This window comes from Micromonospora sp. DT46 (assembly GCF_049841735.1).
Taxonomy (GTDB): Bacteria; Actinomycetota; Actinomycetes; order Mycobacteriales; family Micromonosporaceae; genus Micromonospora; species Micromonospora reichwaldensis.
Window position 1 is genome coordinate 228,703 of sequence record NZ_JBNCKW010000010.1, and the last position, 86,295, is coordinate 314,997.

Genomic DNA, 86,295 nt, shown 5'->3' on the forward strand with positions numbered 1-86,295 from the left:
GCCGGGCTGACGCCGGCCCGGGGCGCCTGAACCCCGGGCGCCGGATCAGGCGTCGGCGCGCGGCTCCAGCCGGATGGAGACGGAGTTGACGCAGTGCCGGGTGTCCTTCGGGGTGAAACCCTCGCCCCGGAAGACGTGACCCAGGTGGCTGTCGCACCGGGCGCAGCGGATCTCGGTGCGGCTCATCCCCAGGCTGCGGTCCTCGATCTCCTTGACCGAGCCGGGGATCGCGTCGTCGAAGCTGGGCCACCCGCAGTGCGAGTCGAACTTCGTGTCGCTGGGGTAGAGCTGCGCGCCGCAGGCCCGGCAGTGGTAGGTCCCGGGCGTCTTCGTGTCGACGTACTCGCCGGTCCACGGGCGCTCGGTGCCGGCCTCCCGCAGCACCCGGAACTCCTCCGGGCTGAGCCGGACCCGCCACTCTTCCTCGGTACGGGGCAGTTCACTCTCGTCAAGACTCACCCGTCAACGGTACGTCGGACGTCGGAGGTGTGGCATATGGTCGCGCAATGGGTGGCACGAAGGCTGCGGCCGAACTGATCGAGGTGGCCGGGCACGAGGTCCGGCTGACCAGCCCCGACCGGGTGATCTTCCCGCAGCGCGGCTTCACCAAGGCCGACGTCTTCCACTACTACCTCGCGGTGGGTGACGGCATCATGCGCGCCCTGCGCGAGCGTCCCACCACGTTGCAGCGCTTCCCGGAGGGCGTCGAGGGGGAGGCGTTCTTCCAGAAGCGGGTGCCCGCGCGCGGCGTGCCGCCCTGGGTGCGGACGACCACGATCAGCTTCCCGAGCGGTCGCAGCGCGGCCGAGCTCTGCCCCGCCGACCTGGCCCACGTGGCCTGGGCCGCCCAGATGGGCACCATCGTGTTCCACCCGTGGCCGGTGCGTGCCGCCGACGTCGACCGCCCCGACGAGTTGCGCATCGACTTCGACCCGCAGCCCGGCACCGACTTCGCCGACGCGGTTGCCGCCGCCGGGGAGCTGCGCGGGCTCCTCGACGAGCTGGGCGCCACCGGCTGGCCGAAGACCTCCGGCGGCCGTGGCGTGCACGTCTACCTGCGGATCGCGCCACGCTGGACGTTCACGGAGGTGCGCCGGGCCACCATCGCGCTGGCCCGCGAGCTGGAGCGGCGCCGGCCGGAGCTGGTGACCACCGCCTGGTGGAAGGAGCAGCGGGGCGAGCGCGTCTTCGTCGACTACAACCAGATGGCCCGCGACCGCACGATCGCCTGCGCGTACTCGCTGCGGGCCAACGCCCGGGCCACCGTGTCCACCCCGGTCACCTGGGACGAGCTGCCCGACGTCGACCCCGACGACTTCGACCTGCGCACCGTCCCGGCCCGGCTGGCCGAGCGCGGCGATCCGCACGCCGGCATCGACGACACCGCGTGGGACATCAGCCCGCTGCTGGAGTGGGCCGACCGGGACGACACCGCCGGCCAGGGCGACATGCCCTACCCGCCGGACCACCCGAAGATGCCCGGCGAGCCGAAGCGTGTGCAGCCCTCCAAGGACCGCGACCGCCCCCGCTGACCGGCCCGCCCGATCGCCGCCGTCCCGCCGGCACGGGCGGGACGCGTGCCCGCCGTCACCGGCGGTCGCCGTACGCCTCCACCGCCTCCTTGGCCGAGCGCAGGTCCGCGCCGGTCGCCTTCCGGTACGCGGCGATCGCCTTGATCTTGTCGCCCCGGGCCAGGTGCTGTCCCACCTCCGGCGGCACGGGCGAGGCGTCCACCACGCCCAGGTGGTCCATCACCAGCCGGAGCCGGCGCTCGATCTCGGCGAGCCGGTACGCGGTCCGCGCCTGCTCGGTCCTGCCGGGCAACTGGGCGGCGAGCAGCGCGACGACGGCCACCATCAGGGCGGTGAGGGCGATCTCCATCCGGTGATGGAAGCACATCCGCGCACCGCGCCACCCTCGCCGGGTCGCCGGCCCCGCCCACCGGTCGGGCGCCTCCGGATAACGATCAAGTAACGGGCGCGAACCTTTCCCGGCACGTCACCGCTCTCCCTGATCGTCGGCCCGACAACGGGCCAGGGGAGGGCATCGGATGAAGCTGGTGTGGAGGCGGGCCCGCGAGGCGCGTGGGCTGCTGCTCGCCGCGGTGGTCGCGGCCCTGGTGGCGGTCGCGTTGGTCACCGGGCTTTCTGACTACAACCGGCGGGCCGTCGAGGCGGGCCAGCGTGCCCTGCTCAGCGGGGCGTCGTTCGAGGAGCGCAGCCTCCTGGTCAGCGGCGCGGCCGGCCGGGACGCGGCCGAGTTCGCCGCCCGGGACCGGGCCGTCCGGGACGGGTTCGCCGCTGGCCTCGGCGGCGCGCCGGTCACCGTCGACGCCGCCCGCTACGGCGGTGGCCGCGAGCTGACCGGCGACCTCGGCCCCGTGGCCCGCGACGACGACGATCCGGTCTTCGCCACCCTGGCGGCCCTCGACGACCTGCCCCGCCACGCCGAGCTGACCGGCGGCGCCTGGCCCGCCCCGGGAGCCTCGCCGCTGCAGGTCACCCTGCCGGAGAAGGTCGCCGGCATGCTCGGGATGACCGTCGGCGACCGGGTGCCGATGCTGGACCGCCGGTCCGACGAGGCCAGCACCGTGGTGCTCGTCGGGACCTGGCGCCCCCGCGACGCGGCCGACCCGTACTGGCGGCTGGCACCCGGGGTCGGGGCGGGCAGCGCCGCGGACGCCGGCACCTCGTACGGGCCGTTCGTGCTGGACCCGGCGGACTTCGTCGCCACGTACCCGGGTTCGGTGTCGGCGTCCTGGGTCGTCGAGCCGGACCTCGCGGCGGCGGCCGGCGCGGGGCGGCTGTCCGACGTGCGGCAGGCGCTCACCGCGGCCCTCGCCGAGGTGCCCGAGGCGGCCGGGCTGGGCTCCTCCGGCCAGACCGTCACGGCGATCGACCGGCTCCTCGACCGCGTCACCCGGGCCGACCTGGTGGGCCGTTCCTCGCTGGCTACCCCGCTGCTGCTGATCGTCGTCCTCGGCGGGTACGCGCTGGTGCTCGTCGCCGCCCTGCTGCACGAGGACCGGCGCGGCCAGACCGCCCTGCTCCGGGCCCGGGGCGCCGCGCGGCGGCAACTGGCCGGCCTGGCGGCCCGGGAGGCGGCCCTGGTCGTCCTGCCCGCCGGCGTGCTGGGGCCCCTGATCGCCGGCGAGGCGCTGCGGCACGTGGGTACCGGCGGCGCCACCCCGCTGACGCTCGCCGCCGGCAACACCACGCTGATCTGGGCCGCCGCGGCCGCCACCGCCGCCGGCTGCCTGGTCGCGATGGTCGTCCCGACGTTGCGGGGGGCCGGCACCTACGTCGCCGACATGGCGGCCCGGTCCCGGCCCACCCGCGCCGCGAGCGTCCAGCGGGCCAGCCTCGACCTGGTGCTGGTCGGCTTCGCGGTGCTGGCCTGGACCCAGCTGCGCCAGTACTCGTCGCCGGTCGCCGGGGCGGCCGGCCGGCTCGGGGTGGACCCGCTGCTGGTCGCGGCGCCGACGCTGGGCGTGCTGGCCGGCGCGGTCGTGGCGTTGCGGCTGCTGCCGCCCGCGACCCGCTTCGCCGAGCGGTTCGTCGACCGCAGACCGTGGACCGCGACCATGTTCGGCATGTGGCAGGCGGGGCGGCGCCCGCACGCCGGCCCCGTGCTGCTGCTCGCCCTCGCCGTCGGCGGCAGCACCCTGGCGTGGTCGCTGGTGACCACCGGCGAGCTGTCGCAGGCCGACCAGGCCGAGCACACCGTCGGCGCCGACCTGCGGGTCGTCGAGCGCACCGGCTCGGCACCCGACGGTCGGGCCGGTCAGCTCGCCGCTCTGCCCGGCGTCCGCGAGGCGCTGCCGGCCTGGCGGGACGAGATCCGCCTCGGCCGCGCCGACCTGCCGACGACGGTGGTGAGCCTCGACGCCGCGGCCGCGGCCGACGTGCTGCGGCTCAACGAGAGGCTGACCGACGAGCCCGCGCCGGCACTGCTCGACCGGCTGACCCGGGCGCGCGGCGCGCCCACCGGGCTGGAACTGCCCGCCGGCACCCGGTCGTTCACCGGCACGGTACGCACCCCCGTGCGCGACGCCGTCACGCCGCACCAGATCGGCCTCTGGGTGCTGCTGACCCGGGCGGACGGGCTGGCCTTCCGGCTTCCGGCGGGCAGCAGCGGCAGCGACGGCCGACCGGCGCCGTTCACCGTCGCCGTCCCCGCCGGGGAGGGCGCCCTACGACTGTCCGGTTTCGAGGCCGACGGCGGGAGCGCGCGCGGGCGCGCGTACCGCCTGGAGGTGTCGGACCTGCGGCTGGTCGGCGCCGACGGCGCGGCCCGGCCGGCGTCGCTGGACGGCGGGTGGGTGGCCGTCGACGGCCAGGGCAAACCGGTCGATGCGTCGGCCACGGCCGCCGGGCTGAAGGCCGACTGGGAGGTCGAGTACCGCGAGGGCGGCCGGTTCGCGTTCCAGCCGCCGAGCCGTTTCGCCGTGGTGCCGGCCGGCGAGAACCGGCCGGTACCCGCACTGATGACCCCGGCCGTACGCGACGCGTTGAGTTTGCGCGTCGGCGACACGGTCAACCTGGTGCTGTCCGGCGCGACGCTGCCGGTCACGCTCGTCGGTGAGCTGGACGCGGTGCCGTCCGCGGCCGGCGAGGGCGTGCTGCTGGACCTGCCTGCGGCGGCGGACTGGCTGATCCGGGACCGGGGCGGGGTCCGGCCGGTGCCGGAGTGGTGGCTGGGCACCGAGGACGCCGGCCACGCCGAGGCGGCCCGCGCGGCGGCCGACCTGACCGGCGCCACGCTGCTCGACCGGCGGGAGGTGGCCGAGCGGGCCGCCGGCGACCCGTACTGGCAGGGGGCCCGCACGGGGCTGCTCGCCGCCGCGCTCGGCTCGGTGCTGCTGGCCCTGGTCGGCCTGATCGTCGACGTCTGGGCGACCGCCCGGCACCGGCTCGGGGAGTTCGCCGTGCTGCACACGCTCGGCGCGAGTCCTCGGCTGCTGGCCCGCGCGCTGCTGGCCGAGCAGACCTTCCTGGCCGGGATCGGCGTCGGCGTGGGCCTGCTGCTGGGCGCCGCGGTCGGCGCGACCATGGCCCCGCTGGTCATCCTCACGCCGTCCGCGGGCCGGCCGGTGCCGGAGGCCGCCTTCGTGCTGCCCTGGCTGCCCATCGGCCTGACCGCGCTCGGCCTGCTGCTGGCGGCACTCGCCTTCAGCGCGTTCATCGCCCTCGGCATCCGACAGCGGGTGGCCGTGGCGCAGCTGCGGATCGGGGGAGACCGGTGACCGGGAGCGTAGGGACGACCAGGAGCGGAGACGGGGCGTGGTGAGCATCGGGGCGGTCGTCCGCCGGGTCCGGGCGTACGGCGGGCAGTTCCTGCTCCTCGCGGCGTTGACGCTGGTCGCCACGCTGGTGATCAGCGGGGTGCCCAGGATCGTCAACGGGCACGCCCAGGAGGGCCTGAAGGCCCACCTGGGTGCGGTGCCGCCGCAGCAGCGGGACGTGACGTACTCGTCCGGGCCGCTCGCCGCGGCGGACAACGGCACCTCCGTGGTGGACGCCCACGAGGGCGACCTGGCGGCGATCGAGAGCGCGATGCCGCCGGTCGTCGGGCGCATGGTCGACCAGCGGTGGTACGCCGGGGAGACCCCGGCCAGCCTGGTGCGGGGCCCGGACCTGGCGGCGAAGAACCTCCTAGTCCACCTGGGCCTGCGCACCGTGTCCGGGATCGAGACGGCCGGCACGCTGGTCGAGGGACGCTGGCCGGCCGACACGCCGAAGGACCAGCCGGTGCAGGTGGCGCTGGCCGTGGACGTCGCCCGCAAGCTGAATCTGCGGCTCAACAGCCGGCTCACCCTCGCCGCGCCGGAGCCGCTCACCGCCGACTCCCCGCCCCCCACCCAGCTCACCGTGGTCGGCCTCTTCCAGCCCCGTGACGCCGCCGACGGGTTCTGGGACGGGCTGCCGCCGCTGCTGCGCATCGTCGAGCCGGTGGGGGACGGCCAACCCTTCATCGCCGTCGGCGTCGTCGACGGCGCCGCGCTGAACCGCCAGGCCGTCGCCGGCTGGCCGCTGACGTTCAGCTGGCGCTACCGCCTGGGCGCCGACGGCGTCGACGCCCGCGAGCTGGACCAGGTGATCGGCGGACTCCAGCAGATGACCCGGGAGGCGGGCGGCCGCAACCTCGTCCAGGGGCTGGACATCCCGCTGCGGCAGTTCTCCGCCGAGGTGGACAGCGCCCGGACGGTGCTCGGGGTCATCGCCGCGGGCGTACTGGCCACCCTGGCCGGCCTCGTCGTGCTGGCCGCCGGGCTGCTGGTGCGCCGCCGCCGCTCGGAGTTCACCCTGCTGCGGGCCCGGGGCGGGGCGGCCACCACGAGCGCGGGCCGCAGCCTGACCGAGGCGCTGCTGGTGGTGCCGCCCGCCGGTGCGCTCGGCTGGCTGGTCGGTGGCCTCGCTCCGGGGGCACCGGGGGAGACCCTGTGGTCCGCCGTCGCCGCGACCGTCCTGGTGGCCCTCGCGCTGCCGGTGGCCACCCTCGCCGCGTCCAGGGGCGGTGCCGGTCGGCGCGACCTGATCCGGTCGCGCCCCTCCGCGCGTCGCCTCACGGTGGAGGCGGGGCTGCTGGTCCTCGCGGGTCTCGCGGTCGTGCTGCTGCGCCGCCGCGGCCTCACCCCGGGGGAGGTCGACCCGCTGCTGGTCTCGGTGCCAGTGCTGCTGGCCGTCGCCGCGGCGGTGGTCGCGATGCGGTTGTACCCGTGGCCGCTGCGGCTGGTCAGCCGGCTCGCGGCCCGGGCCCGGGGCAGCGTCGCCTTCCTGGGTACCGCCCGGGCCGGCCGGTCCGTCGTCGCCGTGCCGCTGGTGGTCGTCGTGCTGGCCATCGCGACCGCGGCGTTCTGCGCGGTGACGGCCGCCGGGATCGAGGCGAGCCGGGACCGGGCCGCCAGCCGGGTGGTCCCCGCCGACGCCCTGATCCTGGGGGACCGGATCGCCCCGGACACGGGCGCCGAGCTGGAGCGGCTGCCGGGGGTCCGTGCCGCGAGCCCGGTGCTGCACGAGGCGGGCCAACGACTGGCGAAGGACGCCGTCGGCACCGAGACCCGGCTCGGCGGGGTGACCGTACTCATGGTCGACGGTCCGGCCATGGCCCGGATCGTCCGCGAGTCCGGCGTCGACGTGACGGTGCCGGCGGCGCTGCTCGCCCCCGCCGGGGAAGGCGGCCCGCTGCCCGCAGTGGTCTCCCCGACGGTCGCCGCCGAGCTGGCCGACGCCGGTCTCGACGGCTCCGCCTTCGTCAGCGCCCAGGGCCAGCGGTACGAGTTCCGGGTCGCCGGGCAGGCGGAGAGCTTCCCGCTGCTGCGCGCGGACAGCAGCCGGTTCGTCGTCCTGCCCTGGCAGTCCCTGCCCCGGCGGGACTACGCCGCCGTGCCGACCGGCTTCCTGGTGGCCGGCGACGACCTGGACGGCGACGCGCTGCGCCGGGCCGGCGACGCGGGGCAGTCCCGCTTCCAGACCGGCGGGGCCGTCACCGGCCGGGAGCGCCCGCGCGGCGTGGAGGTGCTGACCTTCGCGGACACCCGTCGGCAGGTGGGCGAGGGCGGCGCCAACGGGGTGCTCGCCTTCGGCTTCACCGCCGGCGCAGCCGGCGGGACGGCGCTCGGCCTGCTCGCGATCGCCTTCACGGTGCTCGCCGGTGCCCGCGAGCGTGGCCAGGTGCTCTCCCGGCTGCGCACCCTCGGCCTGTCCCGACGCCAGTGGCGCGGGCTGCTGCTGGTGGAGCTGGTCCCGCTGGTGGGCGTCTCGGTGGTGACCGGTGCGCTGGTCGGCACGGTCCTGCCGCTGTTGCTCACCCCGGTGCTCGGCCTGTCCGCCTTCACCGACGGGGTCGAGGTCCGGGTGGCGTTCGAGCCCGGCCTGGCGGCCGCGGTCATCGCGCTCGGTGCGCTCGCCCTCGGCTTCGCGGTCGCCGTCGAGGCCCTGAACAACCGCCGGATGCGCCTCGGTGAGGTGCTCCGGCTCGGAGAGGAGAACTGACAATGACCGCTACCGCGGAGAGCACCGCCGTGCCGGACCTGGCCGCCCTGCAACAGCGGGCCGCCCAGCGTGCGGCCGAGCGGGCCGGCGGCCGGGACCGGTTGCGTGGGCACATCGTCTGCGACGGGCTGGTCCGGATCTTCAAGACCGAGGGGGTGGAGGTCGTCGCGTTGCAGGGGCTCGACCTGGTCATCGACCGGGGCGAGCTGGTGGCGATCGTGGGCGCCTCCGGTTCCGGCAAGTCGACGCTGCTGAACATCCTCTCCGGGCTGGACACGCCCACCGCCGGCATCGCCCGGGTCGGCGACTACGACCTGCTCAACCTCTCCACCCGACGGCGACTGAGCTACCGGCGGAGCATGGTCGGATTCGTCTGGCAGCAGACCGGCCGCAACCTGCTGCCGTACCTGACCGCGCTGGAGAACGTCGAGCTGCCGATGCGGCTCGCCGGGCGGCGCGGCGGCCGGCGGGCCCACCGCGAGCGGGCGCGGGAGCTGCTCGACCTGGTCGGGGTGGGCTACTGCGCGGACCGGCGGCCCGGGCAGCTCAGCGGCGGCGAGCAGCAGCGCTGCGCGGTGGCGGTGGCGGTGGCGAACGACCCCGAGGTCCTCTTCGCCGACGAGCCGACCGGTGAGCTGGACGAGGCGACCGGGGCCGACGTCTTCGGGGCGCTGCGCACCATCAACGCCGAGCTCGGCGTCACCATCGTGGTGGTCACCCACGACCACGCCGTGGCCACCCAGGTCCGCCGGACCGTCGCGATCCGCGACGGCCGGACCGCCTCCGAGGTACGCCGGACCGCGCGGATCGGCGCGGACGGCAGCACCGAACTGGTCAGCGAGGAGTACGCCGTGCTCGACCGCAGCGGCCGGATGCAGCTGCCGGCGCCGTTCGTGGACGCGTTGTCGCTGCGCGACCGGGTGCGGCTCAACCTGGAGCCGGACCACGTGGAGGTACGCCCGGGCGACCGGCCGCAGGACGAGCGGGAGACGCCGCGGTGAGCGGCCGGGGCATCGCCACGGTGAGCGGTCGGGAGGCCTGCGCGGCCAGCGGGCGTGGCATCGCCACGGTGAGCGGGCGGGAAGCCGGCGCGGTGGGCGGGCGGAAGGCCGTCGCCGTGGGCGGACGGGGCATCAGTCGGTACCGCGTGGTCGATCCGGTCGACCGCGCCGAGCACAGCGGGGCGGGATCATGAGCGAGCACGACGTGACGTCGGACGACCGGTCGGCCGGGGCGGTGGCGGGCGTCACGGTCACCGACGAGGTGGTCCGGGTGGAGGGGGTCAGCCGCACGTTCGGCCGCGGCGAGCACGCGGTGCACGCCGTACGGGACGTGTCGTTCTCGGCCGGGCGGGGCGAGCTGGTGGCCGTGCGCGGTCGCTCCGGGGCGGGCAAGACGACCCTGCTGAACCTGGTGGGCGGGCTGGACCGGCCCGACTCGGGCCGGGTGGTGGTCGCCGGGCACGACGTCACCGGCGCCGGTGAGAAGGAGCTGCTGGAGCTGCGCCGCGGCACGGTCGGCTTCGTGTTCCAGACCTTCGGGCTGGTGCCGATCCTGTCCGCCGCCGAGAACGTCGGCGTACCGCTGCGGTTGGCGCGGGTCCCGGCGGCCGAGCGGGAGGAGCGGGTGGCGGTGCTGCTCGAGCTGGTGGGCCTCGGCGGGCACGCGGGCCAGCGCCCGTACGAGCTCTCGGGCGGGCAGCAGCAGCGGGTGGCCGTGGCGCGGGCCCTGGCCAACGAGCCGGACCTGCTGATCGCCGACGAGCCCACCGGCCAACTCGACTCCGAGACCGGCCGGTCGATCATGGACCTGCTCCGGGCGGTCGTGCACGCCCGGGGCATGACCGCACTGGTCGCCACCCACGATCCGGCCCTGATCGACCTCGCCGACCGCGTCCTCACCCTCCGCGACGGCCACCTCCTCCCCACCTGACCCCGCCTTCTCCCGCCCTCCCGCGCCGCCCGCCCCGCTCGCGTCGATCATGTAGTTGTGGTGGGAGTTGTTCACTGCTTTGCCCTTTTTGCGGGGCACCGCAACTGCATGATCGCCGGGGCGTGGGGCGTGGGGCGTGGGGCGTGGGGCGTGGGGCGTGGGGCGTGGGGCGTGGGGCGTGGGGCGTGGGGGTCAGAGGGGGAGCTTCATGCCCTCGTGGGTGGGGAGGAAGCCCAGGTTGAGGTAGAAGCGGTGGGCGTCGTGGCGGGTCTTGTCGGTGGTGAGCTGGGCCAGGGCGCAGCCACGCTGCCTCGCCTGGTCGACCGCCCAGGTGATCATCTGCCGGCCGACGCCGCGCCCGCGCAGGTCGGAGCGGACCCGGACCGCCTCGATCAGCTGCCGCTCCGCGCCGTGCCGGCCCAGGCCGGGGATGTAGGTGAGCTGCATGCAGCCGAGCAGCTCACCGTCCGCGTCGGCCACGATCAGCTGGTTGCGCGGGTCGGCGTCGATGTCGGCGAACGCCTTCTCGTACGCGGCGTCGACCTCCGTGAAGTCGCGGGTCCTGCCGAGCACGTCGTCGGCGAGCAGGGCGATCACGGCGGGCAGGTCGCCGCGGACGGCCTCACGGAAGATCACGTCACTCATGCCGCCAGCGTGGCACAGTGAGCCGGACCGATGGGCGGGCAGCGCTCGGGTACGGGGGGCAACATGACTGTCCATGGACGTCCTGCTGCTGCCGTTCCGGTTGATCTACCGGGGGCTGGTCTGGTTCGCCAACTCGCCCCGTACGTTGATCATTTCCTACCTGCTGATGATCGTGGTGGCCGGCGTGATCTACGGCCACGTGGAGAAGCGCAGCCCGGCGGACGCCGTCTGGTGGGCGGTGGTGACCGCGTCCACCGTCGGCTACGGCGACATCTCCCCGGTGAGCTGGCAGGGCCGCACCCTCGCCGCGCTGCTCATCTCGACAATGGTGCTGCTGGTCATCCCGTTGATCACCGCGCACTTTGCCAGTCAGCTCATCGTCGACGACGACGCCTTCGAACACGAGGAGCAGGAGCAGCTGAAGGCCGACGTACGCCGGATGCGGGCGTTGCTGGAGGAGATCGCGGCCCGGCAGGGCGTCGACCTGCCCGACCTGCCGCCGGAACGACCGGTCAGCGGGCCGGGCAGCGCAGCCCTTCCCGGGGCACGGTCAGGTCGATCAGGTAGGCGTCGACCGCGTCGGTGATGCAGGAGGTCTGCGGGTACGCGGTGTGCCCCTCGCCCTCCCAGGTGAGCACCCGGCCCACGCCCAGCATCGCGGCCAGCGCCGGGGTCTGCTCGTAGGGCGTCGCGGGATCGCCGGTGGTGCCCACCACCAGGATCGGCGGCGCCCCGTCGGCCCGGCCCGTCGGGTACGGGTCGCGACCGCCCGGCCACTCGGTGCAGGAGAGCAGGCCGACGGCCAGGGCCGGCCCGAACAGTGGGTACTTCGCCCGCCACTGCGACTGGAGCTGCCGGATCCGCTCCCGGCTCGGCTTCTCCTCCTCGTCGGCGCAGTTGACCGCCAGGTTGGCGTCGAACATGTTCGAGTAGTGCCCGTCGGAGTCCCGGTCGGCGTACGCGTCGGCGAGGCGGAACACGTCGCCCGGGTCGCCGCCCTCCAGCTTGTCGATGGCGACGGCCAGCTCCTGCCACCCCGACTCGGTGTAGAGCGACGAGATGATCGCGTAGAAGACCCAGCCCGCGGTGGCCTCCCGGCCGTCGTCACCGCGTACCGGGGACACCCGCGCCTTGTCGATCGCCGAGGTGACCGCGGCCCGGGCGTCCGGGGCGATCGGGCAGCGCCCGGCGTTGGCCGCGCACCACGTGGCGAAGTTGCCGAAGGCCCGCTCGAAGCCCTTGGCCTGGCCCTCCGAGCCGGCGATCAGGCCCTGTCGCGGGTCGACCGCGCCGTCGAGGACCAGCGCCCGTACCCGCTGCGGGTAGAGCTGGGCGTAGGTGGCCCCGAGCAGGGTGCCGTAGGAGTAGCCGAGGTAGGTCAGCTTGTCGTCGCCGACGGCGGCGCGGACCGCGTCCATGTCCCGGGCGGCCTGCTCGGTGCCGTAGAGCGGCAGCTGGTCGCCGTAGCGGTCGCCGCAGCCACGCCCGATCTTCTGGCTGAGCGCGACGAAGCCGTCGAACGACTCCTGGCTCTCCGGGTCGGGGTCGTAGCCGAAGCTGGCGTCCAGCTCGGCGTCGGGGATGCACTTGACCGGGCTGGAGCGGGACACCCCGCGCGGGTCGAAGCCGACGATGTCGAACCGGTCGGTGATCGAGGCGGGCAGGCCGCCGAAACTCGGGCCGAAGGAGAGGTAGACGGCGGTGTCCACGCCGGAGCCGCCGGGCCCGCCCGGGTTGATCACCAGCGAGCCGATCCGGTCGCGCTGCTTCGTCGACCGGGCCCGCAGCAGCGCGATCTCGAAGGTCTGCCCGGCGCCCGGTCCGGCGGTCGCCCCGCCGACCGTGCCCGTGCCCCAGTCGCGCGGCACCTTGATCCGCGCGCACTCGTAGCGCATGCCCGGCGCCCCGCGCCCGACCAGCTCCTCGGCCACCTCCGGGCAGGCCCGCCAGGTGGGCGCCGTGCCGGGGGCGGCGGCCTCGCCGCCGGCCTCCGTCCGGGGCGCGATCGCCGGAAGGGTGCAGCCGGCGGCGACCAGCGCGGCGGCGGCCAGCCCGGCGAGGGTGAGCCGGAACCGGCGGATCCGGTCGGGGGTGCGGGTCACGAGCGAGCCTCCGTGATCGGGTCGACGGCCAGGCTACGCCGGACCGGCGGCGGACCCCACGGTCACCGTGGGATCGCCGCGCAGCACCTGGTCCACATCGAACCGTACGGGCCGCTCGAGCTGGTCGTAGCGGCAGGATTGCGGTTCGCGGTCGGGCCGCCAGCGGACGAACCGGGCGGTGTGCCGGAACCGGTCGCCCTCCATGGCGTCGTAGCCGACCTCGACCACCAGCTCGGGGCGCAGCGGCTCCCACTCGAGGTTGCGGGCGCCCGTCCAGCGGCTCACCCCGCCGGGCAGGCGCTGGCCGCGTTCGTGGTCGCCGTGCACCCACGGGTGGTCGGCGCCGACGTCACGGTAGGGCTCCAGCTCCTCCAGCAGCTCCGCGCGGCGGGCCATCGTGAACGACGCGCTCACCCCGACGTGGTGCAGGACCCCGTCGTCGTCGTGAAGGCCGAGCAGGAGCGAGCCGACCACCGGGCCGGATTTGTGCCAGCGGAAGCCGGCCACCACCACGTCGGCCGTGCGGGCGTGCTTGACCTTGAACATGAGCCGCTTGCCCGGCTCGTAGGGCAGGTCGGCCGGCTTGGCGATCAGGCCGTCCAGGCCGGCGCCCTCGAAGACGTCGAACCAGCGGTGGGCGGTGTTGACGTCGGTGGTGACCTGCGTGACGTGCACCGGCGGCCGGACCCCGGCCAGCGCCGACTCCAGCCGGGCCCGGCGTCGCGGATAGGGCTCGTCGAGCAGCGTCTCGTCGTCGAGGGCGAGCAGGTCGAAGGCGACGAAGTCGGCCGGAGTCGTCTCGGCCAGCATCCTCACCCGGGACGCGGCCGGGTGGACGCGCTGGGCCAGCAGCTCGAAGTCCAGCCGGGGCTGCCCGCCCGGGCCGTCGCGCCGGATCACGATCAGCTCGCCGTCGACCGCGCACCGCTCGGGCAGCTGGCGGCGGGCCTGCTCGACCACCTCGGGGAAGTAGCGGGTCATCGACTTGCCGCCCCGGCTGGAGAGCTCCACCTCGTCGCCGTCGCGGAACACGATGCACCGGAAGCCGTCCCACTTCGGCTCGTAGGTCATCCCCGGCGCGGTGGGGACCCGCGGGACGCTCTTGGCCAGCATCGGCTCGACCGGCGGACTGATCGGCAGCTTCACGGCGACCAGTCAACCAGACCGCACCGACAGTCGTGAGGCAGATCACGTCCGCGCGGCGGGTGGCGTGTCCGGCCGCGCGCCGCTCGTACCGCACCGGGCGAATCGTAAAAGTGCAGGTCAGAGCTACCTTCGCGGGGTGTCGGAGTGGGTTTGCGGGTGCTGCGGGCGGTGGCGGGTGAGCGTCGAGCTGATCCGGGGCCGCTACCGGTACCGGCTGGTGCGCCGCTATCCCCGCCAGTTCGGCGGGGGCAAGGACGTGCTCGGCGAGGCCGGCTCGGTGGCGGAGCTGGAGGAACTGCTGCGCCGGCGTACCCCCCTCGGGCTGGCCGACCTGCGCGAGGCCGCCTGACCCGGCGGCGGCCGAGCCCGGCGGACGCCCGGCGACCCGCCGACCCGGCACCCCCGCGCGCCGGCGGACACGGACCGGCCGGCGGGCGCCTCGTCACGATCCCGCGCGCGGCGTCGTCGAGACTGGCAGCGGCGCCGCCGGGCGCCGACACGGGGAGGGGGCGCGATGCGGTTCGAGGCCGGTACGGAGGTGGCCGCCGAGGCGGAACGGGTCTGGGCGGTGCTGGTCGACGTCGAGCGGTGGCCGGAGTGGACGCCCTCGGTGCGCCGGGCGCAACGGGGAGAGGCGGGACCGCTCGCGGTGGGCGCCACCGCCCGGCTCGCGCAGCCGAAGCTGCGACCGGCGGTGTGGCGGGTCACCGAGCTGACCGAGGGCCGGTCGTTCTCCTGGGTCTCGGGCAGCCCGGGGGTACGCACGCTCGGCGAGCACCGGGTGCTGCCGCTGCCCGACGGGCGCAGCCGCGTCGAGTTGGCCCTCACGCAGTCCGGGCCGCTCGCCGGGCCCGTCGGCTGGCTCTACGGCGACCTGATGCGCCGCTACCTGCGGATGGAGGCCGACGGGCTCAGGCGCCGCTGCGAGCGGGACTGACCGCCTTCTCCAACTGGGCGAGCCGGATGCCGTTCGCGTCCGGGCGGTGCCCGACCACCTGGTAGCCGTGCCGGTGGTAGAACCGCAGGTTCTGCTCGGTGTCCGCGCCCGTGAAGAGCGCGAAGCGGCGCACCCGGGCGGCGCAGGCCGTCTCCACCGCGCGCAACAGCCGTCCGCCGACGCCCCGGCCGTGCTGGTCCGGGGCCACGGAGAGCCGGCCGATGTGCGCGGTGTCGCCGTCGACGTGCGCCCGTACGGAGCCGACCAGCCGGTCGCCGAGCCGGGCGGTGAGCACCGTCGTCGGGCCCGCCAGCGCGGCCCGCACCTCGTCCAGGGTCTCGGTCAGCGGGGGCAGGAACGGGTCGGCGTAGCGCTGCGCCTCGGTGACGTACGCGGCGCGCTGCACGGTGAGGATCTCGCCGGCGTCCGTGACGTCGGCGGGGGCGATGCGCGGCTCGATGATCACTCCGACAGCCAACCACAGGCCGTCGGGCGGGCCGCCCGCGCCGCCCGTAGGCTGGCGGTGTCCCGTCGAGCCGTGGGGGTGCGCCGTGCCGGCACTGACCTATCCGCACGTCGGCGCCACCGAGACCGGCGAGCTGCCGGCCGGCTGGCGGCACGTGCGGCACCGGGTCCGGCTGCCCGACTCCTGCTTCCCGGCGGCCGGGGACGCCGTGCTCGGCTGGCGCCTGCACCGGGCGGCCGGCATCCGGATCGACGCCGCCGCCGAGCGCGCCGCGCCCGGGATCCGGGTGGTCTCCGGGCTGGGCGTCGGCCCGCTGCGGCTGGCCGCGCCCTGCGAGGTGGTCTGGGCCGTCGACGACGGGCGGCGGGCCGGCTTCGGGTACGGCACGCTGCCCGGGCACCCGGCGCGCGGCGAGGAGGCGTTCGTGGTCAGCCGCGACGCCGCCGGCCGCGTCTGGTTCGAGGTGGTCGCGTTCAGCCGGCCGGACCGGTGGGTCATGCGCGCCGCGGGGCCGGCCGGTCGGGCCTTCCAGCGGGCGTACGCCTGGTGGCTCGGCCGCACCCTGCGCCGTCTCTGCGCCCGACCCTGACCCGCACGTCGTCACCTGTCGGCGCCGGCATCCGCCGCCGCGACGCCCGCCGGGACCCGGTCAGAACCGGGCGAAGGAGCGGATCGGCATCCGCGGACCGTACTTCGGCGCCTGGACGCCACCGGCCGCCAGCAGCACGCAGACCCGCCCCCGATGCCCCCGGAACGGCTCCAGCAGGGCCAGCATCCGGGCGTCGTCGCCGCGCGGCTCGCCCGCCAGGGCCCAGGCCACCGTGTTCGGCACGTGGAAGTCGCCGACGCTGACCGCGTCCGGGTCCCCGTACGCGATGCGCACCACCTCGGCGGCGGTCCACGGGCCGATGCCGGCGACGGCGGTGAGCCGGCGGGTGGCCTCGGCGGAGTCCGCGCAGCGCTCCAGCCGGTCGGCGACGGCCGCCACGCGGCGCAGCGTCTCGGCCCGGCGCTGCTCCACGCCGAACGGGTGGAACACCCAGTACGGGGTGGCCGCCACCGCCGCCGGCTCGGGCGGCAGCAGCAGCGGCTGCATCGGCCCGGGCGCCGCCTCGCCGAAGTGCCGCACCGTCGCCGCGTACGCCCGGTAGGCCTCCTTGCCGGTCACCTTCTGCTCGAAGACCGCCCGCAGCAGTTGGCGGAAGACCTGCCCGGTGGCGGGCATGCGCAGCCCCCGGTGCTGGGCCGCGAGCCGCGCCACCACGGGGTGGGCGGCGGCGAGCGCCCCGAACCCGCTCACGTCGTCGCGGAGCCCGGCTATCGCGTCGGCCCACTGCACCACCCGGTCGGCACCCGGGCCGTAGCCCTCGGCGAGCAGGGCGCCGCCGGCCGGCCGCAGGGCGAGGGTGGCCGGACCGTCCGGGGTGCGGGCGGCCCACCAGAACGTGCCGGCCGCGACGCGCGCACAGGGGTCGTACGGGCTGAAGGTCAGCGCCCGGACCGACGCGGCCAGCCGGTACCCGGCGGGCGGGTGCAGCTCCCGACGCGCGGTGGGTTCGGTCCCGGTCACCCGCACATGCTGTCACGTCCCCGCCCCGTGACCGGCGACACCGCCGGGCGCACGCCGGCCCGGTGCCGTCGCCGGTCCCGGGGCGGCGACCGGCCGCGCCGGGACCGGCCACCGGGACCGTGACGTCAGTACGAGTAGTTCGAGTCGCCCTGCCCGGCCTTGTCGTCGGACGGCGGGGCGACCGGCTTCGGGGTTCCCGGCGGCAGGCAGCTGAGGTTCTTCTTGCCGTCCGGCGCGACCACGAACCAGGTGCCCCCGACGCCCTGGCCCTTCCACTGGCCGGGCTTCTTGTCCCCGACGTAGCGGTAGAGCGGCCAGCCGCCGAGGGTGATCTGCCGGGTGCCGTCCTGGCGGGTGACGGTGCCGACCTTGTCGTCGGAGACGCCGTTGAGCTCCGGGTCGCCGTCGGTCAGCGCCGGGGGCCACAACTGGGCGCACTTGTCGACGCAGTTCGACGAGGGCGGGTCGTTGGTGTCCTTGTCGAAGCGGTAGAGGATCCACCCGTCCTGGTCGGTGACCACGCTGCCCATCCGGGCGACCTTCCGGCCGTTGAGCTCCTCGGTCAGGTCCGCGTCGGCGGGCGGCGCGTCGGCGGCCGGGGACGGCGAGACCGAGGGCTCGGCCGCCGCGGTGGGTTCGGCGGCGGTCACGGCGACCGGGTTGGCCGCGCCCGGGTTCGCCCCCTCGTAACCGGCGGGAGCGCAGGCCGTCAACGCGACCATCGCGCTCGCCACGATGACGGTTCGCTTCATCTGTGCCACGTGCCCTCCTCGTTGATGCGGTTCACCGGTCAATACGGATAGAGCGTTGTCAAGGTTGAATGCGAAAGCGTGGTCGATGTCACGGGAAATCGTTGAACCGAACGGGCCGGAAATCCGTTTCCCGCGACGAGTGCGGTTTCCGCCAACGGCATTCGTGGAAACGGCACGCGGAATCGACGCCGGTCGTGCGGGCTGACCGGCGCCGATTCCGCGACGGGTGCTACATCTGCACCGTGACCAGCGGGCTCGCCACCCCGCCGGCGTCCACCGACTGCACCTGGAACTGCTTGATGTCGTCGAGTCGCGTCGACGTCGACGCCGACAGGCTCAGCTTTTCGGGACGCGCGTTGGTGCCGTACCCGGTGCCGGGCACCGACCAGGTGGAGACCACCTCGGTGCTGTTGTTCTTCCGCACCACGACGAGCCGGCACGTCCGGGGCCCGGGCAGCTTGGCGAGGATGAAGTCCACGCCCGTGCCGAAGTCCTTCGACACGACGAAGAAGCTCGCCTCGACGCCGGTGGTCGGGTCGACGACGTTGACCGGATCGCCCTCCGGCAGCGTCCCGCCGATGTCCGGGTCGTTCGGATCGCTGGAGCGGCTGACCGTCGGCGGGGCGACCTGCGCGGTGGCGGTCGGCTCGGCCACCACCTCGGGGGCACTGTCACCGGCGATGCTGGCGAAGCCGAGCCCGGTCGCCCCACCGAGGACCAGCACCGCCGCCGCCGTGGCGAGCAGCTGCCGGAACCGGTTGCGCCGTCGGTGGGCGCGGACCGCGACCAGCGTCCGGTCCAGCAGGGCCGGGTCGGTACGGGTCTGCTCCAGCGCGGCCATCGTCTCGCCGTCGATGTCGGAGAGCAGGCCCACGACCGGCACCATCGTCTCCAGCTCGGCGGCGCACGCCCAGCAGGTGGCGAGGTGCTCCTCGAACCGTTCCGTGTCGCGCTCGTCCAGCACGCCGAGCGCGTACGCCGCGACGTCCATGTGGTCCGCCCGGCTCATTCCGTCACCCCCCGTTCCTGCAGAGCCGTGCGCAGCGCGCGCAGCGCGTAGTAGACCCGCGACTTGGCGGTGCCGAGCGGAAGGCCCAGCTCCTCGGCCGCCTCCGGCACCGTCCGACCCCGGAAGTACGTGGCCACCAGGATCTCCCGGTGCGACTGGCTCAGCGTACGCAGCGCGTCCGCCACCGTCATCGTGCGCAGCACCCGGTCGGTGCTGTCCGCCTCGGCGAACGCCGTCAGGTCCCGGTCGTACGTCTCGGCGGGCCGGGCCTGCTCGCTGCGGTGCTCGTCGATGGCGATCCGCCGGGCCACCGTGACCAGCCACGGCCGCAGCGAGCCCTGCCCCTGCACGCCCAGCCGGTGCGCGTTGCGCCACGCCCGCAGCAGCGTCTCCTGGACGATGTCCTCCGCCCGCTGCCGGTCGCCGCCCGTGAGCCGCATGACGAACGCCAGCAGCGGCCCGGCGTGCTCGGCGTAGAGCAGCCGGATCAGTCGGTCCGAGTGACCCGCCTCGGTGGACGGTGCCGCCTGGTGGCGCCCCGGGGCGGATTTCGGCGTCACCGGCCCATTCTGGCGAGGCGCCTGGCGGGCGTCGACCCCGCGTGCCGCCGCGTCCGGCCGGGACTGGGACCGCGCGGACATCCAGTCCGGTCGCGCCCTGTCGCCGTGCCAACCGGCCGCCACCGCGTGCATGCAGACCTCCGGGTGTCCGATGACATCGGCCGCCTCCCACGGGCACGGCCGCCCGTTGGTACGCATCGCCCACGCGAACGGATCAACGGCACGCGGAAAAGATTCCGCTCCCGCACCCGGCGCACCCGCACCCGGCGTTGGGCACCTCGCCCGACGGCGCACGGAGCGGACTCCGCTCAGCGGCGCACGGAGAAGATCCCGGGCGGCGGCGGGGTCGAGTCGGTGGCGTCGGCGTCGCGGACGACCGGCGCCCCGCCCGCGAAGCGGTCGAGTTCCCCGCCGGCCAGCACCCGACCGGGGAACCAGTCCCCGGCGGCGCGCCGGGTCAGCTCCGGCACCGGCGGCTCGACCCTGCCGGCGACCAGCACCAGGTTGCCGTAGCGCCGCCCGCGCAGCACCGCCGCGTCGCCGACGAGGCAGGCCCGGGGCAGCACCGACCGGAGGGTGGCGACCTGCGCCCGGGCGTGACGCAGCGGCGGGCCGTCGGCGACGTTCGCCAGGTGGAAGCCGGTGGGCCGCAGCACCCGGGCCACCTCGGCGGCGTACTCCACCGAGGTCAGGTGGGCCGGGGTGCGGGCGCCGGCGAAGACGTCGGCCACCACGACGTCGTAGCTGGCGTCCCGGCTGGCGGCGAGCACCGCGCGGGCGTCGGCCACCCGCACCTTGAGCCGGGGATCCGGCTGCCACGGCAGGGCCTGACGGACCAGCTCCACCAGCGCGCCGTCCACCTCGACCACCCGCTGGGTGGAGCCGGGCCGGGTTGCCGACACGTAGCGGGGCAGGGTCAGCGCGCCGCCGCCGAGGTGCAGCACCCGCAGCGGCGCGCCGGCCGGGGCCACCAGGTCGATCGCGGCGGCGAGCCGCCGGACGTACTCGAACTCCAGGTGCGTGGGGTCGGCCAGGTCCACGTGCGACTGCGGGGCGCCGTCCAGCAGCAGGGTCCACGATCCCGGCCGGTCCGGATCGGGCACCAGCTCGGCCTGGCCGGTGTCCACCCGCGCGGCCACCGTGTCGGCCGCCCGCTTGCGTCCCATCAGCGCCGTCCCCGGGCGGCGGCGGTGAGCACCCGGTGCAGCAGCCGCGCGTCGCCGAGCAGCGCCCGCAGCCGGCGCTCCAGGCCGGCGATCGGGATCAAATTTTGCGGCGCCCGCGGGTCCTTGTAGGGGGTGGAGGCGAAGCGGGGCAGCGTGACCAGCGACAGGTCGGCCAACCCCACCGCCTCGTCGACGCTCAGCTCGGCGGAGCACTCCATCCGGACGATGCCCGCCCACGGCGCGCCGAGGGCCACCGGCAGCCGCAGATACCACGACCAGCCGCCCCAGGCCGTGCCGAGCTTGAACACCGGGGAGCGCTCACCGGCCGCCAGCTGAGTGACCACGGCGGTCAGCCGGGCGTCCAGGTACTGGCTGTGCTGGGTCTTGATGTAGCCGACCGTGCGCGGCAGCTGCCGCCGGTTGCGCAGCGGGCCGTCGACCACCAGCAGGTCGCCGTCGGTGCGGGCCGCCCCCGAAACCTCCACCTCGAGCGCGGTCAGCGGCCCCTGCACGGCGGCCGGGAGCTTGTTCAGCTCGCCCGTGCCGCTGACCCGGTGCACCGGGTAGCGGACGCTGCCGGCCACCACGTCCACCGCCGAGGGACTGGCCGTGAACAGCCCCCGGCCGACCCGCGCGCCGGCCAGCTGCGCTGCGCCGCGCTCCAGGTCGCACCGGACCACCCCGGCGGCGTACGAGGCGGCCAGGCCGGGGAAGGACGCCCCGTCGTCCTCCGCCGTCCACACGCTCGCGTCGATCCGGCGCACCCCGTCGACGAGCAGCACCACGTCGGGGGCCCGTACGCCGGGACGCGGCCCGATCGCCCGCCAGTCGACCGCCGGCAGCTCGGCGTCCGCGTCGACCTGAGCGCTGCTCGGCGCCGCGGGACCGCCGCCGCCCGCCGCCTCGAACGAGGCGCCGTACGCCGGATCCCACGCGTCGACGAAGAACCGGGGATCGGTCACCGCAGCGATCCTTCCGTCGCGGACGCCGCCGCCCCGCCACCGGGCCGGCCGGGCGGGGCACCGCGTGGGGCCCCGCTCACCGGCCGGTCCGTTCGACGCGCGCCGACCGGGCGTCCTTGCTGACCTCGAAGCGGACCGGGATGCGTTCGGCCAGGGCCGGCACGTGGGTGACCACCCCGACCACCCGGTCGCCCCGGGCGGCCAGGCTCTCCAGCGTGGCGGCCACCGTGTCGAGGGTGGCCGCGTCGAGCGTGCCGAAGCCCTCGTCCAGCACGATCGACTCCAGGCTCGCCGCCGTCGTGGACAGTCCGGCGAGCTGCTCCGACAACGCCAGCGCCAGCGCCAGCGACGCCTGGAAGGTCTCGCCGCCCGACAGGGTGCGCACGCCCCGGCGCAGCCCCGCGTCGTGGTGGTCCACCACGAAGAACTCGCCCTTGTCGTGCACCAGGTCGTACTGCCCGCCGGAAAGCTCCCGCAGGATGCCCGAGGCGCCGTCGACCAGCAGGTCCAACGCCTCGGCGAGCAGCCACCGCTCGAAGTTGTTGGCCCGCAGGTGCCCCGCGAGGGCCCGCGCCACCTGCGCCTCGCGCTCGTACCCGGCCCGCTGCTCGCGCAGGCCACCCGCCTGCTCCCGGCGCCGCTCCAGCTCGCGCAGGTCGGCCTCGGCCCGCTCCAGGGCGCGGTCGGTGGCGCGTAGCGGATCGTCGGTGGGCGGCAGCCCGGCGGCGGCGAGGACGCCCGCGATGCGCTCGCCGATGCCGGCGGCCACCGCCTCGGCCTGCGTCACCGCCGCGGCCCGCCCGGCCCGCTCCGCGCGGCGGCGCGCCGACTCCTCGCCGGCCCATCCGGTGAGGGCGGCCCACGCGGCGCCCAGGTCCTCCCGGTCCGCCGTCGGCGGCCCGAACCGGGCCAGCCCGTCGCGGGTCGCGTCGAACGCCCGCCAGGTCGCCCGCAGCCGCTCCTCGGCGGCGTCCACCGCCGCCCGGGCCCGCCGGGCGGCGTCCCGGCCGGCCCGCACCGCCGCCGCCGACTCCTCCAGCGCCCGGCGCAGCCGCGCGTGGTCGTCCAGCTCGCGGCGCAGCACCGCCGGCTCGGCCGCCCCGGTCAGCTGGTCGTCCAGCTCGGCCAGCCGCGCCTGCACCTGGTCCTGGCGGGCCCGCGCGCGCAGCAGCACCCGCTCCAGCTCCCGGGCCGCGCCGTCGCGCTCCTGCACCACGGACTGGGCGGCCTTGCTGGCGGCCCGCGCCGCCCGTCCCGCCGCCGTCGCGGCGGCCACCGCCGAGTCGGCCGGCACCGCCGGCACCGACGCGACGGTCTGCTCGCAGACCGGGCAGGCGGCCCCGGCGCGCAGGTGCGCGCGCAGCGCCACCGCCTGGTCGGTCGCCTTCGCCTCCTCGTGGGCGCGGAAGGCCGCCTCCAGCTCCGCCTCGGCCCGCTCGGCCGCCGCCCGCGCCTCGGCCAGCGCCGCCACCGCCGCGCCGTGCTCGGCCTGCGCCCCGGTCACCGCCGCGCGGACCGCCTCCGCCTCGCCGGCCAGCTTCTCCCGATCCGTGTACGCCCGCAGCAGCAGCCGCAGCGCGCTCTCGTCGCCGGCGGCGGCCAGCTCGCCGCGCAGCTTCTCCTCGCGCTCCTCGGCCAGCGACACGGCCGTCGCCGCCTCGTCCGCGCCGGTCCGCGCCGCCGCGACCGCCCGGGTCACCTCCGCCACCCCGTCCGGCGCGCGCACGGCGGCCAGCACCGCCAGGTCGGCGTCGAGCGCCGCCAGGGCCGCGCCCGCCTCCCGCGCCGTCGCCCGGGCGGCCTCCAGCTCCGGTACGGCGCCCGCCACCGCCCCGGCCAGCTCCCGCATCCGGTCGACCCGCCCGGTCGTCGCCTCCAGCGCGGCGTCGTCGACGTCGGTGAGCCCGGCGAGCGCCTGGTCGACCGCCTCCAGCTTCGCCTCGGCCTGCGCGGCCCGCGCGGTCGCCCGCTTCTGCACGTCCTCGTAGACCCCGAGGCCGAGCAGGTTGACCAGGATCTGCTGCCGGGTGGCCGGCTTGGCGTGCAGGAAGTCCGCGAACTGCCCCTGCGGCAGCACCACGCAGCTGGTGAACTGCTCGTACGGCAGCCCGACCGCCTCCAGCACCGCCTGCTCCATCTCGGCGGGGGTGCCGGCCACCACCTCGCCGAGGTCGTCGGGGCTCAGCCCGGTGTCGAGCTTGGTCACGTCGAAACCGGCCGGCATCAGCTGCAACCCGGCGTTGGCCGTCTTGACGTTGCCCCGGCCGTCCCGGCGGACCACCCGGGTCGCCACGTAGCGGGAACCGGCGGACTCGAAGACCAGCCGGACCCGCGCCTCGGTGGCCGACGGCGCCAGGGCGTTGCCCAGCCCGCGCGCCCCACCCCAGCGGGGCACCGTGCCGTAGAGGGCGAAGCAGATGGCGTCCAGCACCGTCGACTTGCCGGACCCGGTCGGCCCCACCAGCGCGAAGAAGTCGGCGTCGGTGAAGTCGATCGTGGTCTCGTCGCGGAAGACGGTGAAGCCCGCCATGTCCAGCCGCATCGGCCGCATCAGTGCTCGACCTCCTCGAAGAGCTCGTCGAAGAGCTCCCGCACCCCGTCGTCGGTGTGCCCCCGGCTGTCCAGGTAGTCGGCGAAGAGCTGCCGGGGCGAGCGGCCCGCCCGCTGCGCCACCCGCGTGCCGCTGCCCGGGGCGGGCAGCAGCTCCGGGTCGATCCGGATCTCCAGGGCCTGCGGGAGCAGCTCCTGCACCTCCTCGCGCAGCCCGGCGCGCGGCTGCTCCCGCACGTAGACCCGCAGCCAGGCGTCCGGCACGTCCATCTCGGCGAGCTGGGCCAGGGTGCCCCGGACCGTCCGCAGCGTGGTGGCGGCGGTCACCGGCACCTCGCGTACCTGCGCCGCCGTGGTCGCGGTGACCTCGACGACGGTCACCGACGGCACGTTCTCCTGCTCGCCGAAGTCGACCGCCAGCGGGCTGCCGCTGTAGCGGATCGGGCAGGGGCCCAGCACCCGCTGCGAGCGGTGCAGGTGGCCCAGCGCCACGTAGTGCGCCGTCCCCGGGAAGACGGTCGCCGGCACCGCGTAGCCCAGCACGGTGTGCGCGTCGCGCTCCCCGCCGCCGGTGGTCGCCCCGACCACGGTGACATGGGCGGTGACCAGGTGCACCCGGTCCGGCTCGGTGAAGCTCTCGGTCAGCCGGCCCAGCACCCGGCCCAGGTGGTCGGCGTACGTCTGGGTGGTCTCGGCGGCGGTCAGCTCGTACATCTCCACGGCGCGGATGGCGTAGCGCTGGGAGAGGAACGGCAGCGCGGCCAGCCGCCAGCGCTCACCGCCGGCGGTGGTGCCGTCGACGACGTGCTCGTCCGGATTGTCCCGGACCCCGCCGCGCAGGGTGATGCCGGCGGCCTCGGCCCAGGGCCGCAGCGCGTCGAGGGCCTGGCCGTTGTCGTGGTTGCCGCCGATCGCGACCACGTCGGCGCCGGTGCGGCGCAGCGCGGTCAGCGCCCGGGTGACCAGCCGGGTGGCCTCGGGCGTCGGGGCGGCGGTGTCGTAGAGGTCACCGGCGACGATGACCAGATCGGGTGACTCGGCGCGGGCGACGTCGATCACGCCGGCCAGGACCCGCTTGTGCTCCTCGGCCCGCGACTGCCCCTTGAGGACCTTGCCGACGTGCCAGTCGGAGGTGTGCAGGATCTTCACGGGTGTGTCCCCCTAGAACGGGATGTCGTCGTCGGAGGTGCCGCCACCGGAGCCGACGACGGCGAACGGGTCGACGGACTGGGTGATCGACCGGAGCGTCTCGGACGGGGCGCGGCCTGCCTCGGAGACCCGGGTGGCCCAGGCCGGGAACGGGAACTCCAGGCAGAGCGGCACTGGGATGTCGGGCTGGTTGACGAACATCGTGCCCGGCTTGGCCAGCAGGGCGCGCTGGCGCTGGGCGGGCGGCAGGAAGCCGTACTCCGGGCGGGACGCCTCGGCCGGGTCGAGCCGGCCCACCACCCGGATCGCCGAGTTGGTGACGATCCGCCGCTCCACCTCGCTCGCCGTCTGCTGGGCGCCGACCAGGATCACCCCGAGCGAGCGACCCCGCTCGGCGATGTCGAGCAGCACCTCCTTGATGGGGGAGGAGCCCTCGCGGGGGGCGTACTTGTTGAGCTCGTCGAGCACCACGAAGAGCAGGGGCTTGGCGGTGCCGGCCTTCTCCTTGCGCTCGAACTCGCTCTTGAGCGTCACGCCGACCACGAACCGCTGCGCGCGGTCGGGGAGGTTGTGCAGGTCGACCACGGTGACCTGGGCGCTCTCGGCGGTGTTGATCGAGTGCGGGCGGCGGGTGGCCAGGTCGCCCCGGATCAGCCGGGACAGGTCCTTCTTGCTGCCGATCAACCGCCGGGCGAACGCGTTGACCGTGCCCAGCCCGACGGCGCTGCCGGCCCAGTCGGAGCGGGTCTCGTCGTCGTTGAGCTGCTCGACGACGTGGTCGACCAGGTCGGCGTACGAGCCGAGCCGTACCCCGTCGATGCTGATGCCGCCGTCGGCGGGCTGCGCGTGCCGGGCCAGGTGGGCGGTGACCGAGTGCACCACCATCGTGTACTGCTGGCGTTCGTCGTCGGCGTCGGCGAAGACGTAGGGCAGCAGGCGGTCGGCGCAGAACTCGCTCAGCGTCCAGTAGAAGCTGTCCACCCCGGTGAGGCGGCTGCTCACGTCGGGCGTGCCGGAGGAGTCGCCCACCCGGGGCGGGGCGTAGACCCGCACGTCCGGGAACGCGCCGGCGGCCAGGCCGAGCTTCGCGTACGCGGCGCGGGTGGGGTCGTCCAGCCGGGTGTTGGGATGGTCGAGGAAGAGTAGGTCCTCGCCCTTGACGTTGAAGATGAGCGCCTTGGCGTTGACGGCGTCGCCGCCCAGCACCCCGGAGCGGAAGACCGAGTAGAGCAGGAAGGTGGCGAAGCTCGTCTTCGTGGCGACCCCGGAGATGCCGGAGATCGACACGTGCGCGCCCCGGCTGCCGTCGAGGAAGTCGGCGTTGAGGTAGACCGGCACCCCGTCGCGGCCCATACCCATCGGGATGCGCCGCTCCATCCGGTCGAAGTGCAGCGCCCGGGCCCGGGCGTCACCCTCGGCGCGGTGCACCACCGCACCGGGCGACGGCGGCACGTAGAGCTCCGGGTCGACACGGGTCGTGGTGATCTCGGCGGCCTCCTGCACCTGCGCGGGCAGCGTGCCGTCGGCGATGGCGAAGACGTCGGAGTCGAACTGGGCGCCCTCGTGCCGGGCGCGGACCTGCGTGACCACCCCGGCGATCGTCACCGGCTCGCGGTCGGGCAGCTCCCGCCGGGTCACCACGACGTCGTCGAGCTGGAGGTAGCTGTCGGGGGAGACCGCGGTCCAGAACTGCAGGGGGGTGGCATCGGCGGTGCCCAGCACCCGGCCGACCACCTCGCCCGGGCCGTCGAACCCGTCGTCAGTCATCGGGCAACTCCGGTCGGCTGGTCGTCGCGGTCGGGGCACACGCCCTGCATCCTGCCCGAGGAGTACGACACGTTGCCACGCGACGCGGCGGACGCCACCCCGCCGTCGGCGCTCGTCAACCGCAGGGTGCCCGCCCGGTCACGGTCGGTCGCGGGCGTAGCGGAGCATGAGCACCCCGTCGGCGGCGGCGAGCACGTGTCGCAGCGGCAGGTGGCGTACGTCGCTGGGGTCGCCGGCGGTGATCCGCCCCGGGCCCGCCCCGGCCAGCAGCGGGGCGACGGTGAGGCAGACCTCGTCCACGAGGTCGGCGGCGGTGAGCGCGCCGAACAGTTGCGGGCCGCCCTCGCAGAGCACCTGGCCGAGGCCGCGGCGGCGCAGCTCGGCCAGGCCCGCCGCGAGGTCGACCCGGCCGTCGCCGCAGCGCACCACGTCGGCGACCCCGGTCAGGCCGGGGGGTGCCACGGCGTCGGCCCGGGTGAGCACCACGGGCCGCACCGGCGCGTCGGCGAACGCGGCCTGCGCCGGGTCGAGGTCGAGCGAGCCGGAGACGACGACCAGCGTCGGGTACTCGGCGAGCCCGTGCTCGCGGCGCCACGCCCGGCGCCGCTCGTTGAGGCGTACCGCCCGGTAGCCCTCGTGCCGCAGCGTGCCGGCGGCCACGAGCAGGGCGTCGCAGAGCATGCGCAGCAGCCCGAAGACGCGCTTGTCCGGCTCGCTGGAGAGCCCGGCGGAGTAGCCGTCGACGGAGACACCGCCGTCCACGCTGGTCACGAAGTTCATCCGCAGGTGGGGGCGGTCGGAGCGGCCGTAGAGCGCGGTGAGCGCGGCGTCGTCCAGCGGTCGCGCCGACGCCCGCGGCCAGAGCGCCGAAATCGGGATTCCGACGTTCATTCGCCGGCCGGACCGGTGACGGGAGGGGTGGGTCGGGGGGTACGGTGCTGGCAGTCGCACCAGTTCCGCCCCGGACAGTCGTCGTGCCGCCTGGCCCGGCACGCTCGGCAGATCATGCCCGCAGCCTATGCCGAGGAAGGATGGGACAGCATGCCGCGTCAGATCTTCCAGCTGAAGATTTCCCTGGCCGGGGTCCGGCCGCCCGTCTGGCGCAGGGTGCTCGTCCCGGGCGGCTACACCCTCGACCGGCTGCACCGGGTGGTGCAGCACGCCATGGGCTGGCGGGACTGCCACCTGCACTCGTTCGAGATCGAGGGTCGCCAGTACGGCGAGCCCGATCCCGACGGCGAGCTGGCCCTGCGCGACGAGTTGGACGTCCGCCTCGACGCGGTGCTCGGCAAGGGCAGCCGCTTCCACTACACGTACGACTTCGGCGACTGGTGGGAGCACGACCTGGTGGTGGAGGACGCCTTCACGGCCGATCCGGACGAGCGGTACCCGTCCTGCCTGGACGGCGAGCGGGCGTGCCCGTCCGAGGACGTCGACGGCCCGGCCGGCTACCAGGCGCTGCTGGCCGCGTTGACGGACCCGGCCCACCCCGGGCACCCGGAGGCGCGGGACCGGGTGGGCGACCGGTTCGACCCGGCCGCCTTCGATGCGGGCCGGGCCGGCACCCTGCTGCGCCGCTTCTGCTGAACCGCCACGCCGCCTTCGCCGCGCGCCCCCGCCGCTTCTGCTGAACTCCTGCGCCGCCTTCGCCGCGCACCCCCGCCGCTGCCGCTGAACCGCTGCTGCCGCTGAACCGCTTCGGCTGTGGCGCGTTCCGGCCGCTTCGGCTGCGGCGCGTTGGGGCCGGTTCGGCTGCGGCGCGTTCCGGCCGCACGCAGGGTGCGCGACGGGCCGCTCAGCGTGTCCGTCGCCCGCGTCCGGGCCTGCTGAACCGCTTCAACGGGGCGGGTGCCCAGGTGGCGCCGCCCGGCGGGTCGGCCCGCGACGTGCGGCAGTCGGGGTGTACGCACACGCGGTAACGATCTGGGAACGCTCCCATGGGCCTATTGACACCTTCGACACCCGCCGGCAATCTCATGGGAGCGCTCCCGCGAACGTGGCACGACTCACCCGCGCCCCGCTCCGGACGTCGACCACCGGCCCCGACCGGTGCAGACGGCGCGCACGGCACCCCCCACCACACCCAGTCAGCCTCACCACCGAAAGAGGGGTCTCCGATGAGCCTCACCACGCGGCGCACCCGCATGGCGGCTGCCGCCCTGGCCGCGATAACCGCCATCGGCGGTCTCGCGGCCTGCGGCAAGGACGACGACGCGCCAGCGGCCGGCGAGAAGCCCGCCAAGCTGGTCGTCGACACGTTCGGCGAGTTCGGTTACGACGAGATCATCAAGCAGTACGAGAAGGACACCGGCATCAAGGTCGAGCTGCGCAAGACCGCCCAGCTCAACGAGTACCGGCCGAAGATCGTGCGGGCGCTCGCCACCGGCAAGGGCGCGGCCGACGTGGTCGCCCTGGAAGAGGGCATCCTCAACGAGTTCAAGGCCAACCCGGCCAACTGGGCCGACCTCGCCCCGCTGGTCTCCGACCACAGCAAGGACTACCTGCCCTGGAAGTGGGAGCTGGGCAAGGCGCCCGACGGCCGGCTGATCGGCCTGCCGACCGACGTCGGCAGCCTCGCCGTCTGCTACCGCCGGGACCTCTTCCAGGCGGCCAAGCTGCCGGTCGAGCGGGACCAGGTCGCGGCCCTCTGGCCGGACTGGAACGCCTTCATCGAGACCGGTAAGAAGTACCGCACCGCCACCGGCAAGGGACTGCTCGACTCGGTCACCACCGCCGCCAGCGCGGTGATGTTCCAGCAGGGCGGCGAGCTGTTCTACGACAAGGACGACAACGTCGTCGCGGACAAGAGCGCGGCGGTGAAGACCTCCTGGGACACCGCGGTCGCGATGGCCGACGCCAAGATCACCGCCGAGACGGCCACCTGGTCGCCGGAGTGGTCGGCCGGCTTCAAGCAGGGCACCTTCGCGGCGACCTTCTGCCCGTCGTGGATGCTCGGCATCGTCGCGGACAACTCCGGCCCGCAGAACAAGGGCAAGTGGGACGTCGCCCCGGTGCCCGGCGGCGCCGGCAACTGGGGTGGCTCCTGGCTCGGCGTGCCGACCCAGAGCAAGTACCCCAAGGAGGCGGCGAAGCTCGCCGAGTACCTGACCAATGCGCAGAGCCAGGTGGCGGCGTTCAAGCTCAAGGGCCCGCTGCCGACCAACCTGGAGGCGCTGAAGAACCAGGAGTTCCTCGCCTACACCAACGAGTACTTCAACAACGCGCCGACCGGCAAGATCTTCGGTGAGAGCGTCGCCAAGATCCAGCCGCTGCACCTCGGCCCGAAGCACCAGGCGGTGAAGGAGAACGCGTTCGAGCCGGCGCTGCGCTCGTACGAACAGGGACAGGCCACGAAGGACAAGGCCTGGGAGCAGTTCGCGAAGGACGCCAAGACGCAGGGCGCCTTCTGACCCACCTCGTCGCCAGGTGGCGTCCGGGTCCACACACCCGGACGCCACCGGCGCCGTCCCCGTTCCGCCCCGGACGCCATCGGCGCCGTCCCGTTTTCGCGTAAGAGCGCCTGGGCGTCGGCGCGCGCCCGTGCCGACGCCGGGAAAGGACCCCGCATGAGCCTCTCGGCCACGACGGCGCCGCCGTCTCCCGCCGCACCGCCACCCCGCCCGCCCGCGCGGCGCCGGTCCCGGTCGCACTCCCTGACCCGGATGGACCTCAAGTACTCGCCGTACCTCTACATCGCGCCGTTCTTCGTGGTCTTCGGCATCTTCGGGCTCTACCCGATGCTGCGGACCGCCTGGATGTCCCTGCACGACTGGAACCTGATCGGCGACCACAGCTTCATCGGGTTCGACAACTACGTCGCCCTGGTCAAGGACGAGTACTTCTGGAACGCCACGCTCAACACCTTCGGCATCTTCCTGCTGTCGACCATCCCGCAGCTGCTGCTCGCCCTGTTCCTGGCGAACCTGCTCAACCGCACCTTCCTGCGCGCGCGCACGCTGTTTCGGATGGCGATCTTCATGCCGAACGTGGTCTCGGTCGCCGCCGTGGCGATCGTCTTCGGCATGCTCTTCCAGCGCGACTTCGGCGTGATCAACTGGCTGCTGAGCTTCGTCGGGATCGACGCGGTCGACTGGGACGCCGAACGCTGGAGCTCCTGGACCGCCATCGCCTCCATGGTCAACTGGCGGTGGACCGGCTACAACACCCTGATCCTGCTCGCGGGCATGCAGGCCATCCCGCGCGACCTGTACGAGGCGGCGGCGCTCGACGGCGCCAGCCAGTGGAAGCAGTTCTGGCGGATCACCCTGCCGATGCTCACCCCGACCTTCGTCTTCGTGGTGATCCTCTCCACGATCGGCGGGCTCCAGCTCTTCACCGAGCCGCTCGTCTTCGCCAACGGCAACATCATCGGCGGCGACCAGCGCGAGTTCCAGACCCTGGCGATGTACATGTACGAGCTGGGCATCGAGAACCTCAACACCGCCGGCTACGGCGCCGCGGTCGCCTGGGCGATGTTCCTGATGATCGCCCTCGTCTCGGGGATCAACTTCCTGCTCGTCCGCCGCACGGTGAAGTGAGGAACGCCCAGATGAACTCGGCATCCCGGCGCCTGTGGCGCACCAGCCCGCTGACCTACGTCGCGCTCGTCCTGGCGACGCTGTTCTCGATCTACCCGTTCTACTACATGGTGGTCATCGCCACCCGCAGCCTGGACTCGATCAACGACGTCCCGCCACCGGTCACGCCGTCCGGGTCGTTCGGCGACAACTTCGGCCGCGTACTCGACAACGAGGCGGCGAGCTTCCTCACCGGCCTGCTCAACTCGGTGATCGTCTCCGGCATCGTGACGGTCTCCGTGGTGATCACCGGCTCGCTGGCCGGCTTCGCCTTCGCCAAGCTGCGCTTCCGGGGCCGCAACGCCCTGCTGCTGACGATCATCGTCACCATGATGATCCCGACGCAGCTCGGCCTCATCCCGCTCTGGGGCATGATCCAGGACCTCAACTGGTTCGACACCCTCTACGCGGTGACCGTGCCGTTCCTGGTCAGCGCGTTCGGCGTGTTCATGATGCGGCAGTACGCCACCCAGGCCATCTCCGACGAGCTGATCGAGGCGGGCCGGGTGGACGGGGCGAACACCTTCCGCATCTACTGGAGCATCGTGCTGCCCGCGCTGCGGCCGGCCGCCGCAGTGCTCGGCCTGCTGACGTTCATGGAGACCTGGAACTCGTTCCTGTGGCCGTACGCGGTGCTCACCTCCGAGAACCCGACGCTCCAGGTCTCGCTGGCCTTCCTGTCGTACGCCTACTACACCGACTACTCGCAGGTGTTCGCCGCCACGGCGGTCGGCACTCTACCGTTGGTGATCGTGTTCATCGTGTTCGGCCGCCAGATCGTGGGCGGCATCATGGAAGGTGCCGTCAAGTCGTGAGCAACCCCGCCAGCCCACCCGCCGTCGGCGTCGTCGACGACCGTCCGCCGCTGACCTTCCCGCCCGGCTTCCTCTGGGGCGCGGCCACCGCCGCGTACCAGATCGAGGGCGCGGCGGCCGAGGGCGGCCGGACCCCGTCGATCTGGGACACCTTCAGCCACACCCCGGGACGGGTGGTCGAGGGGCACACCGGTGACGTGGCCTGCGACCACTACCACCGGCTGGGCTCCGACGTCGCGCTGATGGCCGAGCTGGGGCTGAAGTCGTACCGGTTCTCGGTCTCCTGGCCGCGGGTGCAGCCGGGCGGCACCGGCCCGGCCAACGCCGAGGGGCTCGACTTCTACCGGCGGCTCGTCGACGAACTGCTGGGGCACGGGATCGAGCCGTGGCTGACCCTCTACCACTGGGACCTGCCGCAGCCGCTGGAGGACGTCGGCGGCTGGCCGGCCCGGGACACCGCCGCGCGGTTCGCCGACTACGCCACGCTGGTCGCCGACGCGCTCGGCGACCGGGTGCGCTACTGGACCACGCTGAACGAGCCGTGGTGCTCGGCGTTCCTCGGCTACGGCTCCGGGGTGCACGCGCCGGGCCGCTCGGACGGCGCGGACGCCGTACGGGCCGGACACCACCTGATGCTCGGCCACGGCCTCGCGGTGCAGGCGCTGCGCGCGGCCCGGCCGACCGCCGAGGTCGGGGTGACGGTCAACCTCTACCCGGTCACCCCGGCCAGCGAGGCGCCCGCCGACGTCGACGCCGCGCGGCGCATCGACGGGCTGGCCAACCGCTTCTTCCTGGACCCGCTGCTGCGCGGGTCCTACCCGGCGGACCTGATGGCCGACCTCGCCAAGGTCACCGACTTCGGGCACGTGCGCGACGGGGACCTGGCGACCATCTCCACCCCGCTGGACGTGGTCGGCGTCAACTACTACAGCCGCCACGTCGTCGCCGCGCCGGACCCCGACGCCGAGCCGGAGCCGTACTGGCGGGCGCCGTCGTGCTGGCCGGGCAGCGAGGACGTCCGGTTCGTCACGCGGGGCGTCCCGGTGACCGACATGAACTGGGAGATCGACGCCCCAGGCCTGGTGGAGACGCTGCGCCGGGTGCACGAGGAGTACACGGACCTGCCGCTCTACGTCACCGAGAACGGCTCGGCCTTCGTGGACGAGGTGGTCGACGGGCAGGTCGACGACGCCGACCGGCTGGCGTACTTCGACGCCCACCTGCGCGCCGCGCACGAGGCGATCGAGGCCGGGGTGCCCCTGCGCGGGTACTTCGCCTGGTCGCTGATGGATAATTTCGAGTGGGCCTGGGGCTACACCAAGCGGTTCGGGATGGTCCACGTCGACTACGACAGCCAGGTCCGCATTCCCAAGTCCAGCGCCAGGTGGTACGCCGAGGTGATCCGACGCAACGGTCTGGCCGCACAATAGGCCAGGGCCAGCCATCAACGGGCGGCCCCGGCGCCACCCCGCACGGGGTGGCGCCGGGGCCGGTCCGCCGTCGGAGGAGCAGACAATGACAACGCAGCGCACCCGGTCGCTCGGGCGCCCGACCCTCGACGCCGTCGCCGCCCGCGCCGGCGTCGGTCGCGGGACGGTCTCCCGGGTGGTCAACGGCTCACCCCAGGTGAGCCCCGAGGCGCGCGCCGCGGTGCAGCAGGCCATCGCCGAGCTGGGGTACGTGCCGAACCGGGCCGCCCGTGCCCTGGTGACCCAGCGCACCGACTCGATCGCCCTGGTGGTGTCGGAATCCGGCGACCGGGTCTTCACCGAGCCGTTCTTCGCCGGCATCGTCCGGGGCGTCAGCTCGGGGCTGCTGGAGACCCCGTTGCAGCTCTGGCTGGCCATGGTGCAGTCGCCGATCGAGCGGGAGCGGGTCGAGCACCACCTGACCAACCAGCACGTCGACGGGGTCCTGCTGCTGTCGCTGCACGACTCCGACCCGCTGCCCACCCTGCTGGAGGAGCGCGGCCTGCCCACCGTGCTCGGCGGCCGCCCGGCCCGGATGCTGCAACCCGGCGCGCAGCCCGCGTACTACGTCGACGTGGACAACGTGGGCGGCGCCCGGCGGGCGGTGGAACACCTGGCCGGTCGGGGGCGGCGGCGCATCGCCACCATCGCCGGCCCGCAGGACATGGGCGCCGGCCTGGGCCGGCTGACCGGCTACAAGGAGGCCGTCAGGGCCGCCGGGGGCGGGGTCGACCCCGCCATGATCGCGTACGGCGACTTCAGCGAGGGCAGCGGGGCGGCTGGGATGCGTCGGCTGCTGGAGGACTGCCCCGACCTCGACGCCGTCTTCGTCGCCTCCGACCTGATGGCGTTCGGGGCGCTGCGCGCGCTGCGCGAGGCGGGCCGGCGGGTGCCGGAGGACGTCGCGGTGATCGGCTTCGACGACGCCCCGATCGCCCGGCAGGCCGAGCCGCCGCTGACCACGGTCTTCCAGCCGGTGGAGGAGATGGGCCGGCAGATGGCCCGCCTGCTGGTCAGCCGCATCCGCGGCGACGAGCTCCCGTCGCCCCACATCCTCCTGGACACCCAGCTGATCGAACGCGCCTCCGCCTGACCCACCACCCCCACCCACCCCCGGGTTGATCATGAAGTTGTCGCCCTCGACGTCGGCGTGTCGCGACAATAACTTCATGATCAACGGGCCGGGCTGGGGGAGCGGGCGGGAAGCGCGGTGTGGGGTGTCTTGGGGTCAGTTGGACCAGCGGCGCAGTTCGCGCTTCGCCAGCGAGGAACGGTGGACCTCGTCTGGGCCGTCCGCCAGGCGCAGCGTCCGCGACTGGGCCCAGAGGGCGGCGAGCGGGGTGTCCTGGCTGACGCCGGCTCCGCCGTACGCCTGGATGGCCTTGTCGATCACCCACTCGGCCATGGCGGGAGTGGCGATCTTGATGGCCTGGATCTCGGTGTGCGCACCCTTGTTGCCGACCGTGTCCATCAGCCAGGCGGTCTTGAGCACCAGCAGCCGGGCCTGCTCGATGCGCACCCGGGACTCGGCGATCCACTCGCGTACCACGCCCTGTTCGGCGAGCGGCCGGCCGAACGCGACCCGCTCGAGCGCCCGCCGGCAGAGCAGCTCCAGGGCCCGTTCCGCCATGCCGATCAGCCGCATGCAGTGGTGGATCCGGCCGGGACCGAGCCGGGCCTGGGCGATCGCGAATCCCGTGCCCTCCGCTCCGACCAGGTTCTCCACCGGTACGCGGACGTCGGCGAAGTCGACCTCGGCGTGGCCGCCGTGCGAGGCGTCGCTGTAGCCGAACACCGTCATGCCCCGCCGCACGGTGACGCCCGGGGTGTCCCGGGGCACCAGGATCATGCTCTGCTGGCGGTGCCGGTCGGCCGCCGGGTCGGTCTTGCCCATCACGATGAAGATCTCGCAGCGCGGGTCCATCGCCCCGGACGACCACCACTTGCGCCCGTCGACCACGTAGTGGTCGCCGTCGCGGGTGATCCGGGTGGCGATGTTTGTCGCGTCCGAGGACGCCACCTCCGGCTCGGTCATGCAGAACGCGGAGCGGATCTCGCCCTCCAGCAGCGGGCGCAGCCAGCGCTCCTGCTGCTCCGGCGAGCCGAACTCGGCGAGCAGTTCCATGTTGCCCGTGTCGGGCGCGGCGCAGTTGAGCGCCTCCGGGGCCAGGTGCGGGCTGCGCCCGGTCAGCTCGGCCAGCGGGGCGTACTGGAGGTTGGTCAGGCCGGCGCCGTGGCGCGGGTCGGGGAGGAAGAGGTTCCACAGGCCGCGCTTGCGCGCCTCGGCCTTCAGCTCGGCCATCACCGGGGGCCGGGCCCACGGGTCGCCGGCGGCGGCCACCTGCGCGGCGTGCACCGGCTCGGCCGGGTACACGTGCTCGTCCAGGAACGCGGTCAGCTCGGCCCGCAGCTGCTCGGTGCGGGTGTCGTAGGCGAAGTCCATCAACGCTCCCTGGCGGCGGTCAGCCCGTGTTCGACCAGCGGTGCCACCATGTCGCCGATCCGGTCGAAGCCCTCGCCGAGCGTCTGCCCGAGCGTGTGCCGGTAGTGGATGCCCTCGCAGATCACCGCGAGCTTGAAGCAGCCGAGCGCGACGTGCCAGTGCAACGGCCCGACGTCGACGTCGCCGCGCCCGGCGTACCGCTCGATCAGCTCCGTCCCGGTGGGGAACCCGGCGCGCGGCCCGAGCCCGTCGGCGACCGGGTTGCCGGCGGCCGATTCGCTGCCGCCGAGCACGTCCCAGTAGGTCAGCAGCAGCCCCAGGTCGGCCAGCGGGTCGCCGAGGGTGGCCATCTCCCAGTCGAGCACGGCCCGTACGGCCACCGGGTCGACGGTGGCGAGCAGGTTGTCCAGCCGGTAGTCGCCGTGCACGATCCGGCCGGCGTTGGCGCCCTCCGGCACGGTGCCGGCGAGCAGGTCCCGCAGCTCCTCGATGCCGGGCAGCGGCCGGCTGCGGGACCGGTCGAGCTGGCCGGCCCACCGGCGGACCTGCCGCGCGAGGTAGCCCTCCGGGCGGCCGAAGTCGCCCAGCCCGACCGAGGCGGGCTCGACCGCGTGCAGCGCGGCGAGGGTGTCCATCATCGCCAGCGCCAGCTCCCGCCGCTGGCCGTCCGTGAGCGGGTCGGTCTGGGCGCGGGTGCGCAACACCTCGCCGTGCACGCGCTCCATCAGGTAGAAGGGCGCGCCGATCACCTCGGCGTCCTCGCAGAGCAGCAGCGCGGCGGGCACCGGCACGTCGGTCGGCGCTAGCGCGGAGATCACCCGGTACTCCCGGGCCATGTCGTGCGCGGTGGCCAGCACGTGCCCGAGCGGCGGGCGGCGCAGCACGACCTCGTGCCCGCCGGTGTGCAGCAGGTAGGTCAGGTTGGACTTGCCGCCGGCGATCAGCCGGGCCCGCAGCGGGCCGTCGGCCAGCTCGGGCCGGTGCCGGGCCAGGTGGGCGGCGAGCCGGTCGAGATCCAGCCCGCGGGGGGCGGCGGCGGGGCTGCTGCCCGGCCCGTGCGCGTCGACGGCCGGCTCGGTCATCCGTTTAGTTGATGGCAGCTCCGCCATGTTGTCAAGGTCGGGAGTTGACCCTCGGGACATGCCGCGGCAACAGGGGCGAAACGCCCACCGGCCAGGCTGGGGCCCAGCCTGCCGGCCAGCGGTGCCGGCCCGCCGAGCGGAGGGTTCAGACATGTTGCTGCGAGTTCGGGTCACCCTGCCGGACCGTCCGGGCACGCTCGGTCAGGTGGCGCGCACCATGGGCGTGTCCGGTGCGGACATCGTCCAGGTGGTCGTCCTGGAGCGGCTCGGCGGGCGGGCGGTGGACGACTTCACCGTGGTCTGGCCGGGCGCGGCGCGGGTCGAGCGGCTGCTCGCCGGGCTGGCGGCGATCCCCGGCGTCCGGGTGGACGGGGTGTGGCGGGCGATCGGCGCGCCCACCACCTCCGGGCAGGACGCCGAGCTGCTGGCCCAGGTCGCGGCCAACCCGGTCGACGGCGTCGCCACGCTGGTCGACGCCGTTCCCGGGCTGCTCGCCGCCGACTGGGCGGTCGCCGCGGTGGTGCCGGTGGACTGGGCCGCCCGGAGCGGGGCCGCCGGGGAGGCGACCGTCGGGTACGCGAGCTGGCGCGCGCCCGTACCGCCGCCGCTGCCGGAGGTGACCCCGCTGCGGGCCCGGGCGATCAGCACGCCCGGCGGCGCGCACGTCGCGGTCGCGCCGTTCGGCCGGGCCGGCCTGGTGCTGGTGGTGGCCCGGGAGTGCGCCGGTACGCCGGCCGCGGCGGCGTTCCACGCCACGGAGGTGGACCGGCTGGCGCAGCTCGTCCGGGCCGCCGCGGTGATCCTCGGCGACCGGCTCGACCTGGTCGGGGCGCCGCCGGTGGCCGCCAAGCCCTGAGCCGGCCCCACGTCGCCGAGCCGGCCCGGACCTGAGCCAGCGGGGACCTCTGCGCCGGCCCGACGGCCGGCACTGTGGCGCAGGTCGCGCGACGGAACCGTAGCCGTCACCCCCGGGCAACCGGCCCGCAACAGCCACCGACGAGGGTCGTAGGCGGAAGGGAGCGGACCATGACGCTGTGGCGGATCCGAGCGACCGTGGACGACCGGCCGGGCTACCTGTCGGTGCTCACGGCCAGCCTGGCGTTGCGGGGGGTCAACATCCTCGCCGTGCAGGTGCACACCACCGAGCGGGGCGCCGTCGACGACTTCCTGGTCGACGCGCCGGACACGCTCGACGAGGCCGGCCTCGTCGCCGCCGTGCGGCGGGGGCGGGGCCGGGACTGCTGGGTGGCGCGCAGCGAGGCGCGCGGGCTCGCCGACCAGCCGACCCGGGCACTCGGGCTGGCCACCCGGCTGGTGCGGGACCCGGACGCGACCGGGGAGGCGCTGCGCGCCCTGCTCGGCGCGGACGCGGTCGCCTGGCGACCCGCGTCGGCGGGCTGCGGCGGTGGGCTGGCCGACACCACCATGCTGCTGGACGACCCGGCCGGCGGGTCGTACGCGCTGCGCCGCGCCGTGCCGGGCTTCACCCCGGCCGAGTACGCCCGCGCCCAGGCCCTGGTCGAGCTGTCGGCCGCCGTCGTGCGCCGGGCCGCCGAGCAGGTCACCCTGGTGCTGCCCGACGGCGCCGAGGCGACCGTACGGCCCGCGACCGCCGACGACCTGCCCGGCGTGGTCGAGCTGCACGAGGGCTGCTCGGCGCACAGCCGGTACCGGCGCTACCTCGGCGGCGCGGGGACGCCGGCCACGGCCCGGCTGCGCCGGCTGCTGGAGCCGGCCCGGGGCGTGACCCTGCTCGCCACGGCCGGCGACGCTGGGGCGACGCAGCCGGCCGGCGACACCGGGGCGGAGTCGGTCGTGGCGATGGCGAACCTGCTCGCCGAGGGCGACGAGGCCGAGGTGGCGCTGCTGGTCCGCGACGACTGGCAGCGTCGGGGCCTCGGCTCGGCCCTGCTGCGCCGGCTGGTCCGGCACGCCGAGCAGGCCGGCTACGCGGCCCTGGTGCTGCACGTCCACGCGGAGAACGCCCCGATGCTGCGCACCGTGCGGCGGCTCGGCCGGCCCACGCCGGCCGAGCGGGACGGCGGCCTGGTGACCCTCACCGTTCCGCTGGTCGAGGGCGCGTCCGCGCGGCACGGGGTGTGAGGTCCGCCGCCGTCCGGACGGCACGGGTGGGGTGTCAGCCGTCGCCCGTGTGGCGGCCCTGCACGCAGAACCGGTTGCCCTCCGGGTCGGCGAGCACCACGTACGGCGGCTCGGTGGGGTGCGGGTCGGCGGGGTAGTGCGGCCAGTCGACCCGGCGGGCACCGAGCGCGACCAGTCGGGAGACCTCGTCGTCGAGGTCCACCTCGCCGGCGTCGAGGTCGAAGTGGATCCGGGGAAACTCCTCGACCGGGCTCTCGCTGAGGTCCATGGCGAGGGCGGCGCCGGGCTGGCCGGGCGGCGGCTCCAGCACGATCCAGTCGTCGCCCGGATAGCGGGGCGGGCGGCGTCGGTAGCCGAGCGCGGCGGCCCAGAATGCGCCGGCCCGCTCGCAGTCGGTCACCCCGAGGGAGATCTGCGCGAGTGCGGACACTTGTCGATGCTAGCGACCAGGCGAGTCGCCGTGGCGACCGTCGGGTGTCAGGGAGGGCACCCTGCCATCGCTGTGCGTCAACAGGGTGCCCTCCTCGCAGCTCAGGTCGTCGGGTAGCTGTTGTAGTCGGGGAAGTTGCCGTAGAGGCGGCCGTCGCCGCCCTGGGTCACCGCGTGCACCAGCAGGTCGCCGCCGACGAAGGCGCCCTTCCAGGACGCGCCCCGGCCGCCGAACGGCTCGTCCCGGTCGCCCCGGGAGCGCGGCTTGTTGATGCCCACCTTGAACGCCTGGAGGTCGACCGCGAGCTTGCCGGCCAGCTCCTCGTCGTCGCAGGCCAGCGAGGCGACCAGCGCGCCGTTCGAGGCGTTCATCGCGGCCAGCAGTTCGTCGGTGGTGTCCACCACGACGATGGTGTCGACCGGGCCGAACGGCTCGGCGTGCATGAGCCGGGACCGGCCGGGCGGGGCCAGCAGCACCGACGGGGCCACGTACGCGGAGGTGTCCTGTCCGTCGAGGAAAGGCGCGCCGGTGAGCTTGCCCCGGTGCAGCGGCACGGCGCCGCCGCGTACCGCCTCGTCGACCTTGCGGCGCAGCTCGTCGGCCTTGGCGGCGCTGATCAGCGGGCCGAAGTCCAGCTCGGGCAGCGGGTCACCGGCGGTCCAGTCGTCGCCGACGGCGAGCGGGTGCCCGAACCGGACGGAGCGTACGACCGGCAGGTACATGTCGAGGAACTCGTCGACGAGGTCCCGCTGGACCACGAAGCGCGGGTACGCGGTGCAGCGCTGCTTGCCGTACTCGAAGCCCTTCTTGAGGTGCCCGGCGAGCAGGTCCCACTGGGAGAAGTTCCAGATGCCCCAGGCGTTGAGGCCCTCCTGCTCGATGAAGTGCCGCTTGTCGGAGTCGAGCAGCGCGGCGGCGACCTTGCCGCCGTTGGAGCGCCCGCCGACGAACGCCACCGCGCCGATCTCGGGCGCCCGGACGAGCACCTCGGACAGCTCCTCGCCGCCGCCGGAGACCAGGGTGGCGGGCAGTCCAGCCCGGCGCATCAGCGCGTGCGCGACGGTGAGGCAGACCGCCCCGCCCTGCGAGGGGGTCTTGGCGATGACCGCGTTGCCGGCGAGCAGCTGCACCAGCTCGGCGTGCACGAGCACGCTCATCGGGTAGTTCCACGACGCGATGTTGCTGACCGGTCCCGGCAGCGGCTCCCGGCCGTCGGCGAGCATCCGGTCGATCTCGTCGACGTACCACCGGACGCCGTCCAGCGCCCGGTCCACGTCGGCGCAGGCCAGCCGCCACGGCTTGCCGATCTCCCAGACCAGCAGCAGGGCGAGCAGGTCGCGGTGGGCGGTGAGCGCGTCCAGGGCGTCGGTGACCCGGGCCTTGCGCTCGGCGAGCGGGGTGCCGGCCCAGGCCCGGTGCGCGGCGGCGGCGTGCGCGACCGCGGCGCGGGCGGACTCCGCGTCGAGGCGGGCCAGGTTGACCAGCACGGTGTTGTCCACCGGCGTGCGTACGGGGCTGGGGGTGCCCACGGCGTGCCAGTCACCGCGGACGAGGTTGTGCAGGGTGGTGACACCGTCGACCGGGGAGCCGAACGCCTCGGGCGCGGCGGCCACCGCGCGGGCGAGGGTGTCGGACCAGGCGGTGCCGTCGGCGAGTCGTAGAGCCATCGCGATCTCCTCAGGTTGGCCGGGGGAGCGGCAACGTCGATGGCACCGCTGGTGTGGGCGTACTGTCGCGCGCCGGAAAGGGGCGGGCAACAGTACGTTCGTATGCCGGAACGCCCGGCCCGTCGCCCGCCCGGCCGCGACGCGCTTATTCGCCCACCCGTCCCGGCGATGACCTGCCCGTACGCCGTAATTCGATCCATGTATCTCGATGGTGTGACGTACGTCCGGTGTGCAGGTAAGGGCTTTCCCGTCAGCCCCCCTGCGCGGGCGCTCTGCGGGCGCCCCGCAGGCGTCTTCACAAACCGGCGACCGTCGCATTACATTGTCGGTCATCCATGGGAGCGCTCCCGGGCCCGTGGCCGCACCCCCACCATCCTCGCCGGCACGCCCCGACCACCATTCCGCGCGCCGTCCCAGGTGCCGCCGGCGACGCCACCGACAGGAGCCCGTCATGCGTCACCCGAGACGTCCGCGCCGGCCGGGCGAGCAGCCCTGGCTGCCCCGCCTGCTGGCCGCCGGCCTCGCCCTCGCCGCCGGCCTCGCCCTCGCCGTCACCGCCCCGGCGCCCGCCTCCGCCGCGACGCCCGCCGCCGGGGGCGCCACGCGGACCGCGCCCCTCGCCGCCGCGGCGCCCGCCGCCGCCTTCAACTACGCCGAGGCGTTGCAGAAGTCGCTCTACTTCTACGAGGCGCAGCAGTCCGGCCCGCTGCCGGACTGGAACCGGGTCTCCTGGCGCGGTGACTCCGCGCTCACCGACGGCGCCGACGTCGGGCGCGACCTCACCGGCGGCTGGTACGACGCCGGCGACCACGTCAAGTTCGGCTTCCCGATGGCGTTCAGCGCCACCATGCTCGCCTGGGGCGCCGTCGAGTACCGCGCCGGCTACGTCGCCTCCGGCCAGCTGCCGCACCTGCTCAACAACCTGCGCTTCGTCAACGACTACTTCATCAAGGCGCACCCGGCGCCCAACGTGCTCTACGGACAGGTCGGCAAGGGCGACGACGACCACAAGTGGTGGGGCCCGGCCGAGGTGATGCAGATGGCGCGGCCCGCGTACAAGATCGACGCGAGCTGCGGCGGCGCGGACCTGGCGGGGGAGACGGCGGCGGCGATGGCCGCGGCGTCGATGGTCTTCCGGCCCACCGACGCCGCCTACGCCGACAAGCTGCTCGGGCACGCCAGGCAGCTCCACACGTTCGCCGACACGGTGCGCAAGAGCTACCACGAGTGCATCACCGACGCGACCAGCTTCTACCGCTCCTGGAGCGGCTGGCAGGACGAGCTGGTCTGGTCCGCGATCTGGCTGCACCGGGCCACCGGCGAGGCCGCCTACCTCGCCAAGGCCGAGAGCGAGTACGACAAGCTCGGCACCGAGAACCAGAGCACCACCCGCTCCTACAAGTGGACCATCGCCTGGGACAACAAGCAGTTCGGAGCGTACGTGCTGCTGGCCAACCTGACCGGCAAGCAGAAGTACGTCGACGACGCCAACCGCTGGCTCGACTACTGGACCGTCGGCGTCAACGGGCAGCGGGTGCCGTACTCGCCCGGCGGGATGGCCGTGCTCGACTCGTGGGGCGCGCTGCGCTACGCGGCGAACACGTCCTTCGCGGCCCTCGTCTACAGCGACAAGACCACCGACGCCACCCGCAAGGCCCGCTACAAGGACTTCGCCGTCCGGCAGATCAACTACGCCCTCGGCGACAACCCGCGCGCCTCCAGCTACGTCATCGGTTTCGGCGCCAACTCCCCGAAGAACCCGCACCACCGCACCGCGCACGGCTCCTGGTGGGACAGCCAGACGGTGCCCGTCGAGACCCGGCACACCCTCTACGGCGCGCTGGTCGGCGGCCCGTCGGCGGCCAACGACGCGTACACCGACAACCGGTCGGACTACGTGATGAACGAGGTCGCCACCGACTACAACGCCGGCTTCAGCTCCGCGCTGGCCCGGCTCGCCCAGGAGTACGGCGGCACCCCGCTCGCCGGCTTCCCCCGCGCCGAGACGCCGGACATCGACGAGCTGACCGTGGAGACCACGGTGATGCAGGCCGAGCCGCGCGCCACCGGCCTCAAGGCCATCGTCTACAACAAGTCCGCCTTCCCGGCCCGCGCCCTGACCGACGGCAAGTTCCGCTACTACTTCCGCCCCGACGGCACCGGCCCCGTCACGGTCACCCCCGGCTACACCCAGGGCTGCCCGTCGCCGGCCACGGCCAGGCAGTTCTCCGGCGACATCTGGTACGTCGAGGTGGACTGCACCGGGCACACCATCGCGCCCGCCGGGCAGTCGCAGCACCGGATGGAGGTGCAGTTCAAGATCGGCGTGCCCGAGGGCGGCACCTGGGACCCGACGAACGACCCGTCGTACCAGGCGACGGCGGGACCGAACCGGAAGGTCACCCTCTACTCCGGCGCCACCCGGATCTGGGGCGAGGAGCCCGGCCCGGCCACCCCGGACACCACCGCGCCGACCACCCCCGGCACCCCCGTCGCCTCGGCCGTCACCGCGACCGGGCTGACCCTCACCTGGCCCGCGTCCACCGACGCCGGCGGCAGCGGGCTGGCCGGCTACGAGGTCACCCAGGCGCAGGTGGGTAGCGACGCGCTCGTCCTGCTCAACTCGGCCACCAACACCCTGGCCGTGACCCGGCTGCTGCCCGAGCGGACGTACCGCTTCACGGTGCGGGCCCGCGACGGCGCCGGCAACCGGTCGACCGCCTCGCCCGTGGCCGAGGTGACCACGCCGGCCGCCCCGGCACCCGACACCGTCGCGCCGACCCGACCCGGCACCCCGACCGCCTCGGCGGTCACCGCCACCGGGCTCACCCTGAGCTGGGCCGCGTCCACCGACAACGTCGCCGTCACCGGCTACCGCGTCTACCGGTCGGCCGCCGGCGGGGACACGCTGGTCGGCTCGCCCACCGGCACCACGCTGGCGGTGACCGGGCTGACCGCCGCGACCGCGTACCAGTTCCACGTGGTGGCGGTGGACGCGGCCGGCAACGCCTCGGCGGCGTCCGCGCCGGTCGCCGTCACCACCGCCGACCCGCCCGCGTCCGGCGGCTGCGCCGTGACCTGGACGACCAGCGGCTGGGACAGCGGCTTCACCGCGAACGTCACCCTCACCAACACGGGCACCACCGCGATCGACGGCTGGACGCTCGCCTTCACCTTCCCCCACGCCGGCCAGAAGGTCGGCCAGGGCTGGTCGGCGACGTGGACCCAGACCGGCGCCGCGGTCACCGCCACCAGCCTCTCCTACAACGGCCGGCTCGCGCCGGGCGCGTCGACCAGCTTCGGCTTCAACGGCACCCACACCGGATCGAACCCCAAGCCCGCCGCGTTCACCCTCAACGGCACCCCCTGCACCGTCTCCTAGCCTGATCCCCGGTGGCGCTGTCCGCGCCACCGGCGGGCTGGCGCGGACGCATCGCCGTCCGCGCTCCCGGCGGGCGCGGACGTCACCGTCCGCGCCACCGGCGGACGTCACCGTCCGCGCCAGCCGGAATCTTGGACAGTCGCCGTTCTCGCGGAACGGCAACTGTCCAAGATTCATCCCTCGGGGCGCCAGCCGGCGGCCGTCAGGGCGCGGCGGAGGGAGTCGGCCACCTCGGTGGGGCGGGCGCGGATCAGCCACGCCGGGAAGCGGAGGATGCGGTCCCCCGAGGTCCAGACGTCGTTCTGGCGACGCATGTCGGCCGCCCAGTGCCGGACGTCCATGTGGTGCGCGCCGTCGATCTCGACGTGCGACCCCCACTCCCGCCAGTACGCGTCGAGCCACCGCGTCCGCCCGGAGGCGTCGGCGCGCCGCTGCTGGAGGTGAGGCGCGGGCAGGCCGTGGCGGCGGCAGAGCCGGACGAAGTCGATCTCCGAGAGCGCCTCCGCGCCACCGGCGATGTCGGCCACGGTCTGCCGGATCAACCCCCGCCGACGGGCCCGGGGCAGCGCGTCCAGCACCGCCGACAACTCCGCCGGCGTGACCCGTCGCTGCTGACAGCCGGCCGCCAGCGCCGCCTGCGCCTGGTCGACGGTGCGGGCCCAGCCGGCCGCGTCCACCAGTGCCCGGGCCGTGGTGGTCCGCGGCGGTCGGGCGAGCTGGAGATGCGCCGGTGGCAGCACCGACGCGCGGTGCACGACGACCGCCGGCATGTCGATCGGCGGCCGGCCCAGCACGGTGCGCCCCGCCCGCCGGTGCGCCGGCACGAGCACGTGCAGCGGCTCGCGCCGCAGTCCGCGTACGCCCGCCTCGGCGGCAGCCGTCGGACCGGCCAGGACAGCACCGGAACCCGCGGCGAGCACGGCGACCCACAGTTGCTGGTCCCGGGTCAGCCGGCCGTTGCCCATCAGCACGACACCCCGGCAGATCGCACGCCACCGTCCGGAGCGCACGCGTCCGCGTACGGTGCCCTCGGTCAGCGAACGGGTCGCCTGGGCGGTGGTGACGACGCCGGCCTGCTCGAACGCCAGCCAGTCGAGCGCGTCGGCCTCGTCGGCCGGAAGGTCGGGGTACACCCGTCGCAGCCTCGCCGCCGGCTGCGCCTCCCGCCGCCCCGCGCGGAGATCCCGGGCGGTAACCGCTCGCGATTCGGGGCATTCCCTCCTCGTGGAGTTGCTGACGGTGGGGCACGGGGCGGCGGACCGGGAGCGCCTGGGCGAGCTGCTGGCCGGCGCCGGGGTCACGCTCGTCGTGGACGTGCGGCGGTTCCCGGCCAGCCGGACCAACCCCGACGTACGCTGCGAGGAACTGGCCCGCTGGCTGCTGGCGGCCGGCGTGGACTACCGCTGGGAGCAGCGCCTCGGCGGCCGGCGGCACACCCCGGCCGGCACCGACGAGCCGGACACCTGGTGGACCGTCGCCGCCTTCCGGGCGTACGCGGCGTACACCCGTACCGCAGACTTCCGGACGGCGCTGGAGGCGGTGCTGGCGGACGCGGCGGCCCGGACCACGGCGGTGATGTGCAGCGAGAGCGTCTGGTGGCGCTGCCACCGGCGGCTGATCGCCGACGTCGCCGTGCTGGGGCGCGGCGTGCCGGTGTCCCACCTGATGCCGGACGGCCGGCTCACCCCGCACCGCCCCGCCGAGGGCGCCCGCCAGCTGCCGGACGGCGACCTGATCTGGGACGCCTGAAAAGCTCCCCGCCGGACCCACCCGCGCGGCCACCGCCGGGCGTGCTCCGTGTCAGGAGGTGGGCGTGGACCCTGAGGAGTCGTTCCGGGCGTACGTGTCCGGGCGGATCGCGGCGCTGTCCCGGGCGGCGTGGCTGCTGACCGGTGACCAGCACCAGGCCGAGGATCTCGTGCAGCTCACGTTGGTCCGGGTAGCTCGGCACTGGGAGCGGGTGAGCGCGGCCGGCGACCCCGAGCCGTACGTCCGGCGGACCATGTACACCCAGCACGTCTCGCTCTGGCGGCGTCGCTGGCGGGACGTGGACCTGCGCGCGGACCCGCCGGAGCAGGCGATGCCCGACGGGACCGCTGGCGTCGCCCGCGCGATGGTGGTCCGTGCCGCACTGGCCCGGCTCGCCCCACGCCAACGGGCCGTGCTGGTGCTGCGCTTCTTCGAGGACCTCACCGAGGCGGAGACCGCTGACGCACTCGGCTGCTCGGTCTCGACCGTCAAGAGCCAGACGCGGGACGCCCTGGCGCGGCTGCGGGCACACGCCCCCGAACTGGCCGACCTGGTCGGCGTCACCACCCGGGAGGACCGATGAGCGAGGAGTTGCGTATCGCGCTGCGTGAGCTGGGCGAGCGGATGCCGCCGGCCCGGCTGCCCGGCGACCCGTGGGCCACCGGGCGGCGGCAGCGGCGGCGGGCCCGCTGGCGTACCGCGGGGGCGGCGCTGGTGGCGGTGCTGGCCTCCGCGCTCGGCGTGCCGGCCGGGCTCACGGCGCCGGGCCCGTGGGCGACGCCGGCGGCGGCCCCGGACGGCGTGCCGGAGCGGATCGGCCTGCCGTACATGTGGCAGGCCACCGTGCAGCAGGACCCGCCCGGGCCGGCCTCGCTGCTGTTCAGCGGCGGCGGCCTCGGCCTGCGCGGTGTCGACGGCCTCGACCACGAGGGCAAGGTCGCGGTCCTCGGCCGCGACGGCCGGTACCGGATGTTGCTCTACGGCGGCCGGGAGAGTGTCGCGGGGGAGGAGGTGCTGCTCTCCCCGGACGGCCGGTACGTCGCCGACGATTCCAACGACGGCTGGGTGGGCGTCACCGACCTCACCGACGGCAGCCGCCGGGTCTTCACCGGCTGGGCCGGCGGCACCTGCTGCGGCACACCGGTGGCCTGGGCGCCCGACGGCAGCGCACTGCTCGTCCTGCACCACTCGGCGGAACCCGTGGACCACGACGCCGAGGACGACCGCCGGCCCAGCCGGCTGGTGCTGCTGGAGCTGGCCAGCGGCGCGACCAGGGAACTCGGGCCGGGGCTCGGCGACCGGTGGAGCGTGCGGACCGGCTCGCTGGCCGCCTTCTCCCCGGACGGTTCACGGATCGTGGTCAGCGCGGGCGAGGAACTGGTCATGCTCGACCGCGAAGGGGAGTCGTCCTGGTCCAGGCGGCTGGGGCCGGAACGCCGGCTCGCCGGGATCGGCGCGTTCACCCCCGACGGCTCAGCCGTCGCCGTGCTCCACCTGGACGGCTGCCTGACCCGGTGCGACGCGGACCAGCGGGCCGCCCGCACCTGGCGTGTCGAGTACGTCGACGCCGCCACCGGACGCGACGGCGCCGGCCCCGCGCTCCCTCCGGTACGCGGGCAGGCACTGCGAGCGCTCGGCTGGCGCGGTGGGACCGAACTGGTGGCGTTGCGCTACGAGCCGGAGCCGGGCACCAGCACGACCGACCTCCCGGACTGGAACGACACCGGCTACTGGGAGACGGGGCACGTCCAACTGGTGGCCCTGCGCCCCGACGGTCACGTCGAGACGCTGCTCGACCCGCCCGGTCAGGTGTGGGCGATGGACGTGGCGCGGGACCTGCTGGTGGCCGGCCGCTTCGGCGCTCCGGCGACCGACCCTCGCCCGTTCCCGGCCCGGCCGGTCATCCTGTTCGTGGCCGTGCCGCCGGCCCTGCTCGTCGCCGCCGTGCTGGGGGCGGTGCTGCTCTGGCGGCGGCGCCGACGATGGCTGCGGACGATCCGCCCCGCCCCGCCGGGCCGCTGACGAGGCTCGACCCGGTCGGCTCAGTCGGCCAGGTCGTCGGCGAGCAGGTCCATCAGCAGCCCGTCGTGCCAGCGCCCGTCCTCGCCGCGTTCGTAGCGGCGCAGCACCCCGACGGGACGGAAGCCGACCTTCGCGTACGCCCGGACGGCCGCCGTGTTCGCCGCCGCCGGGTCGATGGTGAACCGGTGGTGGCCGTGCTCGTCGATCAGGTGCCGGACCAGGGTGCGGATCGCGTCTCCGCCGAGCCCCGCGCCGCGTACCGCCGGGTCGAGGAAGACGTCCATGCTGGCGTGCCGGTAGTCGGGGTCGTCCTCGGCGTACCACTGGATCGCGCCGACCACCCGGCCGTCGTGTTCGATCGCGTACACCGTCAGGGCCTCGTCGGCGAGGTCGGCCCGGACGGCGGCGACCAGGTCGTCGCCGCCGCGCCACCAGCGCCGGACCTCCGGGGTGGCCCGGATCGCGGCGAGCGCCGCCACGTCGGCGGCCGTCGCCGGCCGCAGGGTCACCGCCCGGCCCCGCAGCATCGCCGTCAGCCCCGGATCTCGCCGTGCTCGACGCAGACGGCCGCCCAGCCGACCGGCAGCACCTGCACCTTCATCCGCCGGCGGCAGTGCGCGCAGAAGCGCGGCGGCTCCAGCACCCGGGCCGCCGCGCACCCGTCGTGCGACCCGGCCGCCACGGCCTCGCCGCAGCGGTCGCACCAGGCGGCCGACGCCCTGTCGGCCGCCGGCACCGCGTCGCTCGTCGTCACCGGGGCGCTCACAGCGTCGCGGAGAGCGCCTTGACCGGCATCTTCAGGTCGTCGAGCAGGTCCAGGTCGGCCGTCGCCGGCCGGCCCAGCGTGGTCAGGTAGTTGCCGACGATCACCGCGTTGATGCCGCCCAGCAGGCCGTCGCGGGTGCCCAGGTCACCGAGGGTGATCTCCCGGCCGCCCGCGTACCGCAGGATGGTGCGCGGCATGGCCAGCCGGAAGGCGGCGATGGCGCGCAGCGCGTCCTTGCCCTCCACCACCGGCCGGTCGCCCAGCGGGGTGCCGGGGCGGGGGTTGAGGAAGTTCAGCGGGACCTCGTGCGGGTCCAGCTCGGCGAGCTGCGCGGCGAACTCGGCCCGCTGCTCCACCGTCTCGCCGAGGCCGAGGATGCCGCCGCAGCAGACCTCCATGCCGGACTCGCGGACCATCCGCAGGGTCTCCCAGCGCTCCTCCCAGGAGTGCGTGGTGACCACGTTGGGGAAGTAGGAGCGGCAGGTCTCCAGGTTGTGGTTGTAGCGGTGCACGCCCATGTCGACCAGCTCGTCGACCTGCTCCTTGCTGAGCATGCCCAGCGACGCGGCCACCTGGATGTCGACCTCGGCCTTGATCGCGGCGACGCCCTCGCGCATCTGCTTCATCAGCCGGGCGTCCGGGCCGCGCACCGCCGCCACGATGCAGAACTCCGTCGCCCCGGTCGCCGCGGTCTGCTTCGCCGCCTCGACCAGCGAGGGAATGTCCAGCCAGACCGACCGGACCGGGGAGGTGAACAGGCCCGACTGCGAGCAGAAGTGGCAGTCCTCCGGGCACCCGCCGGTCTTCAGCGAGACGATCCCCTCGACCTCCACCTCGGGCCCGCACCACCGCATCCGCACCTCGTGGGCGAGCTGGAGGGCGGCGGGCAGCTGCTCGTCGGGCAGGTTCAGCACGGCGAGGACGCCGGCCTCGTCGAGACCGACGCCGTTCTCCAGCACCTGGGTTCGGGCCTGGTCGAGGATCTCTGGCATGGCTCGTACCCTACAAGGCCACCTGGCCGGGAGAAACGGCCCGCGTGTCGGGCCGCCGGCGCAGGGGTGGACACGCCGGGCCCGGGGCCGTGGGTGGTAATTTCGCCCGGCGGAATCGGCCGACGACGGCCGGCCGGGCGGCGTGGGGGTGACGGTGGCGGACTGGCTGGCGGCGCTCGACCGCCGCGCCGAACTACGCGCGAAGGCAGGGCTGACCCGCCGGCTGCGACCGCGGGCCGCCGGCGACGCCGTGGTCGACCTGGCCGGCAACGACTACCTCGGCCTGGCCACCCACCCCCAGGTCACCGCCGCGGCGGCGCGGGCGCTGTCGGCGTACGGGCTGGGGGCCACCGGGTCGCGGCTGGTGCGGGGCTCCACCGACGCCCACCACGCGCTCGAGGACACCCTCGCCGACTGGCTCGGCGCCGAACGGGCCCTCGTCTTCTCCTCCGGCTACCTGGCGAACCTCGGGGCGGTCCGGGCGCTGGTGCGGCCCCGTACGCTGCTCGTCTCCGACGCCCACAACCACGCCTCCCTGATCGACGGCTGCCGGATCTCGGGCGCCGAGACGGTGGTGACCCCGCACGCCGACGTCGCGGCGGTGGCCGCCGCGCTCGCCGCCGCGCCCGGCCGGCCGGCGGTGGTCGTCACCGAGTCGGTCTTCTCCGTCGACGGCGACCTGGCCCCGCTGGCCCGGCTGCACGCCGTCGCCCGGGAGCACGGCGCGTTGCTGCTGGTCGACGACGCGCACGCCCTCGGGGTGACCGGCCCGGCGGGCGCCGGGGGCGTCGCCGCCGCCGGCCTCGCCGGCCAGCCCGACGTGGTCGTCACCGCCACCCTCTCCAAGGCCCTCGGCGGCGCGGGCGGGGTGGTCGCCGGGCCGGCGGAGTTCGTCCGGCACGTGATCGAGACCGGCCGGACCTTCATCTTCGACACCGCGCTGCCTCCGGCCGTGGCCGCGGGCGTGCACGCCGCCGTCGGGCTGGCCCGCGCCGGCGACGACCTGCGCGCGGAACTGGCCGAGCGGGCCTCCCTGGTCGTACGCCGGCTGGGCGTCGCCGGGCTGGCGGTCTCCGCCCCCGACGGCGCGGTCGTCTCGGTCACCGCTCCCGGCCCTGAGGCGGCGAGCGCCTGGGCGGCCGACTGCCGCGACCGGGGAGTCGCCGTCGGCTGTTTCCGGCCTCCGTCCACGCCGGACAACCGGTCCCGGCTGCGGCTGACCATCGGCGCCGGCATCTCCCGAGCGGACTTCGAGCGGGCACTGGAGACCATCGTGGAGTGTGCACCCGTCAGCGCGAGGAGTGAGCTGGGGTTGCGAGCCCCGCAGTCGCGAACAAGGGTGACGCCGTGAGCGCGAGGAGTGAGCTGGGGTTGCGAGCCCCGCAGTCGCGAACAAGGGTGACACCGTGAGCCGGGGTGGGGACATGACCGGGCCGTGGCGCGGGCCGGTGCTGGTGACCGGCACCGACACCGACGTCGGCAAGACGGTGGTCACCGCGGCGATCGCGGCCGCCGCGCAGGCGGCCGGCCTGCGGGTCGCGGTGGTCAAGCCCGCCCAGACGGGTACGGCCGGCGGCGAGCCGGGCGACGTCGACGCGGTCAACCGGCTGGCCGCCCCGCTGACCGGCCGGACCCTGGCCAGCTTCCCCGACCCGCTCGCCCCGCTGGCGGCGGCCCGGGTCGCCCAGTTGGCGCCGCTGGAGCTGGACACCGCCGTCGACGCGGTCCGCGAGGAGGCCGACAAGCACGACCTGGTGCTCGTCGAGGGCGCGGGCGGCCTGCTCGTGCCGATGGGGCTGTGGCCGGAGGGGAAGCCCTGGACGGTGGCGGACCTGGCGGTGGCGCTGGGCTGCCCGGCCGTGGTGGTGACCCGGGCCGGCCTGGGCACCCTGAACCACACCGCGTTGACGCTGGAGGCCCTGGAACGTCGGGGGGTGCCGGCGGGCGTGGTGGTCGGGGCCTGGCCGGCGGCGCCGGAGCTGGTGCACTGGGCCAACCTGACCGACCTGGTGCCGAGGCTGATGGGCGCCCTTCCGGCCGGGACCGGGGCGATGGATCCGGGGGTCTTCCGCCGGTCCGCGTCCGGCTGGCTCACCCCCGCCCTGTACGGGGTGCTCGACGACTGGCGCGCGTGGGCCGAGGAGATCAGCTGAGCACCTGACTTTCGTCGGTGCCGGCGCAGGTCGGGCGTGGGTAGCCTGACCGCCGTGGGGAACTGGTGGTCCGTCCGGGTGGGCGGCGCGGTGCGGTCCCGGGAGGTCGTCCGGCGGCGGCTCGGCGACCTGCTCCTGTGGGTGACGACCGCTGCCCCGATCGCGTACGCGCTTGTCACCCCGCCGCACGCGGGGCCGGCCACCGCCCGGCTGGCCGGCGCGCTGCTGCTGCTCGCGGTGGCGGTCGCGGTGAGCCGGCGCTGGCCGGTGGTCGCCCTGGTCGGGGTGGTGCTCGGGTCGTTGCTGGACGGCAACTTCCTCTTCGCGATCCCGGTGTTCAGTTATCTGACCGGTCGCCGCAGCGCCACCGCCCGCCCGGCCGCCGTCGCCTTCGCCGCGCTCGCGGCCGGCGGCACCGCGCTCAACCTGGGGCTGCTCGGCACCGGCGCGGCCACCTGGTTCCTGCTCGCCTCGGTGCTGCTCTTCGCCGGGGTGTTCCCGTGGCTCGTCGGGCGGTACCGGCGGCAGCAGGCCGCCCTGACCGAGGCCGGCCGCCGGCACGCCGAGGCGCGGGAGCGCGAGCGGCGGGGCACCGCGGAGCGGGTCCGACTGCGGGAACGGGCCCGCATCGCCCAGGAGATGCACGACTCGCTCGGGCACGACCTGAGTCTGATCGCCCTGCGCGCCGCCGCCCTGGAGGTGGCCGACGACCTCGCGCCCCGGCACCGGGCCGCCGCCGGGGAGCTGCGGGCCAGTGTCGCCGCCGCCACCGAGCGGCTGCACGGGATCATCGGGGTGCTCCGGGAGCCGGACGGGGCGGCGACCACCCGGCCGGTCGACGAGAGCGTCACCGAGCTGGTCGACGGGGCACGGGAGGCGGGCATGGCGGTGCGGCTGGACGGCGCGGACACCCTGGCGCAGCTGCCGCCGATGGCCGCGCACGCCGCGCACCGGGTGGTCCGCGAGGCGCTGACCAACGCCGCCCGCTACGCCCCCGGCGCGCCGGTCACCGTCGTCCTGCGCGGCGACGGCGACCGGGTCGAGGTGGCCGTCGTCAACGCGGCGCCACCGGCCGGGCCGCTGCCGGGCCCGCCGTCCACCGGTTCCGGCCTGCTCGCCCTCGCCGAGCGGGTCCGGCTCGCCGGCGGCGTCCTGACGACCGGTCACCAGGACGGTGGCGGCTTCGCCGTCCGTGCCCGCCTGCCGGCGGCGGCCCGGGCGGGCGCCGACGCCCTCCCGTCGGGCGGAGGCGACTCCGGCCCCGCCAGCGGCCGGTGGCCGGCGGGCGGCTGGTCGGCGGGCGAGGCGGGCGAGGCGGACGGGCCGGGGTTTCCGGTCGCCCCAGGTGCGGGCGCCGACGCGTCGGACGGTGAGGCACCGGGGGAGCGGCCGGGCGAGGCCGAGCGGCGGCTGCGCGACGCCCGCCGGCGGGTCCGGCTCAGCCTGCTGACGGCGCTCGGCGCCCCGGCGGGCCTCGCGCTGGTCCTCTCCCTCGTCTACTACCCGGTCGCCACCGCCGGTACGGTCCTCGACGACGGGGCCTTCGCGCGGATGCCCGTGGGCGCGCTGCGCGCCGAGCTGACCGGGCTGCCCCGACGGCAGTCGGCCCCGCCCGCCGGGACGGCGCGTCCCGGCTGCGAGCACTACACCGACGGCAACTTCCCCCTGGCCCAGCCGACGTGGCGGCTCTGCTTCGTCGAGGGCCGGCTGGTCAGCAAGGAGCGGATCGACGGATGAACGCCGACACGGCCGGCCCGGTGCGGGTCGTCCTCGCCGACGACGAGGCGATGATCCGGGCCGGTGTCCGGGCCATCCTGGCCACCGATCCGGGCATCGAGGTGGTGGCCGAGGCCGGGGACGGCCGGGCCGCGGTGGAACTCGTCCGGGCGCACCGGCCCCGGGTGGCGCTGCTGGACATCCGGATGCCGAGGCTGGACGGGCTCTCCGCCGCCGCCGAGATCCGCCGGCTCGTGCCGGAGACGGCGACGCTCATGCTGACCACGTTCGGCGAGGACGACCACGTCGCCCGGGCGCTCGGGCACGGGGCGAGCGGATTCCTGCTCAAGGCCGGCGACCCACGCGAGTTGATCGCCGGGGTGCACGCCGTCGCCGACGGCGGCGCGTACCTGTCACCGCGGGTGGCCCGCCGGGTCATCGAGCTGGGCGGTGACCGGCTGGCCCGCCGGCCGGTGGCCCGGGACCGGCTCGCGGGGCTGACCGAGCGGGAGCGGGAGGTGCTCGCGCTGGTCGGGGCGGGCCTGTCCAACGCCGAGATCGCCCGCCGGCTGCACCTGGTCGAGGGCACCGTGAAGAGCTACCTGACGAGCGTCTTCACCCGGCTCGAGGTGCGCAACCGGGTGCAGGCGGCGATCCTCGCCTACGAGGCGGGGCTGGTCGAGCCGACCGGCTGACCCGCCCCGCCCCGACGCCTCGCACGTCCCGGCGGTCTCGCGCGTTCGCCCGGCTTACGCGTCGCGGCGGCGCAGCGCGGCGCGGCCCAGCAGCAGCGCGGCGCCGGCCCAGCCGGCGAGCAGGAGCAACCCGACCGGTGCCGGGTACGGGTCGGTGTCCCCGGCCAGGAAGTGCCCGCCGGCGACCCCCGGGAAGGCGTCGGCGATCCGGTTGAGCACGGCGATGTCCGGTTCCTGCAACGACAGCGGGACGATCATCAGCGTGGCGACGAGCACGGTCAGGGTGAGCACCGCGCTGCGCAGGGCCGCGCCGAGCCCGAGGGCCAGCACGCCGACCAGCGCCAGGTAGGTCGCCACCGCCAGGACGTCGCCGACGGTGCCGCCCGCCGGCGCGGCGCCCCAGCGGCCGAGCACCGGCCGCGCCACCAGCGCGCCGACCGCGCCGAGCAGCAGCCCGAGCGCGAACGTCACCGCCGCGGTCACCACGGCCTTGGCCAGCAGTACCCGGCCGCGCGACGGCGTGCACTGCAGGGTGGTACGGATCGTGCCGCTGGTGAACTCGCTGGTGATCACGAGCAGGCCCAGCGCCAGCACGGCGTACTGGGTCAGCTCGACCGAGCCGATCACGACGCTGCCGACGGTGACGATCCCGGCGTCGTCGGCCGGGTCGTCGTTGGTGTTCGCGTTGGCGGCGTAGATGGCCAGCTGACCGGCGGTGGCGGCCATCAGCAGCACCCCGGCCAGCAGCGACCACCAGGTGGAACGCACGGACCACACCTTGGTCCACTCGGCGGAGATCGTGTTCATCGTGCCTCGCTCACGGTCGGGGTGCCGGCGTACTCGACGCTGTCGGCGGTCAGTTCCATGAAGGCCTGTTCCAGGGAGGCCCCGTGTGGGCTGAGCTCGTGCAGCCGCACTCCCAGCTCGTACGCCACGTCGCCGATCCGCTCGACGGTGGCGCCCGTGACGGTCAGCTCGTCGGGGCCGGCCGGCTCGACGGCGGCCCCGGCGGCGGTGAGACGCCCGGCGAGGGCGGCGAGGCCGGCCGGCTGCGGGCTGCGTACGCGCACGGCCACCGCGCTGCCGGCGATGACCTCGTCGATCGGGGCGTCGGCGAGCAGGCGGCCCCGGCCGATCACCACCAGCCGGTCGGCGGTGAGCTGCATCTCGGTCATCAGGTGGCTGGAGACGAAGACCGTCCGGCCCTCGTCGGCCAGGGATCGCATCAGCTGCCGGACCCAGCGCACCCCGTCCGGGTCGAGGCCGTTGACCGGCTCGTCGAACATCAGCACCGGCGGGTCGCCGAGCAGCGCCCCGGCGATGCCGAGCCGCTGGCCCATGCCGAGGGAGAGGGTGCGGCCGGGCTTGGCGGCGGCACGGGCGTCCAGCCCCACGGTGGCGAGCACCTCGTCCACCCGGCGGTCCGGTATCCCGTTGCTGCGGGCCATCGCGAGCAGGTGCGCCCGACCCGAGCGGGCGGGGTGGACGGCCCGGGCGTCGAGCAGCGCGCCGACCTCACGCAGCGGGCGCCGCAGCTCCCGGTACGCCCGCCCGCGCACGAGCGCCTGCCCGGCGGTGGGCCGGTCCAGCCCGAGGATCATCCGCATGGTGGTGGACTTGCCGGCGCCGTTCGGGCCGAGGAAGCCGGTGACCCGGCCGGGCCCGATGTCGACGGTCAGGGCGTCGACGGCGGTCGTGCCCCCGAACCGCTTCGTCAACCCACGTAATGTGATCATGCGCCGACGCTAGGTCCGGAACCCCCGCCCCGACTGCGCCCGAACGGCACCACCGTCCACTGACTTTCGTCGAGTCCCGCCGCCACCTCTCCCACGCGGGCCGCCGCCGCGACCTGCTCACCGCCCGCCGACACAGCCCTCCGGTGCCGCCTCGCCGGTGGTGATCAGGACGCCATGGACCTTAAAACCGCCGGCAAAGGTCCATGGCGTCCTGATCACCGGGCCGCGTGCCGCGCACCGGGCCGCGTGCCGCTCGGCGAGCCGGGTGTCCGTTGGCGGGCCACCGGGGCCATCCCGGAGAGCACGGCACCCCCGGGCCGGTGCGGTACGGCGTCCGTGGGCCGGTCAGCGGCGGCGGACGACGAACGCGTCGGGCATCCGGAAGGTCAGGTTGTCCGGGCACCACGGCTCGCGGAGCACGCTGACGCCGTCCAGCAGCGGGGCGGTCTCCGCGACCACCACGGCCGCCTCCATCCGGGCCAACTGGTCGCCGACGCAGCGGTGCGCGCCGGCCCCGAAGGCCAGGTGCCGGCGGGAGCCGCGCTGCCCGGGTCGGAACTCGTCCGGCGCGTCGACGGTGGCCGGGTCGCGGCCGGCGCGGGCCAGCCAGAGCACGATGCTGGTGCCCGCCGGCACCGCCGTCCCGCCCAGCGTGGTGTCCACCGCCGCTACCCGCCGCCAGGTGACGATCGGCGGCTCCAGCCGCAGCCCCTCCTCGACGACGTCGGCGACCGCGACGGTGCCGTCGCGCAGGCCGGCCAGCACGGCCGGCTCGCCGGTCAGCCGGTGCAGCAGCAGGGTGAGGAACTGCGAGGTGGTCTCCTGGCCGGCCACCAGCAGGAAGAACAGCGCGCCCACCACCACGTCGGGCGGGTGCCCGGCGGCCCGCAGCGACCCGGCCAGCCCGCCCCCGGTCGCGGCGAACTCGCGCAGCACCCGGTGGAAGCGGCCCACCTCGGCGGCGAGGGCCTGCTGCCGTTCGGCGTCCAGGGGCGCCCAGAACAGTTCCAGCGCGGCGCGGGCGAACTCCTTCACCGCGCCGACCGGCGCGTCCGGCAGCTCGACCAGCCGGGCCAGCACCAGCAGCGGCAGGTCGGCGGCGAGCCGGGCGTACAGGTCCACCGACCCGCCGGCGTCCAGGGTGGCGGCGATCCCGCCGACGCGCTCCCGGACCAGGTCGGTGAGCCAGGGCCGCTGCGCGGCGACCCGCGTCGGGTGCAGGGCGTCGGCGACGATCGCCCGGATCGCCGGGTGGCTGGCGCCACCGTTGTTCGCCAGGGTCGGCGGCAGCCGGAACCGGTGCCCGGCCAGCACCCGCAGCGCGACCACCGGGATCGGGGTCACCGCGTCCAGCGCGTTGTCCGGCCGGTACGTCGCCGGATCGGTGAGCACCTCACGGACCAGGGCGTGCCGGGTCACGACCAGGTGCGCGACCCCCACGTGGTCGCGTACCCGGGCCACGTCCGGCCAGTGCGCGTCGGCGGTCTGCGCCCAGCTCCGGAACAGCACGCCGACACGCTAGCGGCCCGCCCCCGGCAGCCCCGCCCGCAACTGCCACACCGTGGTGCGCTTCACCCGTACGCTCTCCAGCGTCTCGGGCACCGGCACGTCGTAGACGGCCAGTTCGTCGAAGCGGTCGTGGGGCAGGAAGGCCCGGCCGGGGTCGCCGACCAGCACCCGGGCCCCGGCGCGGGCGGCCCGGAGCAGGAAGCGCAGCACCCGGTTGGCCATCGCCTGGCTGTAGAACACGTCCCCGGCGAGCACCACCTCGGCCCCACCGGCGTCGCCGTCGAGGACGTCGCCGAGTTCGGCGTCGACGCGTACCCCGTTGGCCTCGGCGTTGACCGCGACGGCCGCGACGGCCAGCTCGTCGATCTCCACAGCGCGCACGGCGGCGGCGCCGGCCCGCGCGGCGGCGATGGCGACCAGGCCGGAGCCCGCGGCGAGGTCCAGCACCCGGCGGCCGGCGACCAGCTCCGGGTGGTCGGTGACGTACCGGGCCAGCGCCTGCCCGCCGGCCCAGGCGAAGGCCCAGAACGGCGGCGGCTGCGCGCTGCGGAACTCGCCCTCCGTCAGCTCCCACAGGCCGATGGCGTCGTCCGCCTGGTGCAGCCGCACCTCGGGAACGAAGGCGACCGGGGAGAGACTGGCGTGCAGGCGGACGAAGGCGGCGGAAAGGTCGGACACGCCGGCGATTGTCCCCCGCCACCCGGACCCGCCGACCGGCGCCACCCCGGATCGCCCCCGATCGGCGGCTAATCGAGGGCCGCCCCGACCGGCCGCCGCAAGCCGGTCGCCGCCGCGCGGTCACCCCTCGGCCGGTTGCCGCCGCGCGGTCGTCGGGGCCGGGCGTGTCGCGGGGAGGGGGTGACCGGTTCACCACCGTCGGTGAAATCGGCCCCCGCGGTTGGCGATCGGTGCGAACACGCCCGTCTACCGGCTGGCCGGCGGCGCTGGCAGCGTTGCGGGTTGGCGGCGACCGACGGGAGGTGGGAACGGTGGCGACCAGGTGGCGGTACGCGCTACGGGCCGGGGTGGTGCTCGGCTGCCTGACCGGGGCGGGTCTGCCCGCGCCCGCGCAGGCGGCCTTCGCCACCGAACTGAGCGGCCTGCCGGACGAGTTCACCGCCGGGGGCCGGGTGGAGACCGTCTCCGCCGTGGTCTCCCGCGACGACGGCGGCTGCGTAAAGGTCCGCTGGTCGATGGTGCTGCGGGTGCGCGGGATGCGGCTCGACCAGGTCAGGGTGGACCGGGTCGAGGAGACCGGCTCGTTCCCGCTGGACATCCGCGCCGACGGGGAGGTGGCCCGGCTGACCGACCGCCGGCTCGACCCGGGCACGCTCTGCCCCGGGCGTACGGTCACCGCCCGCTACCGGTTGGCCTTCGCCGGTGACGTCACCCGGGGGCGGATCACTCTCGCGGCGGAGGCGTACGACGCGAACCTGCGGCTGCTGTCCCGACAGACGGCGACGCGGTCGGTGGTCGGGGCGACCACCCGGACGGCCGCGCCCGAGGAGCCGGAGCCTCGCCCCGCCCCGACGGACACGACCGGACCGGCCGGGGAGTCCGGGGGAGCGGCGGAGCCGGGGGCTGCGCCCGCCACCGACGAGCCGGCGGCTGACGAGCCGGTGACCGACGACTTGGCGACCGACGGGCCGGTGACCGACGGGGCGCTGCCGGCGGCCGGCACGGGGCGGCCGGTGGCGGGGGCCAGCGGTTTCGGGGCCGTGCAGGCCGCGTTCCTGCTCGGTGGGCTGCTGCTCTCGCTCGGCCTCGGCCTGCTGCTGCGGCTGCGTCACCTGACCCGGGCGGCCGGCGCGGACGACGACGTCGGGCCGGACCGGCGCTGGGAACGGCCCGTCGCGCCCGGACGGTGGCGGGCCGCCCGCCGCTGACCGAGGGCCACAGGTACGACTGTCCGGCGGTGGTCCGGCGGAGTCACGGGTACGCGTGCCCGGCGGCGGTCCGCCCGGGTCGACGGCCGGAGGTGGTCCGTCGGGGCCGGCCGGCACGCCGACCGGCCCCGACGGGCGGTCACTTCGAGAACGCCTGGAACTCGGCGATGCGCACCTGCGTACGGGCCGGGCTGGCCGTCGCGCAGTCGGTGGTGGTCGCCGGGTCGTCGTCCTGCTCACCGGCGTAGGCCGGGCCGCCGGTGCACTGGCTGGCGAGCACCTCCAACCGCAGGTGCGTGGCCAGCGTGGTCGGCACCGCGAACTCGCGCAGGTTGATGTCCGGCACGTACGCCCGGTACGCCCCGCCCGGGAACGCGTCGGGCGCGCTGGTGTGGATCCGCCGCCAGTTCGCCGGATCCGCGCAGTCGGTCGTCTTCGCGTTGCACGCCGACACCGCGAACGAGCGCAGCGCGCTGAGCGCGTTCTGGCCGCCCGCGTCGGCGTCGCCGGCGATCGCCGGGCGCAGCATGGCGCTGACGTTCACCCGCTTCACGACCTGCGGCGCGTCCCCGGGCAGCGCCACGGTCACCTGCCGCCCGGCGACCCCGTCCAGGGAGGCCCAGTTGGTGGCCTCGGTGTCGTCGGCGATGCGGTCCAGGTTGACCCCGTCGCCGGTGACCGTCGCGCCGGACGCCGTGGACGCCAGGTTCCGGCTCATCCGCAGGTCGACGTACCCCTCCTTGCCGGCCTTGGCGACCACGGTCAGCCGCTGGTGGCCGAAGCCGGGCGCGACGGCGAGCAGCTGGTATGTGCCGGGCACCAGCTCGACGGTGTCCGGCAGGGCGGTGGCCGGGTCGGTGTCGGCCACGGGCACCGCCCGCGCCTCGTACGCCCCGACGTACACCCGGATCGGCGCGTCGGCGCTGTCGCCCTTCGGCCGCAGGGTGAGCACGGCGTTGTCGGCGCCCGGAGCGGCGAAGCTCGGCGTCGGGTCCGTGTCGGCGGCGCCGTTGGTGGCGGCGTCGCGGCCCATCCCGGAGCGGGCGAACTCCGCCCAGAGCAGGTCCTGGTTGGCGCCGCCGAAGCGCAGCAGGTCGGCGGTGAGCATGTTGTCCCGCATGTCGAGCATGTTCACCTGGCTGGCGGCCTGGAGCAGGAACGAGTCGAAGACCAGCTGCGACCAGCGCCGGTTGCCCGGGCACTGCTCCACCGCCACCTTGCCGCGCGCGCAGTCGAGCTGCCGCTGCGGGGTGCCGACGCCGTAGCGCTTCATCATCGCGGCGCGCACCCGGAAGTTGGTGGCGCTCCAGATCTCGCCGTCGGCGTGCACGGCGGGACCGCCGGTGTTGTAGCCGACGTCGGAGTAGTTCAGCGGGCTGCGGCTGAAGTCGTGGTTGCGGATGCCGCTGACCAGGTTGCCGGTGACGTAGCCGCCGGTGACGTAGGGCGTCTCGCCGGGGGCGCGCAGCCCGTGCTGGAACAGGTACTCGGCGGCGAGCAGGTCGCTCCACGACTCGCCCATCGAGCCGCCCTGGTGCCCGCTGATGCCGCTGTCCGGGCCGGCGATCATGCGGTTGGTGATGGCGTGGGTGTACTCGTGCCCGATCACCGTCATGTCGTAGTCGCCGTCCACGCAGGGCGGGTACGGCCCGCCGGCCTGCGGCTGCCACAGGTACATGTTGGTGGTCGGCGGCAGGCCGTCACGCGGCGTGCCCTGGTTGGCGTTGTTCCGGTTGCCGCTGAGCGCACCCTGCTGGGCGCGGCCCTGCTCGGCGTCGCCGCCCAGGCCCTGCGGGGTCAGGTTCACCGCCTGGAGGTTCCAGGTGGCCTCGGTGAAGCCGAGGTGCCAGGCCCAGTCGTGCATCCGGTTGTGCATGGCGAACAGGTTGGCGATCGCGGCGTCGCCGTCGTTGCGCTGCGCCGAGGTGAACACCTCCGGGTTGCAGCGGGCCTGGTGCCACTGGTCGGTGAACGGGTACTCGTAGCGGCGCTCCGGGCTGGGCGTGGCCGGTACGGCCGGCGTGCCGCCGCCCCAGGACAGCACGGTGTTGGCGGAGTTGCCGCGGGCGGTGCCGGTCGGCGTGCCGGTGGCCGCGTCGACGTCCCACGGCTGGCCGGTCGCCGGATCGCGGAAGGCCGCCTGGCAGCCCGGCGCGGGGTCGCCGCACCAGCGCACCCGGGGATCCTGCCCGGGGCCGAGGTCGCGCGGCGGGGTGGCCGGGAAGACCGCCCAGCTCGGGTTGTCCGAGTCGAAGTCGACGAGGTCCTCGCGGACCAGCACCTGCCCGGTGATCCCGTCGACGTAGGTGGTGAACGCCGCCGGGTGGTCGGTGTCGGCGCCGATCAGGGTCACCTCGTAGGCGGCGCGGGGCCCGTCGAGCGGGGTGGGCACGGCGACGGCGCGGACGCTGTGGCTGCGTACCGCCTCGGCGGTCAGGCCGGCGTCGGCGCGCGCCGCCGCGTACGCCTGCTCGTCGGTGAGGGTGGCCGGCGCCGGCGCGTCGGTGTCCCGGGACAGCGAGGAGCTGACCGCGAGGACCTTGCCGCTGGCGACCGCGACGGTGACCAGGCCGTCGTGCCCGGCCGGCAGGTCGCCGAAGCGCTGCCGGAGGGTGACGACCGCGCCGGCGCCGACCGGGCGGACCAGCACCCGGTCCATCGCGTCGACCGCCGCGGCGTCCAGCCCGAAGAGGTCCTGGTGCCCGGTGAGGTACGCGCGGGCGGCCGCCTCCGGCTCGGCGGGCAGGCCGGTGGCGAGGGGCGCGCTGCCGGGGCCGAGCGCGTGCGGGGTGCCGAGCCGGTTCCAGCGGGCGTCCGGGTCGGCCCTGCGCGCCAGGCCCCGCTGCCGCGCGTCGGGGGCGGCGGTACCGGGGCGGTTGTCGACGTCGGCGTGCTGGTGCTGCCCCTCGGCGAACGGGCCGGAGCGCCGCTCGGCGGAGGCGCCGCCGGCGGGGGCGGCTGCGGTGGGTCCGGTGGGCAGCAGCGCGGCCGCCACCGCGGTCGCCGCCAGGACGGGGATGAGTCGGCGTCGACGCCGACTCATCCAGGGTGTCCACTCCGGTTGTGCCACGGGACCTCCTCGTGGGAGCGGGGTGGCCGGCCCTCCGCCGGCCCGCGCAGCGCGGTTACGCATGCGCATCTGTGGATATCAGCCTGCCTGGGTGGGGACAAGGGCCGCGCCTACTCAAGGCGGCCCGGCGCGTCGCGGGAGCCCTCGCGGATGCCGGAGCGGCGCGCCCCTCCCCGCGCTGGGTTCGACAAAAACAGTCCCTTGTACACAGACGTGACGGCTGTCACAGTCGAGGGAGGACCGCGACAGAGCGGAGGCCGGCCATGGCCCTCGACCCCACAGCGCCCGCCAACGCCGCCGGCTGGCGGGACACCCGCCGGCCCTGGTGGCCGCTGGCGCTGCTCGTCCCGACGCTGCCGTTCGTCGGCTGGGCGACCTGGCGGGCCACCGGCGACGCCTGGGCCTGGTGGCTCACCCCCGCCGCCGTGTTCGTCCTGATCCCGGTGGTCGACCTGCTGGTCGGCGAGGACCGGCGCAACCCGCCCGACGAGGCGGTGGCCCGGCTGGCCGCCGACGGTTACTACCGCTGGTTGACCTACCTCTACCTGCCCGCCCAGTACGCCGGCCTGGTGCTCTGCTGCGCGGTCTGGGCCCGGGGCGACCTGACGGTGGCCGGGGCGGCCGGCCTGGTCGCCACGATGGGTGTGGTCGACGGCATCGCCATCAACACCGCCCACGAGCTGGGCCACAAGCGGGAGACGGTGGAGCGCTGGCTGTCCAAGGTGGCCCTCGCGCCGGCCGCGTACGGGCACTTCCACGTCGAGCACAACCGGGGCCACCACACCCGCGTCGCCACACCGGAGGACCCGGCCAGCGCCCGGCTGGGGGAGAGCTTCTGGGCGTTCTGGCCGCGTACCGTCTCAGGCAGCCTGCGCTCGGCGTGGCGGCTGGAGGCCGCCCGGTTCCGCCTGCGGGGCCGCAGCCCGTGGACGTGGCGCAACGACGTGCTGAACGCGTTCGCGATGACCCTCGCGCTCTACGCGGCGCTGACCGTCGCCCTCGGCCCGCGCGTACTGCCGTTCCTGGCGCTCCAGGCGGTGGTCGGGTTCTCCCTGCTCGAGGTGGTCAACTACCTGGAGCACTACGGGCTCGCGCGGCAGCGCACCCCCGCCGGGCGCTACGAGAAGGTCGACCCCCGGCACAGCTGGAACAGCGACCGCAGCGTGACCAACATCTTCCTCTTCCAGCTCCAGCGGCACAGCGACCACCACGCCAACCCGCTGCGCCGCTACCAGACGCTGCGCACCTTCGAGTCCTCCCCGCAGCTGCCCGCCGGCTACGCCACGATGGTGCTGGCCGCGCTGGCGCCGCCGGTGTGGCGCCGGCTGATGGACCACCGGGTGCTCGCCCACTACGGCGGGGACCTGACGCTGGCCAACGTCCACCCGCCGGCCCTGCGCCGGCTGCAGAAGCGCCGTCGACGTGGCCCGGCGGCCGCCTGACGACCGGGATTCGCGTCCCGGCCCGCTGCGCAACTCACGCCTCGTCCGGTCGGGTCCCTCACGGTGCCCAGTCGGGGTCGCGGCCGAAGGCGGCGACGAGGCGGTCCTGCTCGTCCGCCCGCGCCGGCACGTCGACCTCCGGCCGGACCAGTCGGCCCCGCTGGTAGTCGCCGATCCGCTGAGCGAACCACTGCGCGCACGCGGCGACCGCGTCGGCGTCCAGCCGGGGGTCCGCGCCGATCGCCACGGCGAGGTCCCAGCCGTGGATCAGGTGCTCCGCGGTCAGTTGGTGCAGGTACTCGTCGGCGGGGGTCTCGCCGGAGGAGAGCCCGACGGTGCGCTCCAACGCCCCCGGGTGGGTGAAGGCCAGCTCGGCCTGCCCCGCCGCCTCCCGGGCCGTGCCGGCCGGGTCCGGGCCGAGCACGTCGCCGTCGTAGCGGTCGCCGACCTGCTCGATCGTCCGCCCCGCGAGCAGCGCGACGCTCCACCGGTCCTCGCCCACCACGTGGTTGACCAGCGTCCGGACGTCCCAGTCGGGGCACGGGGTCGGGTCCGACCACTGGTCGGGGCCGACCTGCGCCACCCGGTCGGTGAACTCGGCCAGGCTGCGGCGGTACGTCTCCAGCGGGTCCATGCCGACGATTGTTCCGGCTGCCTCGGGGAGCCGAGCCGTTTTGCCGGCTTCGCGGGCGGACGGAGCGCGTTCGCGCCCGGCCGGTCCCGGTCGAGACCCCGGCCGCCGACGCGTCCACCACGGCGCTCACCCCGCACCCCGCTGCACGAGGCGGTCCTGGACGCGCTGGGGCGGCGCCGGCTCAGTCCAGCTGCGCCGGGTCCAGCCCCAGCTCGCGGGCGGTGAGCAGGCGCACCCACTCGGTGAACTGCCGGCGGGAGATCACCCGGTCGTGCACCGCGAGCTGCACCGCCAGCCCGTCCACCACCGCGCTGATCCGCCACGCCGCCCCGGACGGGTCGGCGCACTCGAAGGTGCCGTCGCGGACCCCGTCCGAGATGACCGTCGCCAGGTCCTCGCGCCAGCGCAGGTCGAGCCGGCGGGAGACCTTCTCCAACTCCGGGGTACGCAGCGACTCCGCCCAGCCGTCGATCCACATGGCCCAGGAGGTCGCCCGGCCCGCCGGCGTGTAGAGCCGGACGATCCGGCGGAGCTTGGTCAGGGGCGGGGCGCTGGAACGCATCACCGCGTCCAGGCGGGCCAGATCCTGCTCCACCGCGTACGCGAACGCCTGCGCGAGCAGCCGGTCCTTCGTGGCGAAGTGGTAGAAGACCAGCGCCTGGCTCACCCCGGCGGCCTGTGCCACGTCGGCCGTGCGGGTGTTGGCCAGACCGCGTTCCACGATCACGTCACAGGCCGTGCGCAGCAGGGCATCCAGGCGGATCTCCGCCGCACGTCTCGTCACGCCGTTACCGTAGCCCATCCAATCGAACACGGGCAGTTACGGATCACGGTCCGTTCTGCCCGCCAGAGTCGGAATCCAGACAGTTTCCGGGGCGGATCCCGGCCGCAGGCCGCCATGGGCTGCGGACGGCCGGACGAGTCCGGCCCATCCTCCTAGGAAGCCTAGGTGGGGGGCGGGACGTCACCCTTCCGCCGCAGGTGCATGGCGGGCCAGTCCCACCCGACTCGCCGGGAGCCACCCCGATTTGGCAACCGCTCGCCCGCTCGGCTAAAGTTCTCACCCGTCACCGGTTAACGCCGGAGACGTGCGGACGTAGCGCAGCTGGTAGCGCATCACCTTGCCAAGGTGAGGGTCGCGGGTTCGAATCCCGTCGTCCGCTCGGAGCTGCCGCCACGCATGACGGGGGCAACCTCGGTGGGGTGGCCGAGAGGCGAGGCAACGGCCTGCAAAGCCGTGTACGCGGGTTCAAATCCCGTCCCCACCTCGGTAACAAACGAGGGCGATTGGCGCAGTGGGAGCGCGCTTCCTTGACACGGAAGAGGTCACTGGTTCAAACCCAGTATCGCCCACCAACACGAAGGCCCGTCACCGAATGGTGACGGGCCTTCGTCGGTTCCCACCTGGGCCGAGCTGTCATGACTGCGACCAACGCCGACGGCCATGGCGGGGTGGGCCCGCGGCCACCGGCGGCGGACCGGCGGGTCAGTTCGCCGGGGACGGGCGGTGCCTCGTGGCCCTGGCTTGAGAGTGAACCCGGGTGAGTCGGGTGAGCCAGGTCCTCGGGTCACCGGTGGCCGGGCGATGCCTCGTCAGTGTGCCTGTCGAGGTGAGTCGTCTACGACATCATCGCCCGGGCGATCACGGCGGCGAGCAGGGTCCATGCGCACCACCTGCGACATCACCGCCGGCGCTGGCAGGCGACGGCTTCGGTTCGGAGGCAGGGGCGGCTCGCGGAGGTGACCCGTCGCGGTTGAGTCGTCTGTGACATCAGTTCGACAGCGTCGATACGGCGGCATCATCGGCGCTCGCCGTGCCCGCCGCTTGCCGTGCCCGCCGTCCGCCGTTCGTCTGTCGGGCGCCGGGGCTGGTCGTATGGCCGGCGGACGCGACGTGCCGGCCACCCTGCTCCGGGTGACCGGCACGTCGGCGGTGCGTTGCGCGACCGTTCAGCTCCGGCGGCCGCGTGGACCGGCGTCAGAGCGGCGGGGCGACGTCCCGGCGCTCCTCGACCCGCCGGTACTCGACCGGCTCGGTCGTGCTGACCACCTGGCGGCGACGTCCCCAGATGAGCGTGGTCATGATGAGGCCGAGCACGCCGGCGGCCATCAGGATCCACCCGACGACGTCGAGGTTGATGCCACCGAGGCTCGCGTCGAGCGCGAAGGTGAGGATCGCGCCGAGCGCGATCAGGAAGATGCTGGTGCCGATACCCACGACAGCCTCCTTGGTCAGGGGATGTGGTGTGCTGTCGATGGCCCCAGTACCCCGTGGTTTACCAGCGCAATCATCGCCCGGTCCGGCCGTCGGCGGGGCGGAGTGTCAGGCGATCTTGGCGTCGGGTAGAGTTTCCCCCGTCGCCGACGAACACCGGCGGCACGCGGACGTAGCGCAGCTGGTAGCGCATCACCTTGCCAAGGTGAGGGTCGCGGGTTCGAATCCCGTCGTCCGCTCGCGATCCGCCCCTTGTGATCCGGCCTGCCGGATCGGGCGGTCACCCCCGGGCGATTGGCGCAGTGGGAGCGCGCTTCCTTGACACGGAAGAGGTCACTGGTTCAAACCCAGTATCGCCCACCAGCTTGTCTTCCCTGCTGAACGGCGATGGCGCGGAAATCTGTACCGGCGTATCCGGGTGCCCTGCCTGGCGGCGAAGTGGAACGGTGATCAGGCGTCGTCCTTGCGCGTGCCTCCCTCGACTGCGTCGCGCAGTTCCTGCACCACCCGTTCCGGTTCGGCGAGACAGCGCCAGGCCGGTACCCGCCTGACCTCCGCGGCCGCGGCAATGATGTCGAGCCTGCTCAGGATCCGCCGTAGCGGCTTTCCGTCCGGATCGCCCTCGGGATCGTCGACCAGCACCGCCAGGCTCTTGTCGCGAAGGCTGAGCGTGAGGTCGACCGGGTAACCCGGCAGTGGCGTACCCCAACGCACCGTCAGCCCGGCGTCACGTAGGCCGGCGATCAGTTGGTCGACCGGTCGCGCGTCGACGCCGGCGCCCGTGGCCGCCGGCGCGGGCGGGCTGGCGAGATCGGCCAGCAGTCCGCGTTGCCCGGACCACCACGAACGGTCGCCCACGACGATCAGCTGGGACCTGGCGCGGGTGATCGCCACGTTCCACAGGTTCGTCTGCTCGACGAGCCAGCCACGGGTGCGCTCGCTGATGCCGTGCGCGCCGACGGGCGAGACGACCATGATGTCCTTCTCGCTGCCCTGAAACTTGTGGATGGTCGCGCACCGCAGGTCGTCGGCGAGGCCGGCGTCCCGGAGCGCCCGGTCCAGGATCCGCTGCTGCTCGGCCAGTGGCGTCACCACGCCGATCGGGACGCCTGGGTACTCCTTGCGCAGCCGCTGGACCTCGCCCACCACCGCGTCAACCTCGTCGGCGTTGCGGCCGGAACCTGTGGCGCCTCGGGTGAAGCGGCCGGACACGTCCACCCAGCGGGTGGCGGACTCGGCCGGTGCGGCCAGCCGAGCCGGGTCGGTGAGAACCGTCAGCCGGTTCTGGTAGACGACCCGGTTCGGTGCGTCGATGATCTCCGGGTGGCAGCGGTAGTGCTCGTCGAGCAGGATGGTGCTTCCCGCCGCGGTCGCGAAGGCTTCGTACGCCGAGTGGTTCCGGTGGGTGAGCCGCCGGCTGGTCAGCCACTCGTGTCCGAGCCCGGCGCGGGCCTGCTCGCCCCGGTCGTCTGTGTCGGAGAGCTCGACGACCGGTGTGAGCTGCCGCGGGTCGCCGATGATCAGGGCGCGTTTCGCCCGGTAGAGCATCGGCAGGACGGCAGCGACGGTGCACTGGGCGGCTTCGTCGATGATCACCAGGTCGAACAGCCCTGCTCTGGGCAGCAGCCGGCGGGCCGACATCGCGGTGACCGCCCAGCCCGGTAGCGCGGCGAGAAGCTCGCTCATGTAGGCCCAGCTTCTTGCTTCCGGCTTGGCCATCTCGTCGGCGCGGTTGCGGAGCAGGGTCGTGTTGCCGGCCACCCGGGCGGCGATCTGCGCACGCAGTAGCTGGTCGCTGTGCTCGGGTCTGGTGTCGTGTTGCAGAGTCCGTAGCCGCTTCCAGACTTCTTCGGCGGTGCCCGGCCGGGACTGGAGTCGTTGGCGTCGCTCGCGCCAGCACTGCTCGATGACCGCCTGTTCACCGAGGGCGGTGATCGCATCCCGGCCGAACACGCCTCGGGACCGCAGTCGCCTGCGATACCACCACCCGAACCATCGACTTGTCAGTGCTCGATCGGTGCGGTCGACCAGCTTGGCCAGGAAGGCGTCGTCGGCGTCGGCGAGTGAGCGGTCCCGTTCGAAGGCGAGGTCGGCGAGATCCCGTTCAAGCCGGCGACGCTCGTCGAGATCCTCGCGTAACCGCTTGATCTCCTGCGCCACGAGTCGTAACTCGTTGAACGGCCCGTCGGCCTCCGGCACCGGCGGTGGCCATGCCTGCATCACCTCGGCGAGGTACTGCGGCTCCTGCTGCCGGTACTCCTTGTTCCCGGTACGCAGCACCAGTCCCGGGCCGACCATGCCGGTGACCCGCTCGACGACCTCATCGACAGCCCGGTTGTTGGTCGAGCCGATCAGCACGCTCTGCCCGGCGGCCGTGGCGGTCGCCAGCAATGCGGTCACCAGTTGGCTCTTGCCGGTGCCGGGTGGCCCCTGCGCGACAGTCAGGGGTCGGCTCATGGCCGCCCGGATGATGTCCTCCTGAGTCTCGTTGACCGAACTCAACGCCACCGTCAGGACGTCGGCATCCTGCGCATCCGTCCCGGCCACGACATCGCTCGACAACGTACCGAGTGCGGTCGATGCGATCTTCCCCGCGTTCTTGACGATGTCCTGCAGGTCCTCGATCAGCTGTCGCTCGGGGGACTCCGCGCTGCCCGCGGCGAACAGCATTCCGGCGTTCTGCACCCGATTGACGGGCCCGCGGTTGACCATCCCGACCAGATTCTCCGGGTCGAGGGCGGACACCGGCTTCAGCCCGAACGTGTTCGCCACCAGATCGGCTACCTCGGCGAGGGACTTGTGCTCGCCGGGGACGAGTCGTTCGGCCACTGCCTGCCGCAGTTCGTCCGCCTCGACCGCAGCCAGCTGGAAATGGTCGATCAGGGCTGGACTGGGCTGCGGCGGCGCCGGGTGCGCCAACCCGTCGTCTCCCACGGTCAGGTCCGAGACGAGCAGGGGTGCCAGTCGTACCTGCTGGGTGCCCTTCTGCGGCAACGCCACGATCGGGTAGCCGTACTGCAGGGAGCGGCCACCAGCCTCGGCCAACCCGGCCAGCCGCTGGCCGCGCTCCTTGAGTGGCACCGGCTCGGTGGCCGAGAGCATGACCTCCCGGCCTGCGGGCGCAGCGAGGTAAGAGTCCTTGTTCGCCGGGTTGACGAAGAACTGCAGGACGGCGGAGCGTTGCAGGCAGGCGACGTGGTAGTTGAGCAGACGACGCCACCGCTCGGCGTCGAAGGGTGCGTCGTCCGGCTCGTCTCTCCGTACGCCCGGGCTCCGCTGTGGCCGTTCGTCCGACCCCGCGACCAGCGGGATCGGGTCGGTGACACCTTCGCTCGACTCGACCGGCTTCTCCTCCCGGCGACGCGACATCTCGGTCATCGCGTACCGGGAGAGGTCGCTCGCGGTGAGCCAGCCGTCCTCCGCGGTCGCCCGAGCCGCACCGCGGAGACCGGTGAGCAGGACCTCGGTGAAGACCGAGGGCCGGTCCGGGCCCTGCGCCTTCGACGCCTTCAGATGGCTGCTCGACTGGAGCATGAACGTGCCACGCTCGCGCTTGAGACGCCGGGGCTCCTGCCGTACGCCGCCGCTGAACCGGTGCCGGGCGGTGAACGAGCCCGAGAAGCAGCAGTCCAGCAGGACCACCTTCTGGCTGGCCTTGGTGTGGTTGAGCATGTGCCGGAGGACGCCCTCGACATCGAACGCCGTGGTGTGCAGGAGAGTTGTCTCGGTGTCGATGGTGCCGAAGAAGAGGGACTGCCGGTCGTCGTGCTGGATGCCGTGGCCGGAGTAGTAGAAGAGAGCGAGATCACCGGTGCGCCGAGCGCCGTAGAACTCCTCGACGACCTGCTTCATGCGCGCTGCGGGCAGGTCGACGTGGGCGTCGACGCTGTCGAAGTCGCCGTCGCTGTCCAGCACGGTCCTCAACTGTTCGACGTCCTGCCGGACGCCGGGCAGCGCGGTGAGCTTCGAGGCGGCGTCATAGGTCGCCGTGCCGAGCACCAGGGCATGCCGACCCATCAGCGGGAATGCTCGATCGCGTCACGGACGAGGTCGATCAGCTGGGTGGTCTCCGCCTTGGTCGCCTGGTCGATGGTCAGCTCGACGGCACCGATCCTCAGGTGTGCCCGGCGACCCTGGTTGCGGTTGAGGAAGCCCACCACCAGGTCCACGAGTGCCTGCGCGTAGCCAGGGTCGGCGCCGGCGACCACGGCCACGGTGGCCAGCACCACCTCACCGACGCCCTTGCTGTCAGGATCGGCGGGCGACTCGAGCCGCCGCACCTCGCCGATGTCGCCCAGGTCCTCCACGAGCTCGTCAGTCAGCTGGTCGAGGACGAAATCGTCGTCCTCCGGCAGCGGCGTGAAACTGACCTCAACGACGACCTCGGACACCCGTGCCTCCCCCAGACCCAATCCGAAAGCACCCGGAACGCTACGGAATGACGGCGCGGCGAGGGAGGACGTGTCGGGTTCCCGACGGGACGCCGTGGGCGGTCCTGCCCTGTCGTCCGCCGTCCACTTCGGATCGGTGTTGTCCGGCCGGGGTTCTGCCGTGGGCAGATCCGCTGACCGTGAACACGGGACCGGGGCGCTGCCCGGAACGGGCACAGTGGAGCGCATGAGGCTGCTGGTGCTGGGCGGAACGGGATTCGTGGGCGGCGCGACGGTCGCCGAGGGCGTACGGCGGGGTTGGGCGGTGACCGTGTTCAACCGGGGGCTGCACGGCGCGACGCCGGAGGGCGTACACCGGTTGCGGGGTGACCGGACCGCGCCCGGCGGCCTGGCGGCGCTCGCGGACGGCGAGTGGGACCTGGTGGTCGACACCTGGGACGGCGCGCCCCGCGCGGCGCGCGACGCCGCCCGCGCGCTGGTCGACCGGGTCGGCCGGTACGTCTACGTCTCCAGCGGCTCCGTCTACGCGCGGCCCGTCGCAACCGGGGTGGGCGAGGACGCTCCGGTGGTGGACGCGGAGCCGGACGCCGACGAGGGCGGCTACCCGGCCAACAAGGCCGGCGCCGAGCGGGCTGTGCGGGAGACGTTCGGCGAGCGGGCGCTGATCGCCCGGGCCGGGTTGATCCTCGGGCCGGGGGAGGACATCGGCCGGCTGCCCTGGTGGCTGACGCGCATCGCGCGGGGCGGGGACGTGCTGGCGCCGGGCCCGGTCGACCTGCCGGTGCAGTACGTCGACGTGCGGGACCTGGCGGGCTGGATGCTGGACCTGGGCGCGGCGGGCCCGGGCGGGACGTTCAACGCGGTGAGCCGCCCCGGGCACGCGACGATGGGGGAGCTGCTCGACGCCTGCGTCGCGGCCACCGGCGCCGACGCCCGGCTGCGCTGGACCGACCCGGGGCCGATTCTGGCCGCCGGCGTGGAGCCGTGGAACGACCTGCCGATCTGGGTCCCGGCCGGGCACGAGTACCGCTGGGTGCAGGAGCGCGGCGTCGAGCGCGCGTACGCGGCCGGGCTGACCTGCCGCCCGGTGGCCGAGACGGTCGCCGACACCTGGGCTTGGCTGCGGGAGGTGGGCACTGTCCCGCCTCGGGCGGGCCGACCGCAGCGCGCCCCCGTCGGGCTCGACCCCGACCGGGAGGCGGCGCTGCTCTCTGCGGCGGACTGCTGAAGCGGCCTCAACACGGGAGGAAAGCCCGGTCCGCCAACGCCCGTCGCCCATCCGACGCAACCACTGCCAGCTCGTTACCGAACGCATATCTTCGAACACCATGAGTCGTTGGGTGCGGGCCGGTATTCCGTCGGCCGCACCCGTCAACGCCCCCCGACGGGCTCGTCAAAGGGAAGGGTGCATGGCGATGATGCGATCTACAGACAGGACGCGACGGCGGTGGCGCGCGATCGGCGCAACCCTCGGCGCGGCGACGGTGGGCATGGCGGGAGTGCTGGTCGCGCCGACCGGCGCACAGGCTGCCAGCGACCGGGTCGCGGTGGTCGACCAGCGGTACGGGGTCAGGATCTTCAGCGCCGGCGTCAGTCGGTGGACGGCGGGTTCGGCCCAGTGGTCGTGGAAGCGACCCGCCGGTAGCGGCTGGAAGAACCTTTCCGACGTCAAGTTCCGCAAGCAGGGCTCGCGGTACGTGGTCCTGGTGGCCGCTTCGGGCGGCCGGGCCGGGATCGTCGACTACGCCACCCGCAAGGTGCGCTACCAGGTCACGCCGGGCGGCAACCCGCACGCCATCGAGTTGCTGCCCAACGGCGCTGTCGTGGTCGCCTCCTCCGACCCCGGCAAGCTCACCCTCTACGGCAAGGGCCGGACCAGCCCGGCCGCCACGAAGGCGTTCGCCAAGGCCCACGCCGTCTACTGGGACAGCGCCATCAAGCGCCTCTGGGCCGCCGGCGGCACCCGGCTGTGCAGCTACAAGGTGAGCGGCGCGGCCACCGCTCCCAAACTCACCAACGCCGCCTGCCGGAAGGTCACCGGGAACGTGCATGACCTGTCACCGGTCTACGGCACCTCCGCCAACCTGTGGATGAGCAACACCAGCCACGTCTACCGGTACGACATCAACCGCAACCGATTCCAACGGGCACCCGGGTACATCGACACAAGCAAGATTAAGAGTGTCGGTAACCACTCAGGCGGACTGGTCGTCACCACCAAGGTCAGCGGCGCGAACGGCGACGGCACCTACGGTAACGGCAACGTCTGGCTGTATCGGCTGAACGGTTCCTACGTCGGCAACCGCTACCTCTCCGGGGCGGCGATCTACAAGGCCCGGCCGGTGGTCTGGAGCTACCGGTAGTCACGCCCCCGGGGCTGGTGGCGGGTGCGCCCGCCTCCGGCCCCGGTGTGCCCCCTTACAGATCAACTGCCTCCCGGCGCGGGCAGTACTGCGCCTCCGGTCGTTCGGTCATGCGCGGCATGCTCGCAGGCGGGCGTTACCGAATCCGCGCGGCCCTGCCCGTTCCGCGTCCCGAATGCCAGCGGCCGGATGGAGCCACTGACGTTGCGGCAGACCCGGTCGACCACCGCACATGCCAGCTTGAACAGGCGTCTTCAAGCCCTGTCGGTCAGCCCGGCGGGGACCGGCGCACAAGCGTGCTGTCGAGCCGGAGTCTGGCACCGTGTTTGTTCAGACTTGGGAAACAGGCAGGTCGAGCACCTCGTTCACGTCGCGGCGTGGGGTCGGCCAGCCCGGCTGGCCGTAGCCGACGCGCAGCACCATCTGCGGCGTGCCGAAGCGCCCCAGCGACAGCCGCAGCTGCTCGCGCGCCGACGGCACCTCGATCGGCTGGGACAGCATCGACGCCGCCAGCCCCGAGTCCGTAGCGGTCAGCAGTACCCGCTGCAACGCCTGCCCGGCGACGACCTGGTCGACGGCCGTGTTGCCGGGCGAGCCGAGCACCGCCACCAGCGGCTCGGGTTCGAAGTCCCGCCCGGGCGCCCGGTCGAGGCCGCCGAAGCCCCGCGACGGCAGCAGGTCCTGCGGCTCACCCTGCGGACCGCCGGACGCGGCCGGGATGCCGTCCGGGGCGGGCGCGGAGCGTACCCACTCCTGGCGTTCGGCCCGGTACTGGGGGCTCCGCTCCAGCACCCGGTGGGAGCTGCGGGCGAGTTCGCCGAACGCGTTCACCGCGCTGACGCCGACCACCAGTTCCAGCCAGCACTGCTCGGCGCGGGCCGCCTCGGCGAGGCGCCAGCGGGCGTCGGCGGGCACCGGGTCGGGCCAGAACGGCGCGCGGTTGCTGAACCGGCGGGAGATGGCGGCGTGCAGGGCCTGCTCGGCGGGGGTGGGGCGGCGCGGCACGTCCGGCACCAGCCGGGCCACCACGTCCGGCTCGGCCGGGTAGGGGCGCAGCCGCACCGTCGCCGGGGTGCCGGCAACGGCCAGGGCGAGCCGTAGGTTGAACAGCGCCGCCCCGCAGGCGATCCGCACGCCCCAGCCGGTGGGGTCGGTGGCCGGCAGCCGCCGGTCCGGGTCGACCAGCACCTCGATGCCGCCGTCGCGCAGCCGGAACCGCCACGGCTGGGTGTTGTGCAGCGACGGGGCGCGTACGGCGTCGGTGGCGGCGGCCCGTAGCTGCTCGACGGTGAAGCGGGTGTCCATGGTCGTGCTCCTTCCGTGGCAGATCGTGCGCCGGCGGGTGGTACGTCTCCACGGTGCGTCACCGGGGCGTGGCCCGGGCAGGGCCGGACGTCCCGTCCCGCCGGGCCCGACCGGCCCCGCCGCACGTGCGGGACTTCGGCCCCGACCTGCACTGCCGCCGGCCGGGGACCTGTTGCCGGTTCGGGACCTTCGGCCCGTGCGGGAAGCGGTGGGAAGCGGGTAGAAACGAGGGATGATCCGCGTGTTCCTGCTCGACGACCACGAGGTCGTCCGCCGTGGCCTGGCCGACCTGCTGGAAAGCAGCGGGGACATCGAGGTGGTCGGCGAGTCCGGCCTCGCCCAGGAGGCGGCCCGGCGTATCCCGGCGCTGCGGCCGGACGTGGCGATCCTCGACGCGCGGCTGCCCGACGGCAACGGCATCGACGTGTGCCGGGACGTCCGGGCCGTGGACTCCTCGATCAAGGGCCTGATCCTCACCTCGTACGAGGACGACGAGGCGCTCTTCGCGGCGATCATGGCCGGCGCGTCCGGCTACGTGCTGAAGCAGATCCGCGGCACCGACCTGGTCGACGCGGTGCGGCGGGTGGCGGCCGGGCAGTCGCTGCTCGACCCGGCGATCACCACCCGGGTGCTGGAGCGCATCCGCAGCGGCGTCGAGCAGCCGCGCGAGCTGAAGTCGCTCACCGAGCAGGAGCGGCGGATCCTGGAGTACGTGGCCGAGGGCCTCACCAACCGGGAGATCGCCGGGAAGATGTTCCTGGCCGAGAAGACCGTGAAGAACTACGTCTCGAGCGTGCTGGCCAAGCTGGGCCTGGAGCGCCGCACCCAGGCGGCCGTCCTCGCCACCCGCCTCCTCGGCAAGTCCCACTGACGCCTGCGGGCCAGCCGCCCAGCGGCACCGCCTGCGGACTCAGTCGCGCAGCGGCACCGACCAGCACACCTCGGTGCCCCGGGGCACCGCCCGGCGTACCACGAACTCGCCGTCGTGGCGCTCGGCGCGCTCGCGCAGGTTGACCAGGCCGCCCCGCGCGGCGGCCGGGTCGCAGCCCACCCCGTCGTCGGTGACGGTCACGGTCACCCGGCCTGCGTCGACCCGCACCGCCACGGTCACGCGGTCGGCCTGCGCGTGCCGTACGGCGTTGGAGAGCGCCTCCCGCAGCACGGCGGTGAGGTCGGGGCGGACCGCGTCGGGGACGGCGCTGTCGATCGGCCCGCTCAGCTCAAGGCGGGGCCGGTGGCCCAGCGACTCGGCGGCCACCTCGATCGCCTCCCGGATCTCGGTGCGCAGCGCCGCGCTCATCGGGGTGCGCAGCTCGAAGATGGTGCGGCGGATGTCCTTGATCGTGGCGTCCAGGTCGTCGACCGCCGCGTTGATCCGCCGGGCGACCTCCGGCTTCGTCGTCATCGGGGCGGCGCTCTGCAACTGCAGGCCGGTGGCGAAGAGGCGCTGGATGACGACGTCGTGCAGGTCGCGGGCGATGCGCTCGCGGTCCTCCAGGACCACCAGCAGCTCCCGTTCCTCCTGCCCGCGGGCCCGCTCCAGGGCCAGCGCGGCCTGCCCGGCGAAGCTGCCCAGCAGGGCCATGTCGTCGTCGTTGGCGACGGGCGCCCGGTCGGGCCGGTGCGCGATCACCAGCACCCCGTGCAGGGTGTCGGCGGTGGCCAGCGGCGCGATCATCGCCGGGCCGGTGCGCAGCAGCGCCGGCCAGGGCGCGGCGTGGGCCAGGTCCGCCACCTGGTCGTGCCGGCCCTCGATGACGGCGGCGGCGAAACTCGTCTCGGCCGCCGGCAGCGCGGTGCCGACCAGGGCCCCGGCCTGCTCGTCGGCCCCGTCGACCACCTCGACGGTGAACTTCTCGCCGTCGGGGTCGTAGAGCAGCACGAGGGCGACCTCCGCCTCGGCGACCTCGCGGGCGCGCCGCGCCACCAGCGTCAACGCGTCGGTACGGCGCACCTCGCCCAGCAGCACGGTGGTGATCTCGGCGGTCGCCGCGAGCCAGCGTTCCCGGCGGTGGGCCAGCGCGTAGAGGCGGGCGTTCTCGATCGCCACGCCGGCGGCGGCGGCGAGCGCGACGACGATCTCCTCGTCGTCCTCGGTGAACTGCGTGCCGCCCTGCTTCTCGGCCAGGTAGAGGTTGCCGAAGACATGGTCGCGGATGCGCACGGGAACGCCGAGGAAGCTGTGCATCGGCGGGTGGTGCGGCGGGAACCCGTAGGACTTCGGGTGCCGGGTGATGTCGGGCATCCGCAGCGGGCGGGGGTCGTCGATGAGCAGGCCGAGCACGCCCCGCCCGTGGGGCAGGTCACCGATCCTGGCGTGCAGCTCCGCGTCGATGCCGTAGGTGATGAAGTCGTGCAGCAGGCGGTCGTGGCCGATCACACCGAGCGCGCCGTAGCGGGCGCCGACCAGCTCGCAGGCCGACTCCACGATCCGTTGCAGGGTGCTGCGCAGGTCCAGGTCGGTGCCGATGCCGACCACCGCGTCGAGCAGGGCGCGCAGCCGCTCCCGGCTGGTCACCACCTCGCCGACCCGGTCCAGCATCTCCTGGAGCAGCTCGTCGAGCCGTACCCGGGACAGCGGGCTGAGCCCCAGCGAGGGGGTCACGTGCGGTTCGGGGCGGGGACTCGGTTCGCTGGCGGCCACCGGGCGATGGTAGCCGCCCGGTGGCCGTGGTCCTGCCGCCCTACGCGTCGGGGGAGCGGACCGCCGAGGTGTCGACCACCTGCGCGGCCTCCATGCGCGGGGTGTGCGGCGGGCCCGCGTGCGCCGGGTCCGCGAGCCCCAGCCGGATCACGAGGTACGGGTAGCCGAGGCCGGCCAGCAGCCCGCGCAGCGTCTGCCGGGTGCCCGCGACCTCCACGACCCCGCTCAGCGGCACCACGGAGATCCCGAGCCGGGTGGCGGTCAGCCAGGCGGCCGAAAGCGCCTCGCCGGCGCGCAGCCAGCTGTCCGGCTCGTCCTCGTCGCCGTAGAGCAGCCCGTACACGGCGGCCCGGTCGTGCCCGGGACCGACCGGCAGGGTGCCGGGGCGGCCGAAGTCGCGCGCCGGCACGGTGGTCTGCGGCGCCTCCGCGGGCAGCACCTCCGGCGGCAGGCCGGTGCCGGTGCCGGCCCGGCTGGTCCAGTACTCCAACTCCTCGCGCAGCTGCGAATCCTCCGCCTCGACCGAGGCGGCGCGGCTGGCGACCGCGGCCAGCTCCAGGACGTTGTCGCGGTCGAGGAACTGGAGCTGGCAGCCCTCGGCGGCGACCGCCGAGGCGATCTCCCCGAGAGCGGCGGTCGGCACCGGCTCCTCGCTGACCGGGCGCCGGTCGGTGTGCCGCACCTGCATGCACTGCACCAGGCGCATGGCCTCCGGGTCGGCCTCCGCGCGGGCCATTCCGGTCAGCCGGGCCAGCAGGTCCTCGTCGGCCGGGTCGGGCATCCGCTCCACGACGGCGGTCCAGCCCTCCGCGGTCAGCGCGACCCGCGCGTGGTGCAGCGCCGCCCCGCAGCTGTACGCCAGCAGGCGGCCCTCCGGGTCGGTCGCCGTCAGCTTCGGATCGCGGACCACCCGCAGCTCCAGCGCGTCCGGCAGCACCCGCCACCGCCACGGTTGGCTGTTGTGCACCGACGGGGCGTGCCCGGCCGTCGCGGCGGCCTCCGCGAGTGCGGTGGTCAGCGGACGCTCCGCCGCCGGTGTCTCGTGGCTCATGGTCACGACCTTTCCGTTTCTCCCCATCGTGCCCCAGCCCGACGGTGCCCCGGGCGGGGTTGCCGCTCCATCCTGCGCCATCCCCTGTGCCGACGCACGGTACGCAGGTCCCCGCGTGGCAGGGCAGCTAGCCCCTGCCGGTTCGCGCGGATGCCCTCCCGGGCGCGGTGGGCGCTGAGACGATCCGCAGGTGGGAACGGAACCGCGGGAGTGCGTGCCGGAGCAGCCGGTACGGCGGGACCGCTCGCGCCTGCTGCTCTGGGCGCCCCTGGCCGGGGTGACGGTGCTGGTGCTGGCCGGGGCGGTGCTGTGGCTCGCCGGCCGCCGGGGCGCGGCCGAGGTGGTGTGGGCGTCCGCCACCGTGGCCGCCCTGCTGCCCGCCGCCTGGTCGGTGCTGCGGCAGCTGTGGCGCCGGCAGTTCGGGGTGGACGTGATCGCCGTGCTGGCCCTGGTCGGCGCGTTGGTGGTGCGGGAGTACCTGGCCGGGGCGGTGATCGCGGTGATGCTGGCCACGGGACGGGCGCTGGAGGCGTACGCCCAGGGGCGGGCGACCCGGGACCTGCGGTCGCTGCTCGCCCGCGCCCCCCGCACCGCCCGGCGGCGCGGCCCGGGCGGCAGCGTCGAGGAGGTGCCGCTGGACCGGGTTACAGCGGGGGACCGGCTGCTGGTCGGGCCGGGCGACGTGGTGCCGGTCGACGGGCAGGTCGACGAGCCGGTGACCCTCGACGAGTCGGTGGTGACGGGCGAGTCGCGGCTGGTGCGGCGCGCGGCCGGCGAGCAGGTCGCCAGCGGCGTGGTCAACGCCGGCGCCGGCTTCGGCATGCGCGCGACACGCGACGCGGCGGGAAGCACGTACGCGGGGATCGTCCGGCTCGCCGAGGAGGCGACCGCCCACAAGGCGCCGATGGTGCGCCTCGCCGACCGGTACGCCGCCGCGTTCGTGCCGTTCACCCTGGTCCTGGCGGGGCTGGGCTGGCTGCTCTCCGGGGAGTTCGTCCGGGCGGTGGCCGTGCTGGTGGTCGCCACCCCGTGCCCGCTGCTGCTGGCCACCCCCATCGCGATCGTGTCCGGGCTGTCGCGTACCGCCCGGCGCGGGGTGCTGGTCCGCGACGGCGGTTCGCTGGAGCTGCTCGGCCGGGCCCGTACCCTGCTGGTCGACAAGACCGGCACGCTGACGGCCGGCCGTCCCCGCGCCGCCGAGGTCGTGGCCGCCCCCGGCGGCGACCGCGACGACGTGCTGCGCCTCGCCGCCTCGGTCGAGCAGCTCTCCCCGCACGTGCTGGCCCGCGCGCTGGTGGCGCAGGCGCGCGAGCGGGGCCTGTCGCTGACCGAGCCGGCGGGGGTGACCGAGGAACCGGGCCGGGGCGTACGCGGGTCGGTCGACGGGCGGCAGGTGCGGGTCGGCCAGCTCGACGGTGACCTGCCCGACTGGGCGGGGAGCGCCCGGTCCCGGGCCGAGCTGGCCGGCCGCTCGGTGGTCTGGGTCAGCGGCGAGCGGGACCCGCTCGGGGCGATCCTGCTGGAGGACCCGGTACGCCCCGACGCGCGCCGCACCGTGCGCCGGCTGCGCGAGGCGGGGTTGCGGCGCATCGTGATGGTCACCGGGGACCGGCCCGACGTCGCCGCCCAGGTGGCGGGGGTGGTGGGCGTGGACGACGTGGTGGCCAGGTGCGCGCCCGCGGAGAAGGCGACCCGCGTACGCGAGGAGGCGCGCCAGGCCGTCACCGTGATGGTCGGCGACGGGGTGAACGACGCCCCCGCCCTCGCCGAGGCGCACGTCGGCGTGGCCATGGGCGCCACCGGGGCGACCGCCTCGGCCGACGTCGCCGACGCGGTGCTCACCATCGACCGGCTGGACCGGCTCGCCGACGCGGTGGAGATCGCCCGGTACGCCCGCAGGATCGCGGTGCAGAGCGCCAGCGTGGGGATGGGCCTGGCGGTGCTGGCGATGCTGGCCGCGTCCCTGGGCTGGCTTCCGCCGGTCGCCGGGGCGTTCCTCCAGGAGGGCATCGACGTGCTGGTGATCCTCAACGCGCTGCGCGCCCTCGGGGGCGGGCTGCGCCGCCGAGACGTGCCGCCGGGCACCCGGGAGCTGCTCGACCGGTACGCGGCCGAACACGGCGGGATCCGCGACGTGCTCGCCGCGCTGGGGGACACCGCCGACCTGGTCGCCACCGCGCCGGACGCGCCGCAGTGCCTGCCGACGCTGCGCGAGACACACCGCCGGCTGGTCGGCCAGGTGCTGCCGCACGAGGCGGCCGAGGAGCACCAGCTCTATCCGGCGCTGGCCGACCCGCTGGGCAGCGCCGAGGCGACGTCGACGATGAGCCGCGCCCACGTGGAGATCCGGCGGCTGGTGGACCGGATCGGCGCCCACCTCGCGCAGGCCGGCGACGGCCCGCTGCGCCGGGACCAGCTCACCGACCTGCTCGCCGCCCTCTACGGCCTGGCGGCCATCCTGCGGTTGCACCTCGCCCAGGAGGAGGAGGACTACTTCTCGCTCAGCCCGGCGGAACCGGCCGAGAGCCGATGAACGCGCCCGCCGGCCGCTCAGCGTTCCCGGACCACCGCCACCGGGCAGTGCGCGTGCTGGATGAGCTGCTGGCTGACCGAGCCGAGCAGCATCCCCTTCAGGCCGCCCCGGCCCCGGGTGCCCACCACCACCAGGCACGCGTTGCGGCTCGCGTCCACCATCAGGGACGCCGGCCGGTCCTCCGCCACCTCGACGGTCACCGGTACGTCGGGAAACGTCGTGCTCCACCGCGCAACCGACTCGTCCAGCTCGGCCCGGTCGGCCGCCGTGGCCTCCCGCGCATCGGGGCCCGACGGCGGACGCTGGCCGGTGGGCGGTTGCCAGGCCCGCACCACGTGCAGGGGCGCCCGCCGGGCCTCGGCCTGCTCGAACGCGAAGCCCAGCGCCAGCAGCGAAGACTCGGACCCGTCGACGCCGACCGCCACGTGCCCGGTGCGCCCACCGGCGGCCGACTCGCCGCGGATCACCACGACCGGACAGTGCGCGTGGGCGGTGACGGCCACCGCGGTCGAGCCGACGAGCAGCCCACCGAAGCCGCCGTGTCCCCGGGTGCCCAGCACCAGCAGGTCCGCCTGCGCCGAACGTTCCTGAAGCACCAGCGCGGGCGGCCCGTCGAACACCTCACCCGTGACGGTCAGTTCCGGGTGCGCGGCGGACGCGTCCGCCGCCGCCTTGCGAACCAGCTCCTCGACCTGCCGGCGGGCCGTCTCGTCCGGCCAGACGCCGGGAGCGACGCCGGGACCGATCCAGCCGGCCACGGTGAGCCATTCGAAGACGTACGCCAACCGCACCGGCCGTCCGCTGCGGCCGGCCTCCTCCAGCGCCCACTCCAGCGCGGCGGAGGCGTCGGCGGAGCCGTCGTAGCCGACCAGGATCTCGTTGCCGCTCATCGGGTCCACCTCTCGTTCGCGACTGCGGGGGTCACCAGGTGACTCCTCGCGCCCGCTGGTGCCGGCCTTTCGTTCGCGACTGCGGGGCTCGCAAGCTCACTCCTCGCGCCCGCTGGTGCCGGCCTTTCGTTCGCGACTGCGGGGCTCGCAAGCTCACTCCTCGCGCTCACTGGTCCCCCCGGAGTCCCGGGTCCGTCTCGCGGACCCAGCGCCACTCCGCGACCCGGGGGTCGTCCTCGCCGTGTTCGCGGGTGTAGTCCCGGCAGGACTGGCGCGCGTCGACCATCTCCTGCCGTAGGTGGGCGGCCCGGTCGGCCAGCCCCGGCACCCGGTCGATGACGTCGATGACCAGGTGGAAGCGGTCCAGGTCGTTGAGCATCACCATGTCGAACGGCGTGGTGGTGGTGCCCTCCTCCTTGTAGCCGCGTACGTGCAGGTTCTCGTGGTTGGTCCGCCGGTAGGTCAGCCGGTGGATGAGCCACGGATAGCCGTGGTACGCGAAGATGACCTGCCTGTCCCGCGTGAAGATCGTGTCGAACTCCTTGTCCGACAGCCCGTGCGGGTGCTCCGTCGGGGGTTGCAGGCGCATCAGGTCGACCACGTTGACGACCCGTACCTTCAGCTCCGGCAGGTGCCGGTGCAGCAGGTCCGCGGCGGCCAGCGTCTCCAGCGTCGGCACGTCCCCGGCGCAGGCGAGCACCACGTCCGGCTCGCTGCCGGCGTCCGTGCTGGCCCAGTCCCAGATCCCGATGCCGCGCCGGCAGTGCTGCACGGCCTCGTCCATCGACAGCCAGTTCGGGGCGGGCTGCTTGCCGGCCACCACCACGTTGACGTAGTGCCGGCTGCGCAGGCAGTGGTCCATCGTGGAAAGCAGGGTGTTGGCGTCCGGCGGCAGGTAGACGCGTACCACCTCGGCCTTCTTGTTCATCACGTGGTCGATGAAGCCCGGGTCCTGGTGGGAGAAGCCGTTGTGGTCCTGGCGCCACACGTGGCTGGAGAGCAGGTAGTTCAGCGAGGCCACCGGACTGCGCCACGGGATGCCCCGGGTCACCTTCAACCACTTGGCGTGCTGGTTGACCATGGAGTCGACGATGTGGATGAACGCCTCGTAGCTGGTGAAGATGCCGTGCCGGCCGGTCAGCAGGTAGCCCTCCAGCCAGCCCTGGCAGAGATGCTCGGAGAGGACCTCCATCACCCGCCCGTCGGCGGAGAGGTGGTCGTCGCCGGGCACGGTGCCGGCCATCCAGGCCCGGCCGGTGACCTCGAACGCCGCGCCGAGCCGATTCGAGGCCACCTCGTCCGGGCCGAAGAGGCGGAACGTCTGCGGGTTGGCGGTGATCACGTCGCGTACCCACGGGCCGAGGGCCCCGGTCGCGCCGGCCACGGTCTCGCCGGGCCGCTGCACGTCGACGGCGTACTCGCGGAAGTCCGGCAACGCCAGGTCACGCAGCACCGCCCCGCCGTTGGTGACCGGGTTCGCGCTCATCCGCCGCTCGCCCCGGGGCGGCAGCGCGGCCAGCTCGGCGACCGGTGCGCCGGTGGCGTCGAAGAGCTCCTCCGGCCGGTAGCTGCGCAGCCAGCGCTCCAGCGCGGCCAGGTGCTCCGGGTTCTTGCGCACCTCGGACAGCGGCACCTGGTGCGCGCGGTAGGTGCCCTCGACCTGCTTGCCGTCGACGTCCCGCGGACCGGTCCAGCCCTTCGGCGTACGCAGGACGATCATCGGCCAGCGGGGGCGCTCGACGGCGCCGCCCGAGCGGGCCCGCCGCTGGATGGCGGCGATCTCGTCCAGCGCCCGGTCCAGCGTGCCGGCGAGCGCCTGGTGCACCGTCGCCGGTTCGTCGCCGGCGACCACGTACGGCTGGTAGCCGAAGCCGCGCATCATGGCGAGGAGGTCGTCCTCGTCGATCCGGTCCAGCACCGTCGGATTGGCGATCTTGTAGCCATTGAGGTGCAGGATCGGCAGCACCGCGCCGTCGCGGGCCGGGTTGAGGAAGACGTTGGAGAGCCAGCTTCCCGCCAGCGGGCCGGTCTCCGCCTCCCCGTCGCCGATGACACAGGCCACCAGCAGATCCGGGTTGTCGAACGCCGCGCCGTAGGCGTGGCTGAGCGCGTACCCCAGCTCGCCGCCCTCGTGGATCGAACCCGGCACCTCCGCCGCCACATGGCTGGGGATGCCGCCGGGGAACGAGAACTGACGGAACAGACCGGCCATGCCGGCCTCGTCGCGGCCGATGTGGTGGTACAGCTCGCTGTAGGTGCCCTCCAGCCAGGTGTTCGCGACGATCGCCGGTCCGCCGTGACCGGGGCCGGTGACGAACAGGGCGGACAGGTCACGGGCGACGATGACCCGGTTGAGGTGGGCGTAGAGCAGGTTCAGGCCGGGACTGGTGCCCCAGTGGCCGAGCAGGCGCGGCTTGACGTGCTCGGGCGCCAGCGGCTCGCGCAGCAGCGGATTGTCCAGCAGGTAGATCTGCCCGACGGTCAGGTAGTTCGCCGCCCGCCAGTAGGCGTCCAGCCGGCGCAGCTCGTCATCGGTCAGGGGGCTGTGCAGGTCGAGAGCGGTGTCCATACTGCATGAGCCTCTCGCGGGTAGGGGAATCCTGCATCCTCGGAGCGCGGATTCGTCCGGGCCGGCCCCAGCATCGCCGGTCGACGCCGGTGTGGATCAGGGCCGTTGGTCCCGTGGGCGCCGGGCATCGCGCCCGTCCCCCGAAATCCCCGTCAGCCCGCGCACGACGATCACCGGCGCGGGGGAGTGATAGAGCAGCGCCTGACTCACCGCGCCGAGCATGCCCCGCCACGGCTCGTCGCCCCGGGCGGCGACCAGCACCACCTGCGCCGAATGGGACTGCTCCACCAGCACACCGCCGGGATCGCCGCGGATCGTGTGGCACTCCACGGCCACCGACGGAAACCGGCGCGCCGACCGCGCCACCAACCCGACGAGCAACTCGGCGTCCTCCGCGCCCTGCTCCGACTCGACGACGCGGACCGCCGACAGCCGCGCCTTCCGCCGGGCCGCGCACTCGAACGCCCACTCCAACGCGGCCTGCGAGCTGTCGGAGCCGTCCACCCCGACCAGCACCGGCCCCTGCGGGGGCGGCTCCCGGCGGACCACCAGCACCGGGCAGCCGGCGCGGGCGGCGAGCTGCACCGTGGGCGTTTCCACCGACACGCACTCGCCGCTGGTCGCCATGCCGCCGTCCCCGACGGCGAGCAGGAACGCCGTCTCCGACCGGCGGACCAGGGTGTCGACGAGGGCACCTTCGACGATCTCGCCGCCCACCGGCAGCCCCGGCTCGACCTCGGCGACGATCTCCGAGGCCCGGGACATCAGCTCCTCGGCGTCCGCGCGTGGTCCCGCGACCGACGGCGCTTGCAGCGCGGCCGCCCAGTTGAACGCGTGCAGCAGGCACAGCGGGCGGTTGTGCGCGGCGGCCTCCTGCGCGGCCAGCCTGACCACAGGCAGGTTGCGCTCCGTGCCGAGCCCGACCAGCACCGCCGCGTCGGTGGGTGCGGCCATCCGAATCACCTCCGCAGGCGTCGCGCCCGGCCCTCCTGTCGAGGCTAGTCGCGCCGGTACCACGGTGGGGCGGGATCGCGGGCGACGGTGGGCGGGGGTTCGGAGCTGGGGTGTCCGCGGGATCGGGCCCGTGCTCGGGATGTGCGTCGGGTGGGTGTGGTGCGTCCGGTGATTGCGGTGCGTGAGCTGATCTGGGGTGCGTCGGGTGCTGCGGTGCGTCGGGTGGTTGCGGTGCGTGGGCTGATCTGGGGTACGTCGGGGTGGTTGTGGTGCGTCGTGGTGGGGGTGTGGCCCGCCGTGCCCGGCTCCGGGCGGTCAGGCTTGATCCCTGCGCC

The 86,295-nt window shown here is 74.6% G+C and carries 72 protein-coding genes and 5 tRNA genes (1 of these 77 only partly in view); 37 read left to right on the top strand and 40 right to left on the bottom strand.

Annotation, left to right across the window (positions count from 1 at the left end):
- On the top strand, window positions 1–30 hold the final stretch of the coding sequence (locus ACLQ20_RS26630) for a DUF305 domain-containing protein (RefSeq protein ID WP_151456708.1). It extends 555 nt beyond the left edge of the window; only the last 30 of its 585 coding nucleotides appear in the window; its start codon lies off the left edge, out of view; the stop codon is at window positions 28–30.
- Between the two features lie 15 nt (window positions 31–45).
- Here ACLQ20_RS26630 and msrB read toward each other — a convergent pair whose 3' ends face one another.
- Window positions 46–459, bottom strand: coding sequence for a peptide-methionine (R)-S-oxide reductase MsrB (gene msrB / locus ACLQ20_RS26635; RefSeq protein WP_311413415.1), 414 nt, complete (start codon window positions 457–459; stop codon window positions 46–48).
- Between the two features lie 47 nt (window positions 460–506).
- On the opposite strand from msrB, the gene ligD reads away from it, so the two are divergent.
- The gene (gene ligD / locus ACLQ20_RS26640; RefSeq protein ID WP_151456707.1) at window positions 507–1,532 is read left to right on the top strand and encodes a non-homologous end-joining DNA ligase; all 1,026 of its coding nucleotides are present in this window, start codon (window positions 507–509) and stop codon (window positions 1,530–1,532) included.
- A 55-nt stretch (window positions 1,533–1,587) separates the two neighbouring features.
- Here the strand turns inward: ligD and ACLQ20_RS26645 are convergent, their stop codons facing one another.
- Window positions 1,588–1,881: a hypothetical protein gene (locus ACLQ20_RS26645; protein ID WP_132233105.1), complete on the bottom strand. Its 294-nt coding sequence runs from the start codon at window positions 1,879–1,881 to the stop codon at window positions 1,588–1,590.
- A 169-nt stretch (window positions 1,882–2,050) separates the two neighbouring features.
- On the opposite strand from ACLQ20_RS26645, the gene ACLQ20_RS26650 reads away from it, so the two are divergent.
- From ACLQ20_RS26650 to ACLQ20_RS26665, 4 genes are all read left to right on the top strand, one after another.
- The gene (locus ACLQ20_RS26650) at window positions 2,051–5,245 is read left to right on the top strand and encodes an ABC transporter permease (protein WP_151456706.1); all 3,195 of its coding nucleotides are present in this window, start codon (window positions 2,051–2,053) and stop codon (window positions 5,243–5,245) included.
- A 37-nt stretch (window positions 5,246–5,282) separates the two neighbouring features.
- Entirely contained in the window at window positions 5,283–7,994 is a 2,712-nt protein-coding gene (locus ACLQ20_RS26655; protein WP_425857983.1) for an FtsX-like permease family protein, read from the top strand.
- Between the two features lie 2 nt (window positions 7,995–7,996).
- Entirely contained in the window at window positions 7,997–8,995 is a 999-nt protein-coding gene (locus ACLQ20_RS26660) for an ABC transporter ATP-binding protein (protein ID WP_151456705.1), read from the top strand.
- Between the two features lie 190 nt (window positions 8,996–9,185).
- Window positions 9,186–9,926 carry an ABC transporter ATP-binding protein gene (locus ACLQ20_RS26665; protein WP_327030907.1) on the top strand — a complete coding sequence of 247 codons (741 nt, stop codon included), beginning with the start codon at window positions 9,186–9,188 and terminating at the stop codon, window positions 9,924–9,926.
- Window positions 9,927–10,118: 192 nt separating this feature from the next.
- On the opposite strand, the gene ACLQ20_RS26670 is transcribed toward ACLQ20_RS26665, so the two are convergent.
- Complete coding sequence (locus ACLQ20_RS26670) at window positions 10,119–10,571, bottom strand: GNAT family N-acetyltransferase (protein WP_327030908.1); 453 nt, start codon at window positions 10,569–10,571, stop codon at window positions 10,119–10,121.
- A 73-nt stretch (window positions 10,572–10,644) separates the two neighbouring features.
- Between ACLQ20_RS26670 and ACLQ20_RS26675 the strand changes: the two genes are divergently transcribed.
- Window positions 10,645–11,157 carry a potassium channel family protein gene (locus tag ACLQ20_RS26675; RefSeq protein ID WP_425857984.1) on the top strand — a complete coding sequence of 171 codons (513 nt, stop codon included), beginning with the start codon at window positions 10,645–10,647 and terminating at the stop codon, window positions 11,155–11,157.
- Here ACLQ20_RS26675 and ACLQ20_RS26680 read toward each other — a convergent pair.
- Both ACLQ20_RS26680 and ACLQ20_RS26685 read right to left on the bottom strand, forming a co-directional pair.
- Window positions 11,084–12,673 (bottom strand): alpha/beta hydrolase, encoded by a 1,590-nt coding sequence (locus ACLQ20_RS26680; RefSeq protein WP_425857985.1) that lies wholly within the window; start codon window positions 12,671–12,673, stop codon window positions 11,084–11,086. The genes ACLQ20_RS26675 and ACLQ20_RS26680 overlap by 74 nt on opposite strands.
- A 33-nt stretch (window positions 12,674–12,706) precedes the next feature.
- Window positions 12,707–13,819 carry an ATP-dependent DNA ligase gene (locus ACLQ20_RS26685; protein WP_425857986.1) on the bottom strand — a complete coding sequence of 371 codons (1,113 nt, stop codon included), beginning with the start codon at window positions 13,817–13,819 and terminating at the stop codon, window positions 12,707–12,709.
- A gap of 136 nt (window positions 13,820–13,955) precedes the next feature.
- Here ACLQ20_RS26685 and ACLQ20_RS26690 point away from each other — a divergent pair, with 136 nt between their 5' ends.
- Together ACLQ20_RS26690 and ACLQ20_RS26695 are read left to right on the top strand one after the other, a co-directional pair.
- Window positions 13,956–14,168 (top strand): hypothetical protein, encoded by a 213-nt coding sequence (locus ACLQ20_RS26690; protein WP_132233121.1) that lies wholly within the window; start codon window positions 13,956–13,958, stop codon window positions 14,166–14,168.
- 165 nt (window positions 14,169–14,333) lie between these two features.
- Complete coding sequence (locus ACLQ20_RS26695) at window positions 14,334–14,756, top strand: SRPBCC family protein (RefSeq protein WP_151455598.1); 423 nt, start codon at window positions 14,334–14,336, stop codon at window positions 14,754–14,756.
- On the opposite strand, the gene ACLQ20_RS26700 is transcribed toward ACLQ20_RS26695, so the two are convergent.
- A complete protein-coding gene (locus tag ACLQ20_RS26700) occupies window positions 14,731–15,219 on the bottom strand; it encodes a GNAT family N-acetyltransferase (protein ID WP_425858007.1) in 489 nt (162 codons plus the stop codon). The two genes, ACLQ20_RS26695 and ACLQ20_RS26700, sit on opposite strands and share 26 nt — an antisense overlap.
- Window positions 15,220–15,307: 88 nt before the next feature.
- Between ACLQ20_RS26700 and ACLQ20_RS26705 the strand changes: the two genes are divergently transcribed.
- Window positions 15,308–15,811, top strand: coding sequence for a DUF1990 family protein (locus tag ACLQ20_RS26705; protein WP_327030911.1), 504 nt, complete (start codon window positions 15,308–15,310; stop codon window positions 15,809–15,811).
- A 60-nt stretch (window positions 15,812–15,871) separates the two neighbouring features.
- Here the strand turns inward: ACLQ20_RS26705 and ACLQ20_RS26710 are convergent, their stop codons facing one another.
- The 10 genes from ACLQ20_RS26710 to ACLQ20_RS26755 form a co-directional block, all read right to left on the bottom strand.
- A complete protein-coding gene (locus ACLQ20_RS26710) occupies window positions 15,872–16,792 on the bottom strand; it encodes a DNA-3-methyladenine glycosylase 2 family protein (RefSeq protein WP_327030912.1) in 921 nt (306 codons plus the stop codon).
- A gap of 125 nt (window positions 16,793–16,917) precedes the next feature.
- On the bottom strand, window positions 16,918–17,553 hold the full coding sequence (locus ACLQ20_RS26715; RefSeq protein WP_151455594.1) for a hypothetical protein: 636 nt from the start codon (window positions 17,551–17,553) through the stop codon (window positions 16,918–16,920).
- Window positions 17,554–17,773: 220 nt separating this feature from the next.
- The gene (locus tag ACLQ20_RS26720) at window positions 17,774–18,553 is read right to left on the bottom strand and encodes an anti-sigma factor family protein (RefSeq protein WP_151455593.1); all 780 of its coding nucleotides are present in this window, start codon (window positions 18,551–18,553) and stop codon (window positions 17,774–17,776) included.
- Window positions 18,550–19,245 (bottom strand): sigma-70 family RNA polymerase sigma factor, encoded by a 696-nt coding sequence (locus ACLQ20_RS26725; protein ID WP_151455592.1) that lies wholly within the window; start codon window positions 19,243–19,245, stop codon window positions 18,550–18,552. Before ACLQ20_RS26725 ends, ACLQ20_RS26720 begins: the two co-directional genes overlap by 4 nt.
- Before the next feature lie 176 nt (window positions 19,246–19,421).
- A complete protein-coding gene (locus ACLQ20_RS26730; protein ID WP_327030913.1) occupies window positions 19,422–20,279 on the bottom strand; it encodes a spermidine synthase in 858 nt (285 codons plus the stop codon).
- On the bottom strand, window positions 20,279–21,241 hold the full coding sequence (locus ACLQ20_RS26735; RefSeq protein ID WP_132233139.1) for a hypothetical protein: 963 nt from the start codon (window positions 21,239–21,241) through the stop codon (window positions 20,279–20,281). The genes ACLQ20_RS26730 and ACLQ20_RS26735 overlap by 1 nt, the downstream gene beginning before the upstream one ends.
- Before the next feature lie 76 nt (window positions 21,242–21,317).
- The gene (locus ACLQ20_RS26740) at window positions 21,318–23,792 is read right to left on the bottom strand and encodes an AAA family ATPase (RefSeq protein ID WP_425857987.1); all 2,475 of its coding nucleotides are present in this window, start codon (window positions 23,790–23,792) and stop codon (window positions 21,318–21,320) included.
- Entirely contained in the window at window positions 23,792–24,940 is a 1,149-nt protein-coding gene (locus ACLQ20_RS26745; RefSeq protein WP_151455588.1) for an exonuclease SbcCD subunit D, read from the bottom strand. The genes ACLQ20_RS26740 and ACLQ20_RS26745 overlap by 1 nt, the downstream gene beginning before the upstream one ends.
- Before the next feature lie 12 nt (window positions 24,941–24,952).
- Window positions 24,953–26,707: an ATP-binding protein gene (locus ACLQ20_RS26750; RefSeq protein ID WP_327030916.1), complete on the bottom strand. Its 1,755-nt coding sequence runs from the start codon at window positions 26,705–26,707 to the stop codon at window positions 24,953–24,955.
- A 138-nt stretch (window positions 26,708–26,845) separates the two neighbouring features.
- Window positions 26,846–27,598 (bottom strand): pyrimidine reductase family protein, encoded by a 753-nt coding sequence (locus tag ACLQ20_RS26755; RefSeq protein WP_151455586.1) that lies wholly within the window; start codon window positions 27,596–27,598, stop codon window positions 26,846–26,848.
- 150 nt (window positions 27,599–27,748) lie between these two features.
- On the opposite strand from ACLQ20_RS26755, the gene ACLQ20_RS26760 reads away from it, so the two are divergent.
- The 6 genes from ACLQ20_RS26760 (at window position 27,749) to ACLQ20_RS26785 (ending at window position 34,661) form a co-directional block, all read left to right on the top strand.
- Complete coding sequence (locus tag ACLQ20_RS26760; RefSeq protein WP_425857988.1) at window positions 27,749–28,294, top strand: plasmid pRiA4b ORF-3 family protein; 546 nt, start codon at window positions 27,749–27,751, stop codon at window positions 28,292–28,294.
- Window positions 28,295–28,824: 530 nt separating this feature from the next.
- Window positions 28,825–30,117 carry an ABC transporter substrate-binding protein gene (locus tag ACLQ20_RS26765; protein WP_151457309.1) on the top strand — a complete coding sequence of 431 codons (1,293 nt, stop codon included), beginning with the start codon at window positions 28,825–28,827 and terminating at the stop codon, window positions 30,115–30,117.
- Between the two features lie 156 nt (window positions 30,118–30,273).
- Window positions 30,274–31,245 carry a carbohydrate ABC transporter permease gene (locus ACLQ20_RS26770; RefSeq protein WP_151457310.1) on the top strand — a complete coding sequence of 324 codons (972 nt, stop codon included), beginning with the start codon at window positions 30,274–30,276 and terminating at the stop codon, window positions 31,243–31,245.
- A gap of 11 nt (window positions 31,246–31,256) precedes the next feature.
- Window positions 31,257–32,099: a carbohydrate ABC transporter permease gene (locus tag ACLQ20_RS26775; protein WP_425857989.1), complete on the top strand. Its 843-nt coding sequence runs from the start codon at window positions 31,257–31,259 to the stop codon at window positions 32,097–32,099.
- Complete coding sequence (locus tag ACLQ20_RS26780) at window positions 32,096–33,529, top strand: GH1 family beta-glucosidase (RefSeq protein WP_425857990.1); 1,434 nt, start codon at window positions 32,096–32,098, stop codon at window positions 33,527–33,529. Before ACLQ20_RS26775 ends, ACLQ20_RS26780 begins: the two co-directional genes overlap by 4 nt.
- 85 nt (window positions 33,530–33,614) lie before the next feature.
- Entirely contained in the window at window positions 33,615–34,661 is a 1,047-nt protein-coding gene (locus tag ACLQ20_RS26785) for a LacI family DNA-binding transcriptional regulator (RefSeq protein WP_151457313.1), read from the top strand.
- A 135-nt stretch (window positions 34,662–34,796) separates the two neighbouring features.
- On the opposite strand, the gene ACLQ20_RS26790 is transcribed toward ACLQ20_RS26785, so the two are convergent.
- Together ACLQ20_RS26790 and ACLQ20_RS26795 are read right to left on the bottom strand one after the other, a co-directional pair.
- Complete coding sequence (locus ACLQ20_RS26790; RefSeq protein WP_358116866.1) at window positions 34,797–36,011, bottom strand: acyl-CoA dehydrogenase family protein; 1,215 nt, start codon at window positions 36,009–36,011, stop codon at window positions 34,797–34,799.
- A complete protein-coding gene (locus ACLQ20_RS26795) occupies window positions 36,011–37,093 on the bottom strand; it encodes a phosphotransferase family protein (RefSeq protein ID WP_425857991.1) in 1,083 nt (360 codons plus the stop codon). Before ACLQ20_RS26795 ends, ACLQ20_RS26790 begins: the two co-directional genes overlap by 1 nt.
- Window positions 37,094–37,244: 151 nt before the next feature.
- Between ACLQ20_RS26795 and ACLQ20_RS26800 the strand changes: the two genes are divergently transcribed.
- Both ACLQ20_RS26800 and ACLQ20_RS26805 read left to right on the top strand, forming a co-directional pair.
- Window positions 37,245–37,949, top strand: coding sequence for an amino acid-binding protein (locus ACLQ20_RS26800; protein ID WP_151456871.1), 705 nt, complete (start codon window positions 37,245–37,247; stop codon window positions 37,947–37,949).
- A 170-nt stretch (window positions 37,950–38,119) separates the two neighbouring features.
- Entirely contained in the window at window positions 38,120–39,196 is a 1,077-nt protein-coding gene (locus ACLQ20_RS26805) for a GNAT family N-acetyltransferase (RefSeq protein WP_151456870.1), read from the top strand.
- A gap of 34 nt (window positions 39,197–39,230) precedes the next feature.
- Here the strand turns inward: ACLQ20_RS26805 and ACLQ20_RS26810 are convergent, their stop codons facing one another.
- Window positions 39,231–39,626, bottom strand: a complete 396-nt coding sequence (locus ACLQ20_RS26810) for a VOC family protein (protein ID WP_151456869.1) — start codon at window positions 39,624–39,626, stop codon at window positions 39,231–39,233.
- 101 nt (window positions 39,627–39,727) lie between these two features.
- Window positions 39,728–41,293 carry an aldehyde dehydrogenase family protein gene (locus ACLQ20_RS26815; protein WP_151456868.1) on the bottom strand — a complete coding sequence of 522 codons (1,566 nt, stop codon included), beginning with the start codon at window positions 41,291–41,293 and terminating at the stop codon, window positions 39,728–39,730.
- Between the two features lie 451 nt (window positions 41,294–41,744).
- Here ACLQ20_RS26815 and ACLQ20_RS26820 point away from each other — a divergent pair, with 451 nt between their 5' ends.
- Window positions 41,745–44,675 carry a glycoside hydrolase family 9 protein gene (locus ACLQ20_RS26820; RefSeq protein WP_425857992.1) on the top strand — a complete coding sequence of 977 codons (2,931 nt, stop codon included), beginning with the start codon at window positions 41,745–41,747 and terminating at the stop codon, window positions 44,673–44,675.
- A gap of 173 nt (window positions 44,676–44,848) precedes the next feature.
- On the opposite strand, the gene ACLQ20_RS26825 is transcribed toward ACLQ20_RS26820, so the two are convergent.
- Window positions 44,849–45,808, bottom strand: a complete 960-nt coding sequence (locus ACLQ20_RS26825; protein ID WP_425857993.1) for a hypothetical protein — start codon at window positions 45,806–45,808, stop codon at window positions 44,849–44,851.
- Window positions 45,809–45,899: 91 nt separating this feature from the next.
- Between ACLQ20_RS26825 and ACLQ20_RS26830 the strand changes: the two genes are divergently transcribed.
- The 3 genes from ACLQ20_RS26830 to ACLQ20_RS26840 all read left to right on the top strand — a co-directional run bounded on the left by ACLQ20_RS26830 (window position 45,900) and on the right by ACLQ20_RS26840 (window position 48,446).
- A complete protein-coding gene (locus ACLQ20_RS26830; RefSeq protein WP_151456280.1) occupies window positions 45,900–46,424 on the top strand; it encodes a DUF488 family protein in 525 nt (174 codons plus the stop codon).
- 64 nt (window positions 46,425–46,488) lie between these two features.
- Window positions 46,489–47,007, top strand: a complete 519-nt coding sequence (locus tag ACLQ20_RS26835) for a SigE family RNA polymerase sigma factor (RefSeq protein WP_151456279.1) — start codon at window positions 46,489–46,491, stop codon at window positions 47,005–47,007.
- Complete coding sequence (locus tag ACLQ20_RS26840; protein ID WP_151456278.1) at window positions 47,004–48,446, top strand: hypothetical protein; 1,443 nt, start codon at window positions 47,004–47,006, stop codon at window positions 48,444–48,446. The genes ACLQ20_RS26835 and ACLQ20_RS26840 overlap by 4 nt, the downstream gene beginning before the upstream one ends.
- Window positions 48,447–48,466: 20 nt before the next feature.
- Here ACLQ20_RS26840 and ACLQ20_RS26845 read toward each other — a convergent pair whose 3' ends face one another.
- The 3 genes from ACLQ20_RS26845 to bioB are packed head-to-tail and all read right to left on the bottom strand — an operon-like array spanning window position 48,467 to window position 50,204.
- Window positions 48,467–48,973, bottom strand: a complete 507-nt coding sequence (locus ACLQ20_RS26845; protein WP_151456277.1) for a GNAT family N-acetyltransferase — start codon at window positions 48,971–48,973, stop codon at window positions 48,467–48,469.
- A 5-nt stretch (window positions 48,974–48,978) separates the two neighbouring features.
- On the bottom strand, window positions 48,979–49,200 hold the full coding sequence (locus tag ACLQ20_RS26850) for a hypothetical protein (RefSeq protein ID WP_151456276.1): 222 nt from the start codon (window positions 49,198–49,200) through the stop codon (window positions 48,979–48,981).
- Between the two features lie 8 nt (window positions 49,201–49,208).
- The gene (gene bioB / locus ACLQ20_RS26855) at window positions 49,209–50,204 is read right to left on the bottom strand and encodes a biotin synthase BioB (RefSeq protein WP_151456275.1); all 996 of its coding nucleotides are present in this window, start codon (window positions 50,202–50,204) and stop codon (window positions 49,209–49,211) included.
- Window positions 50,205–50,358: 154 nt separating this feature from the next.
- On the opposite strand from bioB, the gene ACLQ20_RS26860 reads away from it, so the two are divergent.
- The 4 genes from ACLQ20_RS26860 (at window position 50,359) to ACLQ20_RS26875 (ending at window position 54,768) form a co-directional block, all read left to right on the top strand.
- A complete protein-coding gene (locus tag ACLQ20_RS26860; RefSeq protein WP_425857994.1) occupies window positions 50,359–51,555 on the top strand; it encodes an 8-amino-7-oxononanoate synthase in 1,197 nt (398 codons plus the stop codon).
- Window positions 51,556–51,628: 73 nt separating this feature from the next.
- Entirely contained in the window at window positions 51,629–52,357 is a 729-nt protein-coding gene (bioD, locus tag ACLQ20_RS26865; RefSeq protein WP_151456282.1) for a dethiobiotin synthase, read from the top strand.
- A gap of 54 nt (window positions 52,358–52,411) precedes the next feature.
- Window positions 52,412–54,094 (top strand): sensor histidine kinase, encoded by a 1,683-nt coding sequence (locus ACLQ20_RS26870; RefSeq protein ID WP_425857995.1) that lies wholly within the window; start codon window positions 52,412–52,414, stop codon window positions 54,092–54,094.
- Window positions 54,091–54,768: a response regulator transcription factor gene (locus ACLQ20_RS26875; RefSeq protein WP_358116836.1), complete on the top strand. Its 678-nt coding sequence runs from the start codon at window positions 54,091–54,093 to the stop codon at window positions 54,766–54,768. The genes ACLQ20_RS26870 and ACLQ20_RS26875 overlap by 4 nt, the downstream gene beginning before the upstream one ends.
- A gap of 54 nt (window positions 54,769–54,822) precedes the next feature.
- Here ACLQ20_RS26875 and ACLQ20_RS26880 read toward each other — a convergent pair whose 3' ends face one another.
- The 4 genes from ACLQ20_RS26880 to ACLQ20_RS26895 form a co-directional block, all read right to left on the bottom strand.
- The gene (locus tag ACLQ20_RS26880; protein ID WP_425857996.1) at window positions 54,823–55,575 is read right to left on the bottom strand and encodes an ABC transporter permease subunit; all 753 of its coding nucleotides are present in this window, start codon (window positions 55,573–55,575) and stop codon (window positions 54,823–54,825) included.
- On the bottom strand, window positions 55,572–56,504 hold the full coding sequence (locus ACLQ20_RS26885) for an ATP-binding cassette domain-containing protein (protein WP_357580452.1): 933 nt from the start codon (window positions 56,502–56,504) through the stop codon (window positions 55,572–55,574). The genes ACLQ20_RS26880 and ACLQ20_RS26885 overlap by 4 nt, the downstream gene beginning before the upstream one ends.
- A gap of 345 nt (window positions 56,505–56,849) precedes the next feature.
- Window positions 56,850–58,013, bottom strand: a complete 1,164-nt coding sequence (locus ACLQ20_RS26890) for a cytochrome P450 (RefSeq protein WP_425857997.1) — start codon at window positions 58,011–58,013, stop codon at window positions 56,850–56,852.
- 9 nt (window positions 58,014–58,022) lie between these two features.
- A complete protein-coding gene (locus tag ACLQ20_RS26895; protein WP_132233190.1) occupies window positions 58,023–58,691 on the bottom strand; it encodes a class I SAM-dependent methyltransferase in 669 nt (222 codons plus the stop codon).
- Window positions 58,692–59,002: 311 nt separating this feature from the next.
- Here ACLQ20_RS26895 and ACLQ20_RS26900 point away from each other — a divergent pair, with 311 nt between their 5' ends.
- On the top strand, window positions 59,003–59,899 hold the full coding sequence (locus ACLQ20_RS26900; protein WP_151455790.1) for a hypothetical protein: 897 nt from the start codon (window positions 59,003–59,005) through the stop codon (window positions 59,897–59,899).
- 139 nt (window positions 59,900–60,038) lie between these two features.
- Here ACLQ20_RS26900 and ACLQ20_RS26905 read toward each other — a convergent pair whose 3' ends face one another.
- Window positions 60,039–62,942: a M36 family metallopeptidase gene (locus ACLQ20_RS26905; RefSeq protein ID WP_425857998.1), complete on the bottom strand. Its 2,904-nt coding sequence runs from the start codon at window positions 62,940–62,942 to the stop codon at window positions 60,039–60,041.
- Window positions 62,943–63,232: 290 nt separating this feature from the next.
- Between ACLQ20_RS26905 and ACLQ20_RS26910 the strand changes: the two genes are divergently transcribed.
- The gene (locus ACLQ20_RS26910) at window positions 63,233–64,411 is read left to right on the top strand and encodes an alkane 1-monooxygenase (RefSeq protein ID WP_327030932.1); all 1,179 of its coding nucleotides are present in this window, start codon (window positions 63,233–63,235) and stop codon (window positions 64,409–64,411) included.
- 58 nt (window positions 64,412–64,469) lie between these two features.
- Here ACLQ20_RS26910 and ACLQ20_RS26915 read toward each other — a convergent pair whose 3' ends face one another.
- Window positions 64,470–65,045 carry a TIGR03086 family metal-binding protein gene (locus ACLQ20_RS26915; protein ID WP_425857999.1) on the bottom strand — a complete coding sequence of 192 codons (576 nt, stop codon included), beginning with the start codon at window positions 65,043–65,045 and terminating at the stop codon, window positions 64,470–64,472.
- A gap of 181 nt (window positions 65,046–65,226) precedes the next feature.
- On the bottom strand, window positions 65,227–65,829 hold the full coding sequence (locus ACLQ20_RS26920; RefSeq protein WP_151455794.1) for a TetR/AcrR family transcriptional regulator: 603 nt from the start codon (window positions 65,827–65,829) through the stop codon (window positions 65,227–65,229).
- A 306-nt stretch (window positions 65,830–66,135) separates the two neighbouring features.
- On the opposite strand from ACLQ20_RS26920, the gene ACLQ20_RS26925 reads away from it, so the two are divergent.
- From ACLQ20_RS26925 to ACLQ20_RS26935, 3 genes are all read left to right on the top strand, one after another.
- A tRNA-Gly gene (locus ACLQ20_RS26925) sits at window positions 66,136–66,208 on the top strand.
- Between the two features lie 34 nt (window positions 66,209–66,242).
- Window positions 66,243–66,313, top strand: a tRNA-Cys gene (locus tag ACLQ20_RS26930).
- 13 nt (window positions 66,314–66,326) lie between these two features.
- Window positions 66,327–66,401 (top strand) — tRNA-Val (locus tag ACLQ20_RS26935).
- 622 nt (window positions 66,402–67,023) lie between these two features.
- On the opposite strand, the gene ACLQ20_RS26940 is transcribed toward ACLQ20_RS26935, so the two are convergent.
- Window positions 67,024–67,263 (bottom strand): DUF6458 family protein, encoded by a 240-nt coding sequence (locus ACLQ20_RS26940; protein ID WP_091620076.1) that lies wholly within the window; start codon window positions 67,261–67,263, stop codon window positions 67,024–67,026.
- 163 nt (window positions 67,264–67,426) lie between these two features.
- Here ACLQ20_RS26940 and ACLQ20_RS26945 point away from each other — a divergent pair.
- Both ACLQ20_RS26945 and ACLQ20_RS26950 read left to right on the top strand, forming a co-directional pair.
- Window positions 67,427–67,499: transfer RNA gene (locus ACLQ20_RS26945), tRNA-Gly, on the top strand.
- Window positions 67,500–67,548: 49 nt separating this feature from the next.
- A tRNA-Val gene (locus ACLQ20_RS26950) sits at window positions 67,549–67,623 on the top strand.
- Window positions 67,624–67,710: 87 nt separating this feature from the next.
- Here ACLQ20_RS26950 and ACLQ20_RS26955 read toward each other — a convergent pair.
- The gene (locus tag ACLQ20_RS26955; RefSeq protein WP_425858000.1) at window positions 67,711–71,277 is read right to left on the bottom strand and encodes an AAA domain-containing protein; all 3,567 of its coding nucleotides are present in this window, start codon (window positions 71,275–71,277) and stop codon (window positions 67,711–67,713) included.
- Window positions 71,277–71,651, bottom strand: coding sequence for a hypothetical protein (locus tag ACLQ20_RS26960; protein WP_151455796.1), 375 nt, complete (start codon window positions 71,649–71,651; stop codon window positions 71,277–71,279). Before ACLQ20_RS26960 ends, ACLQ20_RS26955 begins: the two co-directional genes overlap by 1 nt.
- Before the next feature lie 226 nt (window positions 71,652–71,877).
- Between ACLQ20_RS26960 and ACLQ20_RS26965 the strand changes: the two genes are divergently transcribed.
- Both ACLQ20_RS26965 and ACLQ20_RS26970 read left to right on the top strand, forming a co-directional pair.
- Window positions 71,878–72,879 (top strand): NAD-dependent epimerase/dehydratase family protein, encoded by a 1,002-nt coding sequence (locus ACLQ20_RS26965; protein ID WP_358116817.1) that lies wholly within the window; start codon window positions 71,878–71,880, stop codon window positions 72,877–72,879.
- A 187-nt stretch (window positions 72,880–73,066) separates the two neighbouring features.
- Complete coding sequence (locus ACLQ20_RS26970; RefSeq protein ID WP_358116814.1) at window positions 73,067–74,014, top strand: DUF6528 family protein; 948 nt, start codon at window positions 73,067–73,069, stop codon at window positions 74,012–74,014.
- A gap of 330 nt (window positions 74,015–74,344) precedes the next feature.
- Here ACLQ20_RS26970 and ACLQ20_RS26975 read toward each other — a convergent pair whose 3' ends face one another.
- A complete protein-coding gene (locus ACLQ20_RS26975; RefSeq protein WP_425858001.1) occupies window positions 74,345–75,319 on the bottom strand; it encodes an Acg family FMN-binding oxidoreductase in 975 nt (324 codons plus the stop codon).
- A 232-nt stretch (window positions 75,320–75,551) separates the two neighbouring features.
- On the opposite strand from ACLQ20_RS26975, the gene ACLQ20_RS26980 reads away from it, so the two are divergent.
- On the top strand, window positions 75,552–76,190 hold the full coding sequence (locus tag ACLQ20_RS26980) for a response regulator (protein WP_132233210.1): 639 nt from the start codon (window positions 75,552–75,554) through the stop codon (window positions 76,188–76,190).
- Window positions 76,191–76,229: 39 nt separating this feature from the next.
- On the opposite strand, the gene ACLQ20_RS26985 is transcribed toward ACLQ20_RS26980, so the two are convergent.
- Window positions 76,230–77,861 carry a sensor histidine kinase gene (locus tag ACLQ20_RS26985; protein WP_225852405.1) on the bottom strand — a complete coding sequence of 544 codons (1,632 nt, stop codon included), beginning with the start codon at window positions 77,859–77,861 and terminating at the stop codon, window positions 76,230–76,232.
- Window positions 77,862–78,003: 142 nt separating this feature from the next.
- Window positions 78,004–79,014 carry an Acg family FMN-binding oxidoreductase gene (locus ACLQ20_RS26990; RefSeq protein ID WP_358116811.1) on the bottom strand — a complete coding sequence of 337 codons (1,011 nt, stop codon included), beginning with the start codon at window positions 79,012–79,014 and terminating at the stop codon, window positions 78,004–78,006.
- Between the two features lie 190 nt (window positions 79,015–79,204).
- On the opposite strand from ACLQ20_RS26990, the gene ACLQ20_RS26995 reads away from it, so the two are divergent.
- Window positions 79,205–81,547, top strand: coding sequence for a heavy metal translocating P-type ATPase (locus tag ACLQ20_RS26995; protein WP_425858002.1), 2,343 nt, complete (start codon window positions 79,205–79,207; stop codon window positions 81,545–81,547).
- 17 nt (window positions 81,548–81,564) lie between these two features.
- On the opposite strand, the gene ACLQ20_RS27000 is transcribed toward ACLQ20_RS26995, so the two are convergent.
- From ACLQ20_RS27000 to ACLQ20_RS27010, 3 genes are all read right to left on the bottom strand, one after another.
- A complete protein-coding gene (locus ACLQ20_RS27000) occupies window positions 81,565–82,437 on the bottom strand; it encodes a universal stress protein (protein ID WP_151456548.1) in 873 nt (290 codons plus the stop codon).
- 166 nt (window positions 82,438–82,603) lie between these two features.
- Window positions 82,604–85,006 carry a phosphoketolase family protein gene (locus tag ACLQ20_RS27005; RefSeq protein ID WP_425858003.1) on the bottom strand — a complete coding sequence of 801 codons (2,403 nt, stop codon included), beginning with the start codon at window positions 85,004–85,006 and terminating at the stop codon, window positions 82,604–82,606.
- 96 nt (window positions 85,007–85,102) lie between these two features.
- The gene (locus ACLQ20_RS27010) at window positions 85,103–85,960 is read right to left on the bottom strand and encodes a universal stress protein (protein WP_425858004.1); all 858 of its coding nucleotides are present in this window, start codon (window positions 85,958–85,960) and stop codon (window positions 85,103–85,105) included.
- Window positions 85,961–86,295: the final 335 nt, after the last annotated feature.

What these genes read in the sequence shown, in the direction of transcription:
- ligD (WP_151456707.1), top strand. Translation starts at nt 507, where the DNA reads ATGGGTGGCACGAAGGCTGCGGCCGAACTGATCGAGGTGGCCGGGCAC.
- ACLQ20_RS26645 (WP_132233105.1), bottom strand. Translation starts at nt 1,881, where the DNA reads ATGGAGATCGCCCTCACCGCCCTGATGGTGGCCGTCGTCGCGCTGCTC.
- ACLQ20_RS26650 (WP_151456706.1), top strand. Translation starts at nt 2,051, where the DNA reads ATGAAGCTGGTGTGGAGGCGGGCCCGCGAGGCGCGTGGGCTGCTGCTC.
- ACLQ20_RS26660 (WP_151456705.1), top strand. Translation starts at nt 7,997, where the DNA reads ATGACCGCTACCGCGGAGAGCACCGCCGTGCCGGACCTGGCCGCCCTG.
- ACLQ20_RS26665 (WP_327030907.1), top strand. Translation starts at nt 9,186, where the DNA reads ATGAGCGAGCACGACGTGACGTCGGACGACCGGTCGGCCGGGGCGGTG.
- ACLQ20_RS26670 (WP_327030908.1), bottom strand. Translation starts at nt 10,571, where the DNA reads ATGAGTGACGTGATCTTCCGTGAGGCCGTCCGCGGCGACCTGCCCGCC.
- ACLQ20_RS26675 (WP_425857984.1), top strand. Translation starts at nt 10,645, where the DNA reads ATGGACGTCCTGCTGCTGCCGTTCCGGTTGATCTACCGGGGGCTGGTC.
- ACLQ20_RS26695 (WP_151455598.1), top strand. Translation starts at nt 14,334, where the DNA reads ATGCGGTTCGAGGCCGGTACGGAGGTGGCCGCCGAGGCGGAACGGGTC.
- ACLQ20_RS26720 (WP_151455593.1), bottom strand. Translation starts at nt 18,553, where the DNA reads ATGAGCCGGGCGGACCACATGGACGTCGCGGCGTACGCGCTCGGCGTG.
- ACLQ20_RS26725 (WP_151455592.1), bottom strand. Translation starts at nt 19,245, where the DNA reads ATGCACGCGGTGGCGGCCGGTTGGCACGGCGACAGGGCGCGACCGGAC.
- ACLQ20_RS26730 (WP_327030913.1), bottom strand. Translation starts at nt 20,279, where the DNA reads ATGGGACGCAAGCGGGCGGCCGACACGGTGGCCGCGCGGGTGGACACC.
- ACLQ20_RS26740 (WP_425857987.1), bottom strand. Translation starts at nt 23,792, where the DNA reads ATGCGGCCGATGCGGCTGGACATGGCGGGCTTCACCGTCTTCCGCGAC.
- ACLQ20_RS26750 (WP_327030916.1), bottom strand. Translation starts at nt 26,707, where the DNA reads ATGACTGACGACGGGTTCGACGGCCCGGGCGAGGTGGTCGGCCGGGTG.
- ACLQ20_RS26755 (WP_151455586.1), bottom strand. Translation starts at nt 27,598, where the DNA reads ATGAACGTCGGAATCCCGATTTCGGCGCTCTGGCCGCGGGCGTCGGCG.
- ACLQ20_RS26760 (WP_425857988.1), top strand. Translation starts at nt 27,749, where the DNA reads ATGCCGCGTCAGATCTTCCAGCTGAAGATTTCCCTGGCCGGGGTCCGG.
- ACLQ20_RS26765 (WP_151457309.1), top strand. Translation starts at nt 28,825, where the DNA reads ATGAGCCTCACCACGCGGCGCACCCGCATGGCGGCTGCCGCCCTGGCC.
- ACLQ20_RS26770 (WP_151457310.1), top strand. Translation starts at nt 30,274, where the DNA reads ATGAGCCTCTCGGCCACGACGGCGCCGCCGTCTCCCGCCGCACCGCCA.
- ACLQ20_RS26775 (WP_425857989.1), top strand. Translation starts at nt 31,257, where the DNA reads ATGAACTCGGCATCCCGGCGCCTGTGGCGCACCAGCCCGCTGACCTAC.
- ACLQ20_RS26785 (WP_151457313.1), top strand. Translation starts at nt 33,615, where the DNA reads ATGACAACGCAGCGCACCCGGTCGCTCGGGCGCCCGACCCTCGACGCC.
- ACLQ20_RS26790 (WP_358116866.1), bottom strand. Translation starts at nt 36,011, where the DNA reads ATGGACTTCGCCTACGACACCCGCACCGAGCAGCTGCGGGCCGAGCTG.
- ACLQ20_RS26795 (WP_425857991.1), bottom strand. Translation starts at nt 37,093, where the DNA reads ATGACCGAGCCGGCCGTCGACGCGCACGGGCCGGGCAGCAGCCCCGCC.
- ACLQ20_RS26800 (WP_151456871.1), top strand. Translation starts at nt 37,245, where the DNA reads ATGTTGCTGCGAGTTCGGGTCACCCTGCCGGACCGTCCGGGCACGCTC.
- ACLQ20_RS26805 (WP_151456870.1), top strand. Translation starts at nt 38,120, where the DNA reads ATGACGCTGTGGCGGATCCGAGCGACCGTGGACGACCGGCCGGGCTAC.
- ACLQ20_RS26815 (WP_151456868.1), bottom strand. Translation starts at nt 41,293, where the DNA reads ATGGCTCTACGACTCGCCGACGGCACCGCCTGGTCCGACACCCTCGCC.
- ACLQ20_RS26820 (WP_425857992.1), top strand. Translation starts at nt 41,745, where the DNA reads ATGCGTCACCCGAGACGTCCGCGCCGGCCGGGCGAGCAGCCCTGGCTG.
- ACLQ20_RS26840 (WP_151456278.1), top strand. Translation starts at nt 47,004, where the DNA reads ATGAGCGAGGAGTTGCGTATCGCGCTGCGTGAGCTGGGCGAGCGGATG.
- ACLQ20_RS26845 (WP_151456277.1), bottom strand. Translation starts at nt 48,973, where the DNA reads ATGCTGCGGGGCCGGGCGGTGACCCTGCGGCCGGCGACGGCCGCCGAC.
- bioB (WP_151456275.1), bottom strand. Translation starts at nt 50,204, where the DNA reads ATGCCAGAGATCCTCGACCAGGCCCGAACCCAGGTGCTGGAGAACGGC.
- bioD (WP_151456282.1), top strand. Translation starts at nt 51,629, where the DNA reads ATGACCGGGCCGTGGCGCGGGCCGGTGCTGGTGACCGGCACCGACACC.
- ACLQ20_RS26875 (WP_358116836.1), top strand. Translation starts at nt 54,091, where the DNA reads ATGAACGCCGACACGGCCGGCCCGGTGCGGGTCGTCCTCGCCGACGAC.
- ACLQ20_RS26880 (WP_425857996.1), bottom strand. Translation starts at nt 55,575, where the DNA reads ATGAACACGATCTCCGCCGAGTGGACCAAGGTGTGGTCCGTGCGTTCC.
- ACLQ20_RS26885 (WP_357580452.1), bottom strand. Translation starts at nt 56,504, where the DNA reads ATGATCACATTACGTGGGTTGACGAAGCGGTTCGGGGGCACGACCGCC.
- ACLQ20_RS26905 (WP_425857998.1), bottom strand. Translation starts at nt 62,942, where the DNA reads ATGAGTCGGCGTCGACGCCGACTCATCCCCGTCCTGGCGGCGACCGCG.
- ACLQ20_RS26910 (WP_327030932.1), top strand. Translation starts at nt 63,233, where the DNA reads ATGGCCCTCGACCCCACAGCGCCCGCCAACGCCGCCGGCTGGCGGGAC.
- ACLQ20_RS26915 (WP_425857999.1), bottom strand. Translation starts at nt 65,045, where the DNA reads ATGGACCCGCTGGAGACGTACCGCCGCAGCCTGGCCGAGTTCACCGAC.
- ACLQ20_RS26955 (WP_425858000.1), bottom strand. Translation starts at nt 71,277, where the DNA reads ATGGGTCGGCATGCCCTGGTGCTCGGCACGGCGACCTATGACGCCGCC.
- ACLQ20_RS26965 (WP_358116817.1), top strand. Translation starts at nt 71,878, where the DNA reads ATGAGGCTGCTGGTGCTGGGCGGAACGGGATTCGTGGGCGGCGCGACG.
- ACLQ20_RS26970 (WP_358116814.1), top strand. Translation starts at nt 73,067, where the DNA reads ATGATGCGATCTACAGACAGGACGCGACGGCGGTGGCGCGCGATCGGC.
- ACLQ20_RS26975 (WP_425858001.1), bottom strand. Translation starts at nt 75,319, where the DNA reads ATGGACACCCGCTTCACCGTCGAGCAGCTACGGGCCGCCGCCACCGAC.
- ACLQ20_RS26980 (WP_132233210.1), top strand. Translation starts at nt 75,552, where the DNA reads ATGATCCGCGTGTTCCTGCTCGACGACCACGAGGTCGTCCGCCGTGGC.
- ACLQ20_RS26985 (WP_225852405.1), bottom strand. Translation starts at nt 77,861, where the DNA reads ATGCTGGACCGGGTCGGCGAGGTGGTGACCAGCCGGGAGCGGCTGCGC.
- ACLQ20_RS26990 (WP_358116811.1), bottom strand. Translation starts at nt 79,014, where the DNA reads ATGAGCCACGAGACACCGGCGGCGGAGCGTCCGCTGACCACCGCACTC.
- ACLQ20_RS27000 (WP_151456548.1), bottom strand. Translation starts at nt 82,437, where the DNA reads ATGAGCGGCAACGAGATCCTGGTCGGCTACGACGGCTCCGCCGACGCC.
- ACLQ20_RS27005 (WP_425858003.1), bottom strand. Translation starts at nt 85,006, where the DNA reads ATGGACACCGCTCTCGACCTGCACAGCCCCCTGACCGATGACGAGCTG.
- ACLQ20_RS27010 (WP_425858004.1), bottom strand. Translation starts at nt 85,960, where the DNA reads ATGGCCGCACCCACCGACGCGGCGGTGCTGGTCGGGCTCGGCACGGAG.